The sequence below is a fragment of the Amycolatopsis sp. A133 genome (assembly GCF_031082405.1).
Classification (GTDB): domain Bacteria; phylum Actinomycetota; class Actinomycetes; order Mycobacteriales; family Pseudonocardiaceae; genus Amycolatopsis.
This window is the reverse complement of sequence record NZ_JAVHJU010000004.1, coordinates 400,092-514,413: the sequence shown is the minus strand read 5'-3', so window position 1 is coordinate 514,413 and position 114,322 is coordinate 400,092. Positions and strand designations below refer to the sequence as shown.

The 114,322-nt window shown below is 72.6% G+C and carries 106 protein-coding genes (1 of these 106 running past the window's edge); 49 read left to right on the top strand and 57 right to left on the bottom strand.

The window, feature by feature from the left end; all coding sequences use genetic code 11:
- From Q5425_RS06590 to Q5425_RS06560, 7 genes are all read right to left on the bottom strand, one after another.
- Positions 1–289, bottom strand: the start of a protein-coding gene (locus tag Q5425_RS06590; protein WP_308671431.1) for a DUF692 domain-containing protein. The gene continues 512 nt to the left of window position 1, outside the view; only the first 289 of its 801 coding nucleotides appear in the window; it begins with the start codon at positions 287–289; the stop codon falls past the left edge of the window.
- Positions 282–1,199 (bottom strand): TIGR04222 domain-containing membrane protein, encoded by a 918-nt coding sequence (locus Q5425_RS06585; RefSeq protein WP_308671189.1) that lies wholly within the window; start codon positions 1,197–1,199, stop codon positions 282–284. The genes Q5425_RS06590 and Q5425_RS06585 overlap by 8 nt, the downstream gene beginning before the upstream one ends.
- 66 nt (positions 1,200–1,265) lie before the next feature.
- Positions 1,266–2,171 (bottom strand): TIGR04222 domain-containing membrane protein, encoded by a 906-nt coding sequence (locus tag Q5425_RS06580; protein ID WP_308671188.1) that lies wholly within the window; start codon positions 2,169–2,171, stop codon positions 1,266–1,268.
- 103 nt (positions 2,172–2,274) lie between these two features.
- Positions 2,275–2,697, bottom strand: coding sequence for a peptide-methionine (R)-S-oxide reductase MsrB (msrB, locus tag Q5425_RS06575; RefSeq protein WP_308671187.1), 423 nt, complete (start codon positions 2,695–2,697; stop codon positions 2,275–2,277).
- Positions 2,698–2,716: 19 nt separating this feature from the next.
- Positions 2,717–3,022 carry a hypothetical protein gene (locus tag Q5425_RS06570; protein WP_176176147.1) on the bottom strand — a complete coding sequence of 102 codons (306 nt, stop codon included), beginning with the start codon at positions 3,020–3,022 and terminating at the stop codon, positions 2,717–2,719.
- 53 nt (positions 3,023–3,075) lie between these two features.
- Positions 3,076–4,749, bottom strand: coding sequence for a protein kinase domain-containing protein (locus Q5425_RS06565; RefSeq protein WP_308671430.1), 1,674 nt, complete (start codon positions 4,747–4,749; stop codon positions 3,076–3,078).
- Positions 4,750–4,868: 119 nt separating this feature from the next.
- The gene (locus Q5425_RS06560) at positions 4,869–5,531 is read right to left on the bottom strand and encodes a TVP38/TMEM64 family protein (protein WP_308671186.1); all 663 of its coding nucleotides are present in this window, start codon (positions 5,529–5,531) and stop codon (positions 4,869–4,871) included.
- A 122-nt stretch (positions 5,532–5,653) separates the two neighbouring features.
- Between Q5425_RS06560 and Q5425_RS06555 the strand changes: the two genes are divergently transcribed.
- From Q5425_RS06555 to Q5425_RS06545, 3 genes are all read left to right on the top strand, one after another.
- Positions 5,654–6,670: a DNA polymerase domain-containing protein gene (locus Q5425_RS06555; protein ID WP_308671185.1), complete on the top strand. Its 1,017-nt coding sequence runs from the start codon at positions 5,654–5,656 to the stop codon at positions 6,668–6,670.
- 507 nt (positions 6,671–7,177) lie between these two features.
- Positions 7,178–7,570: a DUF6221 family protein gene (locus Q5425_RS06550; RefSeq protein ID WP_308671184.1), complete on the top strand. Its 393-nt coding sequence runs from the start codon at positions 7,178–7,180 to the stop codon at positions 7,568–7,570.
- Positions 7,571–7,606: 36 nt separating this feature from the next.
- Positions 7,607–8,593 (top strand): LLM class flavin-dependent oxidoreductase, encoded by a 987-nt coding sequence (locus Q5425_RS06545; RefSeq protein WP_308671183.1) that lies wholly within the window; start codon positions 7,607–7,609, stop codon positions 8,591–8,593.
- Between the two features lie 73 nt (positions 8,594–8,666).
- On the opposite strand, the gene Q5425_RS06540 is transcribed toward Q5425_RS06545, so the two are convergent.
- Positions 8,667–9,323, bottom strand: a complete 657-nt coding sequence (locus Q5425_RS06540; RefSeq protein WP_308671182.1) for a maleylpyruvate isomerase N-terminal domain-containing protein — start codon at positions 9,321–9,323, stop codon at positions 8,667–8,669.
- An 18-nt stretch (positions 9,324–9,341) separates the two neighbouring features.
- On the bottom strand, positions 9,342–10,895 hold the full coding sequence (locus Q5425_RS06535) for a helix-turn-helix domain-containing protein (protein WP_308671181.1): 1,554 nt from the start codon (positions 10,893–10,895) through the stop codon (positions 9,342–9,344).
- A 123-nt stretch (positions 10,896–11,018) separates the two neighbouring features.
- On the opposite strand from Q5425_RS06535, the gene pruA reads away from it, so the two are divergent.
- Positions 11,019–12,647 carry an L-glutamate gamma-semialdehyde dehydrogenase gene (pruA, locus tag Q5425_RS06530; RefSeq protein ID WP_308671180.1) on the top strand — a complete coding sequence of 543 codons (1,629 nt, stop codon included), beginning with the start codon at positions 11,019–11,021 and terminating at the stop codon, positions 12,645–12,647.
- 25 nt (positions 12,648–12,672) lie between these two features.
- Positions 12,673–13,602, top strand: a complete 930-nt coding sequence (locus Q5425_RS06525; RefSeq protein WP_308671179.1) for a proline dehydrogenase family protein — start codon at positions 12,673–12,675, stop codon at positions 13,600–13,602.
- Positions 13,603–13,648: 46 nt separating this feature from the next.
- Here the strand turns inward: Q5425_RS06525 and trxA are convergent, their stop codons facing one another.
- The gene (gene trxA, locus Q5425_RS06520; RefSeq protein WP_308671178.1) at positions 13,649–14,020 is read right to left on the bottom strand and encodes a thioredoxin; all 372 of its coding nucleotides are present in this window, start codon (positions 14,018–14,020) and stop codon (positions 13,649–13,651) included.
- Between the two features lie 85 nt (positions 14,021–14,105).
- Between trxA and Q5425_RS06515 the strand changes: the two genes are divergently transcribed.
- From Q5425_RS06515 to Q5425_RS06500, 4 genes are all read left to right on the top strand, one after another.
- Positions 14,106–14,348: a DUF2630 family protein gene (locus tag Q5425_RS06515; RefSeq protein ID WP_308671177.1), complete on the top strand. Its 243-nt coding sequence runs from the start codon at positions 14,106–14,108 to the stop codon at positions 14,346–14,348.
- A 132-nt stretch (positions 14,349–14,480) separates the two neighbouring features.
- Positions 14,481–14,891 (top strand): YciI family protein, encoded by a 411-nt coding sequence (locus Q5425_RS06510; RefSeq protein WP_308671176.1) that lies wholly within the window; start codon positions 14,481–14,483, stop codon positions 14,889–14,891.
- The gene (locus Q5425_RS06505) at positions 14,888–15,349 is read left to right on the top strand and encodes a VOC family protein (RefSeq protein ID WP_308671175.1); all 462 of its coding nucleotides are present in this window, start codon (positions 14,888–14,890) and stop codon (positions 15,347–15,349) included. Before Q5425_RS06510 ends, Q5425_RS06505 begins: the two co-directional genes overlap by 4 nt.
- Positions 15,350–15,352: 3 nt before the next feature.
- Positions 15,353–16,492, top strand: a complete 1,140-nt coding sequence (locus Q5425_RS06500) for a DUF6596 domain-containing protein (RefSeq protein ID WP_308671174.1) — start codon at positions 15,353–15,355, stop codon at positions 16,490–16,492.
- A 161-nt stretch (positions 16,493–16,653) separates the two neighbouring features.
- On the opposite strand, the gene Q5425_RS06495 is transcribed toward Q5425_RS06500, so the two are convergent.
- The 11 genes from Q5425_RS06495 to Q5425_RS06445 all read right to left on the bottom strand — a co-directional run bounded on the left by Q5425_RS06495 (position 16,654) and on the right by Q5425_RS06445 (position 23,504).
- Positions 16,654–18,201, bottom strand: coding sequence for an alpha/beta hydrolase (locus Q5425_RS06495; RefSeq protein ID WP_308671173.1), 1,548 nt, complete (start codon positions 18,199–18,201; stop codon positions 16,654–16,656).
- A 70-nt stretch (positions 18,202–18,271) separates the two neighbouring features.
- Positions 18,272–19,351: an ATP-dependent DNA ligase gene (locus tag Q5425_RS06490; protein WP_308671172.1), complete on the bottom strand. Its 1,080-nt coding sequence runs from the start codon at positions 19,349–19,351 to the stop codon at positions 18,272–18,274.
- A 27-nt stretch (positions 19,352–19,378) separates the two neighbouring features.
- Positions 19,379–19,978 (bottom strand): alkaline shock response membrane anchor protein AmaP, encoded by a 600-nt coding sequence (locus Q5425_RS06485; protein WP_308671171.1) that lies wholly within the window; start codon positions 19,976–19,978, stop codon positions 19,379–19,381.
- Positions 19,975–20,511 carry a DUF6286 domain-containing protein gene (locus Q5425_RS06480; RefSeq protein ID WP_308671170.1) on the bottom strand — a complete coding sequence of 179 codons (537 nt, stop codon included), beginning with the start codon at positions 20,509–20,511 and terminating at the stop codon, positions 19,975–19,977. Before Q5425_RS06480 ends, Q5425_RS06485 begins: the two co-directional genes overlap by 4 nt.
- 2 nt (positions 20,512–20,513) lie before the next feature.
- On the bottom strand, positions 20,514–20,864 hold the full coding sequence (locus Q5425_RS06475; protein ID WP_308671169.1) for a hypothetical protein: 351 nt from the start codon (positions 20,862–20,864) through the stop codon (positions 20,514–20,516).
- The gene (locus Q5425_RS06470) at positions 20,861–21,037 is read right to left on the bottom strand and encodes a hypothetical protein (protein WP_013224542.1); all 177 of its coding nucleotides are present in this window, start codon (positions 21,035–21,037) and stop codon (positions 20,861–20,863) included. Before Q5425_RS06470 ends, Q5425_RS06475 begins: the two co-directional genes overlap by 4 nt.
- A 37-nt stretch (positions 21,038–21,074) precedes the next feature.
- The gene (locus tag Q5425_RS06465) at positions 21,075–21,284 is read right to left on the bottom strand and encodes a hypothetical protein (protein WP_308671168.1); all 210 of its coding nucleotides are present in this window, start codon (positions 21,282–21,284) and stop codon (positions 21,075–21,077) included.
- Positions 21,281–21,718: an Asp23/Gls24 family envelope stress response protein gene (locus tag Q5425_RS06460; RefSeq protein ID WP_308671167.1), complete on the bottom strand. Its 438-nt coding sequence runs from the start codon at positions 21,716–21,718 to the stop codon at positions 21,281–21,283. The genes Q5425_RS06465 and Q5425_RS06460 overlap by 4 nt, the downstream gene beginning before the upstream one ends.
- 84 nt (positions 21,719–21,802) lie before the next feature.
- Positions 21,803–22,213: a hypothetical protein gene (locus tag Q5425_RS06455; RefSeq protein ID WP_308671166.1), complete on the bottom strand. Its 411-nt coding sequence runs from the start codon at positions 22,211–22,213 to the stop codon at positions 21,803–21,805.
- Positions 22,213–22,767 (bottom strand): sigma-70 family RNA polymerase sigma factor, encoded by a 555-nt coding sequence (locus Q5425_RS06450; protein WP_308671165.1) that lies wholly within the window; start codon positions 22,765–22,767, stop codon positions 22,213–22,215. Before Q5425_RS06450 ends, Q5425_RS06455 begins: the two co-directional genes overlap by 1 nt.
- On the bottom strand, positions 22,764–23,504 hold the full coding sequence (locus Q5425_RS06445) for a pyrimidine reductase family protein (RefSeq protein WP_308671164.1): 741 nt from the start codon (positions 23,502–23,504) through the stop codon (positions 22,764–22,766). The genes Q5425_RS06450 and Q5425_RS06445 overlap by 4 nt, the downstream gene beginning before the upstream one ends.
- Before the next feature lie 89 nt (positions 23,505–23,593).
- On the opposite strand from Q5425_RS06445, the gene zapE reads away from it, so the two are divergent.
- A complete protein-coding gene (gene zapE / locus Q5425_RS06440) occupies positions 23,594–24,613 on the top strand; it encodes a cell division protein ZapE (RefSeq protein ID WP_308671163.1) in 1,020 nt (339 codons plus the stop codon).
- Here the strand turns inward: zapE and Q5425_RS06435 are convergent.
- Complete coding sequence (locus tag Q5425_RS06435) at positions 24,567–25,133, bottom strand: phosphatase PAP2 family protein (protein ID WP_396135129.1); 567 nt, start codon at positions 25,131–25,133, stop codon at positions 24,567–24,569. The genes zapE and Q5425_RS06435 overlap by 47 nt on opposite strands.
- A gap of 63 nt (positions 25,134–25,196) precedes the next feature.
- On the opposite strand from Q5425_RS06435, the gene Q5425_RS06430 reads away from it, so the two are divergent.
- Complete coding sequence (locus Q5425_RS06430) at positions 25,197–26,081, top strand: FAD-dependent oxidoreductase (RefSeq protein ID WP_308671162.1); 885 nt, start codon at positions 25,197–25,199, stop codon at positions 26,079–26,081.
- 53 nt (positions 26,082–26,134) lie between these two features.
- Here the strand turns inward: Q5425_RS06430 and Q5425_RS06425 are convergent, their stop codons facing one another.
- Together Q5425_RS06425 and rocD are read right to left on the bottom strand one after the other, a co-directional pair.
- Positions 26,135–27,493 (bottom strand): DUF2252 domain-containing protein, encoded by a 1,359-nt coding sequence (locus Q5425_RS06425; RefSeq protein WP_308671161.1) that lies wholly within the window; start codon positions 27,491–27,493, stop codon positions 26,135–26,137.
- Positions 27,494–27,684: 191 nt separating this feature from the next.
- Positions 27,685–28,917 carry an ornithine--oxo-acid transaminase gene (gene rocD / locus Q5425_RS06420; RefSeq protein WP_308671160.1) on the bottom strand — a complete coding sequence of 411 codons (1,233 nt, stop codon included), beginning with the start codon at positions 28,915–28,917 and terminating at the stop codon, positions 27,685–27,687.
- 172 nt (positions 28,918–29,089) lie between these two features.
- On the opposite strand from rocD, the gene Q5425_RS06415 reads away from it, so the two are divergent.
- From Q5425_RS06415 to Q5425_RS06405, 3 genes are all read left to right on the top strand, one after another.
- Entirely contained in the window at positions 29,090–29,929 is an 840-nt protein-coding gene (locus Q5425_RS06415; protein ID WP_308671159.1) for a PPK2 family polyphosphate kinase, read from the top strand.
- A gap of 20 nt (positions 29,930–29,949) precedes the next feature.
- Complete coding sequence (locus Q5425_RS06410) at positions 29,950–32,049, top strand: prolyl oligopeptidase family serine peptidase (RefSeq protein ID WP_308671158.1); 2,100 nt, start codon at positions 29,950–29,952, stop codon at positions 32,047–32,049.
- Between the two features lie 73 nt (positions 32,050–32,122).
- Positions 32,123–33,073: an LLM class F420-dependent oxidoreductase gene (locus Q5425_RS06405; RefSeq protein WP_308671157.1), complete on the top strand. Its 951-nt coding sequence runs from the start codon at positions 32,123–32,125 to the stop codon at positions 33,071–33,073.
- Positions 33,074–33,175: 102 nt separating this feature from the next.
- Here Q5425_RS06405 and crcB read toward each other — a convergent pair whose 3' ends face one another.
- Together crcB and Q5425_RS06395 are read right to left on the bottom strand one after the other, a co-directional pair.
- Positions 33,176–33,550 (bottom strand): fluoride efflux transporter CrcB, encoded by a 375-nt coding sequence (gene crcB, locus Q5425_RS06400; protein WP_308671156.1) that lies wholly within the window; start codon positions 33,548–33,550, stop codon positions 33,176–33,178.
- Entirely contained in the window at positions 33,547–33,951 is a 405-nt protein-coding gene (locus Q5425_RS06395; RefSeq protein WP_308671155.1) for a CrcB family protein, read from the bottom strand. The genes crcB and Q5425_RS06395 overlap by 4 nt, the downstream gene beginning before the upstream one ends.
- Before the next feature lie 142 nt (positions 33,952–34,093).
- On the opposite strand from Q5425_RS06395, the gene Q5425_RS06390 reads away from it, so the two are divergent.
- The 11 genes from Q5425_RS06390 to Q5425_RS06340 all read left to right on the top strand — a co-directional run bounded on the left by Q5425_RS06390 (position 34,094) and on the right by Q5425_RS06340 (position 50,086).
- Positions 34,094–35,893 (top strand): pyridoxal-dependent decarboxylase, encoded by a 1,800-nt coding sequence (locus Q5425_RS06390; protein ID WP_308671154.1) that lies wholly within the window; start codon positions 34,094–34,096, stop codon positions 35,891–35,893.
- Entirely contained in the window at positions 35,890–37,167 is a 1,278-nt protein-coding gene (locus tag Q5425_RS06385) for a SidA/IucD/PvdA family monooxygenase (RefSeq protein WP_308671153.1), read from the top strand. The genes Q5425_RS06390 and Q5425_RS06385 overlap by 4 nt, the downstream gene beginning before the upstream one ends.
- Positions 37,164–38,894, top strand: a complete 1,731-nt coding sequence (locus Q5425_RS06380; protein ID WP_308671152.1) for an IucA/IucC family protein — start codon at positions 37,164–37,166, stop codon at positions 38,892–38,894. Before Q5425_RS06385 ends, Q5425_RS06380 begins: the two co-directional genes overlap by 4 nt.
- A complete protein-coding gene (locus tag Q5425_RS06375) occupies positions 38,891–40,198 on the top strand; it encodes a glutamine synthetase (protein WP_308671151.1) in 1,308 nt (435 codons plus the stop codon). The genes Q5425_RS06380 and Q5425_RS06375 overlap by 4 nt, the downstream gene beginning before the upstream one ends.
- Before the next feature lie 242 nt (positions 40,199–40,440).
- Positions 40,441–41,853, top strand: coding sequence for a Si-specific NAD(P)(+) transhydrogenase (gene sthA / locus Q5425_RS06370; protein ID WP_308671150.1), 1,413 nt, complete (start codon positions 40,441–40,443; stop codon positions 41,851–41,853).
- Positions 41,854–41,940: 87 nt separating this feature from the next.
- Positions 41,941–43,830, top strand: a complete 1,890-nt coding sequence (locus Q5425_RS06365) for an intein-containing Rv2578c family radical SAM protein (RefSeq protein WP_308671149.1) — start codon at positions 41,941–41,943, stop codon at positions 43,828–43,830.
- 152 nt (positions 43,831–43,982) lie between these two features.
- Positions 43,983–44,585 (top strand): organomercurial lyase, encoded by a 603-nt coding sequence (gene merB, locus Q5425_RS06360; protein WP_308671148.1) that lies wholly within the window; start codon positions 43,983–43,985, stop codon positions 44,583–44,585.
- 278 nt (positions 44,586–44,863) lie between these two features.
- Positions 44,864–46,639 (top strand): aspartate--tRNA ligase, encoded by a 1,776-nt coding sequence (aspS, locus tag Q5425_RS06355; protein WP_308671147.1) that lies wholly within the window; start codon positions 44,864–44,866, stop codon positions 46,637–46,639.
- Positions 46,639–47,586, top strand: coding sequence for a DUF389 domain-containing protein (locus Q5425_RS06350; RefSeq protein WP_308671146.1), 948 nt, complete (start codon positions 46,639–46,641; stop codon positions 47,584–47,586). Before aspS ends, Q5425_RS06350 begins: the two co-directional genes overlap by 1 nt.
- A gap of 79 nt (positions 47,587–47,665) precedes the next feature.
- The gene (locus Q5425_RS06345; protein ID WP_308671145.1) at positions 47,666–48,847 is read left to right on the top strand and encodes a phosphotransferase; all 1,182 of its coding nucleotides are present in this window, start codon (positions 47,666–47,668) and stop codon (positions 48,845–48,847) included.
- A gap of 390 nt (positions 48,848–49,237) precedes the next feature.
- Entirely contained in the window at positions 49,238–50,086 is an 849-nt protein-coding gene (locus tag Q5425_RS06340; RefSeq protein ID WP_308671428.1) for an SGNH/GDSL hydrolase family protein, read from the top strand.
- Here the strand turns inward: Q5425_RS06340 and Q5425_RS06335 are convergent.
- From Q5425_RS06335 to Q5425_RS06325, 3 genes are all read right to left on the bottom strand, one after another.
- The gene (locus Q5425_RS06335) at positions 50,058–50,786 is read right to left on the bottom strand and encodes a metallophosphoesterase family protein (protein ID WP_308671144.1); all 729 of its coding nucleotides are present in this window, start codon (positions 50,784–50,786) and stop codon (positions 50,058–50,060) included. The genes Q5425_RS06340 and Q5425_RS06335 overlap by 29 nt on opposite strands.
- Before the next feature lie 62 nt (positions 50,787–50,848).
- Complete coding sequence (locus Q5425_RS06330; RefSeq protein WP_308671143.1) at positions 50,849–52,057, bottom strand: cytochrome P450; 1,209 nt, start codon at positions 52,055–52,057, stop codon at positions 50,849–50,851.
- A 32-nt stretch (positions 52,058–52,089) separates the two neighbouring features.
- Positions 52,090–52,785: a TetR/AcrR family transcriptional regulator gene (locus tag Q5425_RS06325; RefSeq protein WP_308671142.1), complete on the bottom strand. Its 696-nt coding sequence runs from the start codon at positions 52,783–52,785 to the stop codon at positions 52,090–52,092.
- 141 nt (positions 52,786–52,926) lie between these two features.
- Between Q5425_RS06325 and Q5425_RS06320 the strand changes: the two genes are divergently transcribed.
- The 10 genes from Q5425_RS06320 to Q5425_RS06275 all read left to right on the top strand — a co-directional run bounded on the left by Q5425_RS06320 (position 52,927) and on the right by Q5425_RS06275 (position 64,426).
- Complete coding sequence (locus Q5425_RS06320; RefSeq protein WP_308671141.1) at positions 52,927–54,306, top strand: replication-associated recombination protein A; 1,380 nt, start codon at positions 52,927–52,929, stop codon at positions 54,304–54,306.
- Between the two features lie 134 nt (positions 54,307–54,440).
- A complete protein-coding gene (locus Q5425_RS06315) occupies positions 54,441–54,818 on the top strand; it encodes a VOC family protein (RefSeq protein WP_308671140.1) in 378 nt (125 codons plus the stop codon).
- A 37-nt stretch (positions 54,819–54,855) separates the two neighbouring features.
- A complete protein-coding gene (locus Q5425_RS06310; RefSeq protein ID WP_308671139.1) occupies positions 54,856–55,701 on the top strand; it encodes an NAD(P)-dependent oxidoreductase in 846 nt (281 codons plus the stop codon).
- A gap of 168 nt (positions 55,702–55,869) precedes the next feature.
- Positions 55,870–56,256: a DUF948 domain-containing protein gene (locus Q5425_RS06305; RefSeq protein ID WP_013224580.1), complete on the top strand. Its 387-nt coding sequence runs from the start codon at positions 55,870–55,872 to the stop codon at positions 56,254–56,256.
- A complete protein-coding gene (locus Q5425_RS06300; protein ID WP_308671138.1) occupies positions 56,253–56,558 on the top strand; it encodes a hypothetical protein in 306 nt (101 codons plus the stop codon). Before Q5425_RS06305 ends, Q5425_RS06300 begins: the two co-directional genes overlap by 4 nt.
- A gap of 73 nt (positions 56,559–56,631) precedes the next feature.
- Positions 56,632–59,292, top strand: a complete 2,661-nt coding sequence (gene alaS / locus Q5425_RS06295) for an alanine--tRNA ligase (protein ID WP_308671137.1) — start codon at positions 56,632–56,634, stop codon at positions 59,290–59,292.
- Between the two features lie 31 nt (positions 59,293–59,323).
- Positions 59,324–59,785 carry a Holliday junction resolvase RuvX gene (gene ruvX, locus Q5425_RS06290; RefSeq protein ID WP_308671136.1) on the top strand — a complete coding sequence of 154 codons (462 nt, stop codon included), beginning with the start codon at positions 59,324–59,326 and terminating at the stop codon, positions 59,783–59,785.
- Entirely contained in the window at positions 59,782–62,265 is a 2,484-nt protein-coding gene (gene mltG / locus Q5425_RS06285; RefSeq protein WP_308671135.1) for an endolytic transglycosylase MltG, read from the top strand. The genes ruvX and mltG overlap by 4 nt, the downstream gene beginning before the upstream one ends.
- A complete protein-coding gene (locus tag Q5425_RS06280; RefSeq protein WP_308671134.1) occupies positions 62,255–63,109 on the top strand; it encodes a shikimate dehydrogenase in 855 nt (284 codons plus the stop codon). Before mltG ends, Q5425_RS06280 begins: the two co-directional genes overlap by 11 nt.
- A gap of 57 nt (positions 63,110–63,166) precedes the next feature.
- The gene (locus Q5425_RS06275; RefSeq protein ID WP_308671133.1) at positions 63,167–64,426 is read left to right on the top strand and encodes a GrpB family protein; all 1,260 of its coding nucleotides are present in this window, start codon (positions 63,167–63,169) and stop codon (positions 64,424–64,426) included.
- Here Q5425_RS06275 and Q5425_RS06270 read toward each other — a convergent pair.
- Together Q5425_RS06270 and Q5425_RS06265 are read right to left on the bottom strand one after the other, a co-directional pair.
- A complete protein-coding gene (locus tag Q5425_RS06270) occupies positions 64,398–65,057 on the bottom strand; it encodes a TetR family transcriptional regulator (RefSeq protein ID WP_308671132.1) in 660 nt (219 codons plus the stop codon). The two genes, Q5425_RS06275 and Q5425_RS06270, sit on opposite strands and share 29 nt — an antisense overlap.
- 25 nt (positions 65,058–65,082) lie before the next feature.
- Complete coding sequence (locus tag Q5425_RS06265; RefSeq protein WP_308671131.1) at positions 65,083–65,496, bottom strand: hypothetical protein; 414 nt, start codon at positions 65,494–65,496, stop codon at positions 65,083–65,085.
- Between the two features lie 122 nt (positions 65,497–65,618).
- On the opposite strand from Q5425_RS06265, the gene Q5425_RS06260 reads away from it, so the two are divergent.
- Positions 65,619–66,827, top strand: coding sequence for an endonuclease/exonuclease/phosphatase family protein (locus Q5425_RS06260; RefSeq protein ID WP_308671130.1), 1,209 nt, complete (start codon positions 65,619–65,621; stop codon positions 66,825–66,827).
- Positions 66,828–66,831: 4 nt separating this feature from the next.
- Positions 66,832–67,767, top strand: coding sequence for a D-2-hydroxyacid dehydrogenase family protein (locus tag Q5425_RS06255; RefSeq protein WP_308671129.1), 936 nt, complete (start codon positions 66,832–66,834; stop codon positions 67,765–67,767).
- Between the two features lie 156 nt (positions 67,768–67,923).
- Here the strand turns inward: Q5425_RS06255 and Q5425_RS06250 are convergent, their stop codons facing one another.
- From Q5425_RS06250 to Q5425_RS06230, 5 genes are all read right to left on the bottom strand, one after another.
- Complete coding sequence (locus Q5425_RS06250; protein ID WP_308671128.1) at positions 67,924–69,405, bottom strand: alpha/beta hydrolase; 1,482 nt, start codon at positions 69,403–69,405, stop codon at positions 67,924–67,926.
- Positions 69,406–69,458: 53 nt separating this feature from the next.
- Positions 69,459–70,274, bottom strand: a complete 816-nt coding sequence (locus Q5425_RS06245; RefSeq protein WP_308671127.1) for a serine hydrolase domain-containing protein — start codon at positions 70,272–70,274, stop codon at positions 69,459–69,461.
- A 72-nt stretch (positions 70,275–70,346) separates the two neighbouring features.
- On the bottom strand, positions 70,347–70,613 hold the full coding sequence (locus Q5425_RS06240; RefSeq protein ID WP_103335999.1) for an HPr family phosphocarrier protein: 267 nt from the start codon (positions 70,611–70,613) through the stop codon (positions 70,347–70,349).
- Between the two features lie 38 nt (positions 70,614–70,651).
- A complete protein-coding gene (locus Q5425_RS06235; RefSeq protein WP_308671126.1) occupies positions 70,652–71,887 on the bottom strand; it encodes a PTS transporter subunit EIIC in 1,236 nt (411 codons plus the stop codon).
- Positions 71,884–72,672, bottom strand: coding sequence for a GntR family transcriptional regulator (locus tag Q5425_RS06230; protein WP_308671125.1), 789 nt, complete (start codon positions 72,670–72,672; stop codon positions 71,884–71,886). The genes Q5425_RS06235 and Q5425_RS06230 overlap by 4 nt, the downstream gene beginning before the upstream one ends.
- 243 nt (positions 72,673–72,915) lie before the next feature.
- On the opposite strand from Q5425_RS06230, the gene Q5425_RS06225 reads away from it, so the two are divergent.
- Complete coding sequence (locus Q5425_RS06225) at positions 72,916–73,155, top strand: glucose PTS transporter subunit EIIB (RefSeq protein WP_167455364.1); 240 nt, start codon at positions 72,916–72,918, stop codon at positions 73,153–73,155.
- Positions 73,152–73,607 (top strand): PTS glucose transporter subunit IIA, encoded by a 456-nt coding sequence (locus Q5425_RS06220; RefSeq protein WP_308671124.1) that lies wholly within the window; start codon positions 73,152–73,154, stop codon positions 73,605–73,607. The genes Q5425_RS06225 and Q5425_RS06220 overlap by 4 nt, the downstream gene beginning before the upstream one ends.
- Before the next feature lie 70 nt (positions 73,608–73,677).
- On the opposite strand, the gene Q5425_RS06215 is transcribed toward Q5425_RS06220, so the two are convergent.
- Positions 73,678–74,115, bottom strand: coding sequence for a Rieske (2Fe-2S) protein (locus Q5425_RS06215; RefSeq protein ID WP_308671123.1), 438 nt, complete (start codon positions 74,113–74,115; stop codon positions 73,678–73,680).
- Between the two features lie 105 nt (positions 74,116–74,220).
- Between Q5425_RS06215 and Q5425_RS06210 the strand changes: the two genes are divergently transcribed.
- From Q5425_RS06210 to Q5425_RS06175, 8 genes are all read left to right on the top strand, one after another.
- Complete coding sequence (locus tag Q5425_RS06210) at positions 74,221–74,589, top strand: hypothetical protein (protein WP_308671122.1); 369 nt, start codon at positions 74,221–74,223, stop codon at positions 74,587–74,589.
- A 4-nt stretch (positions 74,590–74,593) separates the two neighbouring features.
- On the top strand, positions 74,594–75,106 hold the full coding sequence (locus Q5425_RS06205) for a sigma-70 family RNA polymerase sigma factor (RefSeq protein ID WP_308671121.1): 513 nt from the start codon (positions 74,594–74,596) through the stop codon (positions 75,104–75,106).
- Positions 75,103–75,753, top strand: a complete 651-nt coding sequence (locus Q5425_RS06200; RefSeq protein WP_308671120.1) for a zf-HC2 domain-containing protein — start codon at positions 75,103–75,105, stop codon at positions 75,751–75,753. The genes Q5425_RS06205 and Q5425_RS06200 overlap by 4 nt, the downstream gene beginning before the upstream one ends.
- Positions 75,754–76,256: 503 nt before the next feature.
- A complete protein-coding gene (aroC, locus tag Q5425_RS06195) occupies positions 76,257–77,444 on the top strand; it encodes a chorismate synthase (RefSeq protein ID WP_308671119.1) in 1,188 nt (395 codons plus the stop codon).
- Positions 77,441–77,965: a shikimate kinase gene (locus tag Q5425_RS06190; protein ID WP_308671118.1), complete on the top strand. Its 525-nt coding sequence runs from the start codon at positions 77,441–77,443 to the stop codon at positions 77,963–77,965. The genes aroC and Q5425_RS06190 overlap by 4 nt, the downstream gene beginning before the upstream one ends.
- Before the next feature lie 7 nt (positions 77,966–77,972).
- The gene (gene aroB / locus Q5425_RS06185) at positions 77,973–79,082 is read left to right on the top strand and encodes a 3-dehydroquinate synthase (RefSeq protein ID WP_308671117.1); all 1,110 of its coding nucleotides are present in this window, start codon (positions 77,973–77,975) and stop codon (positions 79,080–79,082) included.
- Positions 79,079–79,510 (top strand): type II 3-dehydroquinate dehydratase, encoded by a 432-nt coding sequence (gene aroQ, locus Q5425_RS06180; protein ID WP_308671116.1) that lies wholly within the window; start codon positions 79,079–79,081, stop codon positions 79,508–79,510. Before aroB ends, aroQ begins: the two co-directional genes overlap by 4 nt.
- The gene (locus Q5425_RS06175; RefSeq protein ID WP_308671115.1) at positions 79,507–80,355 is read left to right on the top strand and encodes a GNAT family N-acetyltransferase; all 849 of its coding nucleotides are present in this window, start codon (positions 79,507–79,509) and stop codon (positions 80,353–80,355) included. Before aroQ ends, Q5425_RS06175 begins: the two co-directional genes overlap by 4 nt.
- Before the next feature lie 43 nt (positions 80,356–80,398).
- Here Q5425_RS06175 and Q5425_RS06170 read toward each other — a convergent pair whose 3' ends face one another.
- From Q5425_RS06170 to Q5425_RS06075, 20 genes are all read right to left on the bottom strand, one after another.
- Positions 80,399–82,804, bottom strand: a complete 2,406-nt coding sequence (locus Q5425_RS06170; protein WP_308671114.1) for a hypothetical protein — start codon at positions 82,802–82,804, stop codon at positions 80,399–80,401.
- 15 nt (positions 82,805–82,819) lie between these two features.
- Positions 82,820–83,059, bottom strand: coding sequence for a hypothetical protein (locus Q5425_RS06165; RefSeq protein ID WP_308671113.1), 240 nt, complete (start codon positions 83,057–83,059; stop codon positions 82,820–82,822).
- Positions 83,060–83,081: 22 nt separating this feature from the next.
- Entirely contained in the window at positions 83,082–85,484 is a 2,403-nt protein-coding gene (locus Q5425_RS06160; protein ID WP_308671112.1) for a caspase family protein, read from the bottom strand.
- A gap of 66 nt (positions 85,485–85,550) precedes the next feature.
- The gene (locus tag Q5425_RS06155) at positions 85,551–88,415 is read right to left on the bottom strand and encodes an AAA family ATPase (protein WP_308671111.1); all 2,865 of its coding nucleotides are present in this window, start codon (positions 88,413–88,415) and stop codon (positions 85,551–85,553) included.
- 9 nt (positions 88,416–88,424) lie between these two features.
- Positions 88,425–89,873, bottom strand: coding sequence for a hypothetical protein (locus Q5425_RS06150; RefSeq protein WP_308671110.1), 1,449 nt, complete (start codon positions 89,871–89,873; stop codon positions 88,425–88,427).
- A 30-nt stretch (positions 89,874–89,903) separates the two neighbouring features.
- Positions 89,904–92,603 (bottom strand): CHAT domain-containing protein, encoded by a 2,700-nt coding sequence (locus Q5425_RS06145; RefSeq protein WP_308671109.1) that lies wholly within the window; start codon positions 92,601–92,603, stop codon positions 89,904–89,906.
- A 52-nt stretch (positions 92,604–92,655) separates the two neighbouring features.
- Positions 92,656–93,588, bottom strand: a complete 933-nt coding sequence (locus tag Q5425_RS06140; protein WP_308671108.1) for a hypothetical protein — start codon at positions 93,586–93,588, stop codon at positions 92,656–92,658.
- Between the two features lie 167 nt (positions 93,589–93,755).
- A complete protein-coding gene (locus Q5425_RS06135; protein WP_308671107.1) occupies positions 93,756–94,412 on the bottom strand; it encodes a 4Fe-4S single cluster domain-containing protein in 657 nt (218 codons plus the stop codon).
- Positions 94,409–95,620 carry a hypothetical protein gene (locus Q5425_RS06130; protein ID WP_308671106.1) on the bottom strand — a complete coding sequence of 404 codons (1,212 nt, stop codon included), beginning with the start codon at positions 95,618–95,620 and terminating at the stop codon, positions 94,409–94,411. The genes Q5425_RS06135 and Q5425_RS06130 overlap by 4 nt, the downstream gene beginning before the upstream one ends.
- Before the next feature lie 17 nt (positions 95,621–95,637).
- The gene (locus Q5425_RS06125) at positions 95,638–96,222 is read right to left on the bottom strand and encodes an FHA domain-containing protein (RefSeq protein ID WP_308671105.1); all 585 of its coding nucleotides are present in this window, start codon (positions 96,220–96,222) and stop codon (positions 95,638–95,640) included.
- Positions 96,222–98,159, bottom strand: a complete 1,938-nt coding sequence (locus Q5425_RS06120) for an AAA family ATPase (protein ID WP_308671104.1) — start codon at positions 98,157–98,159, stop codon at positions 96,222–96,224. Before Q5425_RS06120 ends, Q5425_RS06125 begins: the two co-directional genes overlap by 1 nt.
- Positions 98,156–99,466 carry a hypothetical protein gene (locus Q5425_RS06115; protein WP_308671103.1) on the bottom strand — a complete coding sequence of 437 codons (1,311 nt, stop codon included), beginning with the start codon at positions 99,464–99,466 and terminating at the stop codon, positions 98,156–98,158. Before Q5425_RS06115 ends, Q5425_RS06120 begins: the two co-directional genes overlap by 4 nt.
- A 10-nt stretch (positions 99,467–99,476) precedes the next feature.
- Positions 99,477–101,762: a protein kinase domain-containing protein gene (locus tag Q5425_RS06110; protein WP_308671102.1), complete on the bottom strand. Its 2,286-nt coding sequence runs from the start codon at positions 101,760–101,762 to the stop codon at positions 99,477–99,479.
- Positions 101,763–101,781: 19 nt separating this feature from the next.
- Positions 101,782–102,996, bottom strand: a complete 1,215-nt coding sequence (locus tag Q5425_RS06105) for an OmpA family protein (RefSeq protein ID WP_308671101.1) — start codon at positions 102,994–102,996, stop codon at positions 101,782–101,784.
- A complete protein-coding gene (locus Q5425_RS06100) occupies positions 102,993–103,817 on the bottom strand; it encodes a hypothetical protein (protein ID WP_308671100.1) in 825 nt (274 codons plus the stop codon). The genes Q5425_RS06105 and Q5425_RS06100 overlap by 4 nt, the downstream gene beginning before the upstream one ends.
- Positions 103,814–104,242, bottom strand: a complete 429-nt coding sequence (locus Q5425_RS06095) for a hypothetical protein (RefSeq protein WP_308671099.1) — start codon at positions 104,240–104,242, stop codon at positions 103,814–103,816. The genes Q5425_RS06100 and Q5425_RS06095 overlap by 4 nt, the downstream gene beginning before the upstream one ends.
- A complete protein-coding gene (locus tag Q5425_RS06090; RefSeq protein WP_308671098.1) occupies positions 104,239–105,051 on the bottom strand; it encodes a hypothetical protein in 813 nt (270 codons plus the stop codon). Before Q5425_RS06090 ends, Q5425_RS06095 begins: the two co-directional genes overlap by 4 nt.
- Positions 105,048–105,854 (bottom strand): hypothetical protein, encoded by an 807-nt coding sequence (locus Q5425_RS06085; RefSeq protein ID WP_308671097.1) that lies wholly within the window; start codon positions 105,852–105,854, stop codon positions 105,048–105,050. The genes Q5425_RS06090 and Q5425_RS06085 overlap by 4 nt, the downstream gene beginning before the upstream one ends.
- A complete protein-coding gene (locus Q5425_RS06080; protein WP_308671096.1) occupies positions 105,851–108,967 on the bottom strand; it encodes a CHAT domain-containing protein in 3,117 nt (1,038 codons plus the stop codon). The genes Q5425_RS06085 and Q5425_RS06080 overlap by 4 nt, the downstream gene beginning before the upstream one ends.
- Entirely contained in the window at positions 108,960–110,015 is a 1,056-nt protein-coding gene (locus tag Q5425_RS06075; RefSeq protein WP_308671095.1) for a hypothetical protein, read from the bottom strand. The genes Q5425_RS06080 and Q5425_RS06075 overlap by 8 nt, the downstream gene beginning before the upstream one ends.
- A 135-nt stretch (positions 110,016–110,150) precedes the next feature.
- Here Q5425_RS06075 and Q5425_RS06070 point away from each other — a divergent pair, with 135 nt between their 5' ends.
- A complete protein-coding gene (locus Q5425_RS06070) occupies positions 110,151–112,199 on the top strand; it encodes a hypothetical protein (protein WP_308671094.1) in 2,049 nt (682 codons plus the stop codon).
- 587 nt (positions 112,200–112,786) lie between these two features.
- Positions 112,787–114,265, top strand: a complete 1,479-nt coding sequence (locus tag Q5425_RS06065) for a beta-xylosidase (protein WP_308671093.1) — start codon at positions 112,787–112,789, stop codon at positions 114,263–114,265.
- Positions 114,266–114,322: the final 57 nt, after the last annotated feature.

Here is a 114,322-nt window from a genome sequence, read left to right as displayed (position 1 = left end):
CGCGCACGAAGCACACGTGGTCGCTGACCAGCGGCGCGTCCAGGGCCCGCGCGATCTCCGCGAGGTGCTGGACGCGGCCGGTGTCCAGGGGTTCGGCTCCGCCGAGGGACAGCGAGACGGCGTGCGGCAGCACCGGCAGGCCCCGCTCGCGCAGCGCCACGAGCGTCTCCGGCAGGTGGTCGGCGTGCAGGTTCTCGGCGACGACCTCGACCCAGTCGACGCCCGGCAGCCGCGCGATGGACAGGTCCAGCTCGTGCCGCCAGCCGATCCCGATGCCCAGCTCACCCACCGCAGCCCCCACCGCCACCGCCACACGAAGACCCGCCGCTGCACGACGACGAGCTCGAGCACGACGACCCGCTGCTGCAGGACGACCCGCCGCCGGACGAGCCACCACCGCCGAACGACGACGACGGCGGCGGGGTCAGCGCCGCACTCAGCTCCTCGTCCGGGTACATCGACCAGCCGCCCAGCGCGACGGCGGCCGCGGCCCCGCCGAGCAGCACGCCGCCGGCCAGCATCCCGGCCGGCACCGGCCCGCTCGCCGCGGACCGGGCCTGGCCGAGCAGGCGCTGCCCCGCGGCCGACGGCTGCCGCGGTCCGGTCTTCGACCGGCGGACCGCCGCCACGATCGCCAGCACCGCCGCGACGACGACCAGGAACACCAGGATCCCGACCGGGCGGCCGAGGGAGATGCCGTTGACCAGCCGCACCACCCCCAGCGCCAGCACGGCCAGCTGCGCGAGCAGGCCGAACGTCCGGGCCTGCCGCTTCGCCGCCGCCGAGACCAGCAGGCCGCGCTGGTCGAGGCGCTCCTCCAGGGCCCGCATCGCCGCGGACCCGCGGACCTTCGCCCGGATGATCGCGGTCGTCTTCAGCTTCGCGACGTCGAAGACGGCCCGCTCCAGCGGTTCGCCCGGCTGCGTCCCGGTCTTGCTGATCTGCTGGTAGCTGTTCACGCGCAGCTGCCCGCGTTCCACCAGCGCCGCGATCGCCGCGTCGGTGGCCCGGTCGGGGCCGCCGGCGAGGAAGGCGAGCTCGTACACGGTCGGCGGCGGGCCGTCCGGCGCCCGGCCGGCCCGCATCGCGCGGCTGCGCACGATCCCGGACACGACGACCCGGACCAGCAGCGCCGCGCCGAGCAACACGATGTAGAGGACCACAAAATCCGGTCCGGAAATGCCCCACGGGTCATTCATCGCCCGTCTCCCCTCGAAGTGTCGCGGTCACCGTAGCTGTGAGACGCAAGCGCTCGCGTCGGCGTTTCAACCGCCGCAGCCCCCGCCGCCACCGCCTCCGCAGCCGCCGCCCCCACCGCCGCACGAGCTGCCCCCGCCACCGCCACTGCAGGAGCTGCCGCCGTAGTAGCCGACGGCCGCGCCGCCCCCGGCGTTCGCCCAGCGGGACCGGCGGGGGCGGGCCGTCGACTGCTGCGTGGCGCGGCTGACGGCCAGCCGGACGTCCTTGTCGGGGTGGCCGCCGAAGCCGTCCGCCGCGACCGCCCCGGCCGGGCCCGCGACGAGCGTCCCGGCGCGGCGCGCCTCTTCGGCGGCTGCCCGGCCGGCCACGGTGGCTTTCACCTCGCGCTTGTTCGCGGCGCGGACCGTGCCGAAAACGGCCGCGACGGTGTTCAGCGCGAGCAGGCCCAGCAGGAAGCCGACGGGGTGCCCGGTGGCGGACCCGGCGATCAGCCGGACCACGCCGAGCACGAACAGCGCCCAGTACGCGACGGCGGTCAGCACCCAGGTCAGGCGGAGTTTCCGGACGTCGGTGAGCAGGCCGCGGGCGACCAGCCCGGCCTCGAGCGCCGTCGCCGACGGGTGGTGGCGCACCTCGGCGCGCACCCGGTCGACGGAGCTGCCGGTCTTGCCGATCCGCACGAGCGCGGCCCGGCCCAGGTCGTCCGGCGCCGAGCCACGGACGCGGTGCAGGCGCCCGGTGCCGTCCAGCCGGACCACCTGCCGTTCGAGCAGCTGGGCGACCACCAGCTCACCGAGCCGCGTGCGGCCGCCGAGCAGCAGGGCGAGCTCCTCGGCCCGCTCCGGCGGCCCGCCGGCGTGGCCCCGCGCGAGCAGCGCGGCGCGCACCACCGCGCCCAGCGCCACGAGCAGCAGCAGCGCCAGGTACAGGCCCGCGAACACCGGTCCGGGAATGCCCCAGGTGTCGGTCATGAGTCCGCCCTCCCTCGTCCGTGTGCGGAGACTACGTTCGAGGAAGGGCGGGGGGTTGCTCGCTTAAGAAGGATTTAGGACGGCGGATTTACGACGGCGGTTTTTACGACGGGGGTACCAGTTTCAGCGAGATCGAGTTGATGCAGTAGCGCTGGTCGGTCGGGGTCGGGTAGCCCTCGCCCTCGAAGACGTGCCCGAGGTGGCTGTGGCAGGAGCCGCAGAGCACCTCGATCCGCTTCATGCCCATGGTGCGGTCTTCGCGCAGCAGCACGGCGTCGGAGTCGGCCGGGTCGTAGAACGACGGCCAGCCGCAGTGGCTCTCGAACTTCGTGTCGCTGCGGAACAGCTCGGCACCGCAGGCGCGGCACTCGTAGACACCGGTGGTCTTGGTGTCGGTGTACTCACCGGTGAACGGCCGTTCGGTCCCCGCCTGGCGGAGCACGGCGAACTCGTCGGGGCTGAGCTGCTCCCGCCATTCCTGCTCGGACTTCACGACGCGCGGGGTCGCGCCGACAACGGGTTTCATACCTTTCACCCGATCCACGTTACGCTGCGAGCCACGCGAGGGCGTGCACCACGATGTCCCATGCGGCGACGATCACGCCGAGCACGATGAGGACCACGATCAGCGCCGACACCCAGTAGCGCAGCCCGCCGAGGCGGTTGCTGGAATCGGCGAAGTCGGCCACGCCGTCGAGAGCGGCTTCGATGGTGAAGTTGGGGCCACACCGCTCGATGCGGTCGAGGTGCTCGGCGAACGCGCGCGCCTCCGGGTCGTACGGGTCCAGGCCGACCAGGTCCTCGTGGAAGCGAGGATTCTGGCCCGGCAGCGAAGCTCCGTCGTCGGCCATGCCCCCACGGTAGGCCATCGGAACCGTTCAGCCCACTGGACGCGCGTTACGTCTCAGTTGCTCGAACCCGAGCCGCCGAGCTTCGTGTCGGCGTCGATCAGCGTCTGCCCGCCCACGATGACCAGGCGATATGCGCGGCGGCTGCCTCCGACGTTGACGTTCATGATGAGCGAGCCGTCGCTCTCGTTGCCGCCCGAGTCGGCGTGCGCGGTGTTGACCTGGCCGATCGCGCTCTTGTTGTCCGCCCAGTACTGCTGGTAGTTCTGCTCGCTGCCGTAGACCTGCTGGGCGGCCGGGGTGAGCTGGTCCCAGTGCGCGGCCGGGTCGCCGAAGTAGTCGATGACCATCTTGCCGGCCGAGCTGAAGTTGCTGACCCGGCTCTCGGTCGGGGTCTGGCCCAGCTTCGCGGAGACGTTCGAGCTGCTGCTCGACCCGGTGGTCTTGGGCGTGTTCTGGCCGGCGGTCGGCTGGTTGCCCGTCGACTGGCCGGCCTGGTTGTTGGTCGAGCCCCCGCCGCCGCCCGAGTTCAGCAGCACGAACACGATCACCGCGACCACGACGACCGCGGCGCCGCCCCCGGCGAACAGCGCGTACTTGCGCTTGCTGTCCGGCTTCGGGGTGTTCGACGAGTACTGGGGCGCCCTGGCCGTCGGCGCGGCCGCGGGCATCGGTCTGGGCGGGGTGTTCGGCGGGGCGGCCGGGGACCGCATCGGCATGAACGCCGCGGTCGGGCGCGGCGGGTTCGACGGTGCTTTGCCGGCCGGGGCCTTGTTCGCCGGGACGGGCGTGCCGACCGGCGGGGACGACGGCGCCTTGCTGCCGGTCCGCTGCCACGGCGGCCGCTCGCCGTCGTCGGCGGGCGTGGCGGGCTTGCGGCCCGCGCCGCCGGAGAGCAGCGGCGGTGACGCCGTCATGCCGCCGGGCTCGGTCCGGGCCAGCGCGGCCAGCCGCTCGCGGGCCTCGGCCATGCTCGGCCGCTCGCCCGGCTCGCTGCGCAGCAGGCTCATCAGCAGCGCGGTCGCCGCCCCGGCCTGCACCGGCGGGTTGATCTGGCCGTTCGCCGCCGCGTAGAGCAGCGCGAGCTGGTTGGTGGTGTTGCCGTACGGCGTGGTGCCCTCGATCGCCTGGTAGAGGGTCGCGCCGAGGGCGAAGACGTCGGAGCTGGGCACCGGGTCGGCGCCGCGCGCCAGCTCGGGGGCGAGGTAGGCGGGGGTGCCGCCGATCAGGCCGGTCGCCGTCAGCGTCATGTCGCCGGCCGCGCGGGAGATGCCGAAGTCGGTGATCTTCGCGGTGCCGGTCTCGTCGATGAGGATGTTGCCCGGCTTGACGTCGCGGTGCACGATGCCGGCGCGGTGGGCGGCCACCAGCGCGGACGCGACCTGCTCGCCGATCCGGGCGACCCGGCCGAGCGGGAGGGTGCCCTCCTCGGAGAGGATCGTGGAGAGGCTGGGCCCGTTCAGGTACTCCATCACCAGGCACGGGTCGCCGTTGTGCTCGGCGATGTCGAACACGACGATCGCGTTCGGGTGCTGGAACCGGGCCGCGTTCTTCGCCTCGCGCATCGCGCGCTGGCGCATGTTGTCGCGTTCGGTCTCGGAGACGCCGGGCTGCGGCAGGATCTGCTTGATCGCGACGGTGCGTTCGAGGCGCACGTCGGTCGCGCGCCACACGACACCCATGGCACCGCTACCAATGTGCTCGACGAGGCGGTAGTGCCCCGCGATCAGCTGACCGGTGTCGATGGCGACTGCTCCTGACGAAATTCCCGGTGGTGGTGATCCTGCTCAGCGCGTTCCCGCTTCGCGCACCCGATCGAGTGTAGCGGTCGGAGGCACGGGAGTTCGCGTCAGCCAGCCGGTCCGGCGGGCGCCGGTTCGGCAGGTGCCCGTTTCCGGAACACCGTGACCAGCCCGATCGTCCCGGCCAGCGCGAATGCGCCGTAACAGGCGAGCAGGGCGGGCGGCGTGTCGCCGGTCAGCGCGTCACCGAGGACGACCACGGCGACGGTGCCGGGCACGCTCCCGAGCAGCGTCCCGGCCAGGTACGGGGCGAGCCGGACCGACGACACGCCGCAGAGGTAGCTGAACGGCGCGAACGGCACCACCGGGATCAGCCGCAGCGATGTGATCGCGAGGACACCGCCGCCGGAAAGGCGGTCGTTGACCGTTTTCACCGCCGACCGGTGCAGGTGCCGGGTGACCAGGTCCCGGCCGAGCAGGCGGGCCAGGCCGAAGGAGAGCCCGGCCGCGATGGTGGTGGCGACCAGCCCGATCGCGATCCCGGCCGCGGTGCCGACGAGCAGGCCGGCGGCGAGGTTGAACACCGTCCGCGGGATGGGCGCCACGGTGAGCAGCGAGTACGCGACGAGCAGCACGAGCGGGGTGGCGGGGCCGGTGGCGGCGGCCCAGGCCCGCAGGTCGGCCGGGCCGGGGATCGGCAGCAGCACCGCGGCCGCCGCGAAGACGGCGAGCACGGCGAGCGCGACGATCAGTTTGGTACGGCCGGACACCCGCTCCAGCCTACAGCCGGAGCTTTCACGTGAAAGCTCCCACCTGGGGCCGGAGCTTTCACGTGAAAGCTCCGGCACGTTCGCGGGCGCCGCGGTGCGCGATCACCGCTAGCGTGGCCCGCATGCCCAAGCACGGTGACCCGGTCGAGTACGAGGTGGGCGGGCGCGCGGTCCGCGTCACGAACCCGGACAAGGTGTACTTCCCCCAGCGCGGCATCACGAAGCGGCAGGTCGTCGAGCACTACATCGCGGTCGGCGGGCCACTGCTGCGCGCGATCGGCGAGCGGCCGACGACGCTGAAGCGCTACGTCGACGGCGTCGAGGGGGAGTGGTTCTACGCCAAGCGCGTGCCGAAGGGTGCGCCGTCGTGGGTTTCGACCGCCGAAATCACGTTCCCCTCGGGCCGCAAGGCCGACGAGGTGTGCCCGACCGAGCCGGCGGTGTTCGCGTGGGCGGCCAACCTGGGCACGTTCGACTTCCACCCGTGGCCGGTCCGCCGCGCCGACACCGACCACCCGGACGAGCTCCGCATCGACGTCGACCCGCCGGACAGGGCGGGCTTCGCCGACGCGGTCGAGGTGGCCCAGGTGGTCCGCGAGGTCCTGGCCGACGCGGGCCTGACGGGCTACCCGAAGACCTCCGGCGGCCGCGGCGTCCACGTGCTGGTCCGGATCCGGCCGGAGTGGGACTTCGTCGCGGTCCGCCACGCGGTGATCGCGCTGGGCCGCGAGGTGTCCCGCCGCATCCCGGACAAGGCGACGGTCTCGTGGTGGAAGGAGGAGCGCGGCGGAAGGGTGTTCCTGGACTACAACCAGGCGGCCCGCGACCGCACGGTGGCGTCGGCCTGGTCGGTCCGCGGGACGCCGCGGGCGACGGTGTCGACGCCGTTGACGTGGGACCTGCTGGGCGAGGTGGACGCGGACGACTTCGACGTGCTGACGATCCCGGCGTTCCTGGAGCGGTACGGGGACTTGCATGCGGGAATGGACGAGACGCCGTTCGGCCTGGAGACCGCGCTGGAGTGGTACGAGCGGGACGTGCGTGACCACGGTCTCGGGGATCTGCCTTACCCGCCCGATTACCCGAAGATGCCGGGGGAGCCGAAGCGGGTGCAGCCGAGCAAAGCGCGGCCCGAATGACGGTCACGGCCTGCGGCAGCTGACGGTTGCTTTCCGACGACCACGTTGCACCCCGCCGAGCCGAAGCACTGCTGGAACCGGACGGCCAGATCCCCCGAGCAGTCCTTTGCCACGGGCTCGGCCGCCGCCCGAGCGAGCACACCACCACCCCTGGCCGTCTGCGGCGCTGGGGCGGCGGAACGGCCGGCGGGGAATACGGCGCGGGCGGACCGGGTGAGGCGGAGTCCGGCGGCAGGCGGCCGCGGCTTCTCCGGTGGGTTGTCACCGCGGCCACGGCAGTGGCGGCCGTCACCGAACCGGTAGGCGGGTTTGGGAAATACGCTCCGCCGAAAGAACGAACCGGGACGCGGAGTGATCGCGCCGACGCCCGCTGTCGCCTTTCGGGTCACAAATGTTGCACGGCCGATCTCCGTGTCACGATCTTGGTCTCCGACGGCGTAACGTGCGGTCCCGGATCGACGACTCCCCGGGACCATCGGGGGGCGGGTTCGAGGAGGGAGGCCCTTCGTGGACGACCTGATCGCTTTCCTCGCGGCGCGCGTGGGCGCGCGGCAGGCGTTGATCATGCAGGCCGTCAACAAGGCGAAGGCCGGCGAGACGATGAACCGCGGTGAGACGAAGGTCGCCGTGGAGCAGCGGATTCGCGGGTTGACCGATCTCGAGCTCGATGTGGTCAACCAGATGATCAACGAGATCGAGGCCACCCGGCGGATCCTGCTCGCCCACCGCACCACGGTGTCGGAGAAGGTGCCCGGTTTTCCGCTCTACGGCAGCGAATACTGGTGTGAGACCTGCCACGTGCCCGCCGACGAGGCCGGCTCCAACTGGTGCCTCACGCTGCGTCTGCTGGCCCTGCCCTACGCCGACCACCCGGAGTACAGCGAGCGCTGGCGGCCCTGACGGGAATCCCGTCACCCGCCCGGCGTTGCACTTCGCGTGACGCTCTTCTCCGTTCTCGACCGCTCGCCGGTGCGGCGGGGCGCCGGGTCCGCGCAGGCGCTGCGGGACACCGTCGCGTTCGCCGCCGGCGTCGAACGGCTGGGCTACCACCGGTTCTGGGTGTCCGAGCACCATGGCGTGCCGGGCGTCGCCGGGTCCGCGCCGACCGTGCTGGCCGCGGCCGTCGCCGGGGCGACCTCCCGCATCCGCGTCGGCACCGGGGGTGTGATGCTGCCGAACCACCGCCCGCTGGTCGTCGCCGAGCAGTTCGGTGTCCTGGAAGCGCTTCACCCGGGCCGGATCGACATGGGGCTCGGCCGGTCGGTCGGCTTCACCGGCGGCGTGCGATCCGCGCTGGGGCACGGCAAAGAGGCCGCCGACGACTTCGGTGCGCAGGTCCGCGAACTGCTCGGGTTCTTCACCGGGGAACACGCTTACCCCGGCGTGCACGCCTACCCCGCCGAGGGTCTGCGCGTGCCGCCGTTCCTGCTGGCCACCGGGTCCGGCGCGGACCTCGCCGCGGAACTCGGGCTGCCGCTGGTGATCGCCCCGGTGCGCGGCGAACGCGCGCTGGCCGAAGCCGTGACGCGCTACCGCGACGGCTTCCGGCCGAGCGCGTGGGCGCGTGAGCCGTACGTGGTGGTGTCGACGGCGATCGCGGTGGCGGACTCGGCCGCGGCCGCGCGCCGCCTGCTCGTGTCGGAGGCCTGGGCGACGGTGTATTCGCGCTCCCACGGCGTCTTCCCGCCCCTGGACCCGCCGGACGAGATCCTCGCCGCCCCGATGTCCGACCGCGAGCGACGGCGCCTGGCGGAGACCCTGGACGGCCAGATTTCGGGCACGCCGGCCGAAGTCGGAGATCGGCTCGGCGCATTGACCGGCGCTGCGGGCGCCGACGAAGTTCTGGTGACCACCGCCGCGTACGACCAATCCGCGCGGCTGGATTCTCTCGCCCGGCTGGCCGATCTGCACGCGATTGTGTGAGCCGATTTCCCGATAGCCGGACAACGCGTCGGAGAATTACCGCGGGCGCATTTCCGTGTGGTGGTTTTCCGCCTCAACCGAGCACGAACGGCAGCCGCGCCGCGAGGTCGCCCAGCTCGGCCGTCTCCGCCCCGGTCGGGGCACGGCGGCCCGTCGCCACCAGCAGCACGTCCTCGTCGGAGAACGACGAGGGGAACGCCGTCCCCGCGATCTCCTCCACCATCACCCGGGTCCGCGCGAGTCCCTCGGCGGGCGGCCCTGGAACCGACCGCACGTGGGTGACCAGGTCCAGGTGGTGCAGCGTCCACTCCAGCACGTACGCCGACAGGTAGTCGCCCGCCGTCAGCACCATCTCCTGCGTCGACACCCGCATTCCCGGGTCCGCCAGGTCGGCCGCGCGGCCCGCCGCCGCACCGACGTCGTCGAGGTGGAACTTCAGCAGCGCCGGGTCCTCGTACGCCGCCGCCAGGCGGACGATCAGCGCCGACAGCGGATCCTCACCCGAAGGCGGCTCGGATCCGACCGCCCAGTACGTGATCGCATCGTGCGTCAACGCCGAGGAAGCCGGGGTGGCCAGCGTGATCAGCACGTCCTGCGCGTCGATCACCAGGTGGCACACCAGGTCCCGGACCAGCCACCCCCGGCAGCCGGACGGCTTCGCGAACTCGGTGCCGGGCAGGGAGGCCACCGCGGCGCGCAACGCCGCCCACGTGCGCGAGAAGAGATCCACCGCGCGAAGCTAGCAGGGTCAAAGGCGCAGCTGCAGCTGAGTCAGCAGCCGCTGCGCCGGGTCGTCGAAGTCCACTCCGGACACCTCGGCCGCGCGCCGGACGCGGTACCGGACGGTGTTCGGGTGGATGTTCAGCACCCGGGCCGCCGCCCGGACGTCGCCGAACGCGTTCAGCCAGGCCAGGACCGCCGGCACGAGGATGCCGCCGTGCTCGGCGTCGTGCGCCGCCAGCGCCGTCAGCCGCGGGTCGCGGATGCGGGGCTGCTCGCCCAGGAAGGACAGCACCTCCGACAGCAGCACCTCGGCGCGGACGTCGGCCAGCGAGGCGACGTCGGCGGCCCAGTGCCCGCGCGTCATCGCCGCCAGGACGCGGTCGGCGTCGCCCCGGGAGGCGGCCGCCTCCGACAGCCGGGGCACGACGCCGCCGAGGGCCGCGCGGACCGGGACGTCGAGGTGGCGGCGGGCCGTGCCGGTGATCTCCTTCGCCAGCGCCAGCACCGCCGCGTCGGAGTGCTCGGGCAGGTCGGGCAGCAGCGCGTAGACGCGGCCGCCGATCACGCTCACCAGCGCGCTGCGCCGGTAGGCCGCCGTGTGCACGGCGATGAGGTGCACGAGTTCGGCCCGCCGCAGCTGCCGGTTGCCCGACCGCTCCAGGGAGAACGCCAGCACCTGCGCCGGCCGCGCCGGGTCGGCACCGATGTCGTCCGCGACGGACTCGGCGTCGAGCCGGCCCTCCAGCAGGCTGGCCAGGAGGTCCTCCCGCAGGCGCAGTTCCGGGCTCGGCAGCGTGCGGGCCCGGATCAGCTGCGGCGCCAGGGTGCGGCTCGCGCCGAGCAGGGCCGTCTCGGCCCGTTCGGTGAGCGGCTGGGCGCCTTCCTGGACCCAGATCGTCCCCAGCGGCTGCTTGCCGGCGTGGATGCCCGCCGCGATGCGCCGCCGGATGCCGAGCTCGGGCCGCTCGTCGATCCGGACGATCCCTTCCCCGGCGCGAAGCCGCTGGTAGACGCCCCATTCGCGGAGCATCGCGAGGTAGCGCTCCGGCCCTTCGCGGCCGAGGATCGACAGCCGCCGCAGCTCGTCGACCTCGTCGCCCGCCCGCGAATACGCGAGCACCCGGCTCGCCGTGTCCTCGATGCTGACCAGGCCACCGGTCAGCGTCGCGATCGTCTGGGCCAGGGCGAACAGGTCGCCGAGCACTTCGCCGCCGGCCGCTTCCCCGCCCGCGCGCGCCGCCTCGACGACCCCGCGGGCCAGCGATTCCACCTGTTCCCAGCGCGCCTCCGCGCCCACCGTGAGCAGCGCGACGCCCGCGTCCGCGGCGACGTCGGCGCCCGTCGCGCCCTTGACCGCCACCGCGGCCGCGCCGCCGCGCCCGGCCGCGCGGATGGCCGGCGCCGCCGCCCGGCCGCGGGCCCCGATCACCAGCACCAGGTCGCCGGGGGACGCCTCCAAGGGGTCCTCGGGGTCGAGGATCACGACGTCGGTGACGGTGACGCCGAGGCCGTGCGGCGCCACGACGACCTCGACCAGCGGCTCGCCGAGCGTCGCGAGGACGTGCCGCAGGGACGTCACCGCAGCGTTATCCGGCCGGACAAGTTCATACGGGCGATTTTAGCCGATCGGACAAGCCCGTGGGACGTGTCCGGAGTTACCGTTCGGGGCATCAAGGACGTACGGACCAGCAGAGGAGCCGCCGTGGACGCCGTGACCCAGACCCCCGCCCCGACGAACGAGCCGGTGCTGACCTACGCACCGGGCAGCGCCGAGCGCGCCGAGCTCGAGGGTGCGCTGAAGCGGCTGGGCCAGGCGGAGCCGATCGACCTGACCGTCACCATCGGCGGCGAGCAGCGCCCCGGCGGCGGCGAGCAGATCGACGTCGTCCAGCCGCACAACCACGCGCACGTCCTCGGCACCATCCACAGCGCGACGCAGCAGGACACGACCGACGCCATCGCGGCCGCCGCGAAGGCGGCACCGGAGTGGCGCGCGCTGTCCTACGACGACCGCGCCGCGATCCTGCTGCGCGCCGCCGACCTGCTGACCGGCAAGTGGCGCGCCACGCTCAACGCCGCCACCATGCTCGGCCAGTCCAAGACCGCGACCCAGGCCGAGATCGACTCCGCCTGCGAGCTGGCCGACTTCTGGCGCTTCAACGTCGAGTTCGGCCGCCGCATCCTCGCCGAGCAGCCGATCAGCTCGCCGGGCATGTGGAACCGGATGGAGCACCGGCCCCTGGAGGGCTTCGTCTACGCGATCACGCCGTTCAACTTCACGGCGATCGCCGGCAACCTGCCGACCGCGCCCGCGCTGATGGGCAACACCGTGCTGTGGAAGCCGTCGCCGACGCAGTCGTTCGCGGCGCACCTGACCATGCGGCTGCTCGAAGAGGCCGGGATGCCGCCGGGCGTGATCAACCTGCTGCCGGGCGACGGCAAGGCCGTCTCCGAGGTCGCCCTGACCCACCGCGACCTGGCCGGCATCCACTTCACCGGCTCGACCGCGACGTTCCAGCACCTGTGGGGCACGGTCGGCGCGAACATCGCGGGCTACCGCGGCTACCCGCGGCTGGTCGGCGAGACCGGCGGCAAGGACTTCGTGCTCGCGCACGCCTCCGCCGACGTCGACGTCCTGCGCACCGCGCTGGTTCGCGGCGCTTTCGAGTACCAGGGTCAGAAGTGCTCCGCCGCTTCGCGCGCCTACATCCCGCGCAGCGTCTGGAACGAGCTGAAGGACGGCCTGGTCTCCGAGACCGAGGCGCTGTCCTACGGCGACGTCACCGACCTGTCGCACTTCGGCGGCGCGGTCATCGACCGGCGCGCGTTCACCAAGCACTCGGACCTGTTCGACCGCGTCAAGAACGACGCCTCGGTCGAGGTCCTCGCCGGCGGCACCGCCGACGACAGCGTCGGGTACTTCGTGCAGCCGACGATCCTCGTGTCGGACAACCCGAAGCACGAGATCTTCTCGACCGAGTACTTCGGCCCGATCCTGTCGGTGCACGTCTACGAGGACGGCGGTTTCGACGACGTCCTGAAGCTGATCGACTCCTCCGCCGCGTACGCGCTGACCGGCGCGGTCATCGCCAACGACCGCACCGCCGTGGCGAAGGCGGCCGAGGCGCTGAAGTTCTCGGCGGGCAACTTCTACGTCAACGACAAGCCGACCGGCGCGGTTGTCGGTCAGCAGCCGTTCGGCGGGGCGCGGGCCTCGGGCACCAACGACAAGGCGGGGTCGATCTTCAACCTGCTCCGCTGGACGAGTCCCCGCTCGATCAAGGAGACCTTCGTCCCGCCGACCAGCGTCCGCTACCCGCACCAGGGCTGAGCCCCGGAGACAGGGAGGTCCCGTCATGTTGCGTGCGCCGTTGCTCGCCGCCGCCCGCTCGAAGGGCATCCGGCGGCTCGTCGAGGCCGTGCCCGCCACGCGATCGGTGGTGCGCCGGTTCGTGGCCGGGTCCGGGACCGCCGACGCCGTCCGCGTGGCCGGGGAACTGGCCGCGGACGGCCGGCGGATCACCCTCGACCACCTGGGCGAGGACACGACCGACGCCGCGCAGGCGGCGGCGACCGTGGCGGCCTACGAAGCCGTGCTGACCGCGCTGGCCGCGGAAGGCCTGGCCGAGGGCGCGGACGTCTCGGTGAAGCTGTCGGCGGTGGGGCAGTTCCTGCCGTCGGACGGCGAGGACGTCGCCTTGGAGAACGCGCGGAAGATCTGCGCGGCGGCCGAGGCGGTCGGCGCCACCGTGACGCTCGACATGGAGGACCACACGACCACGGACTCGACGCTCGGCATCCTGCGGGAGCTGCGCGGCGAGTACCCGTGGGTGGGCGCGGTGCTGCAGGCCTACCTGCGCCGCACCGAGCAGGACTGCCGCGAGCTGGCCGGGCCCGGGTCCCGGGTGCGGCTGTGCAAGGGCGCGTACGCCGAGCCGGAGCCGGTGGCGTTCGCGGACAAGGCCGAGGTGGACCAGTCCTACGTCCGCTGCCTGCGTGTCCTGATGGCGGGCGAGGGTTACCCGATGGTCGCGTCGCACGACCCGCGCATGATCGAGATCGCCGCCGCGCTGGCCGAGGAGAACGGGCGCACGGACGACGACCACGAGTTCCAGATGCTCTACGGCATCCGGCCGGAGGAGCAGCAGCGGATCGCGGCTTCGGGCGCGCGGATGCGCGTCTACGTCCCCTACGGCGACGAGTGGTACGGCTACTTCATGCGCCGCCTGGCCGAGCGCCCGGCCAACCTGGCGTTCTTCCTGCGGGGGCTCGCGACGCGCTCCTGAACAGACGAAGGCCGCCCCGCGGGGCGGCCTTCGTCTGTGGTGGTGGTCAGGCCTGTTCGGTCTCGGCTTCGGCGGCCTTGCGCTTGACCTCGGCCATGTCGACCTCGCGAGCCTGCTTGATGAGGTCTTCGAGGGCGGGCTCGGGGAGCGCGCCGGGCTGGGCGTAGATCAGCGTCTTGTCCCGGATGATGGCCAGCGTCGGGATGGAGCGGACGTCGAAAGCCGCCGCGAGCTGCTGCTGCGCTTCGGTGTCGACGCTCGCGAACACGATGTCCTCGTGCTTCTCGGAGGCCTTCTCGTAGACCGGCGCGAACTGACGGCACGGCCCGCACCAGCTCGCCCAGAAGTCGATCAGGACGAACTCGTTGTCGTTTACCGTCTGGTCGAAGTTCTCGGCAGTCAGCTCAACGGTGCTCATGCCCTGGTCAACGAACCGGGCCCGGCGGGAATTCCCGGGGCCGGGGTAGCGTCTGGGTGCGAGTACCCGCGAAGAGGAGGAACAGATGGCCGACGGCGAGATCCTGGGCCGGATCGACGAGCTGATCGCGGAGGAGCACGAGCTCCGGTCGCGCTCGGTCGGCGTGGGACTGGGCGGCGGCGACAAGGACCGCCTCACCGCGGTCGAGCAGCAGCTCGACCAGTGCTGGGATCTGCTGCGGCAGCGACGCGCGAAAACCGAGTTCCACGAGAACCCGGACGACGCCGCGGCCCGGCCGGTCTCCGAGGTGGAGTCCTACCGCCAGTAGGTCCTTCGCGGCCGCCCCGCTCGGGGCGGCCGCGAAAAAACTTCCGGCGTCGATGTCGAAACGGTGGAACCGGCTCCGTCCCCGGGGTGCGAGCGGCCAGAATGGGCCGCCACACACCGAGGGAGCACCACGATGGCCAAGTACCTGTTGCTCAAGCACTACCGCGGCGCGCCGGCCCCGGCGAACTGCGACACGTCCATCGACCAGTGGACGCCGGCGGAGATCACGGCGCACGTGCAGTACATGCAGGACTTCGGGGACAAGCTCGTGGCCACCGGCGAGTTCGTCGAGCACCAGGCGCTCGCCCCGGAGGGGACGTTCGTCCGCTACGACGGCGAGGGACGGCCGCCGGTCACCGACGGCCCCTTCCCCGAGACCAAGGACCTCATCGCCGGCTGGACGGTGATCGACGTCGACAGCTACGAGCGCGCCCTCGAACTGGCCGCGGAGCTGTCGGCCGCACCCGGCCCGAACGGCGAGCCGATCCACGAGTGGCTCGAGCTGCGCCCGTTCCTGACCGCGCCGCCGACCATCACGGAATGACGGGGAACACCATGGGTTACCGGGTCCTGCCGCGGCTGGAGCACGTCGGCGTCGTCGTCGGAGACCTCGAGGCGGCCAAGGCGTTCTTCGCCGAAATCGGCCTCGAGGTGGAGGGGGAGATGACGGTCGAGGGCGGGGCCGTCGACCGGATCGTCGGGCTGGCCGGCGTCCGGTCGGACGTGGCGATGCTGCGGACGCCGGACGGCCACGGGAAGCTGGAGCTGATCCGGTACCGGACGCCGGAGGGGCCGGCCGGGGACCCGCGGGCGCCGTCGAACGCGCCCGGTCTGCGGCACGTCCTGTTCGAGGTCGCGGACATCGAAGACGTCCTCGAGCGCCTGCGGCCGCACGGCGGCGAGCTCGTCGGCGAGCTGGTGCGGTACGAGGACAGCTTCAAGCTCTGCTACGTCCGCGGCCCCGAGGGGATCATCGTCGAGCTGGCCGAGCGGATCGGCTGAACCGTGGACGAAGCTCTGCTCCGGAGCCTCACCCCGGGTGTGCTGGCCGTCCTCGTCCGCCGCGGAGCCGACTTCGCGGCGGCCGAGGACGCCGTCCAGGAGGCGCTGGTCGAGGCGTTCCGCACCTGGCCGGCCGACCCGCCGCGGGACCCGAAGGGCTGGCTGGTCACCGTCGGGTGGCGCAAGTTCCTCGACGCGACCCGGGCCGAGGCCGCCCGCCGGCGGCGCGAGGACGTCGTCGACGCCGAGGTGGTGCCCGGGCCCGCCGCGGCCGTGGACGACACGCTGCAGCTGTACTTCCTGTGCGCGCACCCGTCGCTGACGCCGTCGTCGGCGGTCGCGCTCACGCTGCGGGCCGTCGGCGGGCTGACCACGCGGCAGATCGCGCAGGCGTACCTGGTGCCCGAGGCGACCATGGCGCAGCGCATCAGCCGCGCCAAGCGGACCGTCTCGGGGGTGCGGTTCGACCAGCCCGGCGACGTCGCCACCGTGCTGCGCGTGCTCTACCTGGTGTTCAACGAGGGTTACTCCGGCGACGTCGACCTGGCGGCCGAGGCGATCCGGCTGACCCGGCAGCTCGCGGCGGCGATCGACCACCCCGAGGTGGCGGGGCTGCTCGCGCTCATGCTGCTGCACCACGCCCGGCGCGCCTCCCGGACGACGGACAGCGGCAGCCTGGTCCCGCTGGCCGAGCAGGACCGGTCGCGGTGGGACACCGCGCTGATCACCGAAGGGGTGGCCGTCCTGCAGCGGGCCCTGTCCCGCGACCGGCTGGGCGAGTTCCAGGCCCAGGCCGCCGTCGCGGCCCTGCACGCCGACGCGCAGGACGCGGCGGAGACCGACTGGGTGCAGATCGTCGAGTGGTACGACGAGCTCGTCCGCCTCACCGGCAGCCCCGTCGTGCGGCTCAACCGCGCGGTCGCCGTCGGCGAAGCGGACGGACCGCGTGCGGGCCTGGCGGCCCTCGCGGAACTGGAGGAGACGGTGCCGCGCTACGCCGCGGTGTCGGCGTACCTCCACGAGCGCGACGGCGACCTGGAGACGGCGGCCCGGCTGTACGCCGAAGCGGCGGCGAAAGCGACGAGCCTCGCCGAGGTGGACCACCTCACCCGCCAGGCCGCCCGCCTCAACACCCGCCCCTAACCCCAGCTCCCCCGTGATCGAAGGGGCATCACCTGTGATTGAAGGGGCATCACGTGTGATTGGGCGGGCATCACGCGTGATTGGAGGGGCATCATCGTGATGCCCCTCCAATCACGTGTGTGTCCCTCCTGATCACACGTGATGCCCGCCCAATCACACGGTCAGGCGGGGCAGAGGGTGCCGTCGGCCGGGATTTTGCCGTCGATCAGGAAGGCGCGGGCCGCGTCGGTGACGCAGGGGGAGACGCCGATCGCGCCGTGACCCGCGCCCTGCCAGGTGATGGTGACCGCGGACGGCATCTGGTCGGCCGCGCGGGTGCTGCCGACCTGGGGCGTGACCGGGTCGGTGGCGGTGGCCGCGATCAGGATCGGCGGAACACCCGGCACGCCCGGCGCCGGCAGCGGCTCGGTGCGCACCGGCCACGGGCCGCACCAGGCCAGCTGCTGGGCGACGACCGCGCCGAACTGGGGGTACTTGCCGCGCATCCCGGCCACGACCTGGTCGAGCTGGTCGGCCGAGAGCCGGGTCTGGCTGTCGTTGCAGCGGGTCGCGATCGTGGCGTCGATCCGCGACGGCTGGGCGCGCGTGTCCTGCAGCACCGGCGCGGCGAACGCCGACAGGGCGCCGACGTCCCCGGAGCGCGCCGCGGTGATCGCGTCGGCCAGCTCCGGCCACCGCGAGCGCTGCGAGAGTCCCGAGTAGACGGCGAACATCGCGACGCCCGGGCCGAACGCGACGCCTTCGCCGGTCAGCGGCGGGGTTCGCCGCAGCTGGTCGGTGAGCGCCGCCAGTGCCGCTTTCGGATCGCCCAGGGCGCAGTGCCGCGTCGCGCAGTCCGCGGCGAAGGCGTCCAATGTGGACTGCGCGCCGGCGGCGACCGCGTCCAGGACCGCGGCTGTGTCGGCGCCCGGGTCGGGCACGCCGTCGAGAACCATGCGCCCGACCTGGCCGGGGAAGCGCACCGCGTATTCGGCCAGCACCTTCGAGCCGTCGCCGTGGCCGAGCGCGTCGAGCCGCTCGGCGCCGAGCTGCTTGCGCAGCTCGTCGAGGTCGCCCGCGCCGCGCCAGCTGTCGAGCGCGGTCTGGGAGTCGTCCAGTTCGATGGCGCACTGCTGGCCGGCCTTGCGGGCCGCGTCCAGGACGTCGCCCAGGCCGCCGTCCGCCGGGTCGGCGTCGACGAGATCGTGCCGGATGTCGGCGGGGACGCACTGGGCGGCGCCGGACAGCCCGGTGCCGCGCCGGTCCAGGCCGATCAGCGAGAACTTCTCCAGGAACGCGGGCGGCAGCGTCGCGGCCAGCCGCGCGGCGTACACGCTGCCCGGTTCGCCGTCGACGTCGTTGACCACGACCAGCGGCACCGGCCCGGCGCCGGCCTTCAGCGCCAGCAGCCGCACCACCGAGCGGCGGGGCTCGCCGGGGGCGTCGAGCGGCGCGGTGACGCGGGCGCAGGTGAAGTGCAGGCCGTCCGGGACGCCGGGGGTGCCGATGCGCTGCCGGGTGTCGTCGTCGCAGTCGGCCCACTTCAGCGACGGCGACTGCGGCTCGGTCAGCGGCGGCAGGGGGACCCCGGGCGTGCGGGTGGGGGTGCTGCCGGTCGTCTTCCCGTCGTTCTCGACCAGCGCCGGGCGCACCGACGGCCCCGCGGCGCAACCCGCGGCGGCGGCCAGGGCGAGCAGCGCGGCCAGGAGACGGGTACGGCGGCGGCGCACGGGCGGGGTCCTCACGTCGAACGTCGATCAAGGGCAGGCCGAGCTTCGCACGGCCGGTGTGGGACGCGGGTTAGCGGGTCCGCACGACCTGACCGCGGAAGACGGCGTCGAGGTCGTAGCGGGCCGGCTCGTCGAGCTGGCCGTAGTCGCAGGAGGCGGGTTCGCGGTCGGGCCGCCACCGCACGAACCGCGCGTTGTGCCGGAACCGCGACGGCATGCCGCCTTCGGTGTTCTCGTAGGCGACCTCGACGACGCGCTCGGGCCGCAGCGGCACCCATTCGTGTTCGGTGGCGCGCCAGCGGGTGATGCCGCCGGGGATGCGCTGGGCCTCGCCGGTGGCCCGGCCGCCCCAGGGGTGGTCTTCGCCGTCGGTGACCAGCGGCGCCAGCTCTTCGGCGAGCTCGCGGCGGCGTTCCTTGGGGAACGACCCGACGGTGCCGACGTGGTGCAGCACGCCCGTGTCGTCGTGCAGGCCGAGCAGGAACGAGCCGACGAGTTCGCCGGGACCGCCGTCGACGTGCCAGCGCAGCCCGGCGAGGACGCAGTCGGCGGTGCGCAGGTGCTTGTACTTGAGCATCGCGCGCTTGCCGGGGGTGTAGGGCTCGTCGAGGGGCTTGCCGATGACGCCGTCGAGGCCGGCGCCCTCGAACAGCTCGAACCAGTGCCGCGCGGTGCCGGGGTCGGTGGTGGCCGGGGTGAGCGGGAACCGGTCGCCGGCCAGTTCGGCGAGACGTTCCCGGCGGACGGACGTCGGTTCGTCGAGCAGCAGGTCGTCCGCCAGGGCGAGGACGTCGAAGGCGACGAATTCGGCGGGCTGTTCGGCCGACAGCAGCGTGATGCGGCTTTCGGCCGGGTGGATCCGTTCGGTGAGGGCATCGAAGTTGAGCCGCCCGTCGCGCGCGACGACGAGTTCGCCGTCGAGCACGACCCGCGGCGGCAGGATGTCCAGCAGCCGCGCGACCGTCTCCGGGAAGTACCGGTTGAGCGGCTTTTCCGCGCGGGACTGCAGGTACAGCTCGTCGCCGTCGCGGAAGACGATGCAGCGGAAGCCGTCCCACTTCGGTTCGAACAGCAGGCCCCCGGAGTCCGGGATGGCCTTGGCGGGCTTGGCGAGCATCGGCTTCAGCGGCGGCTGCAGCGGTAGGGGCATGCCCCGCATTCTGCGGAAAACCCCGGCTCAGCGCACGCGTTTCGCCGGGCTCGTGTCGAGTTCCAACCGGACCGCGGTGGGCAGCGTCTCCAAGCCGAGCGACTTCCGGGCCCTCGTCAGCACCCGCTCGTCCAGCCCCGACCACACACCCTTGAGGTCGGTGCCTTCGTGCAGCCACAGGGTGATGCGCAACGCCGGAGCCGTGCGCGAACCGACCGCGCGGACCCGGGCGCGGCTGACGCCGTCGAGCCGTTCCGCGTCGGCCTGGACCGCGCCGGCGACCGCCGAGGCCGTGACCACCAGCTCCGCTCCTTCGGTGCGGTCCAGGTCCAGGTCGGGCCGGGGTTCCGGGCGCAGCGAACGCAGCGCCCACCGCAGCCCGAGCACGAACAGCAGCACGCCGAGCACGATCGCGGTGACGCGCGCCGGGGTGGCGTGGGCGCCGAGCCAGTCCACCGCCATCGGGTCCAGCAGGGGGCGGCGGCCGCGGAACTCGCCGAGCCCGCCCAGGCCGACCACCAGGGCCAGCGCGCCGCCCAGGAACACGAGCAGGCCGACGAGGAACGTCAGCGTGCGTTCGCCGGTGTACGACCGGGACAGGGCCTTCGCGGCGATCGTTTTGCTCATCGGCGGTCCTTCGGCGAGTCGACGACGACCGTCACCTTCGGCCGCCGCACCAGCGGGATCTCGTCGAGCAGCGCGGAGACCGTGGCGAGCAGCCGCGGCCGCAGTTCGCCTTCGGTCTCGAGGGTGCTCTTCGCGCGGACGCGGATGCGGCGGGCGCTCGCGGTGACCGAGGCCCCCGCGACGTTGTCCTGCGCGCGCACGGTGAGCCCGACCAGCCGGGCCAGCGAGCGCGGCGACGTCGAGACGCTCACCTCGGCCGCCGGGTCGGTCAGCCGCACCGCGCGGTTGCGGGCGGCGAGCGCGCACGCCACCAGGACCAGGCCCGCGGCGGTCAGCACGCCGGCCCCGACGCGGACCGCGTAGGCGTCCCAGCCCAGTGACGCGAGCTCGGCCTGCCAGCGCCGCCACGGCACCAGCAGCGGCGCCGAGCCCGGGCGCCACCAGTGCCAGCCGACTTCCAGGGCGAGCAGCGCCCCCGCGGCGGCGAAGGCCAGGCCCAGCAGGGTCGCGAGGATGCGGACGAACGGGCGCACGGCTACCGCACCCTCGGCGGGACGTCCGGCAGCAGCGCCGACACCGTGACGGCCATCGTCCGCACGCGGTAGCCGGTGAGCAGCTCGACCTCTTCGACCACCTTCGCCCGCACGTCGCCGACGACCGCGCGGACCGCCGCCGGGTAGCTCAGGGCGAGGTCGAGCGCGAGGTCGACGTCGTTGTCGTGGCCGCCGACCTTCGCCTTCGGCCCCTTCTTGCCGTCCCGCGCGGTGCCGGGCACCTGCCCGGCGGCGTGCTGGGCGACCTTGCGGACCACCGCGTGCCCGATGGTGAGGGTGCCGCGCTCGGCCGGTTCGGCGAGCTCGCGCGGGACGTCCAGGGCGGGGCTCACTTGTCGCGGCCCTTGCCGAACAGCTCGCCGAGGTCGAGTTCACCGTCGAGGACCCGGCCGGCGACCAGGCCGATGATCCCGACGGCCAGCGTCACCAGGAACGCGGTGAACCCCTGGGTGGCGGCCAGGCCGAGGATCAGCCCGGCCAGGAGCCCGGTCTGCGTTGCGTTCACATGTCCTCCTTGGACGGCTTGGACTGGGACGGGAAGGTCACCGCACGCGGGGCGGGCGGCGGCGGAAGCGGGCGAGCAGGGCCGCCGGCCCGCGCCGGCGGGCCACGAAGGTCACCGGCGCGTCGTAGCGGGAATCCGGGGCGGGCTCGCGGAACCCGGCGAGCCCGGCGGCGAACACGGCCGGGTCGCCGCCGACGTCGGGGTGGTGCGTGCGGACGAACGCCCGGAACGCCGAGCGGTCGCTCATTCCACCCGCGTCGATTCGGGTTCTTCCTCGCCCGGCAGGAAGATGTCGTTGACGGCGATGTTCACCTCGATCACCTCGAGGCCGGTGATCTGCTCGACCGCGGTGATCACGTTGCGCCGGATCGCGCGGGCGACGTCGGTGATGCGCGCGCCGTACTCGACGACGACGTCGAGGTCGATCGCCGTCTGCTTCTCGCCGACCTCGACCGACACCCCGGTGGTGGTGACGGTGCCGGAGCCGGGGATCCGTTCACGCAGCGCGCCGATCGCGCGCGACACCCCGCCGCCGCCCAGCGTGTGCACGCCGGCGACCTCGCGGGCGGCCAGGCCGGCGACCTTCTGGACGACCAGCGACGAGATGGTGGTGCGGCCGGCGGTGCCTTCTTCGTTGAGCGGGGTGACCGTGCCGGGGCTTTCGGTCCGTTCCGGGTGCATGCGTGCGGGCTCCTCTCGCGGCGGGCTCTTCGCCCTTACGATGCCCGGCGGCGCGAAACCCTCACGCAAGGTCCCCCGATCGGGTTAATCCGGGCCCGGGTGGACCTCGACGACGTGCACGTTCACCGCCGAGGCGACCCCCAGCTGCCGGGCCAGCCCGGCGGTGATCTCCCGCCGGAAGGCGTCGACGGCCTCGGCGGCTTCGGCGGCGGCGACGCCGGACCGGACCGATACCTGCACCCGGACCACGCCGTCTTCGACCGCCACGGCCGAGACCAGCAGGCCGCCGACGGCGATCGTCCGCGCCAGCCGGTCGACTTCGGTGACGCGCAGGCGGCCCGCTTCGCCGGGCGCCTCCACCGCCGTCCGGCGGCCGCGCGCGACGGCCCGCAGCACCCGTTCGACCAGGCCCGGCGGGGTCGGGACCCGGCGGCGGGCGGCGGCGCGCACGGCGTCCCAGCGGGGGTCCCGCTCGGGATCCGGTATCTCGGCCATCACCGCTCCCTCAACTCGGCGAGCAGCGCCACCCTGGCCCGGTGCAGCCGGGAACGCAAGGCACTTACGTTCACGTCGAGCACTTCGGCGACCTCTTCGTAGCTCAGCCCCTCCAGTTCGCGCAGCACGAGCGGCACGCGCTGGGACACCTCCAGCCTGCCGACCGCCCGCAGCACGGCGTCGACCTCTTCGGCCCGCACGACGCGGCCTTCGGGGCCGGGCACCGCCGCGGCGAGCAGCGCGCTGTCCACAGTGGACTGAGGCGCGGGGTCGTCGAGCGAGACCGTCGGCTTGCGGCGGCGCAGCACGGCGAGCGCGCTGTTGGTGACGACGCGGTAGAGCCACGTCGAGACCGCCGACTCCTGCCGGAACCCGGCCAGCGAGCGCCACGCGGCGAGCCACGCCTCCTGCACGACGTCCTCGGCCTCGGCGGCGCTGCCGGTGATGCGCAGCGCGACGCGGTACATCCGCGGGGTGTGCTGCCGCACCAGCGCGCCGAACGCGGTTTCGTCGCCCTCCGCGGCCCGGGCGAGGAGCCCGGCGTCGTCGCTCACCCCGCGTCCCGGCGGTAGCGCAAGAGCGTGAAGCCGTCCTCGACGAGGATCGACGCCAGCGCGAGCCGGCGCGGCACCGCGGGCGTGGCCCCGGCGGCGATCCGGCCCGCCGTCCCGGCCACCAGCAGCGGCGCGACGGTCAGGCACAGCTGGTCGACGAGGTCGTCGGCGACGAGCCGGGCGAAGAGCCCGGGCCCGCCTTCGCAGTCGATCCGGCGCAGGCCGCGGGCGGCGAGCAGGGCGAGGGCGCGGGGCAGGTCGACGTCTTCGCCGCCCGCGCGCAGGACCTCGGCGCCGGCGGCTTCGAGGGCGCGCGTGTCGGCGGTGTCCGTGGTGACCACGATCGGGGGCACGGCGGTCTCGGTGAACAGCCGCGACGCCGGATCGAGGTCGGCGGTGCGCGTGACGACGGCGATCGGCGGCACGGTGGTGAACCCGAGCCGGCGCCGGCGTTCGAGGCGTTTCGCGCCCGCGACGACCCCGCGGTAGTTCTCGGCGCGGACGGTCCCGGCGCCGACCAGGATGACGTCGGCGAGGTCGCGCCCGAGCAGGAAGACCTGGCGGTCGGCGGCGTGCGAGAGACCCGCCGAAGTGGTGTCGATCTCGACGGCGCCGTCCGCGGACGCGACGAAGTTGACCTGCACCCAGGGCCGCTCCAGGCCGCCGGGGTAGGCGTAGATCTCTTCGAGGTCCACCCCGGTCAGTTCGCCCGTCGACCCGGGCCACACGCTCCGCACCCGATCATCCCAGCACGGACGTGAAACCCGTCTCTACCGGGGGATATGCCCGCTCACCGGTACCTGGGGCGCGGATAGGCTCTGCGACCATGCCCGCGCACCTGACCGGCCGCCGTCCCGAGCTGTCCGCCGACGAGCTGATCGGCGCGCTGGTCCCGCCGCCGCGCTTCGACGCCGTCCGGTTCGACACCTACGTCCCGAATCCGGACGAGCCCAGCCAGGCCGCCGCGGTCGAGGCGTGCTCGGCGTTCGCCGCCAAGGTCGGCGCGCGCAAGGAGAAGAAGCGCTTCAGGCTGTTCGGCGGGTCCCCGGAGCCGTCCGGGCCGATGGGGCTCTACCTCGACGGCGGGTTCGGCGTCGGCAAGACCCACCTGCTCGCCTCGGCGTGGCACGCGGCGCCGTCCCCGAAGGCGTACGGCACGTTCGTCGAGCTGACCCACCTGGTCGGCGCGCTGGGCTTCGCCGAGGCCGTGCGGCGGCTGGCCGGGCACCGGATCCTGGCCATCGACGAGTTCGAGCTGGACGACCCGGGCGACACCACGCTGGTCACGCGGCTGCTGCAGGAGCTGATGGACGCGGGCGTGTTCATCGCGGCGACGTCGAACACCCTGCCGGAGAAGCTGGGCGAGGGCCGGTTCGCCGCCGAGGACTTCCTGCGCGAGATCCAGACGCTGTCGGCCCGCTTCGGCGTGGTCCGCGTCGACGGCCCGGACTACCGCCACCGCGGCCTGCCGGACGCCCCGCCCCCGGTCTCCGACGGCGAGCTGGCGTCGTCCGCCGCCGCGCACGAAGGGTCCACGGTGGACGACTTCGACGCGCTGTGCGCCCACCTCGCCGAGCTGCACCCCTCCCGCTACGGCAGGCTGCTCGACGGCGTCACCCGCGTCCACCTGCGCGGCATCCACCCGGCGCCGGACCAGAACGTGGCGCTGCGGCTGGTCGCCTTCGCCGACCGGCTCTACGACCGGGCCGTCCCGCTGGTGGTCTCGGGCGAGCCGCTGCCGTCGCTGTTCACCGAGGAGATGGTGAACGGCGGCTACCGCAAGAAGTACCTGCGCGCGGTCAGCCGGTTGACGGCGCTGGCCCGTGACGCCGTGCCGGCCAGCTGAACAGCACGACGGCGACCGCGAACAGCGTCCCGCCCGCAACGTCGGTCAGGTAGTGGTAGCCCATGCCGACCAGCCCGGCCGCCGCGGCGAGCAGCGCCACCGCGGACAGCACCACCACGACCACCCGGCGGGTGACCAGGACGAGCACCGTCAGCACGGCCACCAGGCTCACCGTGTGGCCGCTCGGGTAGACCAGGGTGCCGTTCTTCCACCGGTCGTACAGCGGTTTCAGCACCCAGCTCGTCAGCAGGACCGCCAGCACCGGCGCGCCGAGCGCGAACGCGGCCTCCCGCCGCCGTCCGGCGCGCAGGCAGAGGAGGACCGCGAGCAGGCCCAGCGCGAGCACCACGGACGGCTCGGTGGGGAGCACGAGCGCCCGCACCACGCCGGGGCTCAGGTGGGCCATGGCGCCGGCGGCGGTGTCGTCGACCGCGCCGGGCGTGGTGCCGCCGGCGAACGGCAGGCCCAGCAGCAACGCGAGCACGCCGCACAACGCGGCCGGCACCCGGATCGTCCTCACCTGCGCGAGCGTAGCCGGGACCCCGCGGACCCGCGGGCGCCCCGGGTGCGTCACGATGCGGGGATGCGAGTGACCGTCGCCGGGGCCGGGATCGTCGGGCTGAGCTGTGCGTACCGGCTGGCCGAAGCGGGCCACGACGTCACGGTCGTGGCGGCGGCCCCGCCGCGGGAATCGACGTCGGCCGTCGCGGGCGGGGTCGTCTATCCGCCGGTGCGGCGGCCGGACGAGCGGATCGTGCGGTGGACCGCGGCGAGCCTCGCGGTGCTGCGCGGGCAGGACGCGCCCGGGGTGCGCTTCCGCCGCGGCCGGGTTCTCTTGGCGCCGGGACAGCCGGACCCGCAGTGGCTGCCGGCGGTGGACGGCGGGGTCCGTGACGGCGACCGCGTGGAGTTCACGACGGCGGTGGTCGACACGCCGGTGTACCTGGACTGGCTGTTCTCGCGGATCGCCAAGCAGGGCGTGCCCGTCGAGTACCGGTCGCTGACGTCGCTGTCCGGCCTCGGCGCGGACGTCGTGGTCAACGCGGCGGGCCTCGGCGCGGGCGCGCTGGCGGGCGACGGCTCGATGGTCCCGGTCGGCGGCCAGGTCGTGCACGTGGCCGACCCGGGCCTGCCGGAGTTCGTGGTCGACGAGACGGGCCCGGGCGTGACGTACGTGATCCCGCACGGCACCCACGTGGTGTGCGGCGGCACGGAGGAGCCGGGCCGGGGCGACACCGACCCGAACCCCGCGGTGACGGCGGACATCCTGCACCGCTGCCGGGCCCTGGAGCCGCGCCTGGCCGGGGCGGAGGTGCTGCGGTCCCTGGTGGGCCTGCGCCCGTTCCGGCGCGAGGTGCGGCTGGAGCGGGTGGGTGAGGTCGTGCACTGCTACGGCCACGGGGGAGCGGGGATCACCCTGGCGTGGGGCTGCGCGGCGGACGTCGCCGCGCTGGTCACGGCCGGATGAGTTCGGTGCTGCGACGCGGGCGGAGGTAGCTTGCCGACCGGCTTCCTCTCCGGTCAGGTCTTCGCGAAGGCGGCGTGGTCGGCTTCCGTCTGGTCGGCGTAGCGCACCGCGTACGCGCCCAGCACCTCGTCCAGCTCCGACTCGTCGGCGAAGTAACCCGCGAGCAGCTTCGGGTGCACTGACCGCGTGTGGGCGCGGGCGAGCAGCGCCCCGGCCAGCCTGCCGTAGTCGTCGAGGTGGTCCCTCTCGAGCTCCGACGGGTCGATGTCGCCCTTGAGGTTGCGGAACTGGCGGACGATGAACGGGACGCCGTCGATCGTGGTCCAGCCCAGCAGGATGTCGGTCTCGGCCTGGACCAGCCGGGCACCGTCGACGATGCGGCGCCCTTCGTGCTCCGCCGCCGGCAGGTCCAGGTACGGCGCCAGCGCGGGTCGCTGGGCCTGCTTCACCTGCAGCACCAGGTCTTCGTCGTCGTTGCCGTGCAGCAGGGCGACGTAGCTGCGCAACCCGACGCTGCCCGTGCCGACGACGCGGAAGGCGACGTCGGCGAGCCGGTACCGCCCGATCAGCGCGCGCCGCGACTCGCGCAGTGTGTCCACATAGGACACCAGGCCGGCGGCGACGGCTTCCGCGGTCTTCTCGTCGACGTGGGTCAGCACCGGCGGGTCGGCGACGAAACGGTGGCGGGCCAGGCCGGTCTCGTGGTCGTCGACGCGCTCGGTCCACCTCGCCGCGACCTTCGCGTGATCGTTCTTGCGTGCCTTCTCGGCCGCGTCGGCGAAGTCGTCGATCAGCTCGTCGGCCCGCGCCTTCGACAGCACCGACGAGTCCGGCAGCGCGTTCCACGAGCGCAGGAACGGCAGCTCGGCCAGCGCGCGGATGGTCCGGCGGTAGGACTTGACGGCGTCTTCGGCGGCCTCGCGGCACCCCGCCTCGCGGATGCCGCCCTCCCGGCCGGCGAGCACGAGGCTGGCCGCGAGCCGTTTGAGGTCCCATTCCCACGGGCCCGGCACGGTCTCGTCGAAGTCGTTGATGTCCATCACGATCTTGCCTTCGGGCGTGCCGTAGAGCCCGAAGTTCGCCGCGTGCGCGTCGCCGCAGAGCTGGGCGGAGACCCCGGACGAGGGCGTGCCGGCGAGATCGGCGCCCATCAGCCCGGCCGCGCCGCGGAAGAACGTGAACGGCGAGGCGAGCATCCGCTCCCGCCGCAATCCGGCCAGCTCGGGCAGCCGTCCGGCCTGGCTGGCCTCGAAGTATAACTTCGCGCTCGGCCGGTCCGGCGCCGCGACCGGGTGGTCGTGCACCGCGGCCGGGGTCTTCTCCCGGAGCCGCTTCCCCTGTTCGTACAGCTCGGCCGGCGTCACGCTGCCGGTGCCGACCAGCGGCCGTTCCACCCATTCCCCTGATCCCATACCGGGCACAACGTCCGGAGGGGACATTGTGCTCCCGGACGCCGGTGGGTGGGCGCCGGCCGGTCGGCCCGGCGGGATGGGCGCTTCTCGGCAGGCCGGCCCGACAGAGGCCGCCCCTCGATCTTGCGCGGGACGTTGTGCTCCCGGACGCCGCCGGGGCGGGAGGCTCAGCCGACGGCGTCCGGGTGGTTTCAGGGGCGGATGACCTCGGCGATCGCGTCGATGCCGCGGTCCAGCTCCTCGCGGGTGATCACCAGCGGCGGGGCGACGCGCAGGGTGCGCTCGTGCGTCTCCTTGCACAGGACGCCGCGGGCGGCCAGCGCCTCGGACGCCGCGCGTCCTTCGGGGCCGCCGGGGGCGATGTCGATGCCCGCCCACAGCCCGCGGCCGCGGACCTCGGACAGCCCGTGGCCGATCAGCGCGGTCAGCCGCGTGTGCAGGTGGGCGCCGAGCTCGGCCGACCGCTGCTGGAACTCGCCGGTCTTCAGCAGCTTGACGACCGCGCGCCCGACCGCGCAGGCCAGCGGGTTGCCGCCGAAGGTCGAGCCGTGCTCGCCCGGCTTCAGCACGCCGAGGACGTCCCGGCGGCCGACCACCGCGGACACCGGCAGGATGCCGCCGCCCAGGGCCTTGCCCAGGGTGTAGACGTCGGCGCGGACGCCCTCGTGGTCCAGCGCCAGCACGGTGCCGGTGCGGGCCAGCCCGGACTGGATCTCGTCGGCGATCAGCAGCACGCCGTGGGAGTCGCAGGCCTGCCGGACGTCGGCGAAGTACCCCTCCGGCGGCACGATGACGCCGGCCTCGCCCTGCACCGGCTCCAGGAGCACCGCGGCGGTGCGCGGGTTGATGGCGTCGCGCAGCGCGGCCGCGTCGCCGTACTTCACCGTGACGAAGCCGGGGGTGAACGGGCCGAAGTCGGCGCGGGCGGTCTCGTCGGTGGAGAACGACACGATCGTGGTGGTGCGGCCGTGGAAGTTCGAGCCGGCCACGATGATCTCGGCGGTGCCGTCCGGCACGCCCTTGACCCGGTGCGCCCACTTGCGGGCGAGCTTGACCGCGGACTCGACGGCTTCGGCGCCGGAGTTCATCGGCAGCACCAGCTCGGTGCCGGTCAGCGCGGCCAGCTCGCGGCAGAACAGGCCGAGCTGGTCGTGGTGGAACGCCCGCGACGTCAGGGTGACGCGCCCGAGCTGCGCCACGGCGGCGGCGATCAGGTCCGGGTGGCGGTGGCCGAAGTTCAGGGCCGAATAACCGGACAGGAAGTCGAGGTAGGACCGGCCTTCGACGTCGGTCACCGAGGCGCCCGAGCCTTCGGCGAGCACGACGGGCAGCGGGTGGTAGTTGTGCGTGCTCCACCGCTCGTCGAGCTCGATGAAGCTCGCGGCGGTGGGGGCGGCGGTCTCCCGTCCGGCGAACGTCGTCATGTGTTCAGGTTAGAGGCAGAACACGCAGAGTTCAGCCGCAAATCATTGCTTTCACCCGGTGTTCGTTGCGCAATATCCGCGTCGGACCCCCGAATCGCTGCGTGGCACCCCGCTTCGCACTCCGGAAACTCTTCGCCGCGAAAGCTGCCGCCTGAACGGGTACTTTTCTCGGATGGCCAAGAAGGACGAAGGAAGCCGGGTCCGGGACGCGCTGCGCATCGGCGGTGAGCTGCCCGGCCCGGGCGCGGCCCCGGTCGGGCCCGGCAAGAAAGCCAAGGCCCTCGAGCAGCTCGGCAGCGCGGGCGAGCGGCTGTCGACGCTGCAGGAGGCGCTCTACGCCGAGGGCGTCGGCGGCGGCCGGCGCAGCGTCCTGCTCGTGCTGCAGGGCATGGACACCTCCGGCAAGGGCGGCACGGTTTCGCACGTGCTCGGCCTGGTGAACCCGATGGGGGTCCGGTACGCGGCGTTCAAGAAGCCCACCGCGGCCGAACAGCGGCACCACTACCTCTGGCGGATCCGCAAGCAGCTGCCCGCACCCGGCCAGATCGGCGTCTTTGACCGCTCGCACTACGAGGACGTCCTGGTCCCGCGGGTGAACGGCCTGCTCACCGGCGCCGAGCGCCGCCGCCGCTACGCCGAGCTCAACGCGTTCGAGGCCGAGCTGGCCGAAGCGGGCACCACCGTGCTCAAGGTGTTCCTGCACATCTCGCCGGAAGAGCAGGTCAAGCGGCTCAAGGCCCGGCTCGTCACGCCGGAGAAGCGCTGGAAGTACAACCCGGGCGATCTCGAGGCGCGTTCGCACTGGTCCGCCTACCAGGAGGCCTACGCCGACATCTTCGAGAAGACGGCGCCCTGGTACGCGGTGCCCGCCGACCACAAGTGGTACCGGAACTGGGCCGTCGCCGAGCTGCTCATCGAGACGCTCGCCGATCTGAAGCCGCGGTTCCCGGCGCCGGACTACGACGTCGACGCGGAGCTGGCCAAGCTCAAGGGTGTTGGCGTCCCGTCGTGATCGTCTGGAAGAGTGCGGGCGTGACCGATGTCGACGACCTCCCGTTCCTCCGCAAACAGGCCCGGACCCAGCGCTTCACCCTCGGCGCGCCGAAGGAGTTCCGGGTCGCCCCGGACGGCTCCCGCGTGCTGTTCCTGCGCGCGGAGTCGGGCACCGACCCCCGGCACAGCCTCTGGTCGGCCGACCTGGCGAGCGGCACCGAGACCAAGCTCGTCGACGCCGCCGAGCTGCTGCCCGGCGAGGAGGAGCTGCCCGCCGAAGAGCGCGCGCGGCGCGAACGGGCTCGCGAGACCGGTGGCGGCGTCGTCCACTACGGCGTCGACGCGGCCTTCACCGTCGCGGTGTTCTCGCTCTCGGGCAAGCTCCACACCCTGGACCTCGCTTCGGGCGAGGTGACGCTGCGCGTCGACGGCTCGGTGATCGACCCGCGGCCGAACCCCGCCGGCACGCACGTCGCCTACGTGCAGGACCGGCGGCTGCACGTGCTGGAGCTGGCCACCGGCGACGACCGCGTGCTCGTCGAGGAGGACGGCGAGGACATCGCCTGGGGCCTCGCCGAGTTCATCGCCGCCGAGGAGATGGACCGCACCCGCGGCTACTGGTGGGCCCCGGACGGCCGCAGCATCCTCGCCGAGCGCTCCGACCGGGGCCCGGTCCCGCGCTGGACCATCGCCGACCCCGCCAACCCGCAGCACCCGGCCAACGTCGTCGCCTACCCGGCCGCGGGCACCACGAACGCACTGGTGTCGCTGTCCGTGCTCGGCCTCGACGGCTCCCGCGTGGACGTCGGGCCGGGCGAGTGGGAGTACCTGGCGTCGGTGCACTGGTCGGCGGGCGGCGCGCCGCTGCTGGCCGTGCAGCCGCGCGACCAGAAGCGGATGGACGTCCTTTCCCTGGATGTCACCGACGGCTCGACGTCGGTCGTGCACACCGCGGTCGACCAGCACTGGACCGACATCGTCGGCGGCGTGCCGGCGTGGACCCCCGACGGGCGCCTGGTCACCGAGGGCATGGTGGACGGGGACCACCGGCTCTTCGTCGGCGGCGAGGCCGTCACCCCGGCCGGGCTGCAGCTGCGGGCGGTGCTCGACATCGGCGACGAGATCCTCTTCAGCGCTTCCGAGGACGACCCGACCCAGATCCACGTCTTCCGGACGGAAGGCGCTTCGGTGCGTCGCCTGTCCACTGTGGACGGCGTGCACGTCGGCGCCGGGACCGCCGCGGTCACCGTGCTTTCGTCGTGGAGCCTGGAGTACAGCGGCCCGCGCGTTTCGGTGCTGCGCGACGGCTCGCCGGTCACGTCGATCACTTCGTCCACTGTGGACCCGGACGTCGTGCCGAACCTTACCTGGCTGACGCTGGGGGAGCGGAGCCTGCGTGCGGCGCTGCTCCTGCCGCGCGGGTACGAGCCGAGCGAGGGCAAGCTGCCGGTGCTGCTCGACCCGTACGGCGGCCCGCACGCCCAGCGCGTCCTGCAGAGCCGCAACGCCTTCCTGACCCCGCAGTGGCTGGCCGACCAGGGCTTCGCGGTCCTCGTCGCCGACGGCCGCGGCACCCCGGGCCGCGGCGCGGTCTGGGAGCGCGAGATCGCCGGGCGCTTCGCCGACGTCACCCTGCAGGACCAGGTCGACGCCCTGCAGGCGGCGGCTCTGCAGTTCCCGGAGCTGGACACCGAGCGCGTCGCGATCCGCGGCTGGTCCTACGGCGGCTACCTGTCGGCGCTGGCGGTGCTGCGCCGGCCGGACGTCTTCCACGCGGCCGTCGCGGGCGCGCCGGTCACCGACTGGTCGCTCTACGACACGCACTACACCGAGCGGTACCTCGGGAAGCCGCAGGACGAACCGGAAAGCTACGCGCACAACTCGCTGATCGAAAGCGCGGGCGAGCTGAGCCGCGCGCTGCTGATCGTGCACGGGCTGGCCGACGACAACGTGTTCGTCGCGCACGCGCTGCGGCTGTCGTCGGCGTTGCTGGCGAAGGGCCGCCCGCACGTCTTCCTGCCGCTGGCGGGCGCCACCCACATGACGCCGCAGGCCGAAGAGGTCGCGGAGAACCTGATGCGCACGCAGGTCGATTGGCTGCTGCGCGAGCTGTCCGTCGTCGAAAAGGAGACTGCGTGAACGAGCCTGCGAGTGAACCATTCAACACTGCGCCCCCGGCTTGTGCCGGGCCGAGCGTCAGCGAAGGCCGCGCATGAGCCGCTGGGGCCTCACGATCCCGCTGACCGGGGTGCCGCTGACGGCGCACCGCGAACTGGTCGAACAGCTGCCGGACCTGGGCTACACCGACGCGTGGACGGCCGAGACGGCGGGCACCGACGCGTTCACGCCGCTCGTGCTGGCCTCGCAGTGGGCACCGCAGCTGCGGCTGGGCACCGCGATCGTGCCGGTGTACACGCGCGGCCCCGGCCTGCTGGCGATGCAGGCGGCGACGGTCGCGGAGCTGGCCCCGGGCCGGTTCGTCCTCGGCATCGGCGCGTCGTCCCCGGTGATCGTCTCGAGCTGGAACGCGGCGCCGTTCGAAGAGCCGTTCGCGCGTTCCCGGGACACGCTGCGGTTCCTGCGGTCGGCGCTGGCGGGGGAGAAGGTCAGCGAGAAGTACGAGACGTTCGCGGTCTCGAAGTTCCGCCTGGAGCGCCCGGCCGACCCGCCGCCGTCGATCATGCTGGCGGCCCTGCGCCCGGGCATGCTCCGCCTGGCGGCGCGCGAGGCCGACGGCGCGATCACGAACTGGCTGGCGGCTTCGGACGTGCCGCGCGTGCGGTCCGTCGTGGGCCCGGACGTCGAGCTGGCGGCCCGGATCTTCGTCTGCCCGACGGAGGACACCGAGGCGGCGCGTGGCTTGGGGCGGATGCTGATCTCGAGCTACCTGACGGTCCCGGTGTACGCGGCGTTCCACGAGTGGCTGGGACGCGGTGAGGCGCTGGCCCCGATGCACGAGGCATGGGCGGCCGGGGACCGGCAGAAGGCGAACCAGGTGATCCCGGATTCGGTGGTGGACGAGCTGGTGATCCACGGCAGTGTGGAGTCGTGCCGGGAGCAGGTGCAGGCCTATGTGGACAACGGGCTGACAACGCCGATCATCGCGCTGCTGCCGACGGGTGAGGACCCGTTCGAGCAGGTGCGCGGCCTGGCCCCGCGCTGACGCAGGCTCCAAGCGCCCCAATGTGGCGTTCGGTGCGTTGGACGCACCGAACGCCACATTGGGTGCGTTGGACGCAACCAACGCCACATTGGGGCGCTTGAGTCAGGACCAGATCGCCGTGGCCAGCAGCAGGCCGAGGGCTCCCGAGACCAGGCCCGCGGCCACTGTCACCACCACGTTCAGCACCGCGTACAGCCGCGTCTTCTCCAAGAACAGCCGGACCGTCTCGTAGCCGAACGTCGAGAACGTCGTCAGGCCGCCGCAGAAGCCCACCGCCACCAGCGCGCGCACCGATGACGGCTCCGCGCCGTGCAGGAGCCAGCCGCTCAGGAAGCCCAGGATGAACGAGCCCGCGATGTTCACCGTCAGCGTGCCGAACGGGAACGGCGAATCGCGCCACTGCTGGACTTTCCGGTCGATCAGGTAGCGCAGGATCGAGCCTGCCGCGCCGCCGAGGGCCACCAGGACCGGCGTCATGCGTGTCCCTTCCGCACCGCGCGCGTCGCCGTCAGGCCGGCGCCGACCGCCGCCAGGCACAGCACCAGCGACGCGGCCACGTACGCCAGCGATCCCACGAGACGTCCGGTCGTGCCTGCGTCGAGGGTGTCGGTCACGAACGTGGAGAACGTCGTGAACCCGCCGAGGATCCCGACGCCGAGGAACGGCCGGAGCAGGTGGTGCGGCCGGGCGGTGGTCGTCAGGATCGCCATCAGGACGCCGATGAGCAGGCAGCCGAGCACGTTGGTGAGCAGCGTCGCGACGGCGAATTCGCCGCGCGCGTGCGGGATCGCCACCGACAGGCCGTACCGGGCGAGGCTGCCGAGCGCACCGCCGGCGCCGATCGCCGCCAGGACGTCCCACCGGGGCACGCTGATCACCTCCCGGCGGTGAACCTACTCCCGATGGCCGACGCGTTCGGCCACCCGGTCGAGCATGCTGGACGGGGCCGGATGACAGGCAGCCGCCGGTCGCCGTACTGTTGCTCAGCGTAGGCAAGGCAACCCTAAGGAAGGCGGGCACATGCGGGCAGACGGGCTGGCCGGTGGCGAGGGCGGCGCGGACCGGCTCGGCGAGCTGATCCCGGTGGCCCTGCGCGGAATGGCGGCCGGCGTGGCGGAACGCGGCGGCCCGGTCCCGGCAGGCGGCCCGGCAGCGGTGGCGGCGGCCCTGGTGGCGGAGCGTGGCGAGCTGGGCCCGGTGGTCGCGGGTGTCGGTGGGCACGAGCCGGCGACCGCGGTGCGGGGTGCCGGGCCGGTGCCCGGCGCGCCGGGCGAGCCGGATCGGGTGGTCGCCGAGCACCGCAAGCCGGGTCCGGCGGTGGCGGGTCTGGGTGGGCACGAGCCGGTGATCGCGGTGCCGGGCGGCGGGCCGGTGCCGGGCGAGCTGGGCCGGGCGGCCGCGGGTCTCGGTGGGCACGAGCCGGTGATCGCGGTGCGGGGTGCCGGGCCGGTGCCGGGCGAGCCGGATCCAGTGGTTGCCGAGCGCCGCAAGCCCGAAGTCCCTACGCCCGGCGCCACCCCCGCCCAGCGCGGCGAACCCGCCCCGGCCGCCGGAACCGGTGCCCTGCCCCGCCGCGGTGTCGGGGCCGAAGCCGCGCTCGAACAACTCAGCCGCCTCCTGGCCGCCGGCTCCGCGGATCCGGCGGATCCCGCCTGCGCCGCCCATCTGCACTGCCCGCCCCTCGCCGTCTCGGTCGCCGCCGATGTTGTCGCGAGCGCGCTCAACCCCTCCATGGACTCCTGGGACCAGGCTCCCGTGGCCAGCGAACTCGAGCGCGAATTCACCACCGGGATCGCCCGGTTGTGTTACCCGCGTGCGGAAAGCCCCGACGCCGTCGTGACCACCGGCGGCACCGAATCCAACCTGCTCGGCCTCCTGCTAGCCCGGGAAAACGGCATCTTCCGGAGCTTCTGCGGCGCCAACGCCCACCACAGCGTCGCCCGCGCCGCCTGGCTGCTCGGCCTGCCCGCCCCGATCGTCGTCCCGTGCGAGGGCGACCGCCTGCTCCCCGGCGCCCTCGCCGAGGTCCTCACCCCCGGCAGCGTCGTCGTCGCGACCGCCGGCACCACCAACACCGGCACCCTCGACCCGCTGCCCGAAATCGCCGGAATCTGCCGCCGGGCGGGGGCCCGGCTGCACGTCGACGCGGCCTACGGCGGCATGGCCCTGTGCAGCGAAACGCTCAAGACCAAACTCGAAGGGCTGGAACTCGCCGACTCCGTCGCGCTCGACCTGCACAAGTTCGGCTGGCAGCCGGTCGCCGCCGGGCTCTTCGCCGCCCGCGAGGCCGCCGATCTCGGCGCGCTCACCGTCCGCGCTGAATACCTCAACGCCGACGACGACACCGAAGCCGGCCTGCCGGACCTGCTCGGCCGCTCGATCCGGACGTCCCGGCGGCCGGACGCCTTCCGGATGGCCGTCACCGTGCACGCACTCGGCACCGACGGCCTCGGCGCGCTCGTCGAACGCTGCTGCGCCACCGCGGCCGAGGTCGCCCGGCGCGTCGAAGCCCACCCCGGCCTGCGGCTCTGGGGCCCGCCGGAACTGTCCACCGTGGTCCTGCGGCCGGTCGCGGCCGACGAGAGGGGTGGCGACGAGCTCGTCGCGCGCGTGCGCCGCGCCCTCCTCGAAGAGGGCACCGCCGTCATCGGCCGGGCCGCCCTGCCGACCGGGCCCGGCGGCGCGAACCAGCTGTGGCTCAAGCTGACGCTGCTGCACCCGCACACCACCGCCGGCGACTACCTCCCGCTGCTCGACCGGATCGCCGCCACGGCCGGCGCCGAACTGCCGGCCGGCCGGGAAAGCCCGGTCGCTTCGTGAGGCGCCACCACCTCGCCGGCGTCGGGATCGGGCCGTTCAACCTCTCGCTCGCGGCGCTCGCCGCCCCGGTCGACGGCCTCGACGCGGTGTTCTTCGACGCCCGCCCGGAATTCCGCTGGCACCCCGGGCTGCTCGTCGAGGGCGCGACGCTGCAGGTGCCGTTCCTGGCCGACCTGGTGACGCTGGTCGACCCGACGAACCCGTTCTCCTTCCTCAACTACCTGCGCGACCGCGGCCGGCTGCTGCCGTTCTACTTCGCCGAACGGTTCCACCTGCCCCGCGTGGAGTACGACGACTACGCCCGCTGGGCCGCCGCGCGGCTGCCGTCGTGCCACTTCGGGCGCGAAGTGACCGGCATCCGCTGGGCCGGCGACGCCTTCGAGCTCACCATCGCCGGCCGGGAACCGGTGCTCGCGGACAACGTCGTGCTCGGTGTCGGCTCGGTGCCGTCGATCCCGGAGCCCCTGCGGGACCTCGTCGCCGATCCCGGCGTCCTGGCGCTGCACTCGGCCGACTACCTGACGCACCGGGACGAACTCCTCGCCGCCGGCAGCGTCACCGTCGTCGGGTCCGGGCAGTCGGGCGCCGAGGTGGTGCTCGACCTGCTGCGCTCCAGGTCCACTGTGGACGGCCTGCGGTGGCTGGCGCGGACGCCGGCGTTCGCGCCGATGGAGTACTCGAAACTCGGGCTCGAGCAGTTCACCCCGGACTACACCGCGTACTTCCACGGCCTGCCCGAAGCCGTCCGCGACCGGCTGCTGCCCACGCAGTGGCAGCTCTACAAGGGCATCGACACCGAAACGATCGGCGCGATCCACGACGAGCTCTACCGCCGCAGCATCACCGGCCCACCGGGGGCGGTGCTGACCCCCGGCGTCGAAGTCGTCTCGGCGTCCACAGTGGACGACGGCATCGAACTCGGCGTGCGCCACGCGCAGCAGGGCCGCGGCGGCACCGTGCGCACCGCCGCCGTCGTCGCGGCCACCGGGTACGCGGAGGCGCCGATCGGGCCGCTGCTGGCCGGGCTCGGCGACGCCGTCCACCGCGACCGGCGGGGCCGCCTCGAAGTCGACGCCGGTTACCGCGTCGCGCTCGACGTGCCGGGTGCGCTGTTCGTGCAGAACGCCGAGCGGCACACGCACGGGCCCGGTGCCCCCGACCTCGGTCTCGGCGCGTGGCGGGCGGCCGTGATCCTCAACGCCGTGTGCGGCAAGACCGTGCACGAGCTGCCCGACCGCACCGCCTTCACCACGTTCGGCCTGGAGGAGAAGTGAGCATCGACGAGGCGGCCGCCTGGCGCGCGGCCGGCGCCCTGATCACGCACAAGATGCTCGGCGAGCTGTCCTACGAGCACCTGCTGGAGCCGGTCGCCGACGGCGACGCGTACCGGCTGGAGCTGCCCGGGGCCGGCTACACGTTCCGCGCCCGGCGCGGCGCCTTCGACGCCTGGACGGTCGAACCCGGCAGCGCGCACCGCAACGGCGAGCCCGCCACCGACCCGCGCACCCTCGTCGTGGACGCCCGGCAGGTCCTGGGGCTGAGCGGCCTGCGGCTGGCGGACGTCCTGGCCGAGCTGACCGCGACGGTCGCCAACGAGGCCGCCCGGCTGCGGCGCGCACCGACCGCCGCCGAACTGGCCGGCCTGGACTACAACATCGCGGACGGGCACCTCACCGGCCACCCGCGGCTGGTGCTCAACAAGGGCCGTGTCGGGTTTTCCGCGCGCGACCGGGCCCGGTACGCGCCCGAAGCCGGTGCGGACCTCCGGTTGCGCTGGTTCGCCGTCCACCCGGACCACGCCGAGTTCCGCTGCGTCGACGAGCTGAGCCGGGACGCGCTGCTGGACGCCGAACTCGGCGAACTGCGGGCGGAGTTCGCCGCACGCGCTCCCGAGGACTACGTCTGGGTGCCCGTGCACCCCTGGCAGGCCGACGAGATCCTCGGCACGCTCTACGCCGCCGAGCTCGCCACCGGCGTCGTGATCGACCTCGGGGAGAGCGCCGACGCCTACCGGCCGCACCAGACGGTCCGGACCCTGGCCAACGTGGGCACCCCCGGCCGCCACGACGTCAAGACCGCCGTGTCGGTGCGCAACACGCTCGTCTACCGCGGGCTCAACTCCGCGGCGACGCTCGCCGGCCCGGCGGTCACGTCGTGGCTGCGCCGGATCGGCGCCGAAGACCCGTTGCTGGCGGAGAAGTACCGCTTCGGGCTGCTCGGCGAGGTCGCGAGCGTGTCGGTGCAGCACCCGCTGTTCGGGCACCTCGAAGAGCTGCCGTACCGGTTCCACGAAACCCTGGGTGCGCTGTGGCGCGAGCCCATCCGGCTCGCGGAGGGGGAGCGCGCGATCTCGTTCGCCGCGCTGCCGTACCGCGGGCCGGACGGCGTCTCGGTGCTGGCCCACCTGATCGGCGGCGGCGATCCGGCAGGGTGGCTGACGCGGCTGTTCGACCTGGTGCTCACGCCGCTGCTGCAGTGGCTGCTGCGCCACGGCGTCGGGTTCTGCCCGCACGGCCAGAACCTGATCCTCGTCGTCGACGCCGGCGGCGCCCCGCAGCGGGTGCTGATCAAGGACTTCGCCCAGGGCGTCGACCTGCTCGACGAGCAGGTCGAAAGCTACGAGAGCCTCCCGCCCGAGGCCGCGGCGGACATGCTGCGCTGGCCCGCGCACCTGCTGGCCCAGTCGCTGTTCAGCTCGGTGTTCTCCGGCCAGTTCCGGTTCTGGGCCGAGCTCCTGCTCGACGAGCTGGGCCTGCCGCGGGCGGCGTTCTGGGCGCCGGTGCGGGAGATCGTCGGCCGCTACCGCGACGAAAACCCGGACCTGGCCGCGCGCTTCGACGCGTGCCGGCTGTTCGCCCCGGACGTCGAGCGCGTGACGCTCAACCGCGAGCACTTCGCCGGGCAGGGCTTCGACAAGGTCGAGCGCGACGACGAATTCGACGTCCGCTGGGGCCGGGTGCCGAACCCGCTGCACGCCCCGGATCCGGGTGGCGCGTGGTGACGCCGTTCGCGCGGCCGGCGGGCCCGCGGGACCTGGCCGCCCGGCGCGCGGCGGCCGCGGCGGGGGAGGCGGTGCTGCGCGGCGTGCTCGCCGAGGACGGCGCCCGGCTGCTCCTGCTGGTCCCCGACCCGCACGCCCGGTTCGCCGCGGTGGAGCTCGCCGCGCCCTTCGCGGCCGAGGTCCTCGCCGACGGCTACGGCGTCTGCAGCTACGTCTTCGCGTGGACGCCGTCGCGGGATCCGCTGCCGGCGTCCGGCGTGCTCGGCGGGTACCTCGAAGGCTTCGGCGACCTGCGGGTGCGGCCGGACGCGGCGAGCGCGATCCCGCTCGGCGACCGGACCTGGGCGGTGGTGTGCGACGCCGGGTGGCCGTCCGGGGCCGCAACGGAGCTGGCGCCGCGCGAGGTGCTGCGCGGGCAGCTGGCGGCGCTGGAGGGCCTGGGGCTGGTCCCGTCGGTCGGGATCGAGCACGAGGTCGTGTTCCGCGATCCGGACGGCGCGCCGCTCACCGCGCACGGCGTGGACTACGCACTCGGCGGCACCGAACGCCTGGCGCCGCTGCTGCGCGACCTGCGGACGGAGCTGGACGACGCCGGGCTGGGCGTCGAGTCGGCGCGCGCGGAGTGCCACCCGGGGCAGTACGAGATCGTGCTGCGCCACCGCGACGCCCTGGCCGCGTGCGACGACGTCCTGCTGCAGCAGCTTCTCGTGCGCCGGACCGCCGCGCGCCACGGCGTCACCGCCGACTACCTGGCGGCCCCGGAGCCGGGGCAGGGCAGTTCCGGGCACGTGCACCTTTCGCTGTCCGCAGTGGACGGGTCGGAGCCGGATCTGCTGGGCGGGTTCCTGGCCGGTGTCCTCCGTGACGCGCGGGCGTTGACGGCGGTGTGGGCGCCGACGTGGAACAGCTACGTCCGGCTGCGGACGGCGCCGTTCTCCCCGCGCCTGGTGTGCTGGGGCCACGACGACCGGACGGCTTCGGTGCGGGTGGCCGGGCCCGCGGGGAACCGCAGGCTGGAGTTCCGGTTCCCCGGTGCCGACGCCCAGCCCCACCTCGTCGTCGCGGCGCTGCTCGCCGCCGGGCGGTTCGGGCTGGAGGAAGGCCTGGCGCCGCCGGAGGCGGGCGTCGCGGCCGGTGCGCTCGCGGCGTCGCCGTGGGAAGCGCTGGCGCTGACGGACCGGGTGGGGGAGCTGCTGGGCGGGGACGTCGCGGCCCAGCTGGCGGCGTTGCTCACGGAAGAGATCGAAGCGGGGCTGGAGACGGTCACGGACTGGCAGCGCCGCCGCGGCGCCCTCCGCTCCTGATATCCGGCCGCTGGGGGGTGCGCCTGGCCGGCGGGTGCGACAGCCAGGTCATGAACGACTCTCGGCTGCCGGGCGGGCGCACGGCCGAGGTCGCGAATGAGTCATTGGGGACCTCGTACGTCCCGGACGAGTCATTCGGGACACCAGCGACAGCGCCTCGCTGCCGTTCGCCGCGCGGAACTGCGCGGATCTTCACCGGCGGGGGGTTGCGCCGAGGCCGCCGGGTGCGCAGGCTCGACGTCGTGAGCGAGCACGAGTACGACCTCATCGTCATCGGTTCGGGCCCCGGCGGCCAGAAGGCCGCGATCGCCGCGGCGAAGCTCGGCAAACGGGTGGCGGTCGTCGACCGGCACGACATGGTCGGCGGGGTGTGCGTCAACACCGGCACGATCCCGTCCAAGACGCTGCGCGAAGCCGTGCTCTACCTGACCGGCATGAACCAGCGGGAGCTCTACGGCGCGAGCTACCGCGTCAAGCAGGACATCACCATCGCCGACCTGCTCGCGCGCACCCAGCACGTCGTCGGGCGCGAGGTCCAGGTCGTGCGCGCGCAGCTGATGCGCAACCACATCGACCTGGTCGACGGCACCGCCTCCTTCACCGACCCGCACACCGTGGTGGTCGAAGGCCGCCACCGCGGCGACCGGCGGGCGCTGTCGGCCGGCCACGTCGTGATCGCCACCGGGACCCGACCGGCGCGGCCGAAGCAGGTGGACTTCGACGCCGCCCGCGTGCTCGACTCCGACGAGATCCTGCGCCTGGAGCAGATCCCGTCGTCGCTGGTCGTGGTGGGCGCCGGGGTGATCGGGATCGAGTACGCGTCGATGTTCGCCGCGCTCGGCTCGCGGGTCACCGTGGTCGAGCAGCGCGACCACATGCTCGACTTCTGCGACCCGGAGATCGTCGAGTCGCTCAAGTTCCAGCTGCGCGACCTCGGCGTCACCTTCCGCTTCGGCGAGAAGGTCGCGGACGTGGCGGTGTCCGACCACGCGACCATCACGACGCTGGTCAGCGGCAAGCGCATCCCGGCCGACGGCGTGATGTACTCCGCCGGCCGCCAGGGCATGACCGGCGAGCTCAACCTGGAGGCGGCGGGTCTGGCCGCGGACGAGCGCGGCCGGCTGGTGGTCGACGAGAACTACCGCACCGCCGTGCCGCACATCTACGCGGTCGGCGACGTGATCGGCTTTCCGGCGCTGGCGGCGACGTCGATGGACCAGGGCAGGCTCGCGGCGTACCACGCGTTCGGCGAGCCGGCCCACGAGCTGGGCGCGCTGCAGCCGATCGGCATCTACACGATCCCCGAGATCTCCTACGTCGGCGCGACCGAGGCCCAGCTGACGTCGTCGTCGGTGCCGTACGAGGTCGGCATCGCCCGCTACCGCGAGCTGGCGCGCGGCCAGATCACCGGCGACAGCTACGGCATGCTGAAGCTGCTGGTGTCCACGACGGACCGCACGCTGCTGGGCGTCCACGTGTTCGGCACCGGCGCGACCGACCTCGTCCACATCGGACAGGCGGTGATGGGCTGCGGCGGCACGGTCGACTACCTCGTCGACGCGGTGTTCAACTACCCCACGCTTTCGGAGGCGTACAAGGTGGCCGCGCTGGACGCGACCAACAAGATCCGGGCCTTGGAGCGCTTCACGTCCTGAGCGCCCCAGCAGTCACACCAGCACCACGTGATCCGCTTGTGGTGAACCGGTTTGACACTCGTCTAGAACATATGTTCGACTGACGGCGTGCGATGGGATCGGCAGCGGACAGGGGAGGGTGAACCGGCACTGCCCGGGCTCGAGGGCTTGGTGCGATCGGTGCGGTCACCGGAATTCGACGGCGTCACCTTTCACGAGGTGCACGCCCGGTCGGTGCTGAACAAGGTGCCCGACGGCTCCGGCGTGCCCTTCGGGTGGACGGTCAACCCGTACCGCGGCTGCTCCCACGCCTGCACCTACTGCCTCGAAGGCGGCACCCGGATCCTGCTGGCGGACGGCCGGACGAAGGCGTTGTCGGACCTGCAGGTCGGTGACGAGATCTACGGCACGCGCGGCCACGGCGCGTCCCGGCGGCTGGTGCCCACCCGGGTGCTCGCGCACTGGACCACCCTGCGCGCCGCGTACCGGGTGACCCTCGAAGACGGCACCCGGCTCGTCGCGAGCGGCGATCACCGGTTCCTGACGGCGAGGGGCTGGAAGCACGTCACCGGCAGCAAGTTCGGCGCCGCGCAGCGGCCGCACCTGGAACCCGGCACCGAGCTGATCGGCGTCGGCCGGTTCGAGCCGACCCCCGACGAAACGCTCGGCTACCGGGCCGGCTACCTGTGCGGGATGCTGCGCTCCGGCGGGTTCGCCGCCGAACCGGACGCCGCCACGCGCGCGCTGCGCTACCTGCCGGACTTCGGGGCGTCGGTCGGGTTCCTCAAGGTGCCGCCGGACCCGGACGCGCACTGGCAGCGCGGGTTCCTCGCCGGCGTCTTCGACCTCGCGGGCGGCTACGGCCGCGGTGTCCTCGCGGTCGCGCACGACGAGCCCGAGATCGCCGACGCCTTCACCGCCGCGCTCGCCCGCTTCGGCTTCGCCCACCAGCTCGACGAGGTGCCGAAGTTCCCGACGCGCCAGGAGATCCGGCTGCTCGGCGGTGTCGCCGAGGTGCTGCGGTTCCTGCACGTCAGCAACCCCGCCGTGACGTGGAAGCGGTCCCTCGAAGGCGCGGTGATCGGCGCGAGCCGCCGCCGCGTGGAGGCGATCGAGCCGCTGGGCCTGCAGCTGCCGCTGTTCGACATCACCACCGGCACCGGCGACTTCGTGGCCGACGGCATGGTGTCGCACAACTGCTTCGCCCGGAACACCCACACCTACCTCGACTTCGACGCCGGCCGCGACTTCGACACCCAGGTCGTCGTCAAGGTCAACGCCCCCCAGGTGCTGACCGCGCAGCTGAAGAAGCCGTCGTGGCGGCGCGAGCCCGTCGCGATGGGCACCAACACCGACCCCTACCAGCGCGCCGAGGGCCGCTACCGGCTGATGCCGGGGATCATCACGGCGCTGGCGCGGTCCGGCACGCCGCTGTCGGTGCTGACCAAGGGCACGGTGCTGGCCCGGGACCTGCCGCTGCTGCGGGACGTGGCCCGGGACGTGCCGGTCGGGCTCGCCGTGTCGATCGCGCTGCTCGACGAAGAGCTGCAGCACCGCCTCGAACCCGGCACCCCGAGCCCGCGGGCCCGTCTGGAGCTGGTCCGCAAGGCCCGCGAGGCCGGGCTGCCGTGCTCGGTGCTGGTGGCGCCGGTGCTGCCGTGGCTGACCGACTCCGAGGAGGCGCTGGACGCGCTCTTCACGCAGCTCGCCGACGTCGGCGCGTCGAGCGTCACGGCGTTCGCCCTGCACCTGCGCCCCGGGGCGCGCGAGTGGTTCGGCCGCTGGCTGGCGGGCGCGCACCCGGAGCTCGTCCCGCGGTACCGGGAGCTGTACGCCCGGGGGAGTTACGTGCGGAAGGCGTACCGGGAGGGGCTGGCGGAACGGGTGGGGCCGTTGTTGCGGCGGCACGGCCTGGACACCAAGACCGCGTTCGATTTGCGGGGCCCTTCGCCGTCCGCGCCGGAGGCCGCTCCGGTCGAGCAGCTGCGCCTCCTCTAGTTTCCGGGGTCCTTTGTGGACCAGCTGGGTGAGGCGCTGGTCCGTTCGGGGGCGTTGTCTCCGGCTTGCGGCAAAATGTCCGATCGTGTCGTTGTCGTCGCGTGTCACCGGCGCCTAACGTCGAAGGGATGGAGTGCGGAAGGAGCCGGACGTTGACGACCTCGCAGACCGACCGGGTCGCGGCCGCCCGGCTCGCGTGGGCCGCCTTGAAGCTGACCCGGGCCGGCCGCCACCCGGTCGGCGTCGACCGGCTGGCCGCGACGGTCGGCGTCGCCCCGGCCGAAGCCCGGCGGCTGGTCGACCTGATCGGCTTCACCCTGCACCGCGACCTGGTGTCGACCGGCCCGGCCCCCCGCGGTGCCCACCACCGCCTGCAGCCGGCCGAGGGCACCCTCGGCGCGGGCCCCGACGGCACGGTCGACATGTTCCTGCTGGCCATCGCCACCGGCGAGCGCGTCCACGCGGCGGCGATCTGCCCGGTGACCGGGACGCGCATCCGCATCGAGCTGGTGTCCCACGCGATCCTCCTGGTCGACCCGCCGTCGGCGGTGGTCGCGGCGGTCGACCTCGGGTTCGGGCTGGACGGGGTCGACGGGGTGGCCTGCGCGGGACAGCCGTTCTTCGCCTCCGCCTCCGCGGCGGCGAGCTGGCTGGTGGCGAACCCGGGAGGGCGGATCTACCAGGTCGCGGCTTACCTGGCGCAGGCACACCGGCTGGTCGCGGCGCTCGAGGCCCGGCCCAAGTACGTCCTCTGACCGACTCGAGGGCGCCACTTTCATAGGGAAAGTGGCGGTTCGAGGGGTTGTGGGCCGAGCTTTCGTAGGGAAAGTGGCGGCTGGAGGGGTCGTGGGCGCAACTTTCATAGGGAAAGTGGCGGGTCGTCGCCCACTGCGCGAGGTGAGCCTGGCGACGTCGTAGGCTGTGACACTCGGGGCCTTCGCCCCGAGCCGGGACCCGGACCCCCGAAAGCGGTGGGTGGTTCGTTAGCCTTCTCGGCGGCGAGAACCACCCATGTCGAAGGAGAGCAGTCGCAGTGCTCCGCACTCACCAAGCCGGCACCCTGCGTGCCGGACAGGCCGGACAGACCGTCACCCTCACCGGATGGGTGGCCCGGCGGCGCGATCACGGCGGCGTCATCTTCATCGACCTCCGCGACGCGAGCGGCGTCGCCCAGGTCGTCTTCCGCGAGGGCGAGATGGCCGAGCGCGCCCACGCCCTCCGCTCCGAGTTCTGCGTCAAGATCGTCGGCGAGGTCGCGCAGCGCCCCGAGGGCAACGCCAACGCCGAGATCCCCACCGGTGAGATCGAGGTCCTCGCGACCGAGCTCGACGTGCTGTCCGAGTCCGCGCCGCTGCCGTTCCCGATCGACGACCGCGTCGACGTCGGCGAGGAGATCCGGCTCAAGCACCGCTACCTCGACCTGCGCCGCTCCGGCCCGGCCGCGGCCATGCGCCTGCGCAGCGAGGTCAGCCGCGCCGCGCGCGAGGTGCTGCACGCCCAGGACTTCGTCGAGATCGAGACCCCGACGATGACCCGCTCCACCCCCGAAGGCGCACGCGACTTCCTGGTGCCCGCCCGGCTCAAGCCCGGCTCCTGGTACGCGCTGCCGCAGTCGCCGCAGCTGTTCAAGCAGCTGCTCATGGTCGGCGGCATGGAGCGGTACTACCAGATCGCCCGCTGCTACCGCGACGAAGACTTCCGCGCCGACCGGCAGCCCGAGTTCACCCAGCTCGACATCGAGATGAGCTTCGTCGAGCAGGACGACGTCATCGCGCTCGGCGAGGACATCGTCTCCGCGCTGTGGAAGCTGATCGGGCACGAGATCCCGCGGCCGATCCCGCGCATCACCTACCACGAGGCGATGGCCAAGTACGGCTCGGACAAGCCGGACCTGCGCTTCGACCTCGAGATCACCGACATGACGGAGTTCTTCGCCGACACGCCGTTCCGCGTGTTCCAGGCCCCGTACGTCGGCGCGGTCGTCATGGCCGGCGGAGCGAGCCAGCCGCGCCGCCAGCTCGACGCGTGGCAGGAGTGGGCGAAGCAGCGCGGCGCGCGCGGCCTCGCGTACATCCTCGTCAACGAAGACGGCACCCTCGGCGGCCCGGTCGCCAAGAACCTGTCCGAGACCGAGCGCGAGAACGTCGCCGCGGCGGCGGGCGCGAAGCCGGGCGACTGCATCTTCTTCTCCGCGGGCAAGGCCGCCTCGACGCAGCCGCTGCTCGGCGCCGCGCGCGACGAGATCGGCAAGCGGCTCGGCCTGATCGACGAGAACGCCTGGTCGTTCGTGTGGGTCGTCGACGCGCCGCTGTTCGCGCCGGTCGAGGATATCGGCGACGACGTCGCCGTCGGCTCCGGCAAGTGGACCGCCGTGCACCACGCGTTCACCTCGCCGACCCCGGAGTGGATCGACAAGTTCGAGCAGGACCCGGGCAACGCGCTCGCCTACGCCTACGACATCGTCTGCAACGGCAACGAGATCGGCGGCGGCTCGATCCGTATCCACCGCGGCGACGTCCAGAAGCGCGTCTTCAGCCTGATGGGCCTCGGCGAAGAAGAGGCGCAGGAGAAGTTCGGCTTCCTCCTCGACGCCTTCGCCTTCGGCCCGCCGCCGCACGGCGGCATCGCGTTCGGCTGGGACCGCATCGTCATGCTGCTGGCCAAGGCCGACTCGCTGCGTGACGTGATCGCGTTCCCGAAGACCGGCGGCGGCTACGACCCGCTGACCGCGGCGCCGGCGCCGATCACCGCGCAGCAGCGCAAGGAAGCCGGGATCGACGCGAAGCCGGCCACCGCCCCGCAGAACTAGTGCTGCACCTGAGGGCCGTGTGCCCGCCGGCCAAGACCGCCGAGGCCTTGGAAATCCTGCGGACCCACGCCGGCACCGCGCACCTCATCGTGCACCGCGGCGTCGCCGTGGAGCCCGCGGGCGACCTGGTCGAGGCCGATATCGCGCGCGAAGCGACGGACGAGATCGTCGACGCGCTGTGCGCGCTCGGCCTCGACCACACCGGCGGGATCACGCTGGAATCGCTCGACACCGCGCTGTCCGACGCCGCCGACGAGGCGGAGGAAGCGGCGCCGGGCGAAGCGGCCGACGCCGTCGTGTGGGAGGAGCTGGTCGCGCGCACGGGCGAGGAATCCCGGATGAACGTGACGTTCCTGGCGTTCCTCACCATCGCCTGCCTGCTCGCCGCCGTCGGCGTGCTGACGAACTCCGCGGTCACGATCGTCGGCGCGATGGTCGTCGGCCCGGAGTTCGGGCCGCTGGCGGCGCTGGCGGTCGGGCTGGTCCTGCGCCGCTGGGACCTCGTCCGCCGGGCGGGTGCCGCGCTGGGCGTCGGTTTCCCGCTGGCGATGGTCGTGACGCTGGGCGGCGCGCTGCTCGTGCACGCGACCGACGTCTTCGGCGCGGACGCGTTCCGGCTGGACCGGAACCACGAAGTCGACTTCGTCTTCTCCGTCGGGGTGCCGTCCCTGGTCGTCGCGATGCTCGCCGGCGCCGCCGGGATGCTCGCCATGACGTCGGCGAAGTCGGCCGCGCTGGTGGGGGTGTTCATCTCCGTGACCACGGTGCCGGCCGCGGGGTACGCGGTCGTCGCGGCCGTGGCGGGGGAGTGGAACCGGTGCCTGCAGTCGGTCGGGCAGCTGCTGGTCAACCTTCTCGGAATCGTTGCAGCTGCGGCCATTGTGTTGATCGTGCGCCGGAATGGGCAACGTTCACCGGGGGGAATGCGTCCGCTTTCACGCGGGTGACCCGTCTCCGGGCGGGATGCCTCTTCTTGTCCGGATGTCAGTAGTCATGGTTGCTCAGTCACGAGTAGGGTCGGTGACAATGACAGTCGACACCTCCTCCGCCGGCGATGCTGGAGTCGGTGCAGGAGCCGAGCAGCTCGCCATCGCCGCGGCGGTCACGGCGGGCGAGTCCGTTCTTTCACGCAGGTTCGGCAGCGCGATCACCCTGGTCGGGCCCGAGGACCTCGCGGGGAGCGGGCCGGCCACGGTGGTCCGCGCGCGGGTGGTGTCGTCGTTCGCGCTGCCCCGTACCCTGGTCATCAAGCACTACCGGGACCGGCCGGAGTCGGGCGCCGACCCGTTCGCCCAGGAGGCGGTCAGCTACCAGCTGTTCACCGCGCTGGCGGCCGACGAGCGGATGTGCCCGGAGCTGGTGGCCCACGACGGCCGCGACCGCGTGCTCGTGCTGGAGGACCTCGGCCGCACGCCGACGCTGGAGGACAAGCTCTACGCGCGCGACTCCCGCGCGGCCGAGCGCGCCCTGCTGTCCTGGGCGCGGTCGCTGGGCCGGCTGCACGCGAGCACCGCCGGCCGCGAAGCGGATTTCAACGCGCTGCTGCGCCGCCTCGGCGGCCCGGCGAAGAGCGATTCCGGCAGCGTCGACGAGCTCTGCGAGCGGGTGCCGGCCCTGATCCGCAAGCGGCTCGGCATCCCGGTGCCCGGCGAAGTGCGAGCCCAGGTGACGGCGGCCCTCGAGTCGTCGCGCGCGGCGGGCTTCCGCGCGTTCAGCCCGGTCGAGCTGAGCCCGGACAACAACCTCGTCACCGGCCAGGGCGTCCGCTTCCTCGACTTCGAGAACGGCTGCGTCCGGTCGGCCCTGGTCGACGCGGCTCACCTGCGGTTGCCGTTCGCGAGCTGGCCGGACGCGCTGGCGTTGCCGGCCGGCATGAGCGAAGCGATGATCGCGGCGTGGCGCGCGGAGGTGGTGGGGGTGTGGCCGGCGTTCGCCGACGACGACGTCCTCGCGACGCACCTGACTTCGAGTGAGCTGCTGCGGGTGTGGCTGATCACGGGCGAGGAGCTCGGATCGTTGAACCTGTCCCGCCACGCGGCCCCGGTCAGCCGCGAGGCGGCATTCGTGACGTGGTGGCGCGACTTGGCCAAGCACGCCGGATATGTCCGGATGACGGCGGTTTCGGAGTTCGCGGCCCGGGTGGCGGCGGCCCTGGCGGCCCGGCTGGGACCGCACGCCGACCTGGCGTTCTACCCCGCCTTCCGCTGACCCGGCCCGGTTGTCCCCAGGACGGCCGGGTTGGGGATGGTTGGGCGGGATGCCGCTCTTCCCGCGCTTTTCGTCGGCCGGCGCCGATACGCTGGACCCGGGGGGCGCCCCCGGGGAGTGGTCATGACTTCGGCGAACCGCCGGCCGGCCGCGGTGATGGCTTCGCCGGCGCCCTGCGTGGGAATCGCGGGGCCGGCGAAGGCGCGCCTGTCCCGGCTGCCGAATTGGGGGTCGCAAATGAGTCATTGGGGACCTCCGGGGTCGCGGCTGCCGCGCCGGGAGCCGCCGCGAACAGGACACTTCCGGCGCCCGTGAAGTGCGCGTCAAGAATTAGGCCCGGTGTCGCAGGCGCGTTACCTCGTCCTCACCGCGTGTGAGCCTGCGTGGCCGATGGTCGTGGACGTGACCGTGATGAGCGTCGATGTCACCCCCCGTCCCGAACCCATCCGGCCCCGCCCGGCCGCCGTGCCGCCGCTCAAACGGGCTCGCCGGCTGGTCGTCCTCGGGGACTCCACCGCCGTCGGGCTCGGTGATCCGCTGCCGCGGCGCGGCGGCTGGCGGGGGGTCGGTCCGCTGGTCGCCGCCGCGCTCGGGGTCGATGGCAGCGGCTACCTGAACCCCTCCTTCGCCGGGGCGCGGATGCGGTGTGTGCTCACCGACCAAGTCCCCGCGGCCGTGGCGCACCGGGCCGATGTGGCCCTGCTCGTCGCCGGCATGAACGACACCCTCCGGCCGGACTTCGACGCCGCGCGCGTCGCCGCCGACCTCGGTGAGGTGATCCGGCGCCTCGGGGAGACCGGGACCACCGTGCTGCCCGTCCGCTTCCACGACCACAGCCGGGTCTTCCGCCTCCCGGCGTCGCTGAAGCGCGCCCTCGGTGCCCGGGTGGCCGAACTCAACGCCGCCATCGACGAGGTCGTCGCCCGCGAAGGCGTGCCCTGCCTCGACCTCGCCCGGCTGCCCGGCGCCTACGACCTCGCCACCTGGAGCGTCGACCGGCTGCACCCCTCCGAGCTCGGCCACCGGATGCTCGCGAGCGGCTTCACCGGCCTGCTCGCCGAAGCCGGGTTCGCCGTGCCGGAACCGGTCAGCCTCGCCTGCAGCGGGGGCGCCGAGCCGAGCACCGCGGGACACGTGGGCTGGCTGGTGCTCAAGGGAATCCCGTGGCTCTGGCGCCGCGGCCGCGAATTCCTGCCCTACGCCGCCGTCATCATGTGGAACTCGTTCCGCGCCCGCTGAACACCCGCAACGCCTCCACGTCCGACGCCGGGTTGCGGACGAAGAAGTCCGCCCACTCTTCGATGTCCGGGTACGCGCAGTGCTCCGCGAGGAACCGGCACGCCGCTTCGGCGTCGTACTCCGTGCGCCGCAGCTGGACGCCGTCGCCGAGCAACGCCCAGTGCGCACCCCTTGCCCCGTAGGGCATTCCGACACTGCCGGGGTTCACGACCAGCCGCCGGTCCGCGAGCCGGACGAACGGCATGTGCGTGTGCCCCAGCACGACGGTTTCCGCGGTCACGCCGTCGAGGACCTCCGCCCAGCGCTCCGGCGGGCTGTCGACGAGCACGATTTCGGTGTCGTCGCGCGGGGTCGCGTGGCAGAACAGCACCTCGCCCAGCGTCACGGTCAGCGGCAGCGCGTCCAGCACCGGCAGGTCGGCCGGACGCAGCTGCTTCGCCGCCCACGGGAAAATCGGGTCCGGGACGAACGTGCCGCCCGTGCGAGCCGACTCGGCCAGCTCGCGATCGGCGTTGCCGCGCACCCACACCGCGCGCTCGCCCAGCGCCCGCAGCCGCTCGAGGGTTTCGACCGGCATGGGCCCGGCGAGCAGGTCGCCGAGCAGCACGATCCGCTCCGCCGCCCGGACGTCCGGCTCCGCCAGGACCGCCTCCAGCGCCGGGAGCACGCCGTGCACGTCCGCCAGCACCGCTACGTTCACCCGGCCACCATGGGGCACGCCGAGCGCCCCGGGCGAGGGATTTCGCCCAGGGCGCAAGCCGGCTACACCGTCGCCAGCGGCAGTTCCCGCACGCCCGTCATGTTCGGGTTGACCTGGAACTTCGGCGGCTCACCCGGAATCGTGCGCAACACCGGGTAGCGGTCGAACAGGATGTTCAGCGCCACCCGGCCTTCCAGCCGGGCGAGCGGCGCGCCGATGCAGAAGTGGATGCCGCGGCCGAACGCCAGGTGCGGATTTTCCGCCCGCAGCGGGTCGAACGTGCCCGGGGCGCGGAACACCCGCCCGTCGCGGTTGGCCGCCGCGACCCAGAGCAGCAGCATCTGGTCGGCCGGCACGGTGACGCCCCCGACCTCCGCCTCGCGCATGGTCGTGCGGGCCACCGCCGCGAACGGCGTGAGGTAGCGCAGCGACTCCTCGATCACCGGCGGCACGAGCGCCCGGTCCGCGCGCGCCCGCTCGTCCCAGTCCCGGAACGTGTCCAGGCACAGCACCACGTTGCCGAGCAGCATCGTCGTCGTGATGTGGCCGGCCAGCAGCAGGAGGTTCGCGAAGCTGACGACTTCGCCGCGGGACAGCCGTTCGCCGTCCAGCTCGGCCTCGACCAGTTTCGTCAGCAGGTCCTCGCGCGGCCGCTTCCGCCGCTCGTCGACGTGCACGCCGAGGTATTCGGTGAGCGACTTCTGGCCCTCCAGGGACGACCTGATCGCCTGGTCCTGCTTTTCGTCCTTCTTCACCAGCGAAACCTGGTCGGCGGACTCGAACATCTTGTCCACCCAGCCCTTGAACAGGTGCCGGTCGCCGGCCGGGACGCCCAGCAGCTCGGCGATCACGATCACCGGCAGCGGGTAGGCCAGGCTCTCCACCAGCTCCAGCCGGTCGCCGGCGGGGACCGCGTCGAGCAGTTCGCGGGTGATCGCGGCGATCCTCGGCTCGAGATCCGCCACCACCTTCGGCGTGAACGCGCGGCTGACGAGCTTGCGCATCTTGTTGTGCAGCGGCGGGTCCAGCTGCAGGATGCTGCCCGACGACGGGTCGTAGTCGGAGTCGGGCATCAGGTCCTCCGGCACCAGCCGTGTGGTGTCGGACGAGAACGTCGCCGGGTCGCGGAGGATCGCTTCGATCTCCGGGTGCCCGTAGACGTTCCACATCCCCAGTTCCGCGGCGAACTCGACCTGCTTCTCCGGTTGCTTCCCCCGCAGCCAGAACTGGGACTCGTGGAGTCCCCAGGTGTCGGCGAGTGTGGTGGTCATTTTCCGCCCCTTTCCCCGATGTGGCCCCGGGATCAGCCGGAGGCCCTGGTGGGATCGTGTGCGTAGATCCCGTTACGGAAGCCCGAGACGAGCTCCTCGAGCGTCGAACTCAGCTCCGCCGCCACCTCGGCGACCGCGGCGGGATCGGGCTCCCCGGGCGGCTCGAACGCGGTGCGGATCAGGTGGGCGAGGACGTCCGCCTTCTCCTCGACGGGGATGCCCTCGAACTCGTCCGAAATCGTGTCGCCGACGTAGAAGCCGAGCGTCGCGGCGTGCAGCGCGTAGCTCATGTGCGGCATGTCCGCGCGGATCAGCCCGTGCCGCAGCAGCGCGGTCTCGAAGTGCACGCTCAGCTCGTCCTGCTGCTTCTTCAGTGCCAGGTCGCCGAGCGAGCCGAACATCTCCGCGTTGCCGCGCAGCATCGCCATCACCAGCGGGCGGCGGTGGGTGATCAGGAACGAGCACGGGACCATCCGGTGGGGCAGGATCATCGCCGGGTCGGCCTTGATCCTGGTCAGCAGCTCGTCGGTCAGATCGGCCGACTCCCGCATCATCAGCGCCTGGAACAGCAGCTCCTTGGTACGCCAGTGCAGGTAGACGGTGCCCTTGCCGATGCCGACCGCGCGCGCGACGTCGTCGATCGCCACCTTGCGGTAGCCCATGCGCAGCAGCAGCTCGCCCGCCGCGTCCAGGATCCGGTCGGCGCGCTCGCGGTTGGGATGGCTCATGCGTCTCCACCTGTGATTTTGTTGAGCTTTTGACTGGTTGACTGGAATCGCACTTTCGGTCAACCAGTCATTCCGACGGTAGCGCCGCTGCGGGGGCCGGGGCAAGCGGTTCTGCCGGCGGGGTCGGTTAACGTCATGGGCGTGGCACAGGACGAGCTCTTCACCGTGAACGCCGACATCGCGCCTCCGCCGGAGCGCACGACGTCGAACGCGGCCGCGGAACCGCAGGCGGACCCGGCGAGCTCGCCGCTGGCCGTGCGGATGCGGCCGCGCTCGCTCGAAGAGGTCGTCGGCCAGCAGCACCTGCTGCGCGAAGGCGCTCCGCTGCGGCGGCTGGTCGAGGGCGCCGCGCCGGCGTCGGTGCTGCTCTACGGCCCGCCCGGCACGGGCAAGACGACACTGGCCAACCTCGTCTCGATCGCCACCGGCCGCCGGTTCGTCGCGATGTCGGCGCTTTCGGCGGGCGTCAAGGAGGTGCGCGGCGTCATCGAGGAGGCGCGGCGGCGCCGCCAGTACAACGCCGAGAACACCGTGCTGTTCATCGACGAGGTGCACCGGTTCTCCAAGACCCAGCAGGACGCGCTGCTCGGCGCGGTCGAGGACCGCACGGTGCTGCTGGTCGCGGCGACGACCGAGAACCCGTCCTTCTCCGTCGTGTCGCCGCTGCTGTCGCGGTCGCTGGTGCTGCAGCTGCGCCCGCTGACCGACGCCGACATCACGGCGCTGATCGAGCGCGCGCTCGCCGACGAGCGCGGCCTGGGCGGCGAGCTGACGCTGACCGAGGACGCGTGCGCCCACCTCGTCCGGCTCGCGGGCGGGGACGCGCGCCGCGCGCTCACCGCGCTGGAGGCGGCGGCGGACGCGGCGTCGGCCACCGAGGCGAAGACGATCGACCTGGCCACCGTCGAGTCCACAGTGGACAAGGCGGCGGTGCGCTACGACCGCGACGGCGACCAGCACTACGACGTGATCAGCGCGTTCATCAAGTCGATCCGCGGGTCCGATGTGGACGCCGCGCTGCACTACCTGGCCCGGATGATCGAAGCGGGGGAGGATCCGCGGTTCCTGGCGCGGCGGCTGGTCGTGCACGCCAGCGAGGACATCGGGATGGCCGACCCGACGGCGCTGCAGTCGGCGATCGCGGCCGCGCACGCGGTGCAGTTCATCGGCATGCCGGAGGGCCGGCTGGCGCTGGCGCAGGCGACCGTGCACCTGGCGACCGCGCCGAAGTCCAACTCGGTGATCAAGGGCATCGACGCGGCGCTCGCGGACGTCCGGGCGGGGCTGGCGGGCACCGTCCCGCCCCACCTGCGTGACGGGCACTACGCGGGCGCGAAGAAGCTCGGCAACGCGCAGGGCTACCGGTACCCGCACAACGTGCCCGAGGGCGTGCTGGCGCAGCAGTACCCGCCGGACGAGCTGGTCGGCCGGGACTACTACGAGCCGACCCAGCGCGGCGCCGAGCGGACGCTCGCCGACCGCGTCCCCAAGCTGCGCCGGACCATCCGCGGGGAAAAGTGAACCGGGCGGAAGAATCGCCGGTGGGATGATCACCGGCCGGGCCGCCGGGGGCAAGATCATCGGGTTTCGTAAGCTTCGCGGCTTGAGGCGGCCCGCACCAGGGGAGAGCCGCCGCGACCGCAGGAGGCTCAACCGTGCCCGCGACGCTGCAGTGCATCGTCCTGGATTGCCCGGAACCGGTCGTGCTCGCCCGCTTCTACCAGGCGCTGCTCGGTGGCGAGGTGGACCGGCCCGACCCGCGGTGGCGGGTCGACGAGGACTGGTCGACGCTGCACGTGAACGGGATCGTCCTGGGCTTCCAGCGGTCGTACGACCACCGGCCGCCACGCTGGCCGGACCCGGCCTTCCCCCAGCAGTTCCACCTCGACTTCGAGGTCGACGACTTCCGCGAGTCCCACGACGTCGTCCTGCGGCACGGCGGCCGGCTGCTCGACCCCGACCTCGGCGGCCGGGGCTGGCGCGTCTACGCCGATCCGGCAGGTCACCCGTTCTGCCTGCTCGGCGACTACTGAGCGCGCGGGCGCGGCCCGGCTTCGGCACGATGGCGGCATGACTGTCGCGTTTCTCGGAACCGGGATCATGGGCGCCCCGATGGCGGCCAACATCGCCAAGGCGGGCCTCGACGTCCGGGTCTGGAACCGGACCCGGGCCAAGGCCGAACCCCTCGCCGACGTCGCCACGGTGGCCGGTTCGGCGGCTTCGGCGGCCGAAGGCGCGGACATCCTCGTGACGATGCTCGCGGACGGCCCCGCCGTGGCCGAAGCGTTCGAAGCCGCTTCGCCCGCTTCGGGGACATTGTGGCTGCAGATGAGCACGGTCGGCCTCGACTGGACCGACCGGCTGGCCGCGATGGCGGAGAAGGCGGGCGCGGTCTTCGTCGACGCGCCGGTCCTCGGCACCCGGCAGCCCGCGGAACAGGCCCAGCTGCAGGTCCTGGCGTCCGGCCCGGAGGAGGCCCGGCCCAAGGCCACGCCGGTGTTCGACGCGGTCGCCCTCAAGACGCAGTGGCTCGGGCCCGCGGGCAACGGCAGCCGGCTGAAGCTGGTGATGAACGCCTGGGTGCTCGCGCTGACCAACGCCACGGCCGAAAGCCTCGGGCTGGCGCAGTCGCTGGGCCTGGACCCGGCGCTGTTCCTGGAGACGATCAAGGGCGGCGGCCTCGACGTCGGCTACGCGCACGTGAAGGGCGGCGCGATGCTGTCGGGCGAGTACCCGCCGTCGTTCCCGGCGGGCCTGGCGGCGAAGGACGCGCGGCTGGTGGTGGAGGCCGCGGGCGAGGACGTGGACGTGGCGGGCGCCCGTGCGGTCCTTTCGCACCTGGAAGCCGCGGTGGACGCGGGCCACGGCGAGGAAGACATGGCAGCGCTCTACCGCGCGGTCCTGAAGTCCTCCTGACCCCGGTCCCCGAGCCCCCGCTTCGGTCCGGGGCGCGGCCGGCTCGACCGCGGACGCGTCCAGCGCCCGGAGCGACGCGTTTTCCGGGCGCGGCGGGGTGACACGGTCGGGAACCCGGCCAGGCGGTAACCTCAGGCGGCATCCCGACCCCTGAACCGAGGAGGGCCCGTGTCGGCAGGGCAGATCGCCGCGTTGATCGCCGCAGGAGCATTCGTGGTGCTGGTCGTCCTGCTGGCGATCCCGCTGATCAAGCTCGGCAAGACGCTGGACGCGGCCACCGAAGCGATCGAGCGCACCAACAGCAACACCGACCCGCTGCTGATCGGCGCGAACGAGACCATCACGCACGTGAACACCCAGCTCGAGCGGGTGGACGGGATCACCGCGAACGCGCAGGCGGTCACCGGCAACGTCTCGGCGCTGGCGTCCGTGTTCACCGCGACCCTGGGCGGCCCGCTGGTCAAGACCGCGGCGCTGTCCTACGGGCTCAGCAAGGCGATCAAGGCGCGCAAGAAGAAGAGCGCCTTGAAGGCCGCGCGGAAGGCCGGCAAATGAAGCGGCTGTTCTGGCTCGGTGTCGGCGTCGCCGCCGGTGTGGCGCTCTCCCGCAAGGCCACCGAAACGGCTCGTCAGGTCACTCCGGCCGGGTTAGCATCGAACCTGGGGGACGCCGTGCGCGAGCTGGCGGGCGCCGTGGGCTCGTTCGGCGCCGAGGTGCGCGCGGGCATGAGCGAGCGGGAACAGGAGCTGCACGACATGGTCGAGGAGCGGACGGGCGTGACCGCGCCCCGCGCCGAGGGCCGGCACGCCGCTGCGGCCCGGCGCCCGGCCCGGCGAGCTCGCCGGGCGGAGGGCTGATCCGGGCCCGCCCGGAACCCCTCCGCCGTCGCCGCCCGGCCCCGTTCGTCGCCACCAGCACAAGGACTTTCCCGTGGACACACACGAAATCACCGACCGTTTCCTGCGCCATTTCGAGGGCCGGGGTCACACGCGCGTGCCCAGCGCGCCGCTGATCCTCGACGACCCGAACCTGCTGTTCGTCAACGCCGGCATGGTGCAGTTCAAGCCGTACTTCCTCGGTGAGGCGCCGCCGCCGTACCCGCGCGCGACCTCCGTGCAGAAGTGCGTGCGCACGCCGGACATCGACGAGGTGGGCAAGACCACCCGGCACAACACGTTCTTCCAGATGGCCGGCAACTTCTCCTTCGGCGACTACTTCAAGGAAGGCGCCATCGAGGCGGCCTGGGAGCTGATCACCAAGCCCCAGAGCGACGGCGGCTTCGGCCTCGACCCGGACCGCATCTGGGCGACCGTCTACAACGACGACTCCGAAGCGGCCGGGCTGTGGCGCAAGCTCACCGGCCTGCCCGGCGAGCGCATCCAGGCCCGCGACGGCAAGGACAACTACTGGGACATGGGCGTGCCCGGTCCCGGCGGCCCGTGCTCGGAGATCTACTACGACCGCGGCCCGGCGTACGGCCGCGAGGGCGGCCCGGTCGCCGACGAGGACCGCTACATCGAGATCTGGAACCTCGTCTTCATGCAGGACGTCCGCGGCGACCTGAGCCCCAAGCTCGGGCACAAGCCGATCGGCGAGCTGCCGAAGAAGAACATCGACACCGGCATGGGCGTCGAGCGCGTCGCGACGATCCTGCAAGGCGTCGAGAACGTCTACGAGACCGACCTCGTGCGCCCGGTGATCGGCCGCGCCGAGGAGTTCTCGGGCCGCCGCTACGGCAGCAACCACGCCGACGACGTCCGCTTCCGCGTCATCGCCGACCACGCCCGCACCGGCGTCATGCTGATCGGCGACGGCGTGACCCCGGGCAACGACGGCCGCGGCTACGTGCTGCGCCGCCTGCTGCGCCGCATCATCCGCTCCTCGCGCCTGCTGGGCGTGCACGAGCCGGTGCTGCAAGCCTTCGCGAGCGTCGTGCGCGACACGATGGGCCCGACCTACCCCGAGCTGGTCTCCGGGTTCGACCGGATCAACGAGGTCGTCCGGATCGAGGAGGAGGCGTTCCTCTCGACCCTGACCTCCGGTTCGCGCATCTTCGACATGGCGGCCGAGGAGACCAAGCGCGGCGGCGGCGACGTGCTGGCCGGCGACAAGGCGTTCCAGCTGCACGACACCTACGGCTTCCCGATCGACCTCACCCTCGAGATGGCGGCCGAGCAGGGCCTGACCGTCGACGAGGACGGCTTCCGCACGCTCATGAACGAGCAGCGGACCCGCGCGAAGGCGGACGCGGCGGCCCGCAAGACCGGCCACGGCGACCTCTCGGAGTACCGCAAGGTCCTGGAGCAGCACGGCGAGACCGAGTTCCTCGGCTACACCGACCTGCAGGCCGAGGCGAAGGTCGTCGCGCTGCTCGAAGACGGGCAGCCGGTCCGCAGCGTCTCCGCGGGCAAGAAGGCGGAGCTGGTCCTCGACCGGACGCCGTTCTACGCCGAGAGCGGCGGCCAGGTCGCCGACACCGGCGTGCTGCTCGGCGACGGCGTCGAGCTGAAGGTCCTGGACGTCCAGAAGATCGTGCCGGGCCTGTACGTGCACCGCGTCGAGGTCACCGAGGGGGAGGTCGGCCTGGACACGAAGCTGACCGGCTCGGTCGACACGCACCGCCGGCTGTCCATCGAGCGTTCGCACTCGGCGACGCACCTGGTGCACGCGGCCGTCCGCGGCGCCTACGGCAAGCGCGCGGCGCAGGCGGGTTCGCTGAACTCGCCGGGCCGCATGCGGTTCGACTTCACCACCCCCGGCTCGGTGTCTTCCGACGTGCTGACCGAGGTCGAGGAGGAGGTCAACGACTACCTCCAGACCAACGTCGAGGTGCAGAGCTACACCACGACCAAGGACAAGGCCCTCGAGCTGGGCGCGGTCGCGCTGTTCGGCGAGAAGTACGGCAACGACGTCCGCGTGGTCGACATGGGCGACTACTCCCGCGAGCTCTGCGGCGGCACGCACGTCGACCGGATCGGCCAGCTCGGCCTGGTCAAGCTGGTCTCCGACGCCTCCATCGGCTCGGGCGTGCACCGCGTCGAGGCGCTGGTCGGCACGGACGCGCTGAAGTACGTCCGCAAGGAGCAGCTGCTGGTCTCGCAGCTGGCGAACACCTTCAAGGTGCCGTCAGACCAGCTGCCGGGCCGCATCGAAGACGTCCTGACCCGGCTGAAGAACGCCGAGAAGGAGATCACCCAGCTCAAGACCCAGCAGGTGCTGGGTTCGGCGGGGTCCCTCGCGGACAAGGCGGCCGACGTGGGCGGCGTCTCGGTGGTGGCCGAGGTCGTGCCGGACGTCGACGGCAACGGCCTGCGCGCGCTCGCGTCCGACATCCGCGGCCGGCTCGGCTCGCGGCCCGGCGTGGTGGCGCTGTTCTCGCCGGCCGGCGACAAGCTGAGCTTCGTCGTCGCGACGACCAAGGCGGCCCAGGAGAAGGGCATCGCCGCGGGCAAGCTGGTGCCGTCGTTCGCCGGGAAGATCGGCGGCCGGGGCGGCGGCAAGCCCGACATGGCCCAGGGCGGCGGCACGAACCCGGCCGGCGCGGCCGAGGCGGTCACGGCCCTGCGCGCGGCGATTGCCGGCATTGGTTAACCGCGGAAACCGCGGCCCGGACCGGCCCGGCGTGGCCGATCCGGGGCGCGGTCGGCGTCTTGGCGTGGATGTCGGATCCGTCCGGGTCGGCGTGGCGCTGAGCGATCCGGCCCCCGTGCTGGCGTCGCCATTGGTTACCCTCTCCCGCGATGCGACCGACGACAGTGATCTGGACCAGCTGGCCGCCCTCGTCACCGAACACGAGGTGGTCGAGGTGATCGTGGGCCTGCCCAGAACGCTCGCCAACCGCCAGGGACCGGCGGCCGAGCTGGCCATCGCGTATTCTGAACGCCTGGCCGGGCGGATAGCGCCCGTGCCGGTCCGGCTGGGCGACGAGCGGCTGACCACGGTCACCGCATCCCGCATCCTCTCCCAGCGCGGGGTCAAAGGCCGCAAGCAGCGCGCGGTGGTCGACCAGGCCGCCGCCGTCGAGATCCTGCAGGCCTGGATCGACGCCGCCGCTGCGCACCGCGCCCGGGAGGGAGACCGATGAACGAGCAGCCACCCGAGCGTGGACGCCGCCGCCTGCGCGAACCGGACGCGGCGAGCCCGCCGCCGTCCCGGCCGGCACCGCGCCGGGCCGACGCGCATCCGAGCGGGTACCAGGAGCTTCCGCAGCCGTCCCGGCACAGCGGCGCGCACGACCTGCCCCAGCCGTCCCGCCGCGCGCGGCCCGAGCCGGGCTACGACCCGCGCCGCGACGCCCCGCCGTCCGGCCGGCGGCGGCTCGAGCCGCCGGGCACGCTGCCCCCGGCCGACGACGAGTTCGACCCGCAGGCCCAGCAGGCCGCGCCCGCTCGCGCCGCCCGGGCCCGCCACGGTCTCGACGAGGGTTCCGAGATCGAGCCGGCGGCCCCGCGCCGCCGCCGTGCGGCCCCGGATCCCGCCGAGCCACCGCAGCGACGTGCTGCTCCGGAGCGGATCGAGCCCTCGCCTCCGAGACGGCGCCGGGCCGACGCCGCCGAGCCGGTGGAGGCCGTCGAGCCGCCGCGGGGTCGCCGTCGCGGCGCTCCCGACCCGGCAGGCACCCCCGATCCCCGGCGCCGCCCCGATCCGGCCGAAGCCGAGCCCCAGCCCGGCCGGCGTGGCCCGGAGCCGATGGCCGCGGGCGAGCCGGTCGACCCGCCCTCGCGGCGGCGGCGTGCCGATCCCGCTGCCGAGCCCCAGCCCGGCCGGCGCGGTCCGGCCCCGGAGCCGATGGACACCGTCGAGCCGCCTTCGCGGCGGCGCCGCGCCGACCCGGCCGAGCCTCCGCCGGGCCGTCGTGGCCTGACCCCCGAGCCGATGGACATCGGCGACCCGGTCGAGCCGCCTTCGCGGCGGCGCCGCGCCGACCCGGCCGAGTCCCAGCCCGGCCGGCGTGGCTTGACCTCCGAGCCGATGGACATCGGCGAGCCGGTCGAGCCGCCTTCCCGGCGGCGCCGTGCCGATCCCGCCGCCGAGCTGCCGGGCCGTCGTGGCCCGGCCCCCGACCCGGTGGACGCCGCCGATCCGCGTCGGCGCCGCGCCCTGGAGCCCGACGCCGACCCGCGCCGCGGAGCTCCCGACTCCGCGCGGCGGCCCGCGCAGCCGGGTGACCGACCCGCAGGCGTGCCCGAACCCGGTGCCGAGCCGCGGCGCCGCCGTCCGCCGGTCCCGCCGGTGCGCGAAGAGCCGGTCACCGACGTGCTGCCCGCGCTGGCGCCGCCGCCCCCGGCCGAACCGCCCCGCGCGCCGCAGGACGAACCCGAGCACTCCGCCCAGGACGACGAGTACGCGGACTACGACGAGTACGAGGACTACGACGAGCCGGAGTACGACGCGGACTACGAGGACTACGACGACTACGACGAAGAGCCGGCGAAGCCGCGGAAGAAGAAGGGCAAGCGCGCCCTCGGCTGGATCGCCGCGGTCGCGGTGATCGCCCTGCTCGCGGGCGGGGCCTGGTACGGCTTCAACCGGATCTTCGGCTACGACGACTTCGACGGTGCCGGCACCGAGGACGTGCTGTTCCAGGTCGACGACGGCGACACGACGTCGGCGATCGGCGCGAAGCTCACCTCGGCGGGCATCGTCGCCAGCGGCAAGGCGTTCGTGAAGGCGGGCGAGGGCAACCCGAAGCTCGCCCGGATCCAGCACGGCTTCTACGTGATGAAGTCGCACATGTCCGGCGCCAGCGCGGTCGACCGGCTCACCGCACCGGCCTCGCGGGTCGGGCAGCTGGAGATCCGGCCGTACACGCAGTTCGACGACATCACCCAGCCCGACGGCAAGGTCACGCCCGGCGTGTACAGCCTGATGGCGAAGGCGTCCTGCGCGCAGCTCAACGGCAAAAGCACCTGCATCTCGGCGGACGACCTGCGCAAGGCGGTCGACACGGCGGACCTGAAGCAGCTCGGCGTGCCGGACTGGGCGGTCGAGCCCGCGAACAAGGCCGACCGCAAGGACCGGCGGCTGGAGGGCCTGATCGCGCCCGGCGTCTACGACGTCAAGCCCGGTTCCGCCGCGCCGGAGATCCTCGGGCAGCTGGTGCGCGCCTCGGCCGCGGCGATCCAGGAAGCGGGCCTCGGCCCGCAGACGGCCGGCCCGGGCATGACGCCGTACCAGACGCTGATCATCGCGTCGATCATCGAACGCGAAGGGGTGAAGGCCGACTTCGGCAAGCTCTCGCGGGTGATCTACAACCGGCTGGCGAGCAACATGCGGCTGCAGATGGACTCGACGGTCAACTACGTGCTCGACCGGCCGACCCTGCTGACCGACGAAGCCGAGCGGCTGAAGTCCGGCGCGTACAACACGTACAAGAACACCGGGCTGCCGCCGACGCCGATCGCGGTGTCGAGCCCGGACGCGATCAAGGCCGCGGTGAAACCGCCGGCGGGGGCCTGGGTGTACTTCGTCAAGTGCGAGAAGAACGGCCTGTCCTGCTTCGCGGTCACCAACGACGAGCACAACCGCAACCGGGACCTGGCCAAGGAACGCGGTGTCATCTGAGGCCCGGAAGGCCGCCGTGCTCGGGAAGCCGGTGGCGCACTCGCTGTCCCCGGTGCTGCACGGCGCCGCGTTCGCCGCGCTCGGCCTGACCGGCTGGACGTACGAACGGATCGAGACGAGCGCCGAGGAACTCCCGGCCCTGGTCGACGGCCTCGGCCCGGAGTGGGCCGGGTTTTCGGTCACCATGCCGGGCAAGCGCGCGGCGCTGGACCACGCGGACGAGGTGACGCCGCGCGCGGCCGCCGTCGGCGCGGCCAACACGCTGGTCCGCACCCCGCGCGGCTGGCTCGCGGACTGCACCGACGTCGAGGGCGTCACCGGCGCGCTGCGCGCCGCGGGCGGCTACCAGCCCGCACCAGGGGACACCGCGGTGGTGCTCGGCGCTGGGGGCACCGCGGCGGCGGCGGTCGTCGGGCTCGCGGCCCTCGGCGTGAAGCAGGTGCGCCTGGTCGTGCGCGAACCCGCCCGGGCCGGGGAAACCCTCGACGCGGCGAAGCGGGCTTCGCTCGACGTCGACGTCCTGCGCTGGCCGGAGACGGACTTCGCGGCGCTGGGGTCCGCGGCGGTGCTGGTGAACACCGTCCCGCCGGACGCGGTCGCCGCGCACGTGGCCGAGCTCGCCGCGGTCGCGCACGTCCTCGACGTCATCTACCACCCGTGGCCGACGCCGCTCGCCGAAGCCGTCGCGGCGCGCGGGGGCCGGCTCGCGACGGGACTGGACATGCTGCTGCACCAGGCGTTCGGCCAGGCCGAGCACTTCACCGGCCGCCCGGCCCCGCGGGCGGCGATGCGGGACGCGCTGCGCGAGGCGACCGGGAACCTGCTGCCGCTGCCGATCGGCTGAACGGCTTGCGCGCGTTGCTAATCTGGTCGACTGCCTTGCCGAAGGGGGTCTACCGGAATGACCGGTCAAGAAGCGTTGAGCGACGACAAAATCCAGGGGGCGTGGGTCGGCGAAGCGCCGAAGCTGAACTCGACCATCACGCTCGCCGGCTACGACCCGCAGTGGCCGCGGCTGTTCGACCGCGAAGCCGAGCGGATCCGGCGTGTCCTGGGGGACCGGGTGCTCGTCCTCGAGCACGTCGGCTCGACGTCGGTGCCGGGACTGTGCGCCAAGCCGATCATCGACGTCCTCCTGGAGGTGCCGGACTCCGACGACGAGGACGCCTACGTCCCGGACCTGGAGGCGGCCGGGTACCGGCTGACGATCCGGGAGCCGGACTGGGAGAAGCACCGGATGTTCAAGGGCCCGGACACGAACGTCAACCTGCACGTGTACTCGCCCGGCAACGGCCAGACGCCGCGCTACCGCCTCTTCCGCGACCGCCTGCGCTCGCACCCGGAGGAGCTGGAGCTGTACGCGGCGAAGAAGCGTGAACTCGCCGCGAGGACGTGGAAGTACGTCCAGAACTACGCCGACGCCAAGACGGAGGTGGTCGAGGAGATCCTCGGCCGCGCGCGGGCCGAGCAGTACGACGGCCACAGCGAGGCCTACGCCGAGCACGCGGAGAAGTCCGTCACGAACGCCTGCTACGACCGGCCCGCGATCGTGGACCTGGCCGGCGACGTCGAGGGCCAGCGCGTGCTCGACGTCGGCTGCGCGGCGGGACACCTGAGCGCGTTGCTGGCCGGGCGGGGCGCGGACGTCCTCGGGGTCGACGCCAGCGCGGGGATGATTGCCGTTGCCCGGCGGAAGTTCGGTGCTGTTGCACGGTTCGAGGTCGCCGACGTCACCCGGCCGCTGTCCGCCGCGTCCGGTTCGTTCGACGTGATCACCGCGTCGCTCGTGCTGCACTACCTCGAGGACTGGGGACCGGCGCTGGCGGAGTTCCGCCGGGTCCTGAAGCCCGGCGGGGTGCTGGTGTTCTCGGTCCACCACCCGGGCGAGGACTGGCGGTGGTTCGGCAAGGAGAACTACTTCGAGGTCGAGCTGCTGGAGGACGAGTTCCCGCCCGGCAACGTCGTGCGCTTCTACCGCCGTCCGCTGAGCCGGACGTTCCAGGCGGTCCGCGACGCGGGTTTCGCGGTGGACCGCCTGGTGGAGCCGATGCCGGTCCCGGAGGCCGAGGCAGCCGATCCGAAGTGGGCGGCGAACCTGCGGACCAAGCCGAGGTTCCTGTACTTCCGGGCGGTCAGCCCCGCTGGGCGAGTTCCCGGATGAGGTCGGTGATCTCCCGGCTGACCGGGCGGAACACCCGCAGCCGGGAGAGCGCGGCCAGCCGCGCCAGCAGCGGCACGCTGCGCTCGACCAGCAGCCGGCTGCGTTTTGTGCCGGCCGACCGGTCGTGGACCCAGAACAGCACCACGCCCATCTGGTAGAGCCAGAGCAGCTCCGGCAGCTGGTCGCGCAGCTCGGGGTCGAGCTTGACGTCGGATCCCTCGACGACCTCGCGCATGAGGCCGATCGACGCCTCGCGAGCGGCCGAGGAGTCGTCGCTGAACGGGCTCAGCGGCGACTCCGGGTCGGCGGCGTTGACGAAGAACTGCGTGCCGAAGCGGTGGTAGGGCTCCGCGACGTCGAGCCAGCACAGCAGCACGGCCTTGAGCCGGTCGGCGAAGCCGGGCTCGCCGTCCAGCAGCGGCCGGGCTGCGGCCAGGTGCCGGCGGGCGATCTCGTCGTAGAAGCCCTGGATCAGCTGTTCCTTCGACGAGAAGTAGTAGTAGGCGTTCCCCACGGAGACACCCGCTTCGGCGGCGATCGCGCGCATCGTCGTGCGGTCGTAGCCGTTCTCGGTGAACAGCCGCATCGCGGTCGTGACGATCAGGGACCGCGTTTCCTCGCTCTTGGCCACCCGCTGCACGTTAGCGCCGGCGGCGTCAGGGCGCGGGGAAGGGCGGGGCCTGCGGCACGCCGGGGTAGGGGAACGGCGCCGGCGCGGGCTTCGGGGCCAGGTGCCGGCGGCGGATGCCGTTGAAGACCAGCACGTTCGTCAGGTGCATGAAGCCGAGGACGAGCGCGACCGTGCCGACCTTCACCGAGAGCAGCTCGAACACCTCGCGGGCGCTGAGCACCGTGGCGCGGCTGGTCAGGAACAGCGTCACGAAGCCGAGGCTGATCAGGTAGAAGCCGACGACCAGCAGCTGGTTGACGGCGTGGGCCAGGCCGGGGCTGTCCGCGAAGACCTCGGCGAGGAAGGTGCGGCCGTGCTTGCTCAGCGTCCGCGCCACCAGGACGGTCAGCGGGATGCTGATCAGCAGGTAGAGCGCATACGCGAGGACGACGGGATCCATGGTTCCTCCAGGTTTTGAACTTGTTCAGAACTGACCGTAGCCCGGTTTTTGAACATGTTCAAGCCAGCGGATGGTCCCTTGCCCCTCACCCGACGGGCGGTTTCCGGCATAGGGTGACTGCCGTGAAACGCCTCGCCGCCGTGCTTTCGATCGCCGTGCTTTCGATGGCCGCGCTCGTCGCCGTGTCCGTTCCCGCCACCGCTGACGCCGGCTTGGGGCGCAGCGTCCGGTTCGCCACCTTCAACGCCTCGCTGAACCGCGCCGCCGCCGGGCGGCTGGTGGCCGACCTGTCCACGCCCGGCAACGCCCAGGCGCAGGAGGTCGCCGAGGTCGTCCAGCGCAACCGGGCCGACGTCCAGCTGATCAACGAGTTCGACTACGTGCCCGGCAACGCGGCCGCAGACCTGTTCCGGAAGAACTACCTGGCGATCGGCCAGCACGGCGCGCCGCCCATCGACTACCCGTACGCTTACACCGCGCCGGTCAACACGGGCGTGCCCACCGGCTTCGACCTCGACCGCAGCGGCACCGTCGGCGGCGGCAACGACGCGCAGGGCTTCGGGGCCTTCGAGGGCCAGTACGGGCTGCTCGTGCTGTCGAAGTACCCGATCGACCTCGCGCACGTCCGGACGTTCCAGCACTTCCGGTGGCAGGACATGCCGGGCGCGCTGCTGCCCGACGACCCGGCCACGCCGGCGCCGCACGACTGGTACAGCCCCGCCGAGCTGGCCGTCCTGCGGCTGTCGTCGAAGTCGCACTGGGACCTGCCGCTGAAGATCGGCCGCTCGACCGTGCACTTCCTGGTCTCGCACCCGACGCCGCCGAGCTTCGACGGCCCGGAGGACCGCAACGGCACCCGCAACAACGACGAGATCCGCTTCTGGGCCGACTACGTGACGCCGGGCCGGGGCGGGTACGTCTACGACGACGGGGGCCACCGCGGCGGCCTCGGCGCGTCGCAGCGCTTCGTGGTGGCGGGCGACAACAACTCCGACCCGCTCGACGGCGACAGCGTCCCCGGCGCGATCGACCGGCTGCTGCACGCGCGGCGCGTCGTCGAGACCCACCCGGGCAGCCGGGGAGCGGTGCTCGCCGCGCAGAGCCAGGGCGGCGCGAACGTGGGCCAGAAGAGTGATCCGTTCTTCGACACCGGCGACTTCAACGACGTCGCGCCGGGCAACCTGCGGACCGACTACGTGCTGCCGTCGAAGGGTCTGCTGCCCTGGCGCGCCGAGGTGTTCTGGCCGGTGCCGTCCGACCCGCTGGCCCGGCTGAACGACGCCTCCGACCACCACCTGGTCCGGGTGGACGTGCTCGTCGGGCTACGGTGAGGCCATGCGGATCGCGATTCTCGACGACTACCAGAACGTCGCCCTGACCTTCGGTGACTGGAACTCGCTCAAGGCCGACATCACGGTCTTCACCGAGCCGCTGGACGACGTCGTCAAGCAGCTGCAGGGCTTCGACTGCGTGGTCGCGATGCGCGAGCGCACCCGCTTCCCGGCCGCGGTGCTCGACCGGCTACCCGACTTGAAGCTGCTGGTCAGCACGGGCAAGCGGAACGCGGCCGTCGACGTCGCGGCCGCCCGGCGCAACGGGGTCGTCGTGTCCGCCACCGGCTACATCGGGGAGCCGACCGCCGAGCACACCTGGGCGCTGATCCTCGCCGCGTCGCGGAACCTGCCGCAGGAGTTCCGGTCCATGCGCGAGGGCGGCTGGCAGACGAGCGTCGGCACCATGCTGCACGGCAAGACGCTCGGCCTGCTCGGCCTCGGCAGGCTCGGCGCGGGCGCGGCGAAGATCGGGCAGGTCTTCGGGATGGAAACCATCGCGTGGAGCCAGAACCTGACGCAGGAGAAGGCGGATCCGCACGGCGTCACCGCGGTGACCAAGGAGGAGCTGTTCGCGCGGTCGGACGTGCTGTCCGTCCACCTGGTGCTCGGCGAGCGCACCCGCGGCCTGGTCGGCGCGGCCGAGCTGGCCGCGATGAAGCCGACGGCGTTGCTGGTGAACACCTCGCGCGGCCCGATCGTCGACGAAGCGGCGCTGGTGGACGCATTGCGCCGCAAGGAGATCCGCGCGGCCGCACTCGACGTCTACGACACCGAGCCGTTCCCCGCCGACCATCCACTGAGGACACTCGACAACGCGGTCCTGACCCCGCACATCGGCTTCGTCACCCGCGAGGTCTACGAGATCTTCTACGGCGACGCGGTCGAGGACATCGCGGCCTTCCAGGCGGGGGAGCCGATCCGCGTCATGGCGGAGTGAAGAAGTGTGCGGCCCGCCGGGGCCCGAGGTCCCCGCACCGGCCCTGCGGCGGGCCTGCACCTTTTGATGACACCACGCCGGCCCGGGCGGCGGCAGGGTCTTTGGACCCTGTCCCGGCCGGGCCGTTGGGCATCCCGGCCGGTCGGCGATTTTCCGTCAGGGAAAGGGGACCGCGTCCGGGGCGCAGGTCGTCCCCGCGGGCGGCGCCGTCAGTTCCGTCAGGTACCGCACCACGGCCGCCGACGCGCAGGCGCTCGGGACGTCCAGCGATGTGTGGCCGTAGCCCTCCACGACGAGCAGCCGGCCGTCGGCTAGTTCCGCCGCCGTTGCCTCCGCGTTGTGCAGCGGGGTCGCCGGGTCGAACCGGTTGTTCAGGACCAGCACCGGGTTCTTGCGCGGGCGGTTCCACGGGCCGGTGTACCGGTCGGCGTCGTGGGCCGGCCAGCCGACGCACTGGGCCATCGAAAACACCGCGCTCAACCCGAAGTACGGCTGCCGCGCGCTTTCCCGCGCGGCCAGTGCCGGGTAGTCCGCGGCCGCCTGCGGGTTGTCGCTGTCGACGCACTGGACGGCCAGGAACCCGGGCGAATGCGTCGGCACGTATGGGTCGAGCACCGGCGACGCCGGCCCCGGATCCGACGGCAGCGCCGCCAACGTCGACGCCAGCCGCTTCCACCGGCCGGACTGGTACAGCGCGCTGTCGACCGTCTTCATCAAGGACGTCACGGCCGGGCCGCGCGAGGCGTGGGCGAAGATCCCCGCGAACTTCTGCTTCGGGTCGCCGCCGGAGAAGGCGCACTTCGGCCCGGCCGCCGCGCACTCCGCGAAGAACCGGTCCAGTTCCTGCTGCTGCGCACCCGCGACGTCGGCCCGCACGTCCACCGGCTCGTGCTCCCGGCCCGGCCGGCCGGTGGCGTTCGCGACCAGGTCCAGCGTGCCGTCGAGGGTCATCGCGCGGACCTCGTCCGGGAACAGGTTCGCGTACGTGCCGCCCAGGTACGTGCCGTAGGAGTACCCGTAGAAGTTCAACGACGCATCTCCGACGGCCTGGCGCAGCAGTTCCAGGTCCCGCGCGACGTTCGCCGTCGAGAGGTGCGACAGCAGGGCACCCGAGGCCGCGCAGGCCTTGCCGGTCGCGGCGCTCGCGGCGAAGAACGCGTCCGGCTGCCGCAGCGGCGACCCGGCCGGGGGCAGGCGGTCCGCGCCGGGACAGGTGATCGGCGCCGACCCGCCGATCCCGCGCGGGTCGAAGCTCACCAGGTCGAACCGGGCGCGCAGCTCCGGCGGGTAGCGGGCGGCGAACCGCGTCAGCTCGCCGACGCCGTCCGTGCCCGGGCCGCCGAAGTTGACGAACAGCGAGCCGAGCCGGCGTCCCGGGTCGCCCGCCGGCAGCCGGATCACCGACAGCGTGATCGTGGCGCCCTTCGGCTCGCGGTAGCTCAGCGGCACGGTCGCGCCCGCGCACCGGAACGGCCCGTGGCAGGGCGCCCAGTGCAGCACCGGCACCGCGGCGCCGTTCGTGCCGAGCGCCGGGGGCGCGGCGACGGTGGCTTCCGGTGACGGCGCGGGGGTCGGAGCGGCGGTGGAGGCCGTGCAGGCGGCCAGGAGCAGGAGCGCGGCGAGGGGAGCCCGCTTCACGCGCCCAGTTCCGCTAGGACGGCGTCGGTGTAGCGCGGCGAGGGGAGCTCGCTTCACGCGCCCAGTTCCGCCAGGACGGCGTCGGTGTAGCGCGGCCAGACCTCGGCCGCCCACGGGCCGAACGCGCGGTCGGTCAGTGCCACGCAGGCCGCGCCCGCGACCGGGTCGACCCAGAGGAACGTGCCCGACTGGCCGAAGTGGCCGAAGGTTCGCGGCGAGCTGTTCGCGCCGGTCCAGTGCGGGCTTTTGTGGTCGCGGATCTCGAAGCCGAGGCCCCAGTCGTTGGGCTTCTGGTGGCCGAACCCGGGCAGCACGCCGGAAAGCCCGGGGAACACCACGCTCGTCGCTTCGGCCACCGTGGCCGGGTCCAGCAGCTTCGGCGCCTGCAGCTCGGCGGCGAAGGCGGCCAGGTCATCCACAGTGGACACCGCGCCGGACGCGGGTGAGCCGTCCAGGACGGTGGAAGTCATGCCGAGGGGCGCGAACAGCGCCTCGGCCTGGTACTGCGCGAACGGGATGCCGGAGTGCTCGGCCAGCGCGTCGGCCAGCTGCTCGAACCCGGCGTTGGAGTACAGGCGCCGCGCGCCCGGCGCGGCCATCGCCTTGTGCGCGTCGAAGGCGAGCCCGGAGGTGTGGGCCAGCAGGTGCCGCACGGTCGAGCCCTCGGGGCCGGCCGGGGTGTCGAGCTCGACGACGCCCTCTTCCACCGCGATGAGCGCGGCGTAGGCGGTCAGCGGCTTGGAGACCGAGGCGAGCCGGAACTTCCGCGCCGTCTCGCCGTGGCTGCCGGCGACGCTCCCGTCCGCCGCCACCACGGCCGTCGCGGCGTTGTCCACCGGCCACTCGTCGATCAGGCGCACGCTCTCCATGCGCCCACCCTACGAAACGAAGGCCTCCGCACCGGTGTCGGGGACCGGTGCGAAGGCCTTCGCGGGTGTTCGTCAGGCGTCGAGGTCGGTGGCGACCAGCTGGGCGACCGCTTCCACGGCCTCCTCGGCGCCCTCGCCCTCGGCGCTGATGACGACCTCGTCGCCGTAACCGGCGGCCAGCGTCATCAGGTTGAGCACGCTGCCGGCGGCCACCGGGTTCCCGCCGGCCTTGGCGATCTGCACCGCGACGGGCTGCGCCGCGGCCGCCTTCGCCACCAGCGCGGCCGGCCGGGCGTGCAGCCCCACCTTGCTGGCCACGGCGACGCGTTTCTCCGGCATGTTCGTCCTCTCCCTACGGGTTTACGTCGGTGCTGATGTTACGCGGCGGCGGTGCGCTCGAGGTCCGACTCGATCGAGTCGTCCTCGCGGCCCGGCGTGCGCAGGTTGAACTTGACGATCGCGAAGCGGAACACGAAGTAGTAGATCGCCGCGTAGACGATCCCGATCGGGAGCAGCAGCAACGGCTTCTGCGCGGCCGGGGCACCGAAGTTGAGCACGTAGTCGATCGCGCCGGCCGAGAAGTTGAAGCTCTGGTGGATGCCCAGCGCGTTGCAGATCGCCAGCGAGGTACCGGTCATGATCGCGTGGAACAGGTACAGCGGCCACGCGACGAACATGAACGAGAACTCGATCGGCTCGGTGACACCGGTGAGGAACGAGGTCAGCGCGCCGGCGATCATCACACCGCCGACGACCTTCTTCTGCGCCGGACGGGCCGTCTGCCAGATGGCCAGGGCGGCCGCCGGCAGCGCGAACATGAAGATCGGGAAGAAGCCCGTGGTGAACGAGCCCGCCGACATCTTGCCCGCGACGAAGTTGTTGATGTCGCCGCCGTCGAAGATGAACCAGACGGGGACGTTCAGCAGCTGGTGCAGACCGACCGGGATGAGCAGTCGGTTCAGCGCGCCGTAGATGCCACCACCGACGACCGGGGCGGCGGTGACCGCGTCACCGGCGGCCTCGATGCCGCTGTTGACCCAGTGGAAGACCAGGCCGAAGAGCACGCCGAGGATCACCATGACACCCGCGGTGATGATCGGCACGAACCGGCGGCCGCCGAAGAACGCCAGGTAGGCGGGCAGCTTGATGCGGTGGTACTTCTGCCACAGCAACGCCGCCACGACGCCGACCACGACACCGGCGAGCACCGAGTACGGCCACTTGATCGGCGCCAGCTCGGTCGCGCCCGCCTTGTAACCGGGCAGGTCGCTCAGCGGGGCGAACACCTGGACGACGGCGCTGAAGACGAAGAAGCCGACGACCGCCGCGACGGCGGTGGAGCCGTCGCCCTTCCGGGCGAAGCCGACCGCGATGCCGACCGCGAACAGCAGCGGCAGCCAGTTGAACAGCGTGCCGCCCGCGGCGCCCAGCACCGAGGCGACCTTGTTCCAGCCGAGGCCGTCCTTGCCGAGCATGTCGTCCTGCCCGAACCGGAGCAGGATGCCCGCCGCCGGGAGCACGGCGATGGGAAGCATGAGGCTACGGCCGAAGCGCTGAAGACCGGCAAGACCGCTGCCGCTCTTCTTCGCCCCCTCCGCGGTGGTGGAGCTCATCTGGATCCTCCATAGTGGGGTGGTTGACCGGGTTCCGGGGTGTTCCGGTCCAACTGCATGGTCACCTGGTAGTGATCTCCCCGGTACCAGGACGTGATGTCTTCGATGGGGTCGCCGTTCGCGCTGGAGACCCGCCGGAACACGAGCAGCGGGCTGCCGGCACGCATGCCGAGCAGCCGGGCCGTCTCGCGGTCCGCGCCTTCGGCCCAGACCGTCTGCCACGCCTGGTCGGGACGCACACCGTACGTCTCGGCCAGCTGCGCGTAAATGGACTGGGTCAGGTCGAGCCCGAGCAGGCCGGGAGCCCGGCCCGCGTGGTACCAGCCGCGCTCGACGGCCAGGGGCACGCCGTCGGCGTGGCGCAACCGCACCAGGTGGTGCGCGGACGCGCCTTCGGCCAGGCCGAGGGCGTGTGCCGAGGCGGTGGGCGGCACCTCGGTGGCCGCCGAGACCACCTCGGTCGTCGGGGTCAGCCCCCGCCTCCGCATGTCGTCGGTGAACGACATCAGGTAGAGCTGCAGCTCCATCCGCCGGGCCGCGGTGAACGTGCCCTTGCCGCGGACCCGGGCGAGCAGGCCCTCCTCGACCAGCTTGCCGATCGCCGACCGGACCGTGAGCCGCGACACGCCGTAGCGCTGGGCCAGCTCGCGTTCCGACGGGATCGGCGCACCCGGCGGGAGCTCGCGCTCCACCGTGCGGCGGAGGATTTCCCGCAGCTGGGCGTGCTTGGGCGTGGGCCCGTTGACGACCCGGTCGGGTGGCGGGACGTGCGCGGCCGCGCTCATCGGCGTCACCCTCCTCGTTCTCGCTTCACCGGGGGACCGGTGCTCGCATCCGGCCCGGAACATTGGTACGTTCCGGTCTAGACCAATGATCCGATGGGGCAGGATGCTCCGCCGTGCGGACGGGTGTCAACCACCGTTATCCGTTCGTGGCCCGCGGCGGCGTGCATGCCGACGAACGGCGTAGTACAGGTGGACACGCGGTTCGCGTCAGGTTGGGAACAAACAGTGATCAAGGAGACCGCGATGGCGGATGACAGGCCCGAAAAGATCCTCGCGGCGCTCGGCGGCGCGGGCAATCTCACCGAGGTCGAGGGCTGCATCACGCGGCTGCGCTGCGAGGTCGAGGACATGAGCCTCGTCGACGAGGGGGCGCTCAAGAAGGCCGGCGCGATGGGCGTGGTCAAGATGGGGTCGACGGCCCTGCAGGTGATCGTCGGGCCGGAGGCGGACACGATCGCCAGCGACATCGAGGACCTCCTGTGAGCCTGGAGATCCTCAGCCCGGTCGCCGGGCGCGTGGTGCCGATCACCGAGGTCCCGGACCCGGTGTTCGCGCAGGCCATGGTGGGTCCGGGCCTCGCGGTGCAGCCCTCGGGCGGGCGGGCGGACGCGGTCGCGCCGGTCGACGGCACGGTCGCGACGCTGCACCCGCACGCCTACGTCGTGGCGACCGAGGACGGCAAGGCCGTGCTGGTCCACCTCGGGATCGACACGGTCAAGGAGAAGGGCGAGGGCTTCACGCTGCACGTCGTCAAGGGCGAGCAGGTGCGGGCCGGCCAGCCGATCGTCAGCTGGGACCCGGAGGCGGTGACCGCGGCGGGCTACTCGGCGATCGTCCCGGTCGTCGCGCTGGACGCCTCGGCGGACGTGCTGTCCGGTTTGGACGCCGAGCGCGACGTCGTGGCCGGGGACCGGCTGTTCGGCTGGGACGCCTGAGCCGGTTTTGTCACGCGAAGGGCCCTTGTGGACGAATCGTCCCCAAGGGCCCTTCGCGTCGCCCGGCTCGTCAGCCGGTGACGACCTTCCCGTTCTCGACCTTGACCGGCACGCTCGGCAGCGGCTTGTTCGCCGGGCCCTGCTTGACCTCGCCGGTGAGCGCGTTGAACACCGAACCGTGGCACGGGCAGACCAGGTCGGCCCCCTTGGGGGTGACGGCGCAGCCCTGGTGCGTGCAGATCGCGCTGAACGCGGCCGCGGCCGTCTCGGACGTCCGGGCCACGATCACGTCGGAGCCGTCCGGGGCCTTGGCCGCCTTCGCCTCCCCGACCGGGACGTCGGCGAGCGCGACCAGCGGCGTCCCGGCGGCGATCGGCGCCTGCGCGGTGCCCGACTTGCCGTCCGGCTCCGACGAGCAGGCGGTCAGCGCGACGGCGCCGACGGCGGCACCGGCGACGGCGGCACCGGTGGTCAGGGCGGTGCGGCGGGAGTGCAGTTCGGCTGTCATGTCCTACAGAACGAGAGCGGCACCCGTTCGGTTCAATTTCCGGTGAACCGGATCGCCCTCCGCTTCGTGTACGTACCGGAGCGGGTGTGGAGTGGAGGAACGATCATGGTGAGTTGGGTTCTACGCATCGTCGTGGCGGCCGCGCTGCTGGGTTCGGCGGGTGTGCACTACTTCCTGTGGACGCAGGACTACCCGGGCCTGACCGGCACGCTGTTCCTGCTCGACGCGATCGCCGGGCTGGTGCTCGCGATCGCCGTCCTGGCCTGGCGGCACTGGCTGCCGGCGCTGGGCGCGGCCGGCTTCGGGGCGCTGACGCTCGGCGCGTACGTGCTGGCCGCGACGGTCGGGTTCATGGGCAACCACGACCAGTTCAACAGCCAGCCCGAGTACTGGGGCGTCATCACCGAGGCGGTCTGCATCGTGGGCGGTCTGGCGCTGCTGTTCGTGAAGGACCGGCGCCGGGTCACGGCCTGAGTTCGTGGGAGAAGTCGCCGAAGACGCCCTCATGCGCGCGCTGCACGAGGAGCACGCGGCCGCGCTGTGGTCCTACGCGCTGCACCTGACCTCCGGCGACCGGATCCGGGCCGAGGACGTCGTCCAGGAGACGCTGCTGCGGGCCTGGCGGTCGCCGGCGGTGCTGGACCAGTCGCAGGGCTCGGCGCGGGCGTGGCTGTTCACGGTCGCCCGGCGGATCGCCATCGACGGCTGGCGGTCGGCGTCGGCCCGGTCGGAGGTGATGACCGACCGGCCGCCGGACCGCGTGGTCGCCGACGGCACCGACCGCGCGGTGCAGGGCTGGCTGGTCGCCGAGGCGCTGGCCGAGCTGTCGGAACGGCACCGCGAAGTGCTGCTGCTGTGCTACTTCCAGGGTTACTCCGTCGCCGACGCGGCGCTGAAGCTGGGGGTGGCCGAAGGAACGGTCAAGTCGCGCACGCACTACGCGCTGCGCGCACTCCGGCTGGTGCTCGAGGAGAGGGGAGTGACCCAGTGAGCGAAGATCCCTTCGCGACGTTCGACGCCGCGTACGTGCTCGGGGCGCTCGCCCCCGAGGACCGGCAGCGCTTCGAGGAGCACCTGCGCTCGTGCGACCGGTGCGCGGCTTCGGTCCGCGAGCTGGCCGGGCTGCCCGGGCTGCTGGCCAGGGTCGACGCCCCGGTGGCCCTGCCGGACGCCGGGCCGCCCCCGCCGGACCTGCTGCCGTCGGTGCTCCGCCGCGTCCGGCGCGGCCGCCGGATCCGGTTCGCGGTGACCACGGGGTCGGCGGCGGTGGCGGTCGCCGCCTGCGTTGCCTTGGGTGTGGTGGTGGCCTGGCCGTCCCCGGCTCCGCCCGTGCCGCCGCCTTCGGTGGCGATGACGGCGCTGGGGCAGTTCCCGGTCCGCGCCGACGCCCGCCTCGCGGCGTTCGACTGGGGCACCCAGGTCGACATGTCGTGCAGCTACACGGGCGGCCGCAGCGGCGGCGAGTACCTCCTCATCGCGATCTCGCGGTCCGGGGCCGAGACGGAACTGGCGACGTGGAAAGCGGTCCCGGACGACACGGCCCGCATCGTGATCGGCACGGCGCTCAAGACGCCGGACCTGGCGGCGCTGGAAATCCGCGCGGGAAGCGGACTGGCCCTGCTCAGGCTGACGTTGTGAGGGTGGTGGCTCGTCCGGGCCGCAGGGGGTTCCGGATGAGCCACCCACCACCCGTTCACCCGTGATGCCCCTCCAGTCACGCGTGATGCCCGCCTGATCACGTGAGATGCCCGCCCAGTCACGTGAGATGCCCGCCTGATCACGTGAGATGCCTCTCCAGTCACGCCACCGACCCTCCGGGCGCGAACCGAGGCTGGGGTACGAGAGTCGACCCTGGGGGTGCGCGGGCCGACGCTTGAGGTGGGCGGGCCGATGCTCGGGGTGCGCGGGCCGATGCCGGGGGTGCGCGGGCCGACGCTCGGGGTGCGCGAACCGACCGTCCAGGTCCGCCGGCCGTCCTGCCGCCCACGCGACGCGACCGCACCCGAACCACCCGCGATGTCGCCCACAGGAGTGATTCCCGGCCGAAAACCCGGCGAACGGTCCTATGCCCCCTCTTCCCCGGTGCGGGATGACCGGAGGCATGTCCCGCCCCGCACCGCACCCGTGACAGGATTGAGCCCATGTTGCGCTGGATCACCGCAGGTGAATCGCACGGACCCGCGCTGGCCGCCGTGCTCGAAGGCATGCCCGCCGGGGTCGCCGTCACCACCGCCGACGTCACCGAGCAGCTGGCCCGGCGGCGCCTCGGCTTCGGCCGCAGCCCGCGGATGGGCTTCGAGACCGATCACATCGAGTTCCTCGGCGGCGTCCGCCACGGCCTCACCCAGGGCGGCCCGGTCGCGGTGCAGATCGAGAACGCCGAGTGGCCCAAGTGGGAACAGGTCATGGCGGCCGACCCGGTCGACCCGCAGATCCTCGAAGGCCTCGCGCGCAACGAACCGCTCACCCGGCCCCGTCCGGGCCACGCGGACCTGCCCGGCATGCAGAAGTACGGCTTCGACGAGGCCCGCCCGGTCCTGGAGCGCGCGAGCGCCCGCGAAACCGCGTCGCGGACCGCGCTGGGCACCGTCGCGCGCAACTACCTGAAGCAGCTGCTCGGCGTCGAGATCCTCAGCCACGTCGTCTCGATCGGCGGCGCGGCGGCGCCCGAAGGCCCGCTGCCCGTCGCCGCCGACCTGCCCGCCATCGACGAGAGCCCGGTGCGCGCGTTCGGCCAGGAGGGCACCGACGCGATGGTCGCCGAGGTCGACGCCGTGCGGAAGGCGGGCGACACCGTCGGCGGCGTCATCGAGGTCCTCGCCTACGGCCTCCCGCCGGGCCTCGGCTCCCACGTCCACTGGGACCGCCGGCTCGACGCGCGGCTGGCCGGCGCGCTGATGGGCGTCCAGGCGATGAAGGGCGTCGAGGTCGGCGACGGCTTCACCACCGCACGCCGCTGGGGCAGCCAGGCGCACGACGAGATCGACCGCGGCTCCGGCCCGGTCGGCGTCACCCGCCGGTCCAACCGCGCGGGCGGCCTCGAGGGCGGCATCACCAACGGCGAGCCGCTGCGGGTGCGCGTCGCGATGAAGCCGATCTCGACCGTCCCCAAAGCACTGTCCACAGTAGACGTCAAGACGGGCGAGCCCGCGGTGGCGATCCACCAGCGCTCCGACGTCTGCGCGGTGCCGCGCGCCGGCGTCGTCCTGGAGTCGGTGGTGGCGCTCGTCCTCGCCGACGCCGCGCTCGAGAAGTTCGGCGGCGACTCGCTCGCCGAGAGCAAGCGCAACGCCGAGGCCTACCTCAAGGCCCTCGAGGAGCGGTGGTGAGTCCTCGCGCGGTGATCGTCGGGCCGCCCGGCTCGGGCAAGAGCACGGTCGGGCCGCTCCTCGCAACGGCGCTCGGCGTCGAGTTCCGGGACAGTGACGACGACATCGTCGCGCGCACCGCGCGCAGCATCTCCGACATCTTCGCCGAAGACGGGGAGGCCGCTTTCCGCGCGCTGGAAGAAGCGGCCGTCGCCACCGCCTTGGCGGAGCACGACGGCGTCCTCTCCCTCGGCGGCGGTGCGCCGCTCACCCCGGGCACCCGGGCCCGGCTGGCCCGGCACACCGTGGTGTTCCTCAACGTGGGCCTGGCCGCGGGGGTGCAGCGCACCGGGCTGTCCTCCGCCCGACCGCTGCTGGCCGGGGTGAACCCCCGTGCCACCTTCAAGAAACTGCTCGACGAGCGGGTGCCCGTCTACCGCGAGGTCGCCACCGTCGAGATCGTCACCGACGACCGGTCGCCCGCCGAGCTCGTCGCGCACCTCGTGGCGGAGCTCGCCGCGCCCGCCGAAGCCAAGGAGTGATTTAGCCGTGTCCGATCCGGTGCGCATCCCGGTCGCCACCGCCCAGCCCTACGACGTCGTGGTCGGGCGCGGCCTGCTCGGCGACCTCACCGGGCACCTGGCCGACGCTTCGAAGATCGCGCTGATCCACCCGCCCACGCTGACCACGACGGCCGAGGCCATCCGCGACGAGCTGAACGCTGCGGGCCTCGACGCCCACCGCGTCGAGATCCCGGACGCCGAGGACGGCAAGTCGCTGACCGTCGCGGGTTTCTGCTGGGAGGTGCTCGGCCGGATCGGGCTGGACCGCCGCGGTGCCGTGGTCGGCCTCGGCGGCGGCGCCGTCACCGACCTCGCCGGGTTCGTCGCGGGCACGTGGATGCGCGGGGTCCGGCTGGTCAACGTGCCGACCACGCTGCTCGGCATGGTCGACGCCTCGGTCGGCGGCAAGACCGGCATCAACACCGACGCCGGCAAGAACCTCGTCGGGGTGTTCCACGAGCCGAGCGCGGTCTTCGTCGACCTCGCCACGCTGGAGACGCTCCCGAAGAACGAGCTCGTCGCCGGGATGGCCGAGGTCGTCAAGGCCGGCTTCATCGCCGACCCGCGGATCCTCGAGCTGATCGAGGCCGACCCGGCCGGTGCGCTCGACCCGGCCGGCGACGTCCTGGCCGAGCTGGTCCGGCGGTCGATCCGGGTCAAGGCCGACGTTGTCGCCGCCGACCTGCGCGAATCCGACCTGCGGGAGATCCTCAACTACGGCCACACCCTCGGCCACGCCATCGAGCGCCGCGAGCGGTACCGGTGGCGCCACGGCGCGGCGGTCAGCGTCGGCCTGGTGTTCGCCGCCGAGCTGGCGCGGCTGGCCGGGCGGCTCGACGACGCCACGGCCGAGCGCCACGCGGCCGTGCTGAAGCTGCTCGGCCTGCCGACGACCTACGACGCCGACGCGCTGCCGCAGCTGCTGGAAACCATGAAGGGCGACAAGAAGACCCGCTCGGGAGCGCTGCGGTTCGTCGTCCTCGACGCTCTCGCCAAACCGGGCCGGCTGGAGGGCCCGGACCCGGCGCTGCTGGCGGCCGCGTACTCGGCGATCGCGACGGAGACGACGCGCAGCGGCGGGAGCGTGCTGCTGTGAAGGCGTTCGTCTTCAACGGCCCCAACCTCGGCCGGCTCGGCAAGCGCGAACCGTCGGTCTACGGCTCGGCCACGCACGACGACCTCGCGGCGCTGTGCGTCAAGACCGGCGACGAGCTGGGGATCGAGGTCGAGGTCCGGCAGACCGACTTCGAAGGCGAGCTGGTCGGCTGGCTGCACGAGGCCGCCGACGGCGGTCACCCGGTCGTCCTCAACGCCGGCGCGTGGACGCACTACTCGATCGCGGTGCGCGACGCCGCGGCGCAGCTGACGGCGCCGCTGATCGAGCTGCACATTTCGAACGTGCACAAGCGGGAGGCGTTCCGGCACCACAGCGTGCTGTCGGACATCGCGACCGCCGTGATCGCGGGCCTCGGCGTGGACGGCTACCCCCTCGCCCTGCGCTGGCTGGCCGCGCACCCGGGATGACCCTGCTGGAGACACCGCGCCTGACGCTGCGGCCGCTCACCGAGGCCGATCGCGAAGCCGTGGTGAAGGTGTTCGCCGGCCCGGAGATGAGCCGCTACTTCTCCGGCCCGGCCGGTCAGGGCCACTGGGTGATCGAGCGCGACGGCGAGGTGATCGGCGTCGCGCACCTGCGTCCGTCGCGCGAGCTGCCGGGCGAGGTGCCCGAGCTGGGCTGCTCCATCGCGAGCGCGCACGCCGGGCAGGGCCTGGCCACCGAGGCCGCCCGCGCACTGCTCGACCACGGGCTCGGCACGCTCGGGCTCCCGGCGGTGTGGGCGCTGGTCCCCGAGCGGAACGCGGCGAGCCGCAAAGTGGCCGGGCGCTTGGGTTTCCTCGAAGTGGGCAGCGGCGTGCACCACGGCGATCCGCACCGCGTGCTGGTGGCCCTGCCCCCAGTGCACGGGCGGCCGCACCACATCGAGCTGTGGGTGCCGGACCTCGCCGAGGCCGAGCGCAGCTGGGGCTGGCTGCTCGGCGAGCTCGGCTGGCGGGAGTTCCAGCGCTGGCCGGCGGGGGTCAGCTGGCGGCTGGGCGCGACGTACCTGGTGGTGGAGGCATCCCCGGCCTTGAGTGCGGCGGACCACGAGCGCACCCGGCCGGGCTTGAACCACCTGGCGCTGCACGTGGCGACCCGAGCCGAGGTCGACGACCTGACGGCCCGTGCGGCCGCCCACGGCTGGCGGCCGCTGTTCGCGGACCGGTACCCGCACGCGGGCGGCGAGGCCCATTACGCGGCTTACCTGGAGAACGAGGCCGGGTTCGAGGTCGAGCTGGTCGCGGCGGAAGGACCACCCGCGGGCGCGTGACGTCTTGGGCGAACACGAGTGTGTGGCGGTCACCTGTCCCGGCCTACGCACTTGCGGGGCGTTCCTGATGAGATTCCGGTGATGGTGCCGCTACGGTGCCGAGTCCCCATTGTCGCCGGAAGCCGGTGATCAACTGCCAGCTCACCCGGGGGTCGACGGACATCTGCTGGCGCGCCGACGCCAAAGCCGTGGTGCTCCCGTTCGGCGTGGCCGCGCGCATGGTCTCCGGGCGTAGCTCGTTGGTGAAGAACTCGACGATGGTCGCGCTGAAGTACAGGTAGCTCGCCGCTTCCCAGCGGAGGCGGTGAAGGCCGTTCGGGGAGTGGCCGGGGCCGTCCGGAAGTGCCGCCGTGCATTGGCCGATCATCCATGAGGCCTGATCGCAGACCGGGGTCGTGACGACGGCGAGGAAAGCGCTCGGGTCGGCTTCGTCGTCGAGTTGGACCGCCGCGCTGGTGAAGGCTCTGCACTTGGCGGTGAGATCGGTTGCCACCAGAGACGAGGCAATGGTGGCGAGGTCACTCCCGGCCTTGCGGTCGCGGTGCAGGTCGTACATCGCGACGGCGACACGCCGCAATTCCCGTGGCAATCCGCCCGACAGGCAGTAGCACAAGTGGATGAAAGGCTCGGGAATGCCGAATGCCCGTTTGGCCAACCAGGCCCTGGCGTCGTCGAGCGTGAAGGGATCGATGCGGATGACGTTGGTGAAGGCACTGTCGAACGCGTCCCGGATCGGGATGCCGCGACGCTGGAACGAAGTCAGCGCGTCTTCGGAGACGGACACGAGGAACAAGCACCGGCTGACCCCGAACACGCCCTTGATCTCGTCGATGAATTCTCTCGCCTCCGCCGGGTCGGCGAGCTTGTCCAGTTCGTCGATGGCGACGATCACCCCGCTGATGTCGTCCGGAGCCAGGACGGAGACGACCCGCTCGAGCAGCCTTCGGTAGTCGTCGACGATTTCGGGGTGGGTCAGCGGGCGTTCGGCGCGCGCGATGGTCCGGGTCAGGCCCATCTCGAACACGCCGCCGGTGCTCAACTTGCCCGACCACCCCTCGGTGCGGGTCTGGAGGAATCGCACCTGACGCAGGTCGTGGCGGGCCAGGGTGCACAAAGCTTTGTGGTCGAGGCTGTAGTACCGGCGAATGCGGCGACGCCATTCGCCGCGGAGCAGCACCGCGCAGCCGTCGACGAGGTAGCGGATGATCAGCAACACCGGGCGGCCGAAAGCGTAACCGAACATCAGCGTCGCCAGGATCTGCAGTGCCAGATCCCAGCGCCACGGAGAAAGGTAGCGGAGCGGCTCGGTGATCAGGCCGTCGAGCATCGCGTTGACTCTGGCGACGCCGGCGCTTCGGCTCGCGTCGGCGAGATCGAGCGCGAAGAGCGTGATCACACCGGCGATGGTGCCCACGAGCGCGCTGACCGCCGCGACTCGGCAGACCCGCTGCAGCCGGGCCACGATCCTCGCCCTTCGCTGGAGCCGTCGCCAAACGAACTCGTCTTCGCTTTCGGCCGGGACTCTTTCGTCGGGACCGGCGGTGCGAAGGACGGCCCGGCAGGTGATGGCGTACAGGTGGAGGATGAACTCCCGGGCGTCGTACCGAGCCGGCGCGCTCGCCACGACGGTGAGGAACGGTGGTTCGTCGGCGGCGGTGAAGGCATTGTCGAGGGTGCGCTCGAGCAAGGTCGTTTTGCCGGCTCCTCGAGGCCCGGCGATGCCGACGGCGCCCGGATCGGGGCGGGACAGCTCCCGCCGGAACGCCTCGATCGACCTGGTCTGCACCAGCGGGCTGTCCCGGGTTCGGGAGAGAAGAGCGGAGCCGTCCCGCAACGTCAGAACGGTGTCGAAGGTGGGCTCCTTCGCGCCGTTGATCCATTCCCGGACATAGGGCGCCACCACGTCGTCGCGAACCGCCTGGCGCCAATCGAGCTGCTCGCCTTTCCGGGCGGCCCAGGCGCGCAGCCGGCCGGCTTCCCAGGTCAGCCGCTCCCAGACACACTCGGGAAGGCCGTTGCGCACCAGGAAGCCGAGCGCGGCGAACGACGCCCCGACCAGGGCCAGCGGTACCAGCGACGCGATCGTCCCGGTGTAGAAGGAGAACTTGCTCATCGTCCAGACCGACGCCGGCGGAACGGCGAGCCCGACGACCACCGCGCCGATGTTGCGCCGGTCCGGTCGCCATCCCCGGACCCGAAGCGGAGGTCGCCGCCGAGCCAGCGAGGACACGGCCTTCTCCGCCTCGAGCACCGGTTCGTACTCCAGCACCGAACGGTCCATCAATCTCGGATCGGTGGAGACTTCCCGGATCAGCCGGCGCACGTCGAGGCGTTCGTCGGCGATCTCGGTCGCGAACTCGGGCTGCCGCGCCACTTCGCCCAAGATCTTGACGAGCTCTTCTCGCACCTTTGAACGCAGGTACGGGCGCCGGCCGCTGTCTTCGGGCACGGGGACGTCGCCGCGTCAGGGCCGGGAACCGGAGATCTCGGTCGGCCTCGGAACCGCTCCGTCGTCGATGACGGCCACGTCGGCGACCCGTCCGTTGAAGAGGACCGTGGCCGGGGTGTCGTCGCCGGTGAGGAGGGTGAGCTTGACGACCTTGCCCTCGGCCATGGCCGCTTCGACGGTGGCCGCGACCGAGGCCACCTCGGCCGCGCCCACCTTCCACACCTGGTTGCCGAGCCGGATCCGCTTGGTGTCCATGAACATGTCCTTTCGTCGGGTGTCACCCAAGGAATGACGGATCGCGGCCGGGTTCCCGCTCGATGGTGAGGTCGAAGGTGAAGTCCGCCGTCCGGACCCTGGTCTCGGCCGCCGGCCGGGCGGTGCCGAACCGCTCGCCGGCCAGGAACCCCGCCCGGTACAGGCCGGCGACCCGGCTCGACGACGCCGAAAGCACGGCCTCGACGGAGTCGATGATCTCCGCGGCCGACTTCCCGCTCACCGCCGAGAAGTCCGCGTCGACCTCCGGGACCGGCGACACCCACATGGCAACGTCGAGCCGTTCGCGAACTTCCCCGCGGAACAGCGGGTTGCCCTCGACGGCGAGCCGGGTGCCGTCGACCGCGCCGCTGAACCGCGCGGTGTGGACGTGGTGGCTGGTGTTCCCGTCGGCGGCGGTCGTCACGACCAGGGTGTCGAGCCGGAAGTCCCGGCTGCGGAACGTGCGGTTGTGGTGCACGACCAGGGCGGGCAAGCGCACGACCACCGTGGACGGCGCTCCGGCTTCGCTCGACGGCGCCACGGGAGCCGGACGATCGTCGACTTCGAACACGGCCCGTTCCGCGCCGGGCGCCGGAGCGGGGACGACGGCGAAGTCGATCGTCCGGACCGCGAAACGCACCGGACGCGTCAGCGCCGGCGTGATGAGCTCCCTGCTGTCGTGGGCACCCCATCGCCGGAGCTGCTGTTCCAGCCGGTTCGGCGTCGAGCCGGTGCGGACCCCGCCCTGCTGCAGGAGAACCGCGTCGGCACGGTCTTCGCCGATCAGCACGACGATGCTTTCCCGGCGGGGGTGCTCGGGCGGCACCGACGACGGCCAGCCCAGTTCCAGGCCGGGCAGCGCACCGGTGACGTCGTCCCCTCCGAAGACGTACTTCGTGCCCGGAGCGATCGCGACGCCGCTGGGGTGCGCCGGGTTCAGCAAGGTGACCTGCGAGGAGATCCCGACGTCGAGCAGCGACACGTACAGGTACTGTTCGCCGTCGTTGTGCACCACCACACAGACGGCCTGGCCCGGGTGGAGCACGGCGCCACTGGTGGGCAGCGGCTGCGGAACCCCGTCGACGACCCGTGCCAGCTCGAGACGCACTTGAGCGGGCAGGGCCATCCCCGGGTCTTCGGACAAGCGCAGCACCGCGCGCGCCCGCGCTATCCGCTTGAGGTCCCCCAGCAGGTGCTCGGCGGGCTTCGGGTGACTCAGCGGGCCGATGGCGTCGTGGAGGACCGAGCCGCCAGGACCCGCCAGCACCCGCACCGATCCGGTCTCCTCCGCAGCCGCCGCCCGCAAGGCCGGGTCCTCTTCGACGTGCTTCGCCAGAGAACCCGAGCCGGTTCCGAGGAAGACGGGGAGGGCGGGCATGGCGGTCGAGACGACCTGCGCGCGGGCCCCGACCGGGAGCTCGAGGCCGGGTTCCGGTCCTCGCAGCTCGCCGAAGGCCGAGTGCCCGTCGGTCCACTCGACCACGACGGCACCGAGCAGGTCGTCTTCGTGGTGGATCGCGAACTCGTCCCCCTTGCCGTAGCCGAGCAGCCGGGCGCCGGCGATCCGGACCCATCGGCGCTGCCGGGACGCGGGCAGGTACGCGACCTGCTCCACCTGCCCGGTGCCGAACAACTCCCGCTCGCCCGGCCCCTCGACCTCCGGCCGTTGCACGCCGCACCGTTCCAGGACCAGCTGGCGGACCCGGTCGATCACGGTCGCCCAGGAGAACCGTCCGGACTCCGGGTCGAGCGCGCCGAGCACCCGCGTGAGCGCGTCGGTGAAGTACCCCATGATCACGTCGTCGGCGTTGTGCGCCTCGTAGGCCTTCTGGTCCGGCGCGCAGGCCACGATCCGGACCGCGTCCGGGTTGCCCGCCGCGTTCAGCCGCGAGAGGTCGAGGCCGTTGCGGTGCAGGGCATCCAGGTGGGCCCGGGCCAGGTAGCCCGGCACGGCGCGGGGCCAGACCCGGGCCACTGCGCCGGTCTCGAGATCACGGGACATGGTTCCCGAGTGGCAGCAGTCGAGGATGACCGCGCAGTTGCGCGTGCGCTCGGTGAGCTTGCTGAGCAGAAAGGAGAGTTCCACGTTGGCGATCCCGCGGAAATCGTCCTCTGTCGACTCCTCGTAGTCGGTCGGGACGATGAACTGGACCACTCCCGGTCCGGGCATGCCGTCGGCGAGCGACGGGTCCTTGGCGTAAGTCCCGTGCCCGCTGTAGTAGACGACGGCTGCGTCGTCCGGGCGTGACTGGCCGATCAGCCGTTCGTAGGCGTCGAGGATGCCGGCCCGGCTGGCGTTTTCCCCGTCGCACACCACGAGCTGGAAACCTCGGCGCGCCAATACCGCAGCCATGGCGGCGGTGTCGTGGCCGGGGCCGCGCAAGCCCTCGGTTGCCGAGCCGATCAGCAGTGCCCTGCGTACCATCTTTCCTCCTGGGTCCGGGTGCGCCGAACCGGGCCGGGCCGTTCCCGAGCCGGTTGCCGCGCACCGTCAGTCCGCCAAGAGCCCCCTTTCGCGGGCGATCCGCACCGCGTCGGGACCGTTCTTGGCGTTGAGCTTGCGCATCGCCGACGCACGCTGGTTGGCCACAGTGGACTTCGCCACGTGCAGGCGGGTGGCGATCTGGCTGTTGGTCAGGCCTCGGGAGACGTGGGTCAGGACTTCCAGCTCACGATCCGATATCCCGAAAGGCCTCTTCGGCCGCGTGCTCGAAAGCCGGTGCGTCCGTCTGATCCGCTGGATCGCCCCGGCCAGCGGCTTGGCCCCGAGCCGGTCCGCGATGTGCGCGGCACGGGACGCCGCCTCGGCCGCGGCCGGCCGGTCCTGGGCCCGAGCGGCCGCATCCGCGGCGCGGGCCAGTGCATAGGCTTCGGGGTACGGCCGGTTCGACGCCGACCACGAGCCCGCGAGCCGGCTCCACATCGAGAAGGTGTCCTCACCGGTGGCCCGGGCCCGTTCCGCCGCGCAGAGCGCCGCGAACACGCGGGTTTCGGGATCGTCGTCGGCGATCGCCCTGGCGGCCATGTCGTCGGCGAAAGCCCGGAGCCCGGGCGGCGGGCCAGGCGGTGGCCAGTCGGCGGCCAGCCGCAGCCCGTAGGCACACAGCTGCAGGACCAGCAGCACGTCTTCACCGGCGGCGACCACTTCGATGCCGTGCCGCACGGTCCCCAGCGCGTTCTCCAGGTCGCCGCGGGCCGCGGCGAGCTCGGCGAAGCACCGGTAGACGGGGCTCAGGAACCGCGGCTGGGTGCTGGGCAGGTTCCGGATGCTCCGCAGCAACCGCTCGGCCTCGTCGAACCGGCCGGTGGCCAAGTCGACCTCGGCCTTGGTGAGCCGCTGGAAGGTGGTCTCCCGCGCCGGGTGGTAGCGCAGCACCTCCTCGGCCAGCAGCGTGGCCTGGTCCCACTCGCCGATCTGGAACAGGGTGGCGCAGGCGTTGTTCGCCAGCAGCGCCGCCTGCCGGGAGTCGAGCAGCCCGAACTCCCTCGTTTTGGCCAAGCCCGCCTGGAACTGCCGGGCAGCTTCAGTGAGCCGGCCCGCGCGCTCCAGGCAGACGCCGAGGTTGCCGCACGCCCGCAGCTGATCCTCCAGCTGTGCTTCCGCTTCGGCGATCTTCAGGGCGGCCTCCACGGCCGCGACGGCCTCGGGGTGCCGGCCCAGACCGGACAGCGCCAGTCCCCGGCTGTTCCGCGCGCGGCCGGTCTCCGGGACCGCCGACGCCGCCTCGGCTTCCGCTTCCGCCTGCCGGGCGAGTTCGAGCGCTTCCGAGTACCGGCCGGACTTCACCGCCGCCGTGGCGAGCGCCGAGCGGACCCGGGAGCCCGCCGCGCTGGGCCGGACCTCGGCCAGCAGGCGGTCGGCGGAGTGCAGTTCGGCCAGCGACTCCTCGTCGTAGCCCGCCTCCCACAGGTAGCTGCCCAGGCGCTCGTGCAGGCCGCCGAGCCGGACGGGACCCGTCCCGCCCGCCGCCGCCACCGCCTCGCGGGCCCAGGTCACGCTCTGCTGCAGATGACCGGCCCACCGCGCGGCGTTCGCGGCGACTTCGAGCACCCGGACCCGCGTGGTGGCCGCCACCCGTTCCGCATCGGGCAGCCGCGGCCACAGTTCGAGCGCGCGAGCGTACTGGGTCTCGGCTTCGGTGAACGCGCGCAGGCGCATGGCCAGGTCGCCGGCGCCGACCGAGGCGTGCAGGGCGCGCGGGGCATCGTCGGCGGCGAACCAGTGGTAGGCGAGCTCGGGCAGCAGACGCGGGTTCGCCGGCGCCTCGGCGGCCAGCGCCTCGGCGAACTGGGCGTGCAGCCGCTTGCGCTCCCTGGTGAGGACCATCGCATAGGCGGCCTCGCGCAGCAGGGCGTGCTGGAACCGGTAGGACCCGTCATCCCGGTCCTCGATCAGGACGCGCTGCCCGAGGCACTCGGTCAGCGCCGCGTCGAGCGTCCGGTCTTCGAACTCGGCCACCCGGGCCAGCAGCGCGTCGCCGACCCGGCGACCGGCCACCGCCGCCACCTTGGTGAGCTCGCTCGCCCCGGGACCGAGGCGGGCGAGGCGCTCGCGCATGAGGTCGTCCAGGGAGGGCGGGATCCGGGTGCTCCCGGCGCCCGACTCGGCGACGAGCTGCTCGGTGAAGTACGGATTGCCTTCCGACAGCGCGAAGTATTCGTCGGCCCGCTCGGGGCTGACGTCCTCCCCGGTCAGCGCGGCGACGAAAGACCGCAGTTCCTGACGGCTGAACGGCGGCACCGTCAGCCGGCGCGTCCGCCGGACGAACTCCGGCTCGGTCAGCCGGACCCGCAGCGGATGTCCGGTCCGGAGCCCGGACCGGTAGCTGCACACGAGCATCAGCCGTTCGTCGGTCTGGGTGTGCACCAGGTAGGCGATGAGGTCGAGCGTGGCGGTGTCGGCCCAGTGCACGTCCTCGAACACCAGCACCAGGGGCTGCCGGTCACCGAGGTGGTCGAGCAGCCGGGCGACCGCGCCGAACACCCTGGCCTGGGCGCCGTACCCGGGCGCGGGCCCCGGGCCGGTGGTGAAGTCGGAGATCAAGCCGGCCAGCTCCGACCAGGCCGGGCCGGCCAGCTCCCGCGCGCGAGCTTCGCCCCGGGTCCGGACCAGGTGGCGCAGCGCCTCGGTCAGCGGCCCGTACGGGATGCCGTCGCCGGCCAGCTCCAGGCAACCGCCCGACAGCACGAACGCGCCGGACTTCCGGGCGGTGCGGGCGAACTCCTGCAGCAGCCGCGTCTTGCCGGAGCCGGCCTCGCCGTCGAGTACCACGGCCGAGGGACGGCCCTGCGCCGCGGCGGCCAGCAGCTCCCCGAGCTGACGGAGTTCGGCGGCCCGGCCGAAGAACCCGTTCATCGGATGCGCTCAGGCGGGCGGCGAGGCCGCCGCTTTGAGGGACACCGGCCAGGGATAGCTGCCCGGCAGGTCCTCGACCGCCCTGCGCAGTTCGGCTCCGGCGAAGGCCGCCCGGCACGCGCAGCGCAGGGCGTGCAGCTCCGCTTTGAGGTCCGCGGCGAGGTTTTCGCCGGCCAGCACGGCATCGAAGCGCCCGGTGAACCCGGCGGCGACGGCGTCCAGCGCGGCCAGCGGCCGTTCGGCGGTGAGGAACGCACCCAGCGAGCGCAGGACAACGGGCACTTCGGGGTGGCCGGCCGGGAGCGCGCGCACGGCGGACAGCAGCGCCTCGGCGCCGAGCACGCAGTCGGTGCTGTCGCCGTCGGGGTCCGTGCGTTGCCGCAAGCACAAGGTTGCGGCGTAGACGAACTGGGCGAGCGCGGTCTCTTCTTCGGAGAGGGTGACTTCGTCGCTTTCCACCACTTCACTGGCCAAGGCGACGGCCTCGTCGACGGTTTCCACGCCGGGCACTTCCGAACCGGGCTCCAGGAGCCGGGCCGTCGCCGCCCACGCGCTTCGGCCGTCCTGGTCGAGGGCCAGCAGCTCCAGCAGGGAGCGGAGCAGGCCGGGTCGCTCGGGCCGGGGTTCCGGGGCGGCCGGGAGCGGCTCACCGGGTGCGTCGGCCTCTTGTTCGCTGTCCTCCATGATGAGCACCGGAAACTCTTCACGCGGGACGTCGAGGACACCGGCCCCCGGCTCCAGCGCCATCCGCATGATCCCGAAGATCCCGGTGCCGCCGGCCTGGAACCGGTTCTGCAGGTCGGTGAAGCGACCGAACATGCTCCCCAGCGCCGACAGGTCCATGGGTTTCGTGCCCAGACCGAGCATCATCTTCATCAGCTCGCACATCTGCGACATCAGGTCGGCCATGTCCGACACGTCGGTGGACACCCCGGGGGTCGCCCGCACGGTCCGCAAGAGCTCTTCGGCGCGATCGATGTCCGGCGTGGCGGCGGGCGAACGCCGCCCGGCCATCATGTCGATCGCGGACAGCGAGACCATGCTCGTCAGCCGGTTCTGGGAGTCGGTGATCAGCAGCATCGCGAGCAGCACGCGGAGGGCCGCCAGGGAAGAGACCGGGAACTTCCCGTCCGCGATGGCTTCTTCGAGCAGCGAGATGGCCTGTGACCGGGTGGAGGCACCCTGGATCTGGAGGTCGCGGAAGCCGAGCAGGTAACCGAGGAAGGCGGCGACCTGTGGTCGCTGCGGGTCCCCGGCGCGATGGTGGCGGTAGACCTCTTCGGCGCACCGGATCGCCTCGTCGAGGTCGGCCCGCGCCGAGGGCGAATCCAGTGGCGTGCTCGCCACCCGCTGGAACAGCTTCTGCGCCAGGTTGCCGAGCGGCTCCACCCTCGCGGGGCCTTCGAGTCCGGCCAGCCGCGCACGCAGCTCTTCGATGCTTTCGGGGCTTTGTGACATCCGGGTCTCTTTCTCTGAACGGGAGTTCGGTCAGTGGCCGGCGTGGACGAATCCGGCCCAGCCGACGACCCCCGTGTGTTCGCGGTCGGCGGCGAGTTCGCGCAGGTGGGCGGGCATGGCCTCGGGCATGGGGGTGTCCGGCCGGATCAGGCAGAGCTGGGCTGCCCGCAACGCCTGCCAGGGGGGCAGCTTCTCCGTGCGCAGGTAGTGGTGGAACAGGTACATCAGCATCGAGGTGGCTTCGTCCGGAACCGCCCACTGCGTGGAAAGCACCGTGCGGACGCCGCCGGCCAGGAAGGCCGTGCCGAGGCTGTACGCCTCGTCGTACCCGTGGATGGAGCGCGCGGTGTGGCACGCGGCCATCACGACGAGACCGATCTGCCGGTCCGGCGTGCTGTGCAGCAGCCGCACGATCTCGTCCGCGCCCAGCTCACCTGGTGCACCCGCGGAATCGGGTGCCAGCACCAGGCACGCCTTCGCGGCTCGCTTCCTGGAGCTGAACTGGCCGTGGCAGGCGAGGTGCAGCACCGCGCCCGCATGGGGGCCGCCGGCCGCCAGCCACGATCGCACCTGGCCGGCCGTGCCCGCTCCGGACGGGCTCACCGATCCGGTCGGACGGCGTCCCACGTACTTGGCCGCGCGCAGGAAGGCCTTGTGGATCTCGAACGCTTCGAGCCGCGCGGCGGGCAGGTCTCGCGCGGACCCGGCGGTGTCCGGGTCACCGACGACGAGGCCGGTCGAAGTCAGCCGGACCGGAGGCCGTGCGGCGTTCGCGCAGAACTCGCGCGCCGACACCGCCAGGGAGAAGGCCGCCAGCTCCAGGGCATACGTGCCTTCGCGATTCCGTGCGGCTTGCCAGGGAATGTCCGCCAGCTTCGCCATCGGGACGAGCACGATGCGCGGCACCCGGCCGCGCTTCGCTGCATCCCGTGCGAAGTAGCGCTCCAAGAGGGGACCGATGGCCACCCGCCAAGCCCAGTCGCAGAGGTCGTCCAAGCGATCGGTGAAGGGCGCTTGGACGGCGGGGGACAGCTCGCGCGACAGGTGTGACAGGGCGCTCAGGTAGTCCTCCCCGGCCCCGGCGCCCCGCTCCACATCGAGGTAGGACAGCGGCAGGTAGGCCAGCTGCCCTTCGCGGGGTACCACCAACGCCAGCCCGGGTTGCTGCTGGTCGGCAGGCACCAGGTAGACCAGTGCGTCCGCGTCGACGGTGCGCAAGGCGGCGCGGATGTCCGCCGGAGACGACTTCTTCAGCAGCTTGTCGACGCCACCCGCGGCGTTCACCAGCACGTCGATGGCCTCGGTGCGCAAGCCGGGAGACGCCGGACCTTCCTCCTCCCACCGGCGTACCAGGTCGTCACGTCCGGCCGCCCGCAGCCTGGGTACGAGGTCGAGCATTTCCACCTCGGCGAACAGCATCAGGCCGCGACCGGCGTCCAGCGCGTCGAGTGCACCCCGGAAGTCCTCGACCTGCACCCGGTGCCGGGCGATCTGCATCCCGAGCGCAGCGGCTTCGCGCAGGCCCTCCCGGGCGATCGCCGGATCCGACTCCATCAAGGCCTTGTGCGCGAATCGGTACATGGCTTCGAAGCTCACGTCGCCCGACCCCTGCTGGTCACCCACCCGCTGCTTGATGTGCCCGAGCAGCTCGTGGACGTCCGACCACAACGGACTCCCCGGACCACCGCGGTCGCGCAGGTCCCGGATGAGATCCTCGAGCACCTCCTGTGCCTCGTCGAGACCCTCGAGCGTGCCCAGGACCTCCGCCCGCCGCCACAGGTGGACGGCGATCCCGTTTCGCGCGATGTCCTGCATGGGACCGGGTTCGGCGGCGGCCTGCCGCAGCAGCTCGATGGCGAGCTCGATGCGCTTCAAGTCGGTTTCCCGCCACCCGCGCGTGAGAATCGATGCGGCAGTGATCTTGCCGGCCGGCCCGCTGCCCTCACCGGCATGCCGCCGGAGGATCTCCTCGGTGGTGAGCTCCGCCGACCCGGACTCCGCGTCGGACAGGAGCTTGAGCATCGCTTCACCGTCCGCCGGCATCGCGAACTCGGCCGGGTCCAACCCCGCCGCGGCCGAGGAGGCGCGCAGCCGGTCGAGAAGGCCTGACACCGCGGCCCAGTCGCTGTTCTGCTGTGCGTCGAGAAGATCGTGCAACGCGGCTTGCATCTCCCGCATGGGGCCGGCTTGCGGCACGTCACCGATCCGGTCGAGCAGCTGCCCCATCTGGGCGATGATGCCGAGTTTGCTGCTGTCGTCACCGCGCTGGAAAGCGACGTCGAACTTGATCCCCTTGCGCGCGGTTTCGATGGCGTTCAGCGTCGGTAGGAAATCGCCGTGCCGGGCCGCGAGCTCGTCGAGCTCGGCGACGGCCGAGGCGGCGGTGGCCCGCCGTTCCTGGGTGTCGTGCACCAGCTGGAAGGCGCGGGCCGACGCCCGCGCCCGCGGCCAGGCGAGCAAGTGCGGTGGCGCACTGTCCACCATGTCCAGCAGCGGCCCGATGTCGGCCATGGCACTCGTCGGCGGCGCTCCGCCACCACCGGTCAGCAGGGTGATCATCGTGGCCGCGAGTTCGCCCCGCCGGGGGTGACCGGCGGGCAGGGTTTCCAGATCGGTCCGGAAGCCGGCCAGGTCGTACGACTCCGTTGTGCCTGCTGCCATCGCGTCCAAGACGGCCCGGCACCGCCTGACGGCTTCCAGGCTCGCCGCGTCGCCCGCTCCGGTGGTCACTGTGGCCTCCCTCGTCCGGTCTGCTCTCCTTTGACGGACGACGGGCAGCGCCTCACCGCGCGACCAGTGCGGCGAGGATGCGGTCGACCGCCGCGGGCCCGGCGGACCACGGCTCGTCGTGGAACACGGACGACACCACGTCCACGACCACGGCTTCCGGTGGTTCGCCGCCCGCGATCCGGCCTTCGATCGCCGCCACCGCGACGACCGCACGCTCCAGACGTGCGTCGGGTTCCTCCTGGCGGAACGCCGGTTCGCCGAGCGGGTCGGTGCCGTCCTCCGGCGCGAAGCGTGGCACCGGCACGGAAGGCGGCCGTTTGAAGCCCAACGGCCGTTCCACGTAGTTCTCGTACCACCGGGGCCGGCGGCGCATGGCCGACAGCACAAGGGCAGTCTCGTGTTCGACGGCCCGGCGGGCCGTCGACGGCGGCGCACCGCGGGCCACGCGGTTTTCGGCCCAGTGGTCCACGGGCCAGATACCGGCGCTCGGCACGGAGTCGGTTCCGACGAAGTCCAGGATGTCGACGGCGAGTGCCAGCAGAACGGGGTCGCCGCCCAGCTCCGCGGCCAGCCAGCGGGGCACCCGCGGTCGCTGGAGGGCCCCGCGCTCGCTGCGCCGTCGCCGGTAGCCGTCCACCGTGGCGTGGACGAGCCGTCGGCGGATCCAGCCCTCCAGGGAGGCGATCGGGATCCGGGCGTTCCGGAACACGTCGTCGACAACGGCTTCCATGTCGTCGTGGAACCGGTCCAGGCACGGGTCGTCGAGGTGCTGGACCGCCCTGGCGCAGCGGTAGTGGCCGCGGTTGAGTTCCAGCCTCCGGGTGAGGTTGCGGAACACGACGGGCTGGGCGATCTCGAACACGGATGCCCGCAAGCAGCGGCGGGCGTCGCCGCGGGCAGCGGCCGCGTGGTCGGCCAGCTCGCCCCGGCTCGCCAGCTGCCGGACGTGCTCGGGGTCCGTACGGACGAAGTCGTTCTCGGCCATGGGAAGGGCTCCTGTGGGTCACAAATGCTTCGGTGAAAGCGAAGCTAGGAGCCGGTCCCCGCGAATTCGATGGAGCGGGAACGCTTTGATGAAAAGTGACCACCCGCGAGGCGGGTGAACCACCTCGAGCACCCGCAATAGACCGGTGTGACACCGGAACGGACCGCTCAGGGGCGCCAGGTGACGTCGGTGACCTGCAGCCCGAGTCCCTTCAGCGACCGGTCGAGGTAACGCAGCACGCCCGGGCGGGGCGTGCCGATGATCCAGGGATCGCCGTCCCGCATCTCCAGCTGGAGCGGTCCTTCGGCGGGTGCGTGGTCGATGAAGCCGGCGTAGCGGCGCCTGCCCAGTTCGGTCCTCGGGACCATCCGCTGGTTCGCCGATCCCCGCCACACCAGCTCGGTCGGTTCCGTGATGTCGAACCGGCCGAAGACCACGACGTCGGCTTGGCCGGCCGCGGCCCAGCGGGCCTCGTCCAGCTCGCCCTCGTCATAACCGGTGTAGAGCAGGAAGTCGAGCTCCCGGCCCGCGTCGCGACGCACCTCGTCCGCGGCGGTGAGGAAGGCGGCCAGGCCTTCCGCTTGCTGCAGCGGTTCGCCGCCGCTGACCGTCAACCCTTCGGCACCACGGTCGACCGCGGACCGCCACAGCGCGGCCAGCTCGGCGATCGGCACTTCCACACCGCCGTCGGCCGGCCAGGTGTCCCGCGACATGCACCCCTTGCAGGAAAGGGTGCAGCCCTGCACCCACACGGCAAGCCGCTCTCCCGGGCCCAGGGCGTGCACGGGGTAGTGGGACCGGCTGATCCGCAATTTTGCACTCATGGCGTTTCCTCCCGGCGAGCCAGGCTCAGCCGGTGCTCGACGGCTTCGGTGAAGCTCGGATCGCCCATCGTGGCCGACAAGGCGTCGAAGTAGGCGTGTTCCGCCGCGCGGTAGGCGGCCTGGATCGCCTCGATCAGGGTCTCGGGCTGGCGGTCGCCGTTCTCCGGAGCCACCACGTCGAAGTCCGCGAAACCGGGGTCGAGCCGCGGGACCAGCGCCTGCAGCTCCGCGTCCGCTTCCTCGCACCGGCGCCGGCTCTGTGCGTAGGCCTCCTGGAACGGGTGCCGGCGGGCCAGTCCGATCATGAACGAGACGGACCCGCCGACGAGCAACCCGGCGATCAGCATCGCCACCAGCGTCGTCCCGGTGATGTCGAGCGAGGCCAGCCGCACGTGGTCGACACCCACGACGGCCGCCGCGACCATGCCCAGCAGCGCCGCCATCGTGGCCCAGGCGATGGCCAGCACCGCGGCCGCCGGCCGGAGCGCGCGATCGCTGCCGGTGGCGCGGGACGAGCGGAGCATGAACGCGGTCACGTGCGGTCCGAGCACCATGAGCACGGCCGACGAGAGTCCCAGTGCCCAGCTCGCCGCCGCGGGCAGCACCCCGTCGAGGAAGTGGTGGAAGACCAGGTAGTGCAACGGGCTGAGGGTGGCGACGAGCCCGGCCAGGATGAGTATTCGCCAGCGGAGCCCGAGAGCGGTGGTTTCGCCCTCCCACACCGGGTCGTCCTCCGCCACCTCCGCCGCGGGCTCCGAGTTCCCGGCGCTCGGTGGCCGGTCGAGGTCGGGTTCCCGAAGCCAGGCTTCGCGCCCCGCCAGCCGGCTCATCATCCGCTGCGCGTCCGCCATCTCCTGCGCCGCGCGTTCCCGTCGTCTGCGCACCGTCCTGGTTCCTTCCAATACCGCGAGGTGCCGTTCCCGCGCCGAGGCGATCGCGGCGGAGCAACGCTGGCGCAGGACCTCGACGTAGTCTTCGTGGCCTGCCTCGGCGTCCTGACCGGGCGTGAACGGATCGGTGAACGACCAGCCGTCGCGCACGTGGTTGCGCGCGTCGGCCTCGCCACGTTCCCGCGCTTCGGCGATGAGCTCCGCCGCGGAGGTACGTGGCTCCACGATCGGGTGCGGCAACCGCGGTTCCGGGGGTGCGGGCGGCCGGCGGCGTCGCGACGCCCACACCGGTGGCGGGTTCTGCGGCGGATGGGTCACTGCTGGTACTCCCCGGGCTAGCGTTCGTAGAGGGTGATCGAGCCCTCGGCGGTGCGGGCGAGCCGGATCCGGTCGCCGGACGCCAATCGCCTGCTCAGCGCGGGCTGGATCTCGACGTCGTTGAGGAAGGTTCCGTTCGGGGTGGTGAGCGGCTCGACCCATGCGGTTCCGTCCGGGTCGACCCGCACGACGGCGTGGGCGCGGGAGACGTTCGGGTACTCCTGGAACACGCGTTGGCAGTCACCCAGCCTGCCGAGCTGGACCCGCTCCCCTTCGCGCAGCTCGATTTCCCCGCCGGCGAACCTGATGTGCAGGGCGGGTGGGGTCAGCGGGCGGCCGCACGACATCCTCGTGCACCGGGTGTTGCCGGCGGCTGCCTCGTGCCCGCAGTACCAGCAGTGGTCGCGGCTCCACGCTGTCCGTTGGCCGGCGGCCGGGCCGGGCACGCCCGCGCGATCGGGCACCCCGGCGGGCGCCGGTCCGGGCGCCGGCGCCGGCGGTTCCCGGTCGGCGGCCTCCACGAGGGGACACATGTGCCGGGGGCACAGGGACTTGTCGTCGTCGAACACTTCGGAGCTGTCCACCGAGCAGACCCGGCTCATCAGGCACCACCCGGGATGATCCGGGCGATCAGGCTGGGCCCTTCGTCCTTGTCGCCGGGGTGCAGTTCGAGGACCTCGACCAGATCACCCTGTCCCGCGTTCTCGTCGAACAGCGTCCTGGCGAGCGGATTCACCAAGTTGCTCTCGAGCAGGTTGCCGACACCGCGGCCGCCGTTGTCCTGGTCCGAGGAACACAGCCGGGCCAGGTCCGCGTGCACGGCGGGCGCCAGCTCCAGCCGGACACCCAGCTCGGCGCGCACCTTGGTGGCGACGTTGCCCAGCTGCAGCTCGAAGATCTGCATGGCCACCTGCGGGTTGATGTAGTCGAAGACGACGATGTTGTCGCCGAAGCGGTTGAGCAGCTCCGGCCGTTTGAGCGCGGTGGTGAAGTGGCTCCGGATCTCCCTGCGGACGCTTTCCTCCAGGACCGAATAGGGGGCACCCGGCTCGACCAGGCGATAGGTCGTTCCTCCCTCCGTTTTCATGATCCCGAGGTTGGAGGTGAACACCAGCACGCATTCGGAGAAGTAGGTGGTCACCCCCTGGCCGTCGGTGAGCCTGCCGTCCTCGAGGATCTGCAGGAACTTGTCCAGCACCAGCGGGTGCGCTTTCTCGATCTCGTCGAACAGGACCACCTGGAACGGCCGTCGGCGCACCGCACCGGTCAGTTCGCCGCCCGCTTCGAAGCCGACGTAGCCGGGGGGTGCGCCGATCAGCCGATCGGCGGCCTGCTCGGCGGAGAATTCGCTCATGTCGAACCGCAGGTAGGCCTGTGCGTCGCCGAAAAGCAGTTCGGCGACCTGCTTGGCCAGCTCGGTCTTGCCGACGCCGGTGGGGCCCGCGAAGAACAGCACGCCGCGAGGCCGGTGACCCGAAGTGCGGGCCTGGGCGCCGGACAGGCCGAGTGCCGCGCGCTTGAGGATGTCCAGGGTCTTGCCCACCGCGCGGTCCTGACCGAGCACCCGCTCGGCGATCACCTGCTGCCCCTTGGTGATCTGTTCGCGGACGCTGGTCCGCCGCCACAGGTTGTCGTCGATCCCGAGCTTGAAGATCCGCGTGGCGTCGGCGATGCGGTCGACGCCCAGCCCGCGGTCCGCCGCCAGCCGGGTGATCTTGAGCAGGGAGTCGAGGGTCATGCCCTCGGTGAGGCCGGCGAACTCCTCGTCGGGCGGGAGACGGCCGGGCTCCGGCTCCGCAGCCTCGGGCAGCAGGGGGATCAGCAGCCGGGCCATCTCCTGACGGTCGTCGAGGGTGGGCATCGGGGCGGCCACCGTGCGGATCGCCTCGATCCCCGCGGTGAACCAGACCGGCAGGTCCCGTTCGCCCTCCACCAGCCAGATGACCGGGTTGTGCAGGGCGCGCGGCCGGTCCGGGTATTCGTACTGGGGCGCGGTGAGCGCGAGTTTCTGGAAGAACAGGAACTGGTCGCGCTCGGCCGGGTCGAGCTGGGTGGGGGAGCGGACGAGCCGGGACGCGTGGTCGACCACGAAGGCCAGCCGGGCGGGCGGGCGCCCCGCACAGGCGGCCTGCACGCCCGCGGCCGGGCGCGTGCTGTCGCTTTCCGGTGGTGGCTGCTCGGCCGCCCCGACCACCTTGGTCAGGTGCACGCGCAAGCGTTCCGGGGACGGGCGCCTGCCCAGCACGGTGGAGCCCAGCACCTGTTCCACGGCCCGGTGCGCCTCGTTCGTGGCCGGGTGGACGCCGACACCGGCGACGGTGTCGTAGGTGACGAGCGCGTCGAACCCGGCCGGGCGCAGCACGTGCCACAGCAGGGGGACCATCGGCATGATCTGCAGCGCGCCGCCGTCCTTGACCAGGAAGGAGTCGCGGATGTTGCCGTGCAGCACGTACTGCGAGTGCACCGCCAGCGTGCCGGCGATTTCGCCGGCGAAGGCCGGGACCCGGCGTTGCTGCTGCACTACGGATTCGGTCGTCATCGGCCGTCCCGGTACCGGTGGATCGGGGTGTCCGTGCCGTATTCCGCGGCCGGAGCCTCGTGGCCGGACACCTGGGGTGCGGATTCCGTCAGCTGCACCCGCACTCCGGCAGCGGCGGCCGCTTCGGCGACGGCCTGGATGCCCGCGTTCGCGGCAGCACAGCGTTCTTCGCCGATCAGCTTTTTGTTGTCGCTGGTGGGAGCGTGGGCGGCTTCGAGGTGGTGCTCGATGATGTTGCCGTCGCGCACCCGGACGACGGTGGAGTGCTCGTCCCCCCACTCGGGGCGGGCGAACCGCAGACCGGTGAACCCGTCCCCTTCGAACGTTTCCAGCACCTCTTGCCCGGCCTCGGTCAGGCACTTGCGGACCAGGTCTCGCATGAACGCGCGGTCGGCCACGCCCCCGGCCCACGCCATCAGGCGGACGCCTTCCGACCGTAGCTCGGGGGTCAGGTCGTGAGCGCCCGTGACGACCTCACGCAGCGCGGCGGCGGTCCGGCGCAGCGGGGCCGGCGGGTCGATGCCGGCGACGACCTCGGCGAGCGGTCCGTCCTCCAGCGCCGACACCCAGGTGGCGGCCAGCCGGCGCCGTTCGATGCGCGGGTTGAGGGTCGCGACGATCTTGGACCGCAGGCTGCTGAGGTACACCGATTGCTCGGTGCGCCCGACGATGGCCGCGGCTTCGGCCAGCATTTCGTCACGTTCCTGCGTGGTGGCGTCCGGGTCGAGCAGGCCGATCACTTCGGTGATCGACGCGGCGGCCACGGCGGCCGGCCGCTTGGTGTGCCGTTCGGTGGCCACCCGGCGGAGGCGATCCAGCTCGGCCGAGATGTCGCCGCTCGCCCGGCTGGTCTTCGCGGTGATGGTGACGCGCAGCGGCGGCGCGGCCGCGTCCAGTTCTTTGTGGAGCCGGGCGATCTCGTACTCCGTTTCGGACACCCACTGGACCGCGCGGGCCGCACTGACCTCGGCGGAGAGGGTTAGCGGGCGAGGGACGGGCAGAGCGACGCCGGCCTTCTTGGCGCGTTCGCGGACCAAGCGGAGCCGGGCGTTCACCGCCACGACATCGGCCATCGCGCGCCGGCGCCACTGACCCGCCGCTTCCGCCGCTTCGATCGCGGCGATTTCGGCCTCGAGCCGGGCGCCCGATTCGCCGAGCGCGCGGACCCCGCTTTCGGCGGCGCTGTTGACCGCCCGGGCCAGCAGCACCGCACCGGCGGTCACCGCGAGCGCTCCCGCGACCACGATGGCTCCCGCCGCGACGATGGGCAGACCGACGGGCGCTACGGCCACGGTTCCAGAACTCATGGCTACCTCCTCAGGGATGGGATGACGGACGGTCGTTTCGCGGGCGAGCCAGGATCTCCCGCTCGCGGCGGTCTTGGTCCCGCCACGCCAAGGACCGCTGGACCGTCCACGGCAGCAGGGAAAAGGCCACGGCGAACGGCATGACGGCGGGCGCGAAGACGGTGAGGGCGATCAGCCCCAGCACGACCGCCAGGGCGACCGGGCCGGCGACCCGGCGGGCGATGAGGCTCCGGGCCAGCCTGCCCACGGCGACCCGCCCCGCGCCGAGCAGCGAGTAGGCGGGGTGGAACCGCCCGCCGCTGTCCCACGCCAGGACGCTTTCCGACACGAGGCCGAGCAGGAGTGCGGCGACCAGGCCGACCCAAGAATCGATGATCTGGATGTCGGAGGCGAAGCCGGCCACGTCGCTGAGCCCGACGAGCGCGAACAGGACGGCGGCGATGGCGGCGACCCCGGCCGCGGCGTAACTGAGGGCCTGCGGGCGGTTCTGCCGTCGAGACCAGTCACGCAGACCTTCGGTGCGGCGTAGCCAGTCCTCGTGCGTCCGCTGCGCGAGAGCTTCGTCGGCCAGGCGTGCCGATTCGGCTTCCGCATAGGACACGAGGGCCATCGCGATCCCGTGGTGGTCCGGTTCGGCGATCAGCCGGGAAAACCAGTCCAGGCGGAAAGTACGCGCTTGCTCGTCGAGCGTGCGCCGGATCTCCCGCTTGTTCTCGGCGCTGGCCGTCGCCGCGAGCAGCGCCAGGGAAAGCGCCCGGCCCCGTTCTTCGCGGAGGAAGAGCTCGGCAGCTCGCCGCGCTCCGGCGTCTCCGACGACGCCCGCCTGCACGGCCAGATCCGCCTGTGCCTGCGGCCAAGCGGCGCGTACCTCCGCGAGCCCGGCACCGCTTCGGCCGTGTTCGGTGGCGCCGCCGATGGCGAGCAGGCGGAACAGGTCGTGCTCCCACAGCTCCGTGACGATGTCCGTGCTCGGGATGGTCCCCTCGTACCCCTCCTGGGCCAGCAGGGCGAGGTGGCCGGGCGTGATGTTCCACCGGCGGTACCAGGGCGGGAAAGTCGGGTCCACCGCCCGGATGACGTGCAGCAGGCGGACGTCGGCGGGCGCGCGGCGGGCGGGCGCCGGAACGCGGACGCCGTTGTCGGGGAACGTCGCCAGCCACGCGAGCAGACGGTTCCGCGGCCCGTGGTCGTCGCCGCACAGGATCGACAGGGACAGCTGCCAGTCGTTGATCAGGTCGGCGGCCAGGCTCCGGCGGTCCCAGTACTCGTGTCCGGCGAACACGTAGGGCTCCGCCGCTCGGGCGGCCTCGGCGTCGGGAACCGCGGCCCTGCTGACTTCCGGCCGTTCGCCGCGCAGCCAGGCGGTGACCTGCCCGGCACCCCAGCGCTCGTCGGGGTCGATGGTCAGCAGACCGTCACAGAGCAGGCGGAGACCTTCGTCGGCGACCGGGCTGGTGTCGAGGGGGCGGGCGACGAGCCGGCCGCGGATGATGTTCCGCTCCTCGATCCCGGCGAACAGCTCTTGCCCCGTGGCGAGTTCCAGCACGCAGATGCCCAAGGACCACCAGTCGAAGACCGGGCGCACCTGGCCGCTCAGGAACTCGGGCGGGGTGTAGGGCACGGTGCCGACCCGGTTTTCGTCCGTCCAATACTCGCCCGCGGGCACGTGGACGGCGATGCCGAAGTCGGCGATCCCGACCGTGAGCGGCTCGCGTTCGGCGACGAGCAGGTTCGCGGGCTTGACATCGCGGTGCACGATGCCCGCCGCGTGGGTTTCGACGAGACCCGACGCGAGCTGGCGGACGATCTCCGTGAGGACGTCCGGAGCGACCCCGGAAGGGTGCCGATCGCGCATGTCGAGCAGAGTGCCGCCGGTCAGGTGGGCCATGACCTCGTAGAAGCGGTCCTCGTCCACGCCGGTTTCCTCGTAGCCGACGACGTGGGCGGGGCATGGACCGCTGAGGAATCCGACGACCTCGTCCACCGGGCGCCAGCCGGGGCGGTGCACCTTCAGCACTCGCTGCGCGTTGTCCGACCGCCGGATCACGTGGTAGACGTCGGCCTGGTTGCCGGACCCGGTGATGTCGAGCTCGACCTTGAACCGGGCGGCCAGCCCGGGCGGCAGCCCCGGTGAAGCGCCGCGCGGCCGGGCACGGCCGGGCTCGACCTCGGTCGGCGCGCCGCGGTCGAGCGGCGCCCGTCCGGGGTCGAGCTCCGTGGGTGGTCCGTCCGGCGGCGGCGCCGCGCCCCGCCCCGGATCGAGCTCCGTGGGCGGGGCGCCATCCGGTGTCGTCACCCGGCCGTCACCTCGGGTTTCACCGGGCGCACGACAGCTCGACCACCACGGACCGGTTCCGGGCGGCCTTGGCCGGGTCCAGCGTCCCGCCCGGGCCGACGTCGGGCTCGTGGTACTTCCCGGTCTGGCCGTCACCGACGGTGCTGATGCGGTCGGCGGCGATGCCCGCCCGGACCAGCAGCGCCTTCACCGTCTCGGCCCGTTGCCCGGAAAGCGTCACGCTGTCCTGCGGCGAGCCGTAGGTGGCGGTGTTGCCGACCAGGTTCACCTTCTGCGATCCGCCGGTCAGCTGGGACACCAGCGCCTGCAGGGTGCTCTGCGCAGCCTTCTCGTCACGCAGTTTCGCTTCGTTCGGCCGGAAGCCGACCGGTCCGCTGTCGCGCAGGACGGTCGTACCGCAGGGCTGGAAGGTCACCGGGGCGGGCAGCTTGACCTGGGAAACCGGCTGGTCGGCCTTGACCTCCTCCCGTTTGCTGGGCACTTCCACCAGGGTGGAGCACTTGGCCCCCGCTTTGTCCACGACGGTCTTCCACAGAGCGGTGACCCGCTTCTGGAGGTTGTCGTCGAGCGCGGGCTGTGGCTCGGCGGTGAGACCGGTCCCGACGAGCAGCACCGTCTTGTCCTTGAGCTCGGGCAGAAGCTGCTTGCCGGCCAGGAAGTTCGCGACCTCCCCGGGGTCGGCGTCGAACATCCCGTCGTTCAGGAAGGAGACGGCACCGGCGGTGGAAAGCCCGGAGTCGATCAGCACGACCGTGCCGCCTTCGCCGGTCAGCTTGGCCGCCTGGGACAGCGCGGACAGAGCGTCCGCCTCGGGCTTCTTCGGGACGACGCCGGCGACAGCCGTGGTGACCTGCTGGACGGCGGCCTCGATCTGCTGCTTGCGCCGGGCCTCGTTCTTGCCGTCGATGGCGGGGGAGACCTTGACCACGCGCGAGGGTTCCCCGTCGACCCGGAACACCTGGACGGCCTGCTGGTTCACCACCGCGCCGGAGAGCAAGTCCTTCACTTCCCTGGGAATGACCGGCCGCTGGCTGCCCATGCGGCCGCCCACCACGAGGCTGACCGGCTTGTCCGGAGCGGCCACGCAGTCACCCTGCTGCGCCTCGGCGCCGTTGCCCTGGGCGGCCTCCGGGGTTTTCTCGTCGCATGCGGTCAGCAGGACCGCGGCGGTGGCCGTCGCCGCGGCGGCACGCCACAGACGTCCGCAGCGACCGCGGGACCGGAGAAAAGTCATTCTTGGTCCTTCCTGTTCTCGTCGTTCTCGTCGTCCTCTTCGGACCCGGTTTCGTCTTCGGCCGGCCCGCGGCCGAGCAGCTTCAGGTCGGTGTCGGCGACGACCTTCGCTGTCGAACTGTCCGGCAGGGCCAGATACAGCTCCCGGTCGTCGTCGGCCCGCTTTCGCATGGCCGTGACCTGGTCGGCGAACCGTTCGGCCGCCAGGAGCCCGGCTTCGAGGTCGGCCAAGCGGGCGGCTGCGCGGGAACGCTTGGCCACCGCCCGCGCCCACTGCCGGGCCGCCGGGTTGTGCAGCTTGTAGGCACCGGCACCGGACAGAACACCCGTGCCCAGGTAGAGCACGAGGAACAAGATCGCGGGCAGGAGGTTGGCCTGCAGGGGGACGTCGGCCGCCGGCGCCTGCGCCGGGTCGTCGTACTCCGCGGTGGTGCCGTTGACCGGCACGGCGTAGAACAACCGGAAGGCGAAGGCCGCCAGCCCCAGTGCCAGCCACACCCCGGCGCACACCGTGGCGATGCGGTTCGCGTTGGGTGCGTGCCTCTGGACCGAAGCTTCCTTCCAGTTCTTGCCCGCCGTGTGCGAAAGCGCGAGGCACACGACGGTGAACCCGCCGACGAATCCCCACAACGCCCACTCGTATTCGTCGAGCGCCTGCGTGAGCACCTGGTTGAACGCGACGACGTCGACGGCTGCCGCGGCCAGCAGCACGAGGTACTGCAGGCCGGTGGTCGGCGGCAGGCCGACGATCAGCGAGGCATCGCCGCGGATCACCCGCCGGCGCTGGGACAGGACCCGCACCGGACGCATCGGCTCGGTCATCGTTTCCCTCCGCGGCGCTCGCTCAAGCGGATCGGCTCGTGGTAGGGGGCGTCCGGGTCGGTCACCCGCTCCAGGGCGTGGGAGACCGCGGCGTCGAGGTCGTCCATGATGTCCCGCTGGTCCTGGCAGAGGATCCGCCGGTATTCGACGAGTGCCTCGGCCTCGGCGGCGAGCGCCCGGATTTCGTCCACGAGTTCGTTGTGGCTCGCCGTGAGCTGCAGCAGCCACTTCGCCTTGTGCGCCTGGATGTAGGCGTTGAGGTACGGCCTCGCGTCGCCGTCCTGGCCGAGCGAACCCACCTTCCGGCCGACGTCCGCGAGCAGCTGGGCGTCCGGGATTTCCGGCAGCGGCCGCTTGTGCAGGTCCCGTAGCCGTCGGGTGATCGCCCGCGGAATGCGTTCCGACCGGGGTTTTCTCAGCCTCATGCGGGTTGCTCGTATTTCTCCGGCTCGGTGCCGGGTGCGGATTCCGGTGCGCGCGCCTCCGGGCGTAGACGCTCGATGACGTAGTGCAGTTCGTAGTCCCCCTGCCCGAGCAGCTCCGGGTCGCCGTCCGCGGGTTCGAACACCCACGAGGGCAGGACCTGGCTGATGTACCTGATCATCGGGGCCAGGTACGTGCCCTCCGCGTGCGCCAGCACCAGGTGCTCCCAGTAGGCGCTGACCCGCATGGCGCTGCGGGCGCCGATCTGCTTGGCCATGGTCTGAGCGAGCACGAAGTCGGCGCGGACGGCCTCCTCGGCCTCGGCGATCCGGCCGTCCAGTTCGCCCAGCTTCTGGTGCAGTGCGGCTTCCCCGCCGTGCGCGGCGACGATCCGCCTCGCCCGGGCGGCTTCCCGCCGGCTGCGCAGCACCACCGCTTGATCCGGTCGGACTTCGGCGCGGCTGCGCGGCAGCAGTTCCTCCTCCGTGAGCGGGGCCTCCGCGCCGGTGACACCGTCGGAGGCGCGATCGAGGTCCTGCTTCGTGGTGGCGTACTGACGGCGCAGGACTTCGCGGATCTCCAGGCGCGGCTTCCTGCGCCGCGCGAACTCCGCCAGCTCCTGGGCCATCTCGCCCACGGCGATGCTCTGCAAGTGCTTCGGGTAGGGCGTGGTGATCACACCTTCGCCGGAAGCCATGGCGAGCACGTCGTTGTACGCCGGAATGCGCAGCTTGCCGTCCCGGCGGCCACGCTGCCGGTCGGCACGCCGGTCGCGCTTGCTGTACGCCTCGTCCGGACCGCGCTCGGTCATCGCCGCTCCTCCCGGATCCGGGCGTCCCGGAACTGCGCCAAGGCCGCGTGGTGCCGGATCCCCAGCCGGGCCAGCGCGTTCACCTGCAGGCGCAGCTCGTCCGCCACCGCCTGGCCGGGGAAACCCGATTCCGGTACGGGAACGGCCAGCTCCGTCAGCGCGGCGAGCGCGGCGAGCAACCGGCCGTTCCCGGCCATCAGTTCGGCGTCGCGCACGGCTTCCTGCGCCCGTTCGAGCGCCGCCGCGAGAGATCCTTTCGCCTCGCCTTCCGGGAGCCCGAACCGCTCGCCTTCGTCGAGAACCCGCCGTCCCATCGCGATCAGCCGGGAGGTGCTGCGGCCCAGCTGCCCGGTGATCTCGCGGAGCTGGGGGTGCTCAGCCACGCTCGGAGCCACGCCGGCCTCCTCCCACACGCTGTCGTCCGGCCGCTCCCGGCGCATCGGTTCGACCGTCGTCGTCACCGCGTCCGCGGTGATCAGCAGCGCCGGGCCGGCGGTGCTGTCCTCGACGAGGGGCGCTTTCGCGCGCAGGGACAGTGCGGTGTCGTCCTGCGACACCAGCACCTCGACCACGTCGCGACCCAGGCTCCGGAGCCGTGGCCGGACGGCCGGCTCCGACACCGAAGCGCACATGCGCTCCAATGCATCCGCGATCAGGGTCCGGTCCCGGCGGAACCTGATCCCGGCGACCGCTCTCGCGCCGCCCAGCACCACCAGCGCGGCCGTGGCCGTCGCGGCCGCGATCCACTCGAGCTCCTCGGTGTTCCACTCCACAGTCCGGTTTGACGGACGGCTGCCCGTCATCGCCCGAGGCACGCGAATCCACCCCAGTTCGTGATGTCGGCCGGGTTTTCGAGGTGACTCACGGACAGCCCCGGTTGCGGCAACCGCGCCGGGTCGAGCATCCACAGCTGCGCCCGGCGCAGAGCGCCCGCGGGGTTCGTCGGCGCCATGCGGAGGAAATGCCGGAACAGCGGGAAAAGCACCGAGTCGTCGGCGGTCGGCCACACCGCACGCACCACCGTGCGCGTGCCCTCGACCAGCAGTGCGCTCGACGGTTCGAGGGCTTCGTCGTAGTCCGATCGGGACAGGTGGTCCGCGTCACCTGGCAAGAACACCGGTTCCCCGTCCGCCGCGCGTGCCGGGGCGAGCAAGCGTGCGGACGGGACACCGGTGATTTCGACGTCCTCGACCAGGTATCTGCGACCGGATTCCGTCTCGCGCCAGGCTGCGGCCCAGGGCACCCGGCCCGCGAGGCCGACCGGTACCAGTGCGACGCGCGGGACCCCGGCCGGCCCGGGGGGCCTCGCGGCTTCGGCGGCGGCCAGCACGGCCGCGCCGGCGGCGAGCCACGCCCACCCGCCCACGGCGTCCGCCGCGGCGGACGCGAACCATTGCCCGCTCAGCAGGGGCAGGCGGCGGCAGCTGACCGGGCCGCGAGCCGGGACGACCACCAGCGTGCCGCCGAGCGTGGGTTGCCGGGGTACGAGGTACCCGAGCGCGTCCAGGCCGGATTCGTTCAGCGCGAGCCGGATTTCTTCCGGTCCCCATGGCCGGGCCAGGCTCCGCTTGTCCTCATCGGACAGCCGGGAGTGCAGGTCCAGGCGACGCTGGTCCCAGACATCGCCGGTGCTGCTCGCCGTCACCCACTCTTCGGCGAGTCCGGCGCGGCCGGTACCCACCAGGTGACTGCGGACCAGTTCGGTCCCGGCACCGCGGGCCAGCGCCGCTCCCCGCTCGGCCTCGACGATCCGGACGAGGTCGTCGAGGGCGCCGTCTTCCCGGCACCAGTCGCTCGCCAGCCGGGTGAACCGCAGTGCGGTCCGGTCGTCCTCCCGGTGCGACCGGACCAGCGTGTGCCAGGTGTGCTCGGTCAGCACGTCCCGGGCCAGCTGCCTGCTGCGGGCCACGTCCCCCGGGCCGGCGCGCCGGCGGAGGAGCTGGCCGAGCTGTTCGGTGAGCTGGATGGTGTCCCAGCTCGTGCCGGAGCGTTCCAGCGCGCGTTCCAGATCATCGATGGCGGACTCCGCCTGGTCGCCCAGCTGACCGTCATGGCCCCCGACGGTCAGCTGGGCGGCCAGCGAGCCGCGGATGCGCCGGACGAACGGGCTCGAGGCCAGGTGCTCCGGCAGTTCGTCGCACATCCGGATGACTTTCCGGTAACCGGCGGACCGTGCGGTGGCGTCGCCGTTTTCCACGAGGCCGGCGGTCTCGGCGATGGCTCCCATGAAGGGAACGATGGCGCTGGTCTCCATCTCCGGTGCCAGTGCGGCGGTGTCCGCCACCAGCTCCTGGAGCCGAGCTGCCACCGGTTGCCCGTTGTCGACCATCGCCTGCAGCTCGGTGAGCTGATCCAGCCACTTCAGCAGCCCGTCCGCGTCATCCATGCCCTGCAGGCTCACGTCCTGGAGCGCGGTGTGGAGCGGCTTCGGGTCCCGGTCGCCCATCAGCACCGGGACCATGTCTTCGAGAAGTGTGGCGACGTTGTCGAGTTTGGGCTGCGCGTCCGCGTCCGCGTGACCGCGCATGCGGTGCACGGCATCGGCCATCTCGACGGAGGTGGCTTGCAGCAGGTTCACGTCGAGCGGGAACCGGTCGGCCGTCCACAGGCCGCGGAATTGGGCGATCTGCAGCTCCAGCTCCGCCCGGGCGGCGTCCTCACCGGCCTTCGCTTCCGCCAGGGCTTCGGCGACGATGGTGTCGACGTCGTACCGGGCCGCGACCTCGTTGCCGCCGAACGCCTTCAGCGCGACCTCGAGCCCGGCGATCCGGCAGCCGTGCAGAGGCAGAACGACCTCGGGCCCGGGATCGGGCCGGGCCAGCGCGCGGGTCGCCCAGTCGATGGCCGGCCAGGCGTGCCGAGGGCCGACGTGGCCGACGAGCAGCTCGTGCAGGCCTGCGAGCACCACCTCCGCCCCCGGTGCCCGTTCAGGCGTCTCCAGCACTTCGACGGCGGCGGTCAATGCCGGAACGTCCTCGGCCGTGCAGCCGCGCACCTGGAGCAGCACCGCGTACGAGACGGTCTCGTCGTCGTCCAGTCCGAGCGCGGTGCGCTTCGCCGCGTATGCGGTGACCGCGGTTTCCAGGACCGCGCTCGCCTCGCCATCGGTGTTCCAGAAGATCTCTTCGGCCAGCTCCGCCACGACGCCGTGAGCGTCGGGCAGTCCCTCGTGGTTCGCCGGCAGCAGTGCGCGCACCTTCTCCGCGGCGGCCAGTGCCTCTTCCAGCAGCGCGTGGTCGCCGCTGTCGAGGTACAGCTGCCGGAGCAGCATGGCGAGGAGTTCCCGCTCGCCGATGCAATCCTGCTCCACCTCGGGCGGCTTCGGCGTGGCCAGCGCCCGGCGCAGGATGTCCACGGCGCGCCGGAGGTCCCCGCTGTCCTCGGTCAACGGGTAGGCCCAGCGCAGCGCCCATGCGCGCGCGAAGTCGAAGCGCGTGGCATCCACTTCCTGCGCCCAGGACAGCGGAATCCCTTCGACCGCCTCGATCAGCTGCCGCGCCCGTTCGGCGGTGACGGCTTCCGAGCGCAGCAGAGCGCCGGTCAGGTAGGCGGTCTCCACCGCGGCGTGCTCGGCGATCTCGGGCGGCGCCGCCGGCGCCGAGGTGGCGGTGAGCGTGCACGCGATGGCCTTCTCGAATTCCGGGACGGAGCCGGTCTCCTCGGCGATCCAGCCGTGCGCGAAGCCCAGCTCGCCCCACCACTCCGAAGCCGAGGGGTGATCGGGCGCGGCCCGCACGGCGAACCCGATCAGGCCGGTGGCGAGGTGCAGGGGCTCGAGGTCGGTGCCGGCATCGAGTTCGTGGAGGAGCCCGATCCCCGTTCCGGCCGCCACCGCCGGGTCGACCTGATCCGGGTCTTCCCGGATCCGCCCGGCCAGCCGGCCCGCGTCCTCCCGGGTCGTGTGCGCGTCAGCCACGGTTCACCCCTTCGCCCCGCACCTCGAGGATCGTCCGGACACGAGACATCACGTCGTCCATTCCCCGAGGGTCGGACAGCAGCGACTCCGCGCGGCGCCGGGACAGGAAGCCGCGGTCGGCCAAGCCCAGGAGCGCCGATCGCAGGACGCCCGCCCAGGCGGCCGGGGACGACTCGGCGAGCAGGTTCACCACCGTGTCGACGACGGTCGAGTCGGGGTTCGGGTCGAGGCCGGCGGCCTCCACGGCGGTGAAGGCGGACTGGGCGCTCGGGTCGGCGACGTGGTCGCGGCCCCACCGGGAAGCGTCGTCGGCGGACAGGGAGGTGGTCGCCGTGTCCGGTCTGCGTCCCAGCGGTCGGTCGATGTAGGCGTCGTACCAGGTCACGTACTCCGGCGCGGCCTTGGTGCCGACGTTGACCCGCGCGCCGCCCCGGCACACGCGCTGGATGGTGCTCAACATCGCGGGCAGCCGTTCGAGGTAGTAGGGCACCGGCTTGCCGAATTCGGCCGCGCACCGCTCGGCCAGCCGCTGCACGAGGTAACCGCCCCCGGGCAGCGGAGCGGAGTAACCCGCCTCGTCGACCAAGTGCCCGAACACCGCACGGTGCTCCTCGTCGGGCATCGCCCGTCCGTAGCGGTTGCCGCGTGCCTGCTTGGGCTTGGCCTGGGCACCGTGCGCGCAGCGGTAGGTCCGCAACACGTCGTGCACGCGTTTGCGCACGTGGATGCGGGCTGCGCCGGGCGGATTGCTGATCGTGGCGCCGTGCTCCGTCAGGTAGGTGGTGACGACGTGCAGGACGTCGGCCAGAAGATCCCGGCACACGCAGTCGCCGGACAGCACCAGCCCGTGGTGGCCCGACCTGCCGGGCGCCGGCGGGCCGTACCGCAGTTCACGCAGTGCAACGCACAGGTCGCACCGGGAGACCCGGTGGCTCGCGTGCAGCTGGTCCCGTACTTCGCCCAGCTCGGCGAAGACCGCACGGACCACCTCGGTGGTCAGTTCGGGGGTGGATTCGGAGGACCGAATGGGGGACGAGGTCGCAACCATGCAGAGCTTCCTACACTAACAGAGAATTATATGCCAGGACGTGGCTGAACTGTGATTGATCGACTTGGGGGCGGCTGGAGCACCGGCTTTTCGAGCGGCTGTGACACCATTGGCCCAGCGGAGGTGGAGTGCAGGATGGTGTTGCTGCCCGCGGTGGTGCCCCAGCTGGTCGAGAAGCGTTCGGAGCTGGTGCCCGCCCGCTTGGCCCGCAAGGTCGCGCCCCTGTTCGGCGTTCCGTCCGAGCACAACCCGTTCCGCCCGCTGACCTGGGTCTGCGACTTCACCGCGATCACCGTCTCGGAGATCGCGCGCGGTGCTCCGCTGCCGACCAGGGCCGCCGCGGCCCGGCTGCGGAGCGAGGCGCACGACGGCGAGTGGTTCGTCCACGATCGCGCGGTGTTACCCGGGGACCGCGGGGCGCTGCCCAACGAGATCGTCGCCGCGACGATCAACCGCTTCGGCCCCGACACCAAGGCCGCAATCGTGCTCACCGCGACGAACGTCCTTCTCGCCCCGGTGGCCGACGCCATCCGGACTGCGCTGGGCATGCTGCGCGCCGCGGACGGCGGTGACCTCGCGCCGGTGCAGTGGATCGCCGCGTGGGCGGCGACCGCGGTGGAGGTCTACCGGTCGCAACCTGCGCTGGTGTCCGCGGCGCTCACCGCGCGGGTGATCCAGCGCGCGTCGCTTTCGGCGCCGCAGTTTCCGCTGGCACCGGGGCTTTCGGACCAGCCGAGGGCCCGGTGCGAGATCGGCGCCGCCCCCGCCGGGCGCACCTTGGACCCGGTCACCCACCCGAAGGATCTGGACTTCCTCGACGGGATCGCGGCCGCCCGGCTCAACCTCAGCGGCATCCTGCCGGAGAACACCACCGGCGAACCCGCGGGCTCGGCCGCCGGGGTCGGCGACCGGATGGTCGACCAGCTCATCGGGTTGTTCGTGGAAATGGGTACCCGCGACGGCGTCGCCCACCTCTGGGTGACCGAACGCGTCCCGGGGCAAGAGCTGGTCTGTGCCATGGTCCCCGGTTCGGGGATCGTCCGTGAGCTGGTCGAGACGTGGGCGTACGGGCGGGCTTCCCTGCCACGGCCGGACGAGTTCGGGGACGCACTGGCCGACGCCATGGCGGTGCCGTTCCGGCTGCCCCGGCCGGCCGAGCTGGCCGCGGTGCCGCTGCTCGCCCGGCGGGCGTTCGTACTGGCGGCGATGGGCATCATCCGGCAGATGGGCCTGCTGGCGCCCTCCGCCTGGCTGGCCGGACCGCAGTTCGCCGGCCTGGTCACGAGTCTGTCCGCGCTGCTCGATCAGGTCTTCGACCCCGAGGACCCGGTGGTGGTGGACACCCGGTTGCGGTTGGTGGTGCAGCGGGCCGGCGCCGAGCGGCACGCCGGGCGCTCCACGCCGGAATCCGCGGCGGCGGTGATGGCCGCTGCCGATGCCTGCCTGGAAGCGGGCGCCGCGGACCGGATCGACCCCGGATTGCTCGCCGATCTCCTGGCCGTGGCCTGCATCGAACTCAACGCATTGCGGTCGGCCGGCGTGGATCGTCCCGAAGCCGGCGCGTCCCTGCGCCGGTACTGGGCGGCCTTCGCGAAGGCGGTCGAGGTCGATCTGTTCGCAGCGGACGGCGAGTACGGCGGGCTCAGCTTCCAGTTGCACAACTATGCGGCTTTCCTCGGGGCCAACAAGGACAGTGCCGAGGACCTCCGCGCCGCCCTGCATTTGTTCACGACATCCGTCATCCCGGCCCGGACCCGGTTGTACAACCAGGATCGCGACATCCGGCCACTGGCCCGCAGCTGTTATCTCGCCGCCGACGCCGCTTCCGGTCTCGCCTCCTTGCTGACGGACCGCGGTGAGGACGTCGAGGCCGGACAGTGGGTGCGACGGGCGCACACCTGGGTGCACCGGGTACTGGCGGATCCGCTTTACGAGCCGCGCCGCCTCCGGCCCGCACTGGACAACTGCATGTTCGCGCTGAGGGCTGCGCCGGTCCTGGTGCAGGCCGTGGAACACGGGGTCGCGGAGAGCCCGGCGGAGGACCTGGCCCAAGCCGACGCGCTGGTCCGATTGGTCGAGCGCTGGCTCAAGGAGACGACGGACGGCGCTGCCGGGCAATCCGGCCACCGGTCCGTGCTCGCCGACCTGCGCACCCGGCTCTCCGCACTCGGTTTTCCGGGCTGAGACCACCCTGTGCTCCTCTCCTGACCGGGCCGGCTGATCTTCGACCGACGATTTCGGAAGTGCGCCCGGCCGTCCGGACCGTCCATGTCTCGGCGGAGGTGATCCGCGATGCGAGGTGGCGGCGGAAACGGCGACGACGGCAATTGATCGGAAAACATTCCTTCGATACGGGTTCACCGGCGGGTCGGGATCGGGAGTGTGTCGGGACGAATCGCCCGATTCCGGCCGCCGCAAGCAGTAATGAACGAAGCGGTCAGGGAGTCGCTCGGAATCCGGGGTCTGTTACACCCCGCGAGTCATCGGGAGAAGCCCGGGCGAAGAGGCATGGATCGATTGCGCCGACTTGGCTTGGTGGAATAATTGCCGTTGGATAACAATCCATTGATTGTGTGCGGTATTGCCGTCCGAGGACGTTGTCCCATGCGTCGTCTGCCGACGCTTCTGTGAGTGGTGCGGAGGATCCCGACCTTGCACGCGATCGAAGGACCGTCGAACAGGAGCGCGGCCGCTCGGACGGGTGAAGCCGCTCGCTACACTCCGATGTCGTGCACCCGTATCGTCGTGGGGGTCGGCGACCCGCTCGTGCCTTGCTCGCCAGCGTGCTGGCGGGGCTGTTGCTCGCGGGTTGCACCGAGGGTTACGCCCAGCCGCAGGCCGCCGGGGAACAGCCGGCGATCGCGGGCGGGAAGACCGCCGCGCCGCCGCGGCCCGCCGACGTCGAACTTCCTTCGGGTGATCCCCGGCGCAGCGGTGGTGTCATCGCCGCCGGTGGGGCCGATGCCGTTTACAACTACGGACCGTCGGTGATGCTCGATCGCGGGCAGACGCGGATGTGGTGGTGCAGCCAGTACGGCGGCGCCGGGCCCGCCGGGGACGACATCCTCTACGCCCAGGCCCAGTCGATGGACGGGCCGTTCACCGGACCGGGTGGCGGCATCCCGGCCGCCGTGTTCTCCGGGGCGCCCGGGCAGTTCGACGGCATGCACACCTGCGACCCGTCGGTGCTGCGCGTCGGCTCGACCTACTACCTCTACTACACCGGCGCCGCGGGTGACCACGCGCTCGGCAATTCGATCGGGCTCGCGACCAGCACCGACGGGATCCACTGGACCCGCGCGGCGGGCGGGCGGCCGATCCTCGGGCCGTCGCACGACGTGCACCGCGGCAACGTCTACGGCGCCGGCCAGCCGTCGGTGGTCTACCTCGACGGCTGGTTCTACCTCATGTTCACCGACACCACGGGCCGCGCCGCGGGCTGGAACGGCGCGGGGCAGTTCCTGCTCCGCTCGCGCGACCCGGCGTTCGGGTCCGGGGTGCAGGGCCTGGACGTCGGCGGGTTCGTGCCGGTGGCGTCGACCTCGGCGCCGCGCGCCCGCTCGATCGTCGACGGGTTCAGCGCGGACCTGATGTGGGTGGGGGCGCTCGCCGCGTTCGTCGTCGCGCACGAGACCGACGGCGGGACGACGCTGACGTTCTGGACGGCCGACTTCACCGAGCACCCGTTCCGGCCCGTGCTGATCCCCGGGCCGTGGCGGGAAGGGCCGGGGCTGGTGCGCCGGGCGGACGGGCACGCGCCGCTGTCGTCGGCCGACCCGTGCGACCGGGTGCCGTTCGACGTCGTGCGCGCGACCTCGCTGGGCGGGGCCGGCGCCCCGACCGACCTGCGCCACTTCGGGCTCGACCTGCTGGGCAGCCGCGCCTGCGAGAGCCCCGGCCGGCTGGCGGCGACGTTCGACGGCGTGGCGGCGCCGTCCCCGGAACGGACGATGGACCTGGTCCGCGCGGGCGCACGGGTCCGGGTCGACCGGCGCGCGGTGGCGGTGGCGCTGGCGGGCGAGGTCCTCGACAAGGCACCGCCGGCGCTGGCGACGCTCCCGCTGACGGCCCGGCTGAGATCGGGCGCGGAGGCGGTGGAGGCCCCGGACCGCGGGTTCGCGTTCGTGCTCGACGACCACCGCTGGCGGGTCCCGGACGGCGGCGTGGTGGGCAACAACGGCTCGACGGCCCGCCCGGTGACCACCGCCCAGTGGGACGGCTATCCCCGGGGTTCGTCGCTGGTGGGGTGAAGGCACCCCCGTCGTGAGTGGTAAGGAGGGTTAGAACCCTCCTTACCACTCACGACC

Excerpts from the sequence above, each read along its gene's own strand:
- Q5425_RS06585 (WP_308671189.1), bottom strand. The coding sequence starts at position 1,199 with ATGAATGACCCGTGGGGCATTTCCGGACCGGATTTTGTGGTCCTCTAC.
- Q5425_RS06580 (WP_308671188.1), bottom strand. The coding sequence starts at position 2,171 with ATGACCGACACCTGGGGCATTCCCGGACCGGTGTTCGCGGGCCTGTAC.
- msrB (WP_308671187.1), bottom strand. The coding sequence starts at position 2,697 with ATGAAACCCGTTGTCGGCGCGACCCCGCGCGTCGTGAAGTCCGAGCAG.
- Q5425_RS06570 (WP_176176147.1), bottom strand. The coding sequence starts at position 3,022 with ATGGCCGACGACGGAGCTTCGCTGCCGGGCCAGAATCCTCGCTTCCAC.
- Q5425_RS06555 (WP_308671185.1), top strand. The coding sequence starts at position 5,654 with ATGCCCAAGCACGGTGACCCGGTCGAGTACGAGGTGGGCGGGCGCGCG.
- Q5425_RS06525 (WP_308671179.1), top strand. The coding sequence starts at position 12,673 with ATGTTGCGTGCGCCGTTGCTCGCCGCCGCCCGCTCGAAGGGCATCCGG.
- trxA (WP_308671178.1), bottom strand. The coding sequence starts at position 14,020 with ATGAGCACCGTTGAGCTGACTGCCGAGAACTTCGACCAGACGGTAAAC.
- Q5425_RS06515 (WP_308671177.1), top strand. The coding sequence starts at position 14,106 with ATGGCCGACGGCGAGATCCTGGGCCGGATCGACGAGCTGATCGCGGAG.
- Q5425_RS06510 (WP_308671176.1), top strand. The coding sequence starts at position 14,481 with ATGGCCAAGTACCTGTTGCTCAAGCACTACCGCGGCGCGCCGGCCCCG.
- Q5425_RS06505 (WP_308671175.1), top strand. The coding sequence starts at position 14,888 with ATGACGGGGAACACCATGGGTTACCGGGTCCTGCCGCGGCTGGAGCAC.
- Q5425_RS06490 (WP_308671172.1), bottom strand. The coding sequence starts at position 19,351 with ATGCCCCTACCGCTGCAGCCGCCGCTGAAGCCGATGCTCGCCAAGCCC.
- Q5425_RS06485 (WP_308671171.1), bottom strand. The coding sequence starts at position 19,978 with ATGAGCAAAACGATCGCCGCGAAGGCCCTGTCCCGGTCGTACACCGGC.
- Q5425_RS06465 (WP_308671168.1), bottom strand. The coding sequence starts at position 21,284 with ATGAGCGACCGCTCGGCGTTCCGGGCGTTCGTCCGCACGCACCACCCC.
- Q5425_RS06460 (WP_308671167.1), bottom strand. The coding sequence starts at position 21,718 with ATGCACCCGGAACGGACCGAAAGCCCCGGCACGGTCACCCCGCTCAAC.
- Q5425_RS06455 (WP_308671166.1), bottom strand. The coding sequence starts at position 22,213 with ATGGCCGAGATACCGGATCCCGAGCGGGACCCCCGCTGGGACGCCGTG.
- zapE (WP_308671163.1), top strand. The coding sequence starts at position 23,594 with ATGCCCGCGCACCTGACCGGCCGCCGTCCCGAGCTGTCCGCCGACGAG.
- Q5425_RS06430 (WP_308671162.1), top strand. The coding sequence starts at position 25,197 with ATGCGAGTGACCGTCGCCGGGGCCGGGATCGTCGGGCTGAGCTGTGCG.
- Q5425_RS06425 (WP_308671161.1), bottom strand. The coding sequence starts at position 27,493 with ATGGGATCAGGGGAATGGGTGGAACGGCCGCTGGTCGGCACCGGCAGC.
- rocD (WP_308671160.1), bottom strand. The coding sequence starts at position 28,917 with ATGACGACGTTCGCCGGACGGGAGACCGCCGCCCCCACCGCCGCGAGC.
- Q5425_RS06415 (WP_308671159.1), top strand. The coding sequence starts at position 29,090 with ATGGCCAAGAAGGACGAAGGAAGCCGGGTCCGGGACGCGCTGCGCATC.
- Q5425_RS06405 (WP_308671157.1), top strand. The coding sequence starts at position 32,123 with ATGAGCCGCTGGGGCCTCACGATCCCGCTGACCGGGGTGCCGCTGACG.
- crcB (WP_308671156.1), bottom strand. The coding sequence starts at position 33,550 with ATGACGCCGGTCCTGGTGGCCCTCGGCGGCGCGGCAGGCTCGATCCTG.
- Q5425_RS06390 (WP_308671154.1), top strand. The coding sequence starts at position 34,094 with ATGCGGGCAGACGGGCTGGCCGGTGGCGAGGGCGGCGCGGACCGGCTC.
- Q5425_RS06345 (WP_308671145.1), top strand. The coding sequence starts at position 47,666 with ATGACAGTCGACACCTCCTCCGCCGGCGATGCTGGAGTCGGTGCAGGA.
- Q5425_RS06340 (WP_308671428.1), top strand. The coding sequence starts at position 49,238 with ATGGTCGTGGACGTGACCGTGATGAGCGTCGATGTCACCCCCCGTCCC.
- Q5425_RS06330 (WP_308671143.1), bottom strand. The coding sequence starts at position 52,057 with ATGACCACCACACTCGCCGACACCTGGGGACTCCACGAGTCCCAGTTC.
- Q5425_RS06325 (WP_308671142.1), bottom strand. The coding sequence starts at position 52,785 with ATGAGCCATCCCAACCGCGAGCGCGCCGACCGGATCCTGGACGCGGCG.
- Q5425_RS06310 (WP_308671139.1), top strand. The coding sequence starts at position 54,856 with ATGACTGTCGCGTTTCTCGGAACCGGGATCATGGGCGCCCCGATGGCG.
- Q5425_RS06300 (WP_308671138.1), top strand. The coding sequence starts at position 56,253 with ATGAAGCGGCTGTTCTGGCTCGGTGTCGGCGTCGCCGCCGGTGTGGCG.
- mltG (WP_308671135.1), top strand. The coding sequence starts at position 59,782 with ATGAACGAGCAGCCACCCGAGCGTGGACGCCGCCGCCTGCGCGAACCG.
- Q5425_RS06275 (WP_308671133.1), top strand. The coding sequence starts at position 63,167 with ATGACCGGTCAAGAAGCGTTGAGCGACGACAAAATCCAGGGGGCGTGG.
- Q5425_RS06265 (WP_308671131.1), bottom strand. The coding sequence starts at position 65,496 with ATGGATCCCGTCGTCCTCGCGTATGCGCTCTACCTGCTGATCAGCATC.
- Q5425_RS06255 (WP_308671129.1), top strand. The coding sequence starts at position 66,832 with ATGCGGATCGCGATTCTCGACGACTACCAGAACGTCGCCCTGACCTTC.
- Q5425_RS06245 (WP_308671127.1), bottom strand. The coding sequence starts at position 70,274 with ATGGAGAGCGTGCGCCTGATCGACGAGTGGCCGGTGGACAACGCCGCG.
- Q5425_RS06240 (WP_103335999.1), bottom strand. The coding sequence starts at position 70,613 with ATGCCGGAGAAACGCGTCGCCGTGGCCAGCAAGGTGGGGCTGCACGCC.
- Q5425_RS06235 (WP_308671126.1), bottom strand. The coding sequence starts at position 71,887 with ATGAGCTCCACCACCGCGGAGGGGGCGAAGAAGAGCGGCAGCGGTCTT.
- Q5425_RS06230 (WP_308671125.1), bottom strand. The coding sequence starts at position 72,672 with ATGAGCGCGGCCGCGCACGTCCCGCCACCCGACCGGGTCGTCAACGGG.
- Q5425_RS06225 (WP_167455364.1), top strand. The coding sequence starts at position 72,916 with ATGGCGGATGACAGGCCCGAAAAGATCCTCGCGGCGCTCGGCGGCGCG.
- Q5425_RS06215 (WP_308671123.1), bottom strand. The coding sequence starts at position 74,115 with ATGACAGCCGAACTGCACTCCCGCCGCACCGCCCTGACCACCGGTGCC.
- Q5425_RS06210 (WP_308671122.1), top strand. The coding sequence starts at position 74,221 with ATGGTGAGTTGGGTTCTACGCATCGTCGTGGCGGCCGCGCTGCTGGGT.
- aroC (WP_308671119.1), top strand. The coding sequence starts at position 76,257 with ATGTTGCGCTGGATCACCGCAGGTGAATCGCACGGACCCGCGCTGGCC.
- Q5425_RS06175 (WP_308671115.1), top strand. The coding sequence starts at position 79,507 with ATGACCCTGCTGGAGACACCGCGCCTGACGCTGCGGCCGCTCACCGAG.
- Q5425_RS06165 (WP_308671113.1), bottom strand. The coding sequence starts at position 83,059 with ATGGACACCAAGCGGATCCGGCTCGGCAACCAGGTGTGGAAGGTGGGC.
- Q5425_RS06160 (WP_308671112.1), bottom strand. The coding sequence starts at position 85,484 with ATGGTACGCAGGGCACTGCTGATCGGCTCGGCAACCGAGGGCTTGCGC.
- Q5425_RS06155 (WP_308671111.1), bottom strand. The coding sequence starts at position 88,415 with ATGAACGGGTTCTTCGGCCGGGCCGCCGAACTCCGTCAGCTCGGGGAG.
- Q5425_RS06150 (WP_308671110.1), bottom strand. The coding sequence starts at position 89,873 with ATGTCACAAAGCCCCGAAAGCATCGAAGAGCTGCGTGCGCGGCTGGCC.
- Q5425_RS06140 (WP_308671108.1), bottom strand. The coding sequence starts at position 93,588 with ATGGCCGAGAACGACTTCGTCCGTACGGACCCCGAGCACGTCCGGCAG.
- Q5425_RS06135 (WP_308671107.1), bottom strand. The coding sequence starts at position 94,412 with ATGAGTGCAAAATTGCGGATCAGCCGGTCCCACTACCCCGTGCACGCC.
- Q5425_RS06125 (WP_308671105.1), bottom strand. The coding sequence starts at position 96,222 with ATGAGCCGGGTCTGCTCGGTGGACAGCTCCGAAGTGTTCGACGACGAC.
- Q5425_RS06120 (WP_308671104.1), bottom strand. The coding sequence starts at position 98,159 with ATGACGACCGAATCCGTAGTGCAGCAGCAACGCCGGGTCCCGGCCTTC.
- Q5425_RS06115 (WP_308671103.1), bottom strand. The coding sequence starts at position 99,466 with ATGAGTTCTGGAACCGTGGCCGTAGCGCCCGTCGGTCTGCCCATCGTC.
- Q5425_RS06105 (WP_308671101.1), bottom strand. The coding sequence starts at position 102,996 with ATGACTTTTCTCCGGTCCCGCGGTCGCTGCGGACGTCTGTGGCGTGCC.
- Q5425_RS06100 (WP_308671100.1), bottom strand. The coding sequence starts at position 103,817 with ATGACCGAGCCGATGCGTCCGGTGCGGGTCCTGTCCCAGCGCCGGCGG.
- Q5425_RS06095 (WP_308671099.1), bottom strand. The coding sequence starts at position 104,242 with ATGAGGCTGAGAAAACCCCGGTCGGAACGCATTCCGCGGGCGATCACC.
- Q5425_RS06090 (WP_308671098.1), bottom strand. The coding sequence starts at position 105,051 with ATGACCGAGCGCGGTCCGGACGAGGCGTACAGCAAGCGCGACCGGCGT.
- Q5425_RS06085 (WP_308671097.1), bottom strand. The coding sequence starts at position 105,854 with ATGACGGGCAGCCGTCCGTCAAACCGGACTGTGGAGTGGAACACCGAG.
- Q5425_RS06075 (WP_308671095.1), bottom strand. The coding sequence starts at position 110,015 with ATGGTTGCGACCTCGTCCCCCATTCGGTCCTCCGAATCCACCCCCGAA.
- Q5425_RS06070 (WP_308671094.1), top strand. The coding sequence starts at position 110,151 with ATGGTGTTGCTGCCCGCGGTGGTGCCCCAGCTGGTCGAGAAGCGTTCG.